110 protein-coding genes and 1 tRNA gene (1 of these 111 only partly in view) are annotated in these 112,878 nt (G+C 65.4%); 48 read left to right on the forward strand and 63 right to left on the reverse strand.

Annotation, left to right across the window (positions count from 1 at the left end):
• The coding region (gene dnaE / locus V6M63_RS05510) for a DNA polymerase III subunit alpha (RefSeq protein WP_332740275.1) at positions 1-2,065 on the forward strand (2,065 nt) is incomplete at its 5' end.
• A 121-nt stretch (positions 2,066-2,186) separates the two neighbouring features.
• On the opposite strand, the gene tolA is transcribed toward dnaE, so the two are convergent.
• The 26 genes from tolA to V6M63_RS05635 all read right to left on the reverse strand — a co-directional run bounded on the left by tolA (position 2,187) and on the right by V6M63_RS05635 (position 28,801).
• Positions 2,187-3,071 (reverse strand): cell envelope integrity protein TolA, encoded by an 885-nt coding sequence (tolA, locus tag V6M63_RS05515; RefSeq protein ID WP_332740277.1) that lies wholly within the window; start codon positions 3,069-3,071, stop codon positions 2,187-2,189.
• An 8-nt stretch (positions 3,072-3,079) separates the two neighbouring features.
• Positions 3,080-3,523, reverse strand: a complete 444-nt coding sequence (locus tag V6M63_RS05520) for a biopolymer transporter ExbD (protein WP_332740279.1) — start codon at positions 3,521-3,523, stop codon at positions 3,080-3,082.
• Between the two features lie 2 nt (positions 3,524-3,525).
• The gene (tolQ, locus tag V6M63_RS05525; RefSeq protein WP_332740281.1) at positions 3,526-4,224 is read right to left on the reverse strand and encodes a protein TolQ; all 699 of its coding nucleotides are present in this window, start codon (positions 4,222-4,224) and stop codon (positions 3,526-3,528) included.
• A 53-nt stretch (positions 4,225-4,277) separates the two neighbouring features.
• Positions 4,278-4,724, reverse strand: a complete 447-nt coding sequence (ybgC, locus tag V6M63_RS05530) for a tol-pal system-associated acyl-CoA thioesterase (RefSeq protein WP_332740283.1) — start codon at positions 4,722-4,724, stop codon at positions 4,278-4,280.
• Positions 4,721-5,941: a pyridoxal phosphate-dependent aminotransferase gene (locus tag V6M63_RS05535; protein WP_332740285.1), complete on the reverse strand. Its 1,221-nt coding sequence runs from the start codon at positions 5,939-5,941 to the stop codon at positions 4,721-4,723. Before V6M63_RS05535 ends, ybgC begins: the two co-directional genes overlap by 4 nt.
• Positions 5,938-6,468, reverse strand: a complete 531-nt coding sequence (nusB, locus tag V6M63_RS05540; RefSeq protein WP_332740287.1) for a transcription antitermination factor NusB — start codon at positions 6,466-6,468, stop codon at positions 5,938-5,940. Before nusB ends, V6M63_RS05535 begins: the two co-directional genes overlap by 4 nt.
• Before the next feature lie 2 nt (positions 6,469-6,470).
• Positions 6,471-6,935: a 6,7-dimethyl-8-ribityllumazine synthase gene (ribH, locus tag V6M63_RS05545; RefSeq protein ID WP_332740289.1), complete on the reverse strand. Its 465-nt coding sequence runs from the start codon at positions 6,933-6,935 to the stop codon at positions 6,471-6,473.
• Positions 6,936-6,971: 36 nt separating this feature from the next.
• Positions 6,972-8,102, reverse strand: a complete 1,131-nt coding sequence (gene ribBA / locus V6M63_RS05550; protein ID WP_332740291.1) for a bifunctional 3,4-dihydroxy-2-butanone-4-phosphate synthase/GTP cyclohydrolase II — start codon at positions 8,100-8,102, stop codon at positions 6,972-6,974.
• Positions 8,099-8,743 carry a riboflavin synthase gene (locus tag V6M63_RS05555; RefSeq protein WP_332740293.1) on the reverse strand — a complete coding sequence of 215 codons (645 nt, stop codon included), beginning with the start codon at positions 8,741-8,743 and terminating at the stop codon, positions 8,099-8,101. The genes ribBA and V6M63_RS05555 overlap by 4 nt, the downstream gene beginning before the upstream one ends.
• A gap of 91 nt (positions 8,744-8,834) precedes the next feature.
• Positions 8,835-9,398, reverse strand: a complete 564-nt coding sequence (locus tag V6M63_RS05560) for a GspH/FimT family pseudopilin (protein ID WP_332740295.1) — start codon at positions 9,396-9,398, stop codon at positions 8,835-8,837.
• Positions 9,395-9,868 carry a type IV pilin protein gene (locus V6M63_RS05565; RefSeq protein WP_332740297.1) on the reverse strand — a complete coding sequence of 158 codons (474 nt, stop codon included), beginning with the start codon at positions 9,866-9,868 and terminating at the stop codon, positions 9,395-9,397. The genes V6M63_RS05560 and V6M63_RS05565 overlap by 4 nt, the downstream gene beginning before the upstream one ends.
• Positions 9,865-13,932 carry a pilus assembly protein gene (locus V6M63_RS05570; protein WP_332740299.1) on the reverse strand — a complete coding sequence of 1,356 codons (4,068 nt, stop codon included), beginning with the start codon at positions 13,930-13,932 and terminating at the stop codon, positions 9,865-9,867. The genes V6M63_RS05565 and V6M63_RS05570 overlap by 4 nt, the downstream gene beginning before the upstream one ends.
• A 3-nt stretch (positions 13,933-13,935) precedes the next feature.
• On the reverse strand, positions 13,936-14,526 hold the full coding sequence (locus V6M63_RS05575) for a pilus assembly PilX family protein (protein ID WP_332740301.1): 591 nt from the start codon (positions 14,524-14,526) through the stop codon (positions 13,936-13,938).
• Positions 14,523-15,530, reverse strand: coding sequence for a PilW family protein (locus tag V6M63_RS05580; RefSeq protein WP_332740303.1), 1,008 nt, complete (start codon positions 15,528-15,530; stop codon positions 14,523-14,525). Before V6M63_RS05580 ends, V6M63_RS05575 begins: the two co-directional genes overlap by 4 nt.
• On the reverse strand, positions 15,527-16,132 hold the full coding sequence (gene pilV, locus V6M63_RS05585) for a type IV pilus modification protein PilV (protein ID WP_332740305.1): 606 nt from the start codon (positions 16,130-16,132) through the stop codon (positions 15,527-15,529). Before pilV (V6M63_RS05585) ends, V6M63_RS05580 begins: the two co-directional genes overlap by 4 nt.
• A 184-nt stretch (positions 16,133-16,316) precedes the next feature.
• Positions 16,317-16,901, reverse strand: a complete 585-nt coding sequence (locus tag V6M63_RS24540; protein WP_442909546.1) for a type IV pilin protein — start codon at positions 16,899-16,901, stop codon at positions 16,317-16,319.
• A gap of 29 nt (positions 16,902-16,930) precedes the next feature.
• Complete coding sequence (gene ribD / locus V6M63_RS05590; protein WP_332740517.1) at positions 16,931-18,061, reverse strand: bifunctional diaminohydroxyphosphoribosylaminopyrimidine deaminase/5-amino-6-(5-phosphoribosylamino)uracil reductase RibD; 1,131 nt, start codon at positions 18,059-18,061, stop codon at positions 16,931-16,933.
• Positions 18,062-18,084: 23 nt separating this feature from the next.
• Positions 18,085-18,561, reverse strand: a complete 477-nt coding sequence (locus V6M63_RS05595; protein ID WP_332740307.1) for a type IV pilin protein — start codon at positions 18,559-18,561, stop codon at positions 18,085-18,087.
• 45 nt (positions 18,562-18,606) lie between these two features.
• A complete protein-coding gene (locus V6M63_RS05600) occupies positions 18,607-22,914 on the reverse strand; it encodes a pilus assembly protein (protein WP_332740309.1) in 4,308 nt (1,435 codons plus the stop codon).
• A gap of 18 nt (positions 22,915-22,932) precedes the next feature.
• Entirely contained in the window at positions 22,933-23,406 is a 474-nt protein-coding gene (locus V6M63_RS05605; RefSeq protein WP_332740311.1) for a pilus assembly PilX family protein, read from the reverse strand.
• A gap of 59 nt (positions 23,407-23,465) precedes the next feature.
• Positions 23,466-24,509 carry a PilW family protein gene (locus V6M63_RS05610; protein ID WP_332740313.1) on the reverse strand — a complete coding sequence of 348 codons (1,044 nt, stop codon included), beginning with the start codon at positions 24,507-24,509 and terminating at the stop codon, positions 23,466-23,468.
• Between the two features lie 26 nt (positions 24,510-24,535).
• Positions 24,536-25,039, reverse strand: a complete 504-nt coding sequence (gene pilV, locus V6M63_RS05615) for a type IV pilus modification protein PilV (RefSeq protein WP_332740315.1) — start codon at positions 25,037-25,039, stop codon at positions 24,536-24,538.
• The gene (locus tag V6M63_RS05620) at positions 25,036-25,644 is read right to left on the reverse strand and encodes a GspH/FimT family pseudopilin (RefSeq protein WP_332740317.1); all 609 of its coding nucleotides are present in this window, start codon (positions 25,642-25,644) and stop codon (positions 25,036-25,038) included. The genes pilV (V6M63_RS05615) and V6M63_RS05620 overlap by 4 nt, the downstream gene beginning before the upstream one ends.
• Before the next feature lie 277 nt (positions 25,645-25,921).
• On the reverse strand, positions 25,922-26,371 hold the full coding sequence (nrdR, locus tag V6M63_RS05625) for a transcriptional regulator NrdR (protein WP_332740319.1): 450 nt from the start codon (positions 26,369-26,371) through the stop codon (positions 25,922-25,924).
• 18 nt (positions 26,372-26,389) lie between these two features.
• A complete protein-coding gene (gene glyA, locus V6M63_RS05630; protein ID WP_332740321.1) occupies positions 26,390-27,634 on the reverse strand; it encodes a serine hydroxymethyltransferase in 1,245 nt (414 codons plus the stop codon).
• A gap of 270 nt (positions 27,635-27,904) precedes the next feature.
• A complete protein-coding gene (locus V6M63_RS05635; protein ID WP_442909547.1) occupies positions 27,905-28,801 on the reverse strand; it encodes a transglycosylase SLT domain-containing protein in 897 nt (298 codons plus the stop codon).
• Positions 28,802-29,512: 711 nt separating this feature from the next.
• On the opposite strand from V6M63_RS05635, the gene V6M63_RS05640 reads away from it, so the two are divergent.
• Both V6M63_RS05640 and V6M63_RS05645 read left to right on the forward strand, forming a co-directional pair.
• The gene (locus tag V6M63_RS05640; RefSeq protein WP_332740323.1) at positions 29,513-33,151 is read left to right on the forward strand and encodes a DUF748 domain-containing protein; all 3,639 of its coding nucleotides are present in this window, start codon (positions 29,513-29,515) and stop codon (positions 33,149-33,151) included.
• A gap of 121 nt (positions 33,152-33,272) precedes the next feature.
• Complete coding sequence (locus V6M63_RS05645; protein WP_332740325.1) at positions 33,273-36,011, forward strand: DUF349 domain-containing protein; 2,739 nt, start codon at positions 33,273-33,275, stop codon at positions 36,009-36,011.
• A 36-nt stretch (positions 36,012-36,047) separates the two neighbouring features.
• On the opposite strand, the gene V6M63_RS05650 is transcribed toward V6M63_RS05645, so the two are convergent.
• The 6 genes from V6M63_RS05650 to V6M63_RS05675 all read right to left on the reverse strand — a co-directional run bounded on the left by V6M63_RS05650 (position 36,048) and on the right by V6M63_RS05675 (position 41,457).
• Positions 36,048-36,923, reverse strand: coding sequence for a zinc-dependent peptidase (locus V6M63_RS05650; protein ID WP_332740326.1), 876 nt, complete (start codon positions 36,921-36,923; stop codon positions 36,048-36,050).
• Positions 36,920-37,735 carry a UDP-2,3-diacylglucosamine diphosphatase gene (locus V6M63_RS05655; RefSeq protein ID WP_332740328.1) on the reverse strand — a complete coding sequence of 272 codons (816 nt, stop codon included), beginning with the start codon at positions 37,733-37,735 and terminating at the stop codon, positions 36,920-36,922. The genes V6M63_RS05650 and V6M63_RS05655 overlap by 4 nt, the downstream gene beginning before the upstream one ends.
• Positions 37,736-37,770: 35 nt before the next feature.
• A complete protein-coding gene (locus V6M63_RS05660; protein WP_332740330.1) occupies positions 37,771-38,277 on the reverse strand; it encodes a peptidylprolyl isomerase in 507 nt (168 codons plus the stop codon).
• A gap of 2 nt (positions 38,278-38,279) precedes the next feature.
• Positions 38,280-38,975: a peptidylprolyl isomerase gene (locus V6M63_RS05665; RefSeq protein ID WP_332740332.1), complete on the reverse strand. Its 696-nt coding sequence runs from the start codon at positions 38,973-38,975 to the stop codon at positions 38,280-38,282.
• Positions 38,975-40,375 (reverse strand): L,D-transpeptidase family protein, encoded by a 1,401-nt coding sequence (locus tag V6M63_RS05670; protein WP_332740334.1) that lies wholly within the window; start codon positions 40,373-40,375, stop codon positions 38,975-38,977. Before V6M63_RS05670 ends, V6M63_RS05665 begins: the two co-directional genes overlap by 1 nt.
• Before the next feature lie 71 nt (positions 40,376-40,446).
• Entirely contained in the window at positions 40,447-41,457 is a 1,011-nt protein-coding gene (locus tag V6M63_RS05675) for a nuclear transport factor 2 family protein (protein WP_332740336.1), read from the reverse strand.
• Positions 41,458-41,783: 326 nt separating this feature from the next.
• Here V6M63_RS05675 and cysS point away from each other — a divergent pair, with 326 nt between their 5' ends.
• The 8 genes from cysS (at position 41,784) to V6M63_RS05715 (ending at position 50,158) form a co-directional block, all read left to right on the forward strand.
• The gene (gene cysS / locus V6M63_RS05680) at positions 41,784-43,172 is read left to right on the forward strand and encodes a cysteine--tRNA ligase (RefSeq protein WP_332740338.1); all 1,389 of its coding nucleotides are present in this window, start codon (positions 41,784-41,786) and stop codon (positions 43,170-43,172) included.
• Complete coding sequence (locus V6M63_RS05685; protein ID WP_332740340.1) at positions 43,172-43,822, forward strand: DNA-3-methyladenine glycosylase family protein; 651 nt, start codon at positions 43,172-43,174, stop codon at positions 43,820-43,822. Before cysS ends, V6M63_RS05685 begins: the two co-directional genes overlap by 1 nt.
• Positions 43,823-43,925: 103 nt before the next feature.
• Complete coding sequence (locus tag V6M63_RS05690; RefSeq protein ID WP_332740342.1) at positions 43,926-44,927, forward strand: acetyl-CoA carboxylase carboxyltransferase subunit alpha; 1,002 nt, start codon at positions 43,926-43,928, stop codon at positions 44,925-44,927.
• Positions 44,866-45,903 (forward strand): tRNA lysidine(34) synthetase TilS, encoded by a 1,038-nt coding sequence (gene tilS / locus V6M63_RS05695; RefSeq protein WP_442909548.1) that lies wholly within the window; start codon positions 44,866-44,868, stop codon positions 45,901-45,903. The genes V6M63_RS05690 and tilS overlap by 62 nt, the downstream gene beginning before the upstream one ends.
• Before the next feature lie 56 nt (positions 45,904-45,959).
• Positions 45,960-47,240: an aspartate kinase gene (locus V6M63_RS05700; protein WP_332740344.1), complete on the forward strand. Its 1,281-nt coding sequence runs from the start codon at positions 45,960-45,962 to the stop codon at positions 47,238-47,240.
• A 53-nt stretch (positions 47,241-47,293) separates the two neighbouring features.
• A tRNA-Ser gene (locus tag V6M63_RS05705) sits at positions 47,294-47,386 on the forward strand.
• A 93-nt stretch (positions 47,387-47,479) separates the two neighbouring features.
• Complete coding sequence (locus V6M63_RS05710; RefSeq protein ID WP_332740346.1) at positions 47,480-49,228, forward strand: tetratricopeptide repeat protein; 1,749 nt, start codon at positions 47,480-47,482, stop codon at positions 49,226-49,228.
• 15 nt (positions 49,229-49,243) lie between these two features.
• Positions 49,244-50,158, forward strand: a complete 915-nt coding sequence (locus tag V6M63_RS05715) for a DMT family transporter (protein WP_332740348.1) — start codon at positions 49,244-49,246, stop codon at positions 50,156-50,158.
• Here the strand turns inward: V6M63_RS05715 and V6M63_RS05720 are convergent.
• From V6M63_RS05720 to V6M63_RS05730, 3 genes are read right to left on the reverse strand one after another with little or no spacing between them, the layout of a single operon-like run.
• Positions 50,155-50,619, reverse strand: coding sequence for an RNA-binding S4 domain-containing protein (locus tag V6M63_RS05720; RefSeq protein WP_332740350.1), 465 nt, complete (start codon positions 50,617-50,619; stop codon positions 50,155-50,157). The two genes, V6M63_RS05715 and V6M63_RS05720, sit on opposite strands and share 4 nt — an antisense overlap.
• A complete protein-coding gene (locus V6M63_RS05725; protein WP_332740351.1) occupies positions 50,616-52,067 on the reverse strand; it encodes a sensor histidine kinase in 1,452 nt (483 codons plus the stop codon). Before V6M63_RS05725 ends, V6M63_RS05720 begins: the two co-directional genes overlap by 4 nt.
• Positions 52,067-52,750 (reverse strand): response regulator transcription factor, encoded by a 684-nt coding sequence (locus V6M63_RS05730; RefSeq protein WP_332740354.1) that lies wholly within the window; start codon positions 52,748-52,750, stop codon positions 52,067-52,069. Before V6M63_RS05730 ends, V6M63_RS05725 begins: the two co-directional genes overlap by 1 nt.
• A 190-nt stretch (positions 52,751-52,940) precedes the next feature.
• On the opposite strand from V6M63_RS05730, the gene V6M63_RS05735 reads away from it, so the two are divergent.
• The 18 genes from V6M63_RS05735 to V6M63_RS05820 all read left to right on the forward strand — a co-directional run bounded on the left by V6M63_RS05735 (position 52,941) and on the right by V6M63_RS05820 (position 72,505).
• Entirely contained in the window at positions 52,941-53,957 is a 1,017-nt protein-coding gene (locus tag V6M63_RS05735) for a porin (RefSeq protein WP_332740356.1), read from the forward strand.
• A 109-nt stretch (positions 53,958-54,066) separates the two neighbouring features.
• Positions 54,067-55,026, forward strand: coding sequence for a tripartite tricarboxylate transporter substrate binding protein (locus V6M63_RS05740; RefSeq protein ID WP_332740358.1), 960 nt, complete (start codon positions 54,067-54,069; stop codon positions 55,024-55,026).
• Positions 55,027-55,191: 165 nt separating this feature from the next.
• A complete protein-coding gene (locus V6M63_RS05745) occupies positions 55,192-55,716 on the forward strand; it encodes a tripartite tricarboxylate transporter TctB family protein (protein WP_332740360.1) in 525 nt (174 codons plus the stop codon).
• Positions 55,717-55,723: 7 nt separating this feature from the next.
• Positions 55,724-57,214, forward strand: a complete 1,491-nt coding sequence (locus tag V6M63_RS05750; protein WP_442909551.1) for a tripartite tricarboxylate transporter permease — start codon at positions 55,724-55,726, stop codon at positions 57,212-57,214.
• Positions 57,215-57,546: 332 nt separating this feature from the next.
• Positions 57,547-59,028, forward strand: a complete 1,482-nt coding sequence (locus tag V6M63_RS05755; RefSeq protein ID WP_332740362.1) for a sigma-54 interaction domain-containing protein — start codon at positions 57,547-57,549, stop codon at positions 59,026-59,028.
• 162 nt (positions 59,029-59,190) lie between these two features.
• On the forward strand, positions 59,191-60,399 hold the full coding sequence (locus V6M63_RS05760; RefSeq protein WP_332740363.1) for a substrate-binding domain-containing protein: 1,209 nt from the start codon (positions 59,191-59,193) through the stop codon (positions 60,397-60,399).
• Positions 60,400-60,516: 117 nt separating this feature from the next.
• On the forward strand, positions 60,517-61,284 hold the full coding sequence (locus V6M63_RS05765; RefSeq protein ID WP_332740364.1) for an ABC transporter ATP-binding protein: 768 nt from the start codon (positions 60,517-60,519) through the stop codon (positions 61,282-61,284).
• Positions 61,281-62,015, forward strand: a complete 735-nt coding sequence (locus tag V6M63_RS05770) for an ABC transporter ATP-binding protein (protein ID WP_332740366.1) — start codon at positions 61,281-61,283, stop codon at positions 62,013-62,015. Before V6M63_RS05765 ends, V6M63_RS05770 begins: the two co-directional genes overlap by 4 nt.
• On the forward strand, positions 62,012-62,998 hold the full coding sequence (locus tag V6M63_RS05775; RefSeq protein WP_332740368.1) for a branched-chain amino acid ABC transporter permease: 987 nt from the start codon (positions 62,012-62,014) through the stop codon (positions 62,996-62,998). Before V6M63_RS05770 ends, V6M63_RS05775 begins: the two co-directional genes overlap by 4 nt.
• Before the next feature lie 13 nt (positions 62,999-63,011).
• Positions 63,012-64,112 carry a branched-chain amino acid ABC transporter permease gene (locus tag V6M63_RS05780; RefSeq protein ID WP_332740370.1) on the forward strand — a complete coding sequence of 367 codons (1,101 nt, stop codon included), beginning with the start codon at positions 63,012-63,014 and terminating at the stop codon, positions 64,110-64,112.
• Complete coding sequence (locus tag V6M63_RS05785) at positions 64,109-64,975, forward strand: alpha/beta fold hydrolase (protein WP_332740372.1); 867 nt, start codon at positions 64,109-64,111, stop codon at positions 64,973-64,975. The genes V6M63_RS05780 and V6M63_RS05785 overlap by 4 nt, the downstream gene beginning before the upstream one ends.
• A 109-nt stretch (positions 64,976-65,084) precedes the next feature.
• On the forward strand, positions 65,085-65,354 hold the full coding sequence (locus V6M63_RS05790) for a hypothetical protein (RefSeq protein WP_332740374.1): 270 nt from the start codon (positions 65,085-65,087) through the stop codon (positions 65,352-65,354).
• Positions 65,355-65,376: 22 nt separating this feature from the next.
• Entirely contained in the window at positions 65,377-66,312 is a 936-nt protein-coding gene (locus tag V6M63_RS05795; RefSeq protein WP_332740376.1) for a YihY/virulence factor BrkB family protein, read from the forward strand.
• A 74-nt stretch (positions 66,313-66,386) separates the two neighbouring features.
• Positions 66,387-66,908 (forward strand): sigma-70 family RNA polymerase sigma factor, encoded by a 522-nt coding sequence (locus V6M63_RS05800; RefSeq protein ID WP_332740377.1) that lies wholly within the window; start codon positions 66,387-66,389, stop codon positions 66,906-66,908.
• The gene (locus V6M63_RS05805; RefSeq protein ID WP_332740379.1) at positions 66,905-67,897 is read left to right on the forward strand and encodes a FecR family protein; all 993 of its coding nucleotides are present in this window, start codon (positions 66,905-66,907) and stop codon (positions 67,895-67,897) included. The genes V6M63_RS05800 and V6M63_RS05805 overlap by 4 nt, the downstream gene beginning before the upstream one ends.
• 130 nt (positions 67,898-68,027) lie before the next feature.
• A complete protein-coding gene (locus V6M63_RS05810; protein ID WP_332740381.1) occupies positions 68,028-70,505 on the forward strand; it encodes a TonB-dependent siderophore receptor in 2,478 nt (825 codons plus the stop codon).
• A gap of 18 nt (positions 70,506-70,523) precedes the next feature.
• Positions 70,524-72,224 carry a PepSY-associated TM helix domain-containing protein gene (locus tag V6M63_RS05815; RefSeq protein ID WP_332740383.1) on the forward strand — a complete coding sequence of 567 codons (1,701 nt, stop codon included), beginning with the start codon at positions 70,524-70,526 and terminating at the stop codon, positions 72,222-72,224.
• Positions 72,221-72,505, forward strand: a complete 285-nt coding sequence (locus V6M63_RS05820) for a DUF3325 family protein (RefSeq protein ID WP_332740385.1) — start codon at positions 72,221-72,223, stop codon at positions 72,503-72,505. Before V6M63_RS05815 ends, V6M63_RS05820 begins: the two co-directional genes overlap by 4 nt.
• Before the next feature lie 67 nt (positions 72,506-72,572).
• Here V6M63_RS05820 and hemH read toward each other — a convergent pair whose 3' ends face one another.
• Entirely contained in the window at positions 72,573-73,664 is a 1,092-nt protein-coding gene (gene hemH, locus V6M63_RS05825) for a ferrochelatase (protein ID WP_332740387.1), read from the reverse strand.
• A gap of 19 nt (positions 73,665-73,683) precedes the next feature.
• Between hemH and V6M63_RS05830 the strand changes: the two genes are divergently transcribed.
• Positions 73,684-74,421: an HAD family hydrolase gene (locus V6M63_RS05830; protein WP_332740389.1), complete on the forward strand. Its 738-nt coding sequence runs from the start codon at positions 73,684-73,686 to the stop codon at positions 74,419-74,421.
• 25 nt (positions 74,422-74,446) lie between these two features.
• Positions 74,447-75,097: a glutathione S-transferase family protein gene (locus V6M63_RS05835; protein ID WP_332740391.1), complete on the forward strand. Its 651-nt coding sequence runs from the start codon at positions 74,447-74,449 to the stop codon at positions 75,095-75,097.
• Positions 75,098-75,107: 10 nt separating this feature from the next.
• Here the strand turns inward: V6M63_RS05835 and V6M63_RS05840 are convergent, their stop codons facing one another.
• The 4 genes from V6M63_RS05840 to V6M63_RS05855 all read right to left on the reverse strand — a co-directional run bounded on the left by V6M63_RS05840 (position 75,108) and on the right by V6M63_RS05855 (position 78,579).
• Positions 75,108-75,569, reverse strand: coding sequence for an SH3 domain-containing protein (locus tag V6M63_RS05840; RefSeq protein ID WP_056276373.1), 462 nt, complete (start codon positions 75,567-75,569; stop codon positions 75,108-75,110).
• Positions 75,570-75,664: 95 nt separating this feature from the next.
• The gene (hpnE, locus tag V6M63_RS05845) at positions 75,665-77,005 is read right to left on the reverse strand and encodes a hydroxysqualene dehydroxylase HpnE (protein ID WP_442909549.1); all 1,341 of its coding nucleotides are present in this window, start codon (positions 77,003-77,005) and stop codon (positions 75,665-75,667) included.
• Between the two features lie 88 nt (positions 77,006-77,093).
• On the reverse strand, positions 77,094-77,960 hold the full coding sequence (gene hpnD / locus V6M63_RS05850; RefSeq protein ID WP_332740395.1) for a presqualene diphosphate synthase HpnD: 867 nt from the start codon (positions 77,958-77,960) through the stop codon (positions 77,094-77,096).
• A 130-nt stretch (positions 77,961-78,090) separates the two neighbouring features.
• A complete protein-coding gene (locus V6M63_RS05855) occupies positions 78,091-78,579 on the reverse strand; it encodes a hemerythrin domain-containing protein (RefSeq protein ID WP_332740397.1) in 489 nt (162 codons plus the stop codon).
• Between the two features lie 133 nt (positions 78,580-78,712).
• Here V6M63_RS05855 and V6M63_RS05860 point away from each other — a divergent pair, with 133 nt between their 5' ends.
• From V6M63_RS05860 to V6M63_RS05870, 3 genes are all read left to right on the forward strand, one after another.
• Positions 78,713-79,507 carry a Crp/Fnr family transcriptional regulator gene (locus V6M63_RS05860; protein ID WP_332740399.1) on the forward strand — a complete coding sequence of 265 codons (795 nt, stop codon included), beginning with the start codon at positions 78,713-78,715 and terminating at the stop codon, positions 79,505-79,507.
• Between the two features lie 217 nt (positions 79,508-79,724).
• A complete protein-coding gene (locus V6M63_RS05865) occupies positions 79,725-80,558 on the forward strand; it encodes a Crp/Fnr family transcriptional regulator (protein WP_332740401.1) in 834 nt (277 codons plus the stop codon).
• 72 nt (positions 80,559-80,630) lie between these two features.
• Entirely contained in the window at positions 80,631-81,077 is a 447-nt protein-coding gene (locus tag V6M63_RS05870; RefSeq protein ID WP_332740403.1) for a PRC-barrel domain-containing protein, read from the forward strand.
• Positions 81,078-81,111: 34 nt separating this feature from the next.
• Here the strand turns inward: V6M63_RS05870 and V6M63_RS05875 are convergent, their stop codons facing one another.
• The 5 genes from V6M63_RS05875 to V6M63_RS05895 form a co-directional block, all read right to left on the reverse strand.
• The gene (locus V6M63_RS05875) at positions 81,112-82,200 is read right to left on the reverse strand and encodes a sulfate/molybdate ABC transporter ATP-binding protein (RefSeq protein ID WP_332740405.1); all 1,089 of its coding nucleotides are present in this window, start codon (positions 82,198-82,200) and stop codon (positions 81,112-81,114) included.
• Entirely contained in the window at positions 82,197-83,093 is an 897-nt protein-coding gene (cysW, locus tag V6M63_RS05880) for a sulfate ABC transporter permease subunit CysW (protein WP_332740407.1), read from the reverse strand. The genes V6M63_RS05875 and cysW overlap by 4 nt, the downstream gene beginning before the upstream one ends.
• Positions 83,090-83,986 carry a sulfate ABC transporter permease subunit CysT gene (gene cysT / locus V6M63_RS05885; protein WP_332740409.1) on the reverse strand — a complete coding sequence of 299 codons (897 nt, stop codon included), beginning with the start codon at positions 83,984-83,986 and terminating at the stop codon, positions 83,090-83,092. Before cysT ends, cysW begins: the two co-directional genes overlap by 4 nt.
• A complete protein-coding gene (locus V6M63_RS05890; protein ID WP_332740411.1) occupies positions 83,987-84,985 on the reverse strand; it encodes a sulfate ABC transporter substrate-binding protein in 999 nt (332 codons plus the stop codon). It abuts the gene before it with no gap.
• Positions 84,986-85,090: 105 nt separating this feature from the next.
• The gene (locus tag V6M63_RS05895) at positions 85,091-85,561 is read right to left on the reverse strand and encodes an RBBP9/YdeN family alpha/beta hydrolase (protein WP_332740413.1); all 471 of its coding nucleotides are present in this window, start codon (positions 85,559-85,561) and stop codon (positions 85,091-85,093) included.
• A 308-nt stretch (positions 85,562-85,869) separates the two neighbouring features.
• On the opposite strand from V6M63_RS05895, the gene V6M63_RS05900 reads away from it, so the two are divergent.
• Positions 85,870-86,070, forward strand: coding sequence for a hypothetical protein (locus V6M63_RS05900; RefSeq protein WP_332740525.1), 201 nt, complete (start codon positions 85,870-85,872; stop codon positions 86,068-86,070).
• Positions 86,071-86,108: 38 nt separating this feature from the next.
• Here V6M63_RS05900 and serA read toward each other — a convergent pair whose 3' ends face one another.
• On the reverse strand, positions 86,109-87,371 hold the full coding sequence (gene serA, locus V6M63_RS05905) for a phosphoglycerate dehydrogenase (protein ID WP_332740415.1): 1,263 nt from the start codon (positions 87,369-87,371) through the stop codon (positions 86,109-86,111).
• A 221-nt stretch (positions 87,372-87,592) separates the two neighbouring features.
• Here serA and V6M63_RS05910 point away from each other — a divergent pair, with 221 nt between their 5' ends.
• Genes V6M63_RS05910 through V6M63_RS05940 form a run of 7 tightly spaced genes read left to right on the forward strand, consistent with a single transcriptional unit; the run spans position 87,593 to position 93,646 of the window.
• The gene (locus V6M63_RS05910) at positions 87,593-88,105 is read left to right on the forward strand and encodes a hypothetical protein (protein WP_332740417.1); all 513 of its coding nucleotides are present in this window, start codon (positions 87,593-87,595) and stop codon (positions 88,103-88,105) included.
• 2 nt (positions 88,106-88,107) lie between these two features.
• Positions 88,108-89,460, forward strand: a complete 1,353-nt coding sequence (locus V6M63_RS05915) for a c-type cytochrome (protein ID WP_332740419.1) — start codon at positions 88,108-88,110, stop codon at positions 89,458-89,460.
• A gap of 20 nt (positions 89,461-89,480) precedes the next feature.
• Positions 89,481-91,280 (forward strand): cytochrome c oxidase subunit I, encoded by a 1,800-nt coding sequence (locus tag V6M63_RS05920; protein ID WP_442909550.1) that lies wholly within the window; start codon positions 89,481-89,483, stop codon positions 91,278-91,280.
• Between the two features lie 4 nt (positions 91,281-91,284).
• Complete coding sequence (locus tag V6M63_RS05925; protein WP_332740421.1) at positions 91,285-91,980, forward strand: cytochrome c oxidase subunit 3; 696 nt, start codon at positions 91,285-91,287, stop codon at positions 91,978-91,980.
• Positions 91,981-91,994: 14 nt separating this feature from the next.
• Positions 91,995-92,699, forward strand: a complete 705-nt coding sequence (locus V6M63_RS05930; RefSeq protein WP_332740423.1) for a heme-copper oxidase subunit III family protein — start codon at positions 91,995-91,997, stop codon at positions 92,697-92,699.
• A gap of 16 nt (positions 92,700-92,715) precedes the next feature.
• A complete protein-coding gene (locus V6M63_RS05935) occupies positions 92,716-93,105 on the forward strand; it encodes a cytochrome C oxidase subunit IV family protein (protein ID WP_332740425.1) in 390 nt (129 codons plus the stop codon).
• Positions 93,106-93,127: 22 nt separating this feature from the next.
• Complete coding sequence (locus V6M63_RS05940) at positions 93,128-93,646, forward strand: DUF1269 domain-containing protein (protein WP_332740427.1); 519 nt, start codon at positions 93,128-93,130, stop codon at positions 93,644-93,646.
• A 203-nt stretch (positions 93,647-93,849) separates the two neighbouring features.
• Here the strand turns inward: V6M63_RS05940 and V6M63_RS05945 are convergent, their stop codons facing one another.
• The 6 genes from V6M63_RS05945 to V6M63_RS05970 form a co-directional block, all read right to left on the reverse strand.
• Entirely contained in the window at positions 93,850-94,143 is a 294-nt protein-coding gene (locus V6M63_RS05945; RefSeq protein WP_332740429.1) for a DUF1330 domain-containing protein, read from the reverse strand.
• A gap of 62 nt (positions 94,144-94,205) precedes the next feature.
• On the reverse strand, positions 94,206-95,219 hold the full coding sequence (locus V6M63_RS05950) for a sulfate ABC transporter substrate-binding protein (protein ID WP_332740431.1): 1,014 nt from the start codon (positions 95,217-95,219) through the stop codon (positions 94,206-94,208).
• 84 nt (positions 95,220-95,303) lie between these two features.
• Positions 95,304-96,077, reverse strand: coding sequence for a hypothetical protein (locus V6M63_RS05955; protein WP_332740433.1), 774 nt, complete (start codon positions 96,075-96,077; stop codon positions 95,304-95,306).
• A 73-nt stretch (positions 96,078-96,150) separates the two neighbouring features.
• On the reverse strand, positions 96,151-96,387 hold the full coding sequence (locus tag V6M63_RS05960) for a hypothetical protein (protein ID WP_332740435.1): 237 nt from the start codon (positions 96,385-96,387) through the stop codon (positions 96,151-96,153).
• A 143-nt stretch (positions 96,388-96,530) separates the two neighbouring features.
• Entirely contained in the window at positions 96,531-97,691 is a 1,161-nt protein-coding gene (locus tag V6M63_RS05965; protein ID WP_332740436.1) for a HupE/UreJ family protein, read from the reverse strand.
• Positions 97,691-98,806, reverse strand: coding sequence for a hypothetical protein (locus V6M63_RS05970; protein ID WP_332740438.1), 1,116 nt, complete (start codon positions 98,804-98,806; stop codon positions 97,691-97,693). The genes V6M63_RS05965 and V6M63_RS05970 overlap by 1 nt, the downstream gene beginning before the upstream one ends.
• Positions 98,807-99,029: 223 nt before the next feature.
• Between V6M63_RS05970 and V6M63_RS05975 the strand changes: the two genes are divergently transcribed.
• Together V6M63_RS05975 and V6M63_RS05980 are read left to right on the forward strand one after the other, a co-directional pair.
• Positions 99,030-99,182, forward strand: coding sequence for a hypothetical protein (locus V6M63_RS05975; protein ID WP_156406418.1), 153 nt, complete (start codon positions 99,030-99,032; stop codon positions 99,180-99,182).
• A gap of 80 nt (positions 99,183-99,262) precedes the next feature.
• Positions 99,263-100,351: a calcium/sodium antiporter gene (locus V6M63_RS05980; RefSeq protein WP_332740441.1), complete on the forward strand. Its 1,089-nt coding sequence runs from the start codon at positions 99,263-99,265 to the stop codon at positions 100,349-100,351.
• A gap of 83 nt (positions 100,352-100,434) precedes the next feature.
• Here the strand turns inward: V6M63_RS05980 and V6M63_RS05985 are convergent, their stop codons facing one another.
• Positions 100,435-101,487 carry a DMT family transporter gene (locus tag V6M63_RS05985; RefSeq protein ID WP_332740443.1) on the reverse strand — a complete coding sequence of 351 codons (1,053 nt, stop codon included), beginning with the start codon at positions 101,485-101,487 and terminating at the stop codon, positions 100,435-100,437.
• A 98-nt stretch (positions 101,488-101,585) separates the two neighbouring features.
• Between V6M63_RS05985 and V6M63_RS05990 the strand changes: the two genes are divergently transcribed.
• Positions 101,586-101,798 carry a hypothetical protein gene (locus V6M63_RS05990; RefSeq protein ID WP_332740445.1) on the forward strand — a complete coding sequence of 71 codons (213 nt, stop codon included), beginning with the start codon at positions 101,586-101,588 and terminating at the stop codon, positions 101,796-101,798.
• Between the two features lie 27 nt (positions 101,799-101,825).
• On the opposite strand, the gene V6M63_RS05995 is transcribed toward V6M63_RS05990, so the two are convergent.
• Positions 101,826-102,251, reverse strand: coding sequence for a Cd(II)/Pb(II)-responsive transcriptional regulator (locus V6M63_RS05995; RefSeq protein ID WP_332740447.1), 426 nt, complete (start codon positions 102,249-102,251; stop codon positions 101,826-101,828).
• Positions 102,252-102,330: 79 nt separating this feature from the next.
• Between V6M63_RS05995 and V6M63_RS06000 the strand changes: the two genes are divergently transcribed.
• Positions 102,331-102,984 (forward strand): cation transporter, encoded by a 654-nt coding sequence (locus V6M63_RS06000; RefSeq protein WP_332740449.1) that lies wholly within the window; start codon positions 102,331-102,333, stop codon positions 102,982-102,984.
• 29 nt (positions 102,985-103,013) lie between these two features.
• Here V6M63_RS06000 and V6M63_RS06005 read toward each other — a convergent pair whose 3' ends face one another.
• Positions 103,014-103,667 (reverse strand): FMN-binding negative transcriptional regulator, encoded by a 654-nt coding sequence (locus tag V6M63_RS06005; protein WP_332740451.1) that lies wholly within the window; start codon positions 103,665-103,667, stop codon positions 103,014-103,016.
• Positions 103,668-103,676: 9 nt separating this feature from the next.
• On the reverse strand, positions 103,677-104,327 hold the full coding sequence (locus V6M63_RS06010) for a LysE/ArgO family amino acid transporter (protein WP_332740453.1): 651 nt from the start codon (positions 104,325-104,327) through the stop codon (positions 103,677-103,679).
• Positions 104,328-104,400: 73 nt separating this feature from the next.
• On the opposite strand from V6M63_RS06010, the gene V6M63_RS06015 reads away from it, so the two are divergent.
• Positions 104,401-105,300 carry a LysR family transcriptional regulator ArgP gene (locus tag V6M63_RS06015; RefSeq protein WP_332740455.1) on the forward strand — a complete coding sequence of 300 codons (900 nt, stop codon included), beginning with the start codon at positions 104,401-104,403 and terminating at the stop codon, positions 105,298-105,300.
• A 71-nt stretch (positions 105,301-105,371) separates the two neighbouring features.
• Positions 105,372-106,097 (forward strand): glutathione S-transferase family protein, encoded by a 726-nt coding sequence (locus V6M63_RS06020; RefSeq protein WP_332740457.1) that lies wholly within the window; start codon positions 105,372-105,374, stop codon positions 106,095-106,097.
• Positions 106,098-106,111: 14 nt separating this feature from the next.
• Here the strand turns inward: V6M63_RS06020 and V6M63_RS06025 are convergent, their stop codons facing one another.
• The 7 genes from V6M63_RS06025 to V6M63_RS06055 form a co-directional block, all read right to left on the reverse strand.
• Positions 106,112-107,710: an MFS transporter gene (locus V6M63_RS06025; protein WP_332740459.1), complete on the reverse strand. Its 1,599-nt coding sequence runs from the start codon at positions 107,708-107,710 to the stop codon at positions 106,112-106,114.
• 146 nt (positions 107,711-107,856) lie between these two features.
• Positions 107,857-108,681, reverse strand: coding sequence for an amidohydrolase family protein (locus tag V6M63_RS06030; RefSeq protein ID WP_332740460.1), 825 nt, complete (start codon positions 108,679-108,681; stop codon positions 107,857-107,859).
• A gap of 29 nt (positions 108,682-108,710) precedes the next feature.
• Positions 108,711-109,739 (reverse strand): Bug family tripartite tricarboxylate transporter substrate binding protein, encoded by a 1,029-nt coding sequence (locus V6M63_RS06035; RefSeq protein ID WP_332740462.1) that lies wholly within the window; start codon positions 109,737-109,739, stop codon positions 108,711-108,713.
• Between the two features lie 3 nt (positions 109,740-109,742).
• Positions 109,743-110,669, reverse strand: coding sequence for an SMP-30/gluconolactonase/LRE family protein (locus V6M63_RS06040; RefSeq protein ID WP_332740464.1), 927 nt, complete (start codon positions 110,667-110,669; stop codon positions 109,743-109,745).
• A 35-nt stretch (positions 110,670-110,704) separates the two neighbouring features.
• Positions 110,705-111,685, reverse strand: a complete 981-nt coding sequence (locus V6M63_RS06045; RefSeq protein WP_332740466.1) for a Bug family tripartite tricarboxylate transporter substrate binding protein — start codon at positions 111,683-111,685, stop codon at positions 110,705-110,707.
• Positions 111,686-111,751: 66 nt separating this feature from the next.
• Positions 111,752-112,690, reverse strand: coding sequence for an NAD(P)-dependent oxidoreductase (locus tag V6M63_RS06050; RefSeq protein ID WP_332740468.1), 939 nt, complete (start codon positions 112,688-112,690; stop codon positions 111,752-111,754).
• Positions 112,687-112,878 carry the 3' end of an RraA family protein gene (locus tag V6M63_RS06055; protein WP_332740470.1) on the reverse strand. It continues 492 nt past the right edge of the window, so the window shows 192 of its 684 coding nt (coding positions 493-684); its start codon lies beyond the right edge, outside the window; the stop codon is at positions 112,687-112,689. The genes V6M63_RS06050 and V6M63_RS06055 overlap by 4 nt, the downstream gene beginning before the upstream one ends.

The following is a 112,878-nucleotide window of genomic DNA, read 5'->3' on the forward strand; positions in this document are numbered from 1 at the left end:
CTACGCGATCGAGATGGAGCCGGTGCTGGCCGAGCGCATCCAGAAGGAAGACGACGTCAAGACCCTGATCGAGCTGGCGCAGAAGCTCGAAGGCATGACGCGCAACATCGGCATGCACGCCGGTGGCGTGTTGATCGCGCCGGGCAAGCTCACCGACTTCTGCCCGCTGTACGCGCAGCCCGGCAGCGACTCCGCGGTGAGCCAGTACGACAAGGACGACGTGGAGGCGATCGGCCTGGTGAAGTTCGACTTTCTGGGCCTGGCCACGCTGACCATCCTGGAGATCGCGCGCGAGCTGATCATCAAGCGCCACCCGGGGCAGGAGAACTTCCGCTTCGAGGACGTGCCGCTGACCGACGCCAAGGTCTATGCGCTGTTCTCGCGCGGGCAGACCGAGGCCGTGTTCCAGTTTGAAAGTCGCGGCATGCAGGGCATGCTGAAAGACGCCAAGCCCTCGCGCCTGGAAGACCTGATCGCCCTGAACGCGCTGTACCGGCCAGGCCCGATGGACCTGATCCCCAGCTTCGTGAACCGCAAGCACGGCAAGGAAGTCATCGAGTACCCGCACCCGCTGGTGGCCGAGATGCTGAGCGAGACCTACGGCATCATGGTCTACCAGGAACAGGTGATGCAGACCGCGCAGATCCTGGGCGGCTATTCGCTCGGCGGCGCCGACATGCTGCGCCGGGCCATGGGCAAGAAGAAGGCCGAGGAGATGGCCGAGCACCGCGAGATCTTCCGCGCCGGCGCCGCGAAAAACGACATCTCGCAGGAGAAGGCCGACGAGATCTTCGACCTGATGGAGAAGTTCGCGGGCTACGGCTTCAACAAGTCGCACGCCGCCGCCTACTCGCTGCTCGCGTACCACACCGGCTGGCTCAAGGTGCATTACACGGCGGAGTTCTTCTGCGCCAACATGACGGTGGAAATGGACGACACCGACAAGCTCAAGGTGTTGGTGGACGACGCGCTCAAGATGGGCATGGCGTTCGAAGCGCCCGACGTGAACCGCGGTTTCCACCGCTTCGAACCAATCTCCAACAAGTCGATTCGCTACGGCCTGGGCGCCATCAAGGGCACGGGCCAGCAGGCGATCGAGGCCATCGTGGCCGCGCGCGAAGGCCGTGGCGAAGGGCCCCGCGGCCATGAGACGGGTCCGTTCAAGAGCTTGTTCGATTTCTGCGTGCGCGTGGACCGCACGCGTTTGAACAAGCGCACGGTGGAAGCGCTGATCAAGGCAGGGGGCTTTGATTCACTGCACCTCAACCGCGCCGAGCTGCTCGCCTCGGTGGACCGAGCGTTCGCCTTCGCTGCCGCTTCGGCCGCCAACGCCGCGCAAGCCGACATCTTCGGCGACAGCGACCACGGCTCCAGCACGCAAGACCCCGATCTGGTGGCGACCATGCCCTGGGGCGTGAAGGAACGCCTGACGATGGAGAAGACCGCGATCGGCTTCTACTTCTCGGGCCATCTGTTCGACGAAGTTGAACGCGAGGTGCGCCGCTTTGCACGCACGCCGCTGGGCGACGTGATGGAAAGCCGCGACCCACAGATCCTGGCCGGCATCGTGACCGACTTCCGCGTGATCAACGGCCAGCGCGGCAAGCTCGCGCTGTTCAAGCTCGACGACAAGACCGGCGTGTTCGAGACCAGCGCCGACGAGAACCTGATCAACGCCCACCGCAACCTGCTCAAGGACGACGAGCTCATCATCGTGCAGGCGGTGGCCCAGCCCGACCGGTTCTCGGGCGGTGTGCGCCTGAAGATCCAGCAGGTGTGGGACCTGGCTGCCGCGCGCTGCCGCTTCGGCAAGTACCTGCGCGTGGCGGTGAACGGCCATGCGCCTGCCGTGGCCCAGCTGGTGCGCGAGTTCCCGCCCAAACGCGAGGTGACGGAGCAGGGCGAACTGGTGCGGGGCTTGCCGGTGCGGCTGCAACTGCTGCGCGAGGGCGCGCAGTGCGAACTGCAACTGGATGACCGGGCGCTGTTTTTTCCGACCGATGCGGCGCTGGCCAGCTGGATGGCGCAGGCGCATGAGCGGCGGGCGGAAATCGTGTTTGATTAGGACGCACCCCCTGCGCCGCTGCGCGGCTTCCCCCTGAAGGGGGACAACGCCTGCGGCCCGGCGGAGCCGGTTCCGCGGCGTTTCTGGGCGGAGTCCCGGCGCTCCGGTGCTGCCTCTTGTTTCAGTCCAGCGGACGCAGACCGATCACCAGCGACGGCGGTACGCGCCCATCCGTGTCGCGCGGCAGGCTGCTGGTGCGATCGATGGCGCGCAACACGGCTTCGTCCCAGGCGGCGTTGCCGCTGCTCTTGGTGAGCTTGCGCGAGGTGATGGTGCCGTCGGGCGCGGTGCGCACCTCGACCTCCGCGCGTGGGTTGCCCGGGGCTACGTCGGTGAACACCACGTTGGGCTTGATGCGCGCGGCCACCTTGGCGCCGTAGCCTGGCGTGGGGCCGCTGGACTGCTGGGCCGTGCCGGTGCTCTGCGGGCCGCCGCTGGCGCCGGCCTGGCCCATCATGCGGGTGATCTGTTCGTCGCGCAGTTGATCTCGGCGCTTCTCATCGGCGGCCGCGGCCTTGCGTTCCTGCTCGCGCTTCTGCTCGGCCAGTTTCTGCTGGCGCTCTTTCTCGGCTTTTTCTGCCGCGGCCTTTTTCTCTGCTGCCGCCTTCTCGGCGGCCTTGGCAGCCGCAAGCTTTTTGGCTTCTTCCTCACGCGCCTTCTTCTCTGCCTCAGCCTTCTTCTTCGCTTGCGCGGTGGCGATCTCGGCCTGGTTGGGCGAGGGTGGCGGTGGGGCGGGTGCTGGTACCGGGGTGGGCCTGGGCGGCGCAGGTGGGGGCGGTGCCGGTGGCGGTGGCGGCGGTTCCACCGCGCGCGGAGCGGCCTGCTGCGGCAGGCGCGACCAGAGCTCTGCCTCGAACGTCACCGGTTCGGCATCGTTCTGCCACGACACGCCCCAGGTGAGCGCGATCACGAGCAGGCCGTGCGCGATCAGCGCCAGGCCCACCGGGCCGAGCCAGCGGCCGGTGTTGGGCGGTGCGAGGTCGAGGTGGTCGGCGGTGGACTGCATGGCGTTGATCAGCGGGTGGTTTGCACGGACAGGCCGACGCGGGCGATGCCCGCCTCCTGCAGCTCGCGCATCACGCGTACGACCGCGTCGTACTTCACGTTCTTGTCGGCACTGATGACGACTGGCACACCGCCCTCGGGTGCGGCGCCTTTGCCGGCCTGCAACTGCTTCACGCGCGCCACCAACTGCTCCATGGCCACTGGCTGCGGTTCGGTGCTGGCAGAGCCTTCACGCACCTTGATCTGTTCGTCCTTGTCGATCATCACCGCCACGAAATGGTCGGGCTGGCGCCCGGCCTGGCCCACGCTGGGCAGCGCGATCTGGCTCGGTGTGATGAGCGGGGCGGTGACCATGAAGATGATCAGCAGCACCAGCATCACGTCGATGAACGGGACCATGTTGATCTCGTTGATGGTGCGGCGGCCTCGGCCGCGTGATGAGACGGCGGGCATGTTCAGTGACCTGACGGCGTTTGTGTCTGCGCGCCGAGATTGCGCTGCAGGATGTTGGAGAACTCTTCCATGAAGGTCTCCATGGCATTGGCCACGCGGTCGATGTCGTGCGCGAAGCGGTTGTAGAACACGACCGCCGGAATGGCGGCAAACAGGCCGATGGCGGTGGCCACCAGGGCTTCGGCGATGCCGGGTGCCACGGTGGCCAGCGTCACTTGCGCCAGGGCGGCCAAGCCGGTGAAGGCGTGCATGATGCCCCACACCGTGCCGAACAGGCCCACATACGGTGAGACCGAGCCGACCGAAGCGAGGAACGATAGGTTGGTCTCCAGCACGTCGAGTTCGCGCTGGAAGCTCGCGCGCATGGCGCGGCGCGCACCGTCGAGCAGGGCACCGTTGTCGGTGATGCGGCGCTCGCGCAGTTTCTGGTATTCCCGCATGCCGCTGGCGAAGATGCGTTCCATCGGACCGCCGTGCTTGGCACTCTGGGCTGCTGCCGCATACAGGTCGTTGAGGTTGGTGCCCGACCAGAACTCGCGCTCAAAGTCGTCGTTGTGTGCGCGCACGCGCTTGAGTGAGAACACCTTGCGGAAGATGGCGGCCCAGCTCACCACGGAGACGACCATGAGCAGCACCACAACGGCTTGCACCACCCAACTGGCGTTGAGCATCAATTGAACAATGGAGAGATCTTGGTTCATGCGTGTTCAGAGAAGGCAGGTCGTGAAGAAGTTTCGTGGTCCGGACAGGATGCTCAAGGTGGCAGCTTGAGCGCGGCGAGTACGGCAGGTGGTATGCGTTGCGGGCGCAGGTGGCGGTCGTCGACCCAACCGATGCGGATGGTGCCGCTGCACAGCAATTCAGCTTGTGCATCGCTCTGCTGCGGTTTCAGGAGCGCACGCTGCTCAATTGTCATGGACGCAGGGCCCGTATCCAGCACCCGTGCTGTAACCAGAAGCAAATCGTCGAGCCGGGCCGGGCGGTGGTATTGCAGCTGGGTCTGGGTGACGACGAACATGCCGCCGACCTGCTCGCGCATGCGTTGCTGCTCGATGCCCAACGCACGCAGCCACTCGGTGCGGGCACGCTCGAAGAACTTGAGGTAGTTGGCGTAGAACACGATGCCGCCCGCGTCGGTGTCTTCCCAGTAGACGCGCACCGGCCACGTGAACGGATCTGATGGCAGCGTGGGCAGACTCACAGCGCCTGCTCCAGGCGAGACACAGCTTCCTGAAGCTGGGCCATCGAATTGGCGGTGGAAAAACGCAGGTAGCGGCCGGGGTCGGCGCTGCCGAAATCGCGCCCCGGTGTGGTGGCCAACTGGCAACGGTTCATGAGCTCGAAGGCCAGCGCCCAACTGCCACCTTCGTCGGGCCGTGCGCCTTGCGGCGGGATGCCCCACCGCGCGCACAGACCGGTCACGTCTGCCCAGGCGTAGAAGGCACCGTCGGGCATCACCGGCACGCTCAGGCCCAGGCGGTTGAGTTCGGGAATGAAAAAGTCGCGCCGTGCCTTGAACTCGCTGCGCCTGCGCTCGTACTCGGACAGGCTCTCGGGCTCGAAGCAGGCGAGCGCCGCATGTTGTGCAATGGTGCTGGCGCAAATGAACAGGTTCTGTGCCAACCGCTCCACCACCGGCACCAGCGTGGGCGGCAGCACCAGCCAGCCCAGGCGCCAGCCGGTCATGTTGAAGTACTTGGAGAAGCTGTTGATGCTGATGACCTCATTGCCCAGACCATCTGGCAGGCCCAGCGCGCTGTGGCCGAAATCGTCCTCGTAGCTCAGGCCGAGGTAGATCTCGTCGACCATCGTCACGCCGTCTTGGTCACGCACGAAGCGGGCGATGCGCTCCAGCTCGTCGCGGGCAATGGAGGTGCCGGTGGGGTTGGAGGGCGAGGCCAGCAACACGCCGCGCGTGGCCGGGCTCCAGTGCGCCTCGACCTGCGCCGCGCTGAGCTGAAAGCGCTGCTTGGGGCCGCTCGGGATCATCACCGCGCGGCCTTCGGCCGCCTGCACGAACTGTCGGTTGCAGGGGTAACTCGGGTCGGGCATCAGCACTTCGTCACCGGCCTCGATGAGCGCCAGACACGCCAGTTGCAGTGCGGCGGAAGCCCCCGCGGTGACCACGATGCGGCTTGAATCGATGGCGAGGCCGAACCGCGAGGCGTACCAGCCGCTGATGGCTTCGCGCAAGGCGGGCAGACCGAGGGCCTGCGTGTACTGGCTGCGTCCGTCGCGGATCGCGCGTTCGGCCGCGGCGTTGACCAGCGGCGGCGCGGTGAAATCAGGCTCGCCGATGTTCAGGTAAATCATCGAGCGGTCACCCGGCTGGGCGTTCGCCGCCAGGAGAGATGCCGCCTTGGCCAGCTCCATCACGTAGAAGGGTTCGACGCGCTGGGCGCGCTGCGCAATCCTCACGGTGCGGTGTTCTTGCGCGGGCCAGGTTTTGATGGCGCAGCGGCCACCTCGGCCGGGCGCAGCTGTGCGGCCAACTGGTGCAACACACCGTTGACGTACTTGTGGCCGTCGGTGCCGCCGAACGATTTCGCCAGTTCGATGCATTCGTTGAGCACCACGCGCCAGGGCACGTCGAGGCAGTGCTGGAATTCGTATGCGCCGATCCACAGCACGCCACGCTCGATCGGCGAGAGCTCGACCAATGGGCGATCCAGCAACGGCTTGATCAGTGCGTCCAGCGCGTCCGCCTGTTCAATGCAGCCATGCAGCAAAGCGTCGAAGTGCACGCTGTCGCACTTGTGGAAACCGGCGAGGTCGCGCGTGAAGACGTCGATGTCGCTGGCGGCGTTGCGACCCACCAGGTGTTGATAGATCGCCTGCAGGGCGAATTCGCGGGCGCGGGTGCGGGCCGACTTGTCGGCGGCCTTGCGGCCGATCAGGCCGCTCTTGGCTTTTTCGCCCTCGGAGGTGGGGAGTTCTGTGGACATGTTCAGCCTATTTCTTGCAGCAGGTGGGCCATTTCCACCGCCACCCGGGCCGCATCGCGGCCCTTGTCGGTCTTGCGGGCAATCGCCTGCTCGAGCGTTTCGGTGGTCAGGATGGCGTTGGCGATGGGGATCTGGTAGTCCAGGGCCAGGCGCGTAACGCCAGCCCCCGACTCGTTGGCCACCAGTTCGAAGTGGTAGGTTTCGCCGCGGATGATGCAGCCCAGGGCGATGAGCGCGTCGAAATCGTCGCGCTCGGCCATGGCCTGCAATGCCACGGGCACCTCGAGTGCACCTGGCACTTTCACATGGGCGATGTTCTTGTCCTGCACGCCCAGTGCCAGCAGTTCTGCCAGACAGGCGTTGTACAGCGCGTCGGTGATGGGTTCGTTGAAGCGGGCCTGAACGATCCCGATGCTGAGCTTCTTGCCGTCGAGCAAGTGGGCCGTGCCTTTGTCTGCGCCGAACATGTGCGGCTCCGTTTCTGGTTGAGGATGTGAATGGGTTCAGCCGTTGCGGCTGAGGTAACCGGTGATTTCAAGACCGTAGCCGGTCATGCTGGGCATGCGGCGCGGGTTGCCCATGAGCTGCATCTTGTGCACGCCGCAATCACGCAGGATCTGCGCGCCCACGCCGTAGGTGCGCAGATCCATGCGGCCGCGCTCGGGTGCCTGGGCCGAACGGGCGGTGCCTTCAAACTGGGCCAGCAACTGCGCCGCGGTCTCGCCGCAGTTGAGCAGCACGGCCACACCAGCGCCCGCTTCGCTGATGTAGCGCAGGCTGGCTTCCAGGCTCCAGGAATGCATGGAGCGACCAACCTCCAGCGCGTCGAGCACCGACAGCGGCTCGTGCACCCGCACGGCCACCGATTGGTCCGGGCCCCATTCGCCTTTGACGAGTGCCAGGTGCAACGCACCGCTGGGCGCGTCGCTGAATGCGTGCACCTGGAACTCGCCGAACGCGGTGTTCAAGCTGCGGGTGCCCAGTTTTTTCACCAGGCATTCGGTGCGGCTGCGATGTTCGATCAGGTCGGCGATGGTGCCGATCCTCAGGCCGTGCTCGGCGGCGAACATCTGCAGGTCGGGCAGACGGGCCATGGTGCCATCGTCCTTCATGATTTCGCAGATCACGGCACTGGGGCTGCAGCCGGCCATGGCGGCCAGGTCGCAACCGGCCTCGGTGTGGCCTGCGCGCATGAGCACACCACCCTCGACTGCCTGCAACGGGAAGATGTGACCGGGCTGCACCAGGTCGGTGGCAACGGCGTTGGGCGCCACCGCCACCTGCACCGTGCGCGAGCGGTCGGCGGCCGAAATGCCGGTGGTCACGCCTTCTGCGGCTTCGATGGAGATGGTGAAGGCCGTGCCCATCTTGGTCCCATTGCGCGGCACCATGGGTGGCAGTTGCAGGCGTTCGCAGCGCTCTTTGGTGAGCGTGAGGCAGATCAGGCCACGGCCGAAGCGGGCCATGAAGTTGATGGCTTCTGGCGTCACATGGTCGGCGGCTAGCACGAGGTCGCCTTCGTTTTCGCGATCTTCCTCGTCCACCAGGATCACCATGCGTCCGGCGCGCATGTCGGCCACGATGTCTTCCACGGGCGAAATGGCCACCGGGGCCAGGGTTTCAGGCGCGTTCATGCGATTTCCTTGAGGTTGATTTGACCGGCGCTGAGCATGCGCTCCACATAACGTGCGACGGTGTCGATTTCCAGATTGACCGGACTTCCATCGGTCAACTGGCCCAGCGAGGTGTTTTGCACCGTGTGGGGGATGAGGTTGATGCTGAATTCACAGCCGTCGGCAAGGTCCTGGATCGAATTGACGGTCAAGCTGACGCCGTTGACGGTGATGGAGCCCTTGTAGGCCAGGTATTTGCCGAGGTTCAGCGGTGCGATCACGCGCAGTTCCCAGCTCTCGCCCACCTGCGCAAAGCGGGTCACATGCCCGACGCCGTCCACATGGCCTGAGACGATGTGCCCGCCCAGCCTGTCGTGGGCGCGCAGGGCTTTCTCCAGATTGATGCGGCCGCCGGTCTGCGCCAGCCCCGCCGTGCGGGCAAGCGACTCGGCCGAGATGTCGATGGTGAAGTGGTGCCGGGGCAGATCCAGCGAGGTCACGGTCATGCAAGCGCCGTTGAGCGCAATGCTGTCGCCCAAGCCGACGTCATCGAGATACCCGGAGGGTGCCTCGATCGTGAGTCGCTTGCCATGGTCCAAAGAGCTGCCCAGGTCGTGGAGGGCGGCGATGCGCCCCACGCCGGTGATGATGCCGGTAAACATCCGGCTATTTTCGCAGGGTTTTGCTGCTCGACCGGTTCTTCGGGCTGTCAGCTCCGCACAGGCCGAGGCTGGAGGACGAATGGGATCGCCGCTACGTGCGACATCCCGTCTTGGTCGGGTCGCAGCGGCGGATGCGACCCGAGTTGGAGTAGATCACCGCGGTGGCTCGACCTTCAGGCAGGTAAAAGACCACGCTCCCTCCAAGAGCGCCATCGGTGGCGGTGCGGGGAAAGCCCGCGGGATTGAACATCAGGTAGCCCTCCGCTACCGTGCCACGGTCGTCCAGACCATCGTCCTCCTCGCCGTCGTTCATTACGCCATCGGAGGCCGGTCCCTGCTCGATGACTAGAGTGTCGGTACCTGCCGTATAGGCCATGTCGCGGTCGATGTCGGCGTACACCCGCCAACCCCCGACCCAACCCAGATCTTCATTCGTCACCTGCACCAGTGTGTGGCGGGACAAGCGCATGGCGTTGGCCCGGGCCAGTTGCGCCGCATTGACGAAATTGCCGGTGACCCGGGCGACGGCGGCGTTGCGGGCGAAGGCCTGATAGCTCGGCACGGCCACCACCATCAACACCGCTGCAATCGACAGAGTGACCATCAACTCAATGAGCGTGAATCCAGCGGCCGTGCGTCGTTGTTGTTGCGTCATGGCCAGCACGGTTTCAGGGCTGTTGAGGAACCGTTGCAGCGTCGCCGCCCAAGGCTGTCCACGGCGATCACAGCGGCAACGGGGTCGGCCATGGCGGTGGTGCGCGGTTCAGCAAACACCTCGATGCAGTCGCGCACGTCGGGCGTTTCTCCCCCCACGGCCTGGCACTCGCGCGCGCCCAGCACATGGCTGCTGTCCCCCAGAACCCCGGAGCTGGCTGAATGGGTGCGAAAAGGTGTTGCGGTGGCGCCTTTTGCGAAAGCGAGGTAGGTGTTGTTCTGCGTCAGGTGGCGCTCTTGCTGTTGCAAAAGATTCAACAAGGCCGCTCTGGCCTCCGCCCGGCGGCCCTTGCGCACCGATTCCAGGTAGGAGGGGTACGCCAGCGCTCCCAGGATGCCCACGATCGCCACCGTGATCATGAGCTCGACCAACGTGAAGCCTGAACTGCGGCGACTGGTGAAGTGCCTCATGGCAGCAGATCCCGGTGGTTGTGGACCTGACGCCAGCTCATCCGGCCGACCTGCAAGGTGATGTCGAACTGACTGGATTCGGCTTCGCTGTCCATGGAGCCTTGCAACAGGACACCCATGCGGTAGGTGGCGGTGCGGCGCCCGCTGGTGCTGCTGCCCGAGACCACGGCGTTGCCCTTTTCCAGCACCATGGGTGGCCCCGGCAGACCGACACTGGAATCCCAGGAGGAGCCGCGGCCGGTCAGCACATCGATATTGAAGCCGCGACCACCGCCACCGCTGCAAGCCCCGCCCGCCGGGCTGAGTGTCGTGAAAATCAGGATCCCACGATCGAGTTGCATCTCCGTCACCTGCCGCTCCCCGGCCGAGCTGGGGAAATCCAGCACCCAGCCCTCCCTTTGGCTTTCAGCCGTTCCGTACTGGAAAGCGTCGGTGCTTACCTCGCCCCGGGTGTCGATGCTTGCGCTTTGCAGACGGCTGCGACCGGTGATCGTGCTGGAACTGTCCAGCAGCGCATACAGCGATGCAGGCGGCGAGGTCGGTGCGCTGTTGTCGGTGACCTCAAGGAACTTGCCAGTGCCCACGACAACAAGCCGTTTCCCGCCGAATCCGATGGCCGTCACCGGTGCGGAGGTGATGGGCTGGCGTTTGTCGGCGGAACTCCTCGCTACAAACATCGGCTCGTCATTCTCACCCATGGCGTTGACCTGTTCCAGGTTGCTCAACCCGTCGGTAGTGAAGGAGTTGACGCCTCGCTCGCGAAACGACAGGTTCCACACATTGCCCTGCAGATCGCCGGCAAGAATGGCCTCCAGGTTGCCGCTTCCCGGCGTCTGGACTGCTGTGATCTGGATCAGTCCCGGCGCGGTGGAGGCATCTCCGGGCGGCAGTTCGATGCGCCAGAAGTTGACCCCTTCCTGCCACGGCCGGGACGGCGAGGGCCTCGCTTCAAGGTCGATCAGGAAGATCGAAGGATGGGCGTTGCTGTTCGTGTTTGCATCGCTGCGGTGGTTGTTGACACCACCCGGCACGATGGCCATCCATTTGTAGGAATCCGTTGCGGCACCAGCGTCGTTCATCCGCACGCGCGCAACCCGTGGTTTGCCCAGAACATTGCCCAAGGCCGGATGATCTGCGTCCGTGAACTCCCACAGCACGTTGTCCTTGGTGAAGCCCTCCGGGTCTGTGACATCGATGGCGAAGATGCCTTGCGCACCGGCGCCTGCACCCGATACCAGCACGCTGCGCCATTGGCCGCCGATCTGGGCCTCTGCTGCGGTGGGGGTGGCGTCCAGCAAGGGGCGATGGGTGTAGGTGATGTCGGGTACGGTGTGGAGTCGCGGGACGATGAAGCCCGGGATGTAGGCAAATGCCTCGCTGCCATCGCTGGCGCGGAAGGCATGGAGCATGCCGTCGTTGGCATTGGCAAAGACCAAAGGCGTACGGGCCTTGTTGGTCTCACGGAAGGCGGAATAGCCCGTTCCGCTCAACGTGGGAGTGGGTGCGCCCTGATAGACCAGACCTGCGTTCACTACGCTGCCCAGCACCAGTTGCCGGGGACGGAATGGCAGCAGTGGATTGGAGCTGCTCTGTTCCTGGCGACGGTCACCGCGCAGGTAGTTCAGTCGGTCCGGGCCCAGGCTGTCGGCGGTGCCTGACGCGTCTCGGTTCAGTGCGGCCTTGTGCGCTGAGGCCAAAGCGCCGTCCCACACAAAGCTGGAGGGCTCCACCGTGCCCTGTTGCCCCAGCGGAGCACCTACCACGATGTTGCGATCAGCACCATGGTCGACCCCTGTGCGCAAGGTCAGTTCTTGCGATGCATCCCATTCGGGGGTGGTTGCCAACGCAATCTCTGCTGTGCTGGACGAAAGGCTCAAGGCAAACTTGCGAACCCTGCCGCTCCAGTCGTTGGCAACAGGGTTGAAGCTGGCTTGAAACACGGCGGCGGCCTCGTCGCTGCGCAACTGTTGGGAAGAGGCTGCACCACCGGCGATGCTCCGGGTTTCAGTGGTGAGCGACCGGAAGACGTCTGAGATGGAATCCAGAAACGTTTGCGGATCGCTCACCACAAAGTAGTTGCGCGCATCGCCATCGGTGGCTTGCCAGGAGAGATTGTCGCCCGCTGCGTAAGGGCTGCCCGTATTGCCCGTGAGGCTGTCGTCGAAGCCGCCATATTTGGCAGCCAGAAAGAGTTGCGTTCCTCGACGCAAGGTGGCGTTGGACCCTGTCTTGTTGTAGGTGTTGACATCGATGGAAAAGGTGCTGATGCGGGCCTTGGGAAGATCTGCGCGGAAGCTTTGCGTGTTGGCGAAATACGCCAAACCAGCCATCAAGTAGGAGCCCGACGACTCAACGGCGACGTCGGTCGCGATGTTGGACAAATCCACACGGTAGGGATTGTTCAGCGCAATGTTGAGGGCTTTTTGCGCTGTGCCCGTGCTGTCGGTGTAGTCGACTCCAAGATTGGCCTCGAACGAAGCCACCACCTTGGTCCACTTTTCCACATCAAGTGGCACGGGCGTTGTGTCGGCGTCTCGGGGGGCGTCGCGCTTGTAGTCCACCGTGTTGCCCGGAAGGGAGCGATCTGCGTGCGTGAAGGCATCGGCAATGGCCAGCACGCTGTTGCGCAAACAACTCCGCCCTTCTCCCGCGTTGTCCACGAAGCCCGCAAATGGGTCCGTCCACGTCAGGTACGCAGGAAAGTTCTCCGTCAACGATCGGTCATTGGCCGACGTGCCGATGAGTCTGGCGATGGCCGACGGCGTGGGCTGTTGACCCTGCAGATAACGGAAGGCCTCGTAGTAAAGCTCGCTTAGTGGGTCCCAATCCTTGGCGCTGCCGAGGGCATCGGGATCGAGAGCGCCGAACCCGTTGATGTAGTTGATGGCACCCGACTGACCATAGCCCTGGTCGCCGTAGTCGGCATGGCCCGATTGGGGGTTGCGTGTGAACACCCCGGTAACGGAATCCCACTCGCTGTGTGGATTCGCAACTGCCATCAAGTTGTAGTTGGCATCGAACTGCCGCGGGCCGAGGTACTTCAGAGGAGACCTCATCACACCGCCGTTGCGATAGTAGTCGCTGTCATTGAGATAGGAAAAAACACTCACCCGAACGTTGTCGGCACTGACCTGGAACTGCCCCACGGGTTTGTAGAAACTGCCACCGCTGGCATTTTTGTACGGCATGCACAGACCGTTCCATCGTTGTGTCTCCGGGTTCTGGACCATCAGGCGGTTGGAGGCGGTCGCTGGGTCGCACACCAGCACGCGCGTCTGGTAGAACCGGGGTGTCGTGTTGTCGTCCGCAATCAACTCGCCCGGTCTCGTGGCACTGCCCTTGATCAATTGGGGGCTTTGCGCGTTGGCAATCAAAAAGGGCTCTGCGCAATTGCCGGTGGTGTCGTCGACCTTGGAGAAGTAAACGCGATTGCGACAATTGCGGATATACATGCCTTCTGCAAACAGGCTGGAATTGAAGGGTGTGCGCAGGGAAATCTCGTCCACACGTAAACGCTTCAAGGGAAAGAAATTGGATCGATACAACCTGTCGGGCAAGTAAGCGCGCTCCAGGATCGTTCTGCCCGCCCCGGTTCCTTCATCGAACACACGGCGTCCGCCAGTCAGTCCGTACCGCATGATGTCGATGGCGGAGGTGGTCGCCCAGTTGAGAAAGTTGCCGTCAAACGACGTACCGCTTGGGCAGCTATCATCAATCGCGCTTTTGGCACTGCTGTAGGAAAAATACTCGCCTCCAGAAATGCCAGTGGTCGTCACGCTGACATAGCACACCATGTTGTCGAAATAGCCCACGTACCTTTGACTCGGTCTGAAGTCGGCGAGATCGCCTGAGGCGCCTGTGTAGGCCGATCCCAAAGTGGGCATTTCCACCGACAAGGCCAGTGTGAGGTTGATCTTGGATTTCGATCCGTTGACGTAGAGGGAATCATTGGGTAACGAGACCAGAGGCGTGGTCGTGGTCTCTTGGTTGAATGCGAGGCCTGCCACCGTGGCCACTGCAATGCAGAGCGCGGTGCCCCAGGCTTTTCGAGCGATGTTCGCCACGGCTTACTCCTTGCGAAAGAACATTTGCAACATGACCTGGGTCTCCTCCCGTGGCCCGAATCCCACCGCTGTGACCCGGTACAGATGGCGCGGAGCGCCCCCGTTGCCGCCAGGTGTTGGGTCGGGGATGAGCTCGATGAGGTACCTGGGTGCCAGTGCTGGTTGCACTCCGCTCGTGCCTGCCGCGTATTGGCGGTTTGTGTACTCGCCGTACTCCACAGTGCGATCGGTGTCCGTGAACCTGATGGTGGACCAGAGTGGGCCAGCACTTGTGCTCGAGGGCAGACACAGGCCTTTGGTGGTGGTGTCGGTGCCGCATCCCTCTTCGAAGCCAGCTCTTGATGTGGGTGAGAAAAGCCCGGAGCGCACGGATCCTGGATCGCGTATATCCATCTCGGCGTCAAGCAAGGCCGCTTCAGCACCCTGGAAGGCGATCAGGCGGTCACGGTCGTAGCGGCTGCTCCGCTCGGACATCAACACCAGTTGAGAGGCTGCCACCCCGAGCAGGGAGGCGATCACCAACAGCACCAGCGTGGTGATCAGGGAGAAGCCCTGTTCACGCCGCGGGGAGAAACGCTTGAATTGCGGCTTCATGGCATAGCCAGGTCGTTGCGCAGATGCACGGTGAAACTGTGCGATGTGCGCAAGCGCCCATCGGCGGGTGCCAGCAGGACACTGCCGACATCGCTGGTATCGGCAAAGGTGGCGCCCAGTGGCCAGATGTTTTTGGCCGCGACTTCCACCGCGGAACCGACTGGGCCGCGCATGATCAACCCGATTCGCACGGCCCGAACGCGCCGCCAGTTGGCTCGCGTGGCGGAGGCATCGCCTGCCACGGTGAGCTGGTCGGCGCGCAACCAACGGTCGGCAACACTGTCGTTGGAGTTTGCCGTTGGAGCGACCCCCGGCTCCACCGCGTCGGTGCCATACAGCACCTGAAAACTTTCGACACCTTCCACCAGTGGCCTTGAGTCTTTCCAGCCATCGTTGTAGGTGGCGCAACTCAACGACGCCTCCCCGCTGGCGCTGTTTCTGGACAGGTGAAAGAGACTGACCGACCGATTTTCGAGATCAGGCGGCGCCGCTTCGGAGTCCCCACCGCAGTTGAGCATTGAGCGGTCGCCCTTGGTGGCGTCGCTCACTGTGCTCATGCCCTGGAACCGCACCACCAAAATGTCGCTGCCATTGAGGCAGGCCGTGGAGCTGTCACTGCCGCATTTGGTGGGACGATTGCCGTTGGCAATGGCAGTGCTGGTGCTCAGGTTCAGATCGGTCGGGACGGCATAGAACGCGTTGTCCCAGCCAAAAATGTCGGGTTCGAGATCGGTGGCGGCGCTCTGAAGCCGCGCAACCGATTGCAGGTTTGCCAGGGGATTTCCCCAGTCCTCGTAGCCGGCTTGCAGGATCCCCGATGTCAGCAGTTCCGTCACCAGGCGTTCCTTGTCCCGGGCCGCTGAACCGTGGTCTACCGCATTGAATCCTCGACTGGCGCTGAAAAGAAGCCCGATGGCCACGAGCACCAGAAGCAGACCCAAGGTCATGGCCACCAACAGTTCGACCAGCGACAGGCCGCGTTGCTGGATGTGGGTGCATCTCATGACGCACTGCCCGCCGTGATCGGGATCACAACAAGTGGGCGGGACGCTGCCGATCCAAAGATCAACGTGCCTTCGGTATTGATCCTTGTCCAGGCGATCTTGGCCACCATCACGTCACCCATGTCGTCGCAGTCCCATTCGGCTTCGCCAGTGGTGGCGTGAAAAGGGGCGCTGTCAAAGCAGATGCGAACGCGTGGAGAGGGCAACTCCGATCGAAGCCGTCCCATCCATTCATGGACCTGCCATTGCGCGTTGCTCAGGCGTTCTGCATCGGTGTTGCCAGAGCAGGTGTCCACCCAACAATCGATCGGTGGCGCTACCAGGGCTCCCGAGTCATAGTTGATCAGGTAGGGATTGGCCGAAGGCAATGTATTGAGCGCGATGCGGTGGTTGCCTCGCATGGCTTCGGCCAACTCGCCCGCCAGCGCGGCGGCAACCACTTGGTAGCGTGTCTGCGTGTTGGCTTGCAACGCTGCCGCCTGCATGCCAGCTGACCCCAGCATCCCGATACTCAGGACGATGATGGTGACCAGGACTTCAATCAGGCTGAAGCCTGTTTGCTCAGAGCGCACGCGAGGAGGGGTGATGAGTGCCGTGGACATGCCCGCACTCTAACTCTGAAAAATGAGTCTTAAGATAACAATTGGACGGCTGATACCCGTGGAGGGATGGCTGGCATTACTACTATATTTGCAGTATCGATACCGCCTCTGCCACCTCGTCGTCGGCCGTCAGGGCTCTCCGTGCAGCGGTCAGGCAGCCGTTCCGTCCGAGTGTTCCGAAGGTCTACCGCGCCCAGCACTCCAACGGGCCAAGGGGTGTTGGGACTTCAGCCGTTGCAACCTGGAGGCGAGCGCCTGTTTGGTTGATTCTGTATGCGCCGCAACGATCACGGGCCTGTTCGGCCGTTGGTACCGCTGTCAATGTGTATGTCATTCCATCGGAAGAAATCGCCGCAATGGCGTATCGCCCGCCTTCCACGAACAACACTCCATCGGGTATGGCTGCTACATGCGGATAGTGGCCAAGCGCCGCGGCTGTGCGCTCCATCCATTGCACTGCATCCAGTAAGGCTGCGCGGGCATGAGCGCGGTTGCTGCGCATTGCGTGGTCGCTGTAGATCGGCGCCACGACCACAGCCAGTGTTGTCAATGCAGCCACAAGGGCCAAAGTGATTATCGATCCGGATAGGCCCAACCTTTGGCATGCCTGGAGCTTGTAAAAGGAGAGGGTCCTAAAACTGAACATCTCCGCACTGTAGCAAGCGAGCCGGACACCTGAGCTATTGACCGATAGCTGAACATACGCGTATGACGGGCGGAACTGCTGCCGCATTTGCAGTATTTCTTGTTTTGCGAAGCTCGCTCGCATGCTCCAAAGGGATAGGTATCGCCCAGGATTCAACTGTCGCTCGACCACAGAAATGCGTCTTTTCCCCGTACTCGTGCAACGATGCGCAAATCATTGCCCACGCGGTCCGCGGACGAAAAACTCAGTTCGACGGCTTCTTGGAGGCGCTGGAGCGGCCCCAAATTTGACATCCCGGCGCCTTGCCCGAGCAGCATAGGAGCCAGATACAACAGCAACTCGTCCACCAAGCCCTCACGCAGAAACGACCCGTTGAGCTTGTTCCCCGCTTCCACATGCAACTCGTTCACCTCGCGTTTTGCCAAGTCGCGCAACACGGCCTGCAGATCCACCTTGTTGCTGGCACCGGGCAGGTGAGTGAGCAGGGCGCCGCGTTCTTGCAACGCCACTTGTTTCCTGGGATCCAGTGCCGCGTGATAAATCCAGACTTGGCGCGGCAGCCCACCATTCGCGGGCTCAAACAGGCGAGCCGTCAAGGGCGTCTTGAGATCGCTGTCCACCACCACCAGATGAGGTTGCCTCGAGACGTCGGGTAGCCTCACATCAAGCCGTGGGTCGTCCTCAAGCACTGTGCCGATGCCGGTGAGCACGGCACAGGCCCGAGCTCGCCACGCGTGCCCGTCTTCGCGGGCAGGCTCGCCTGTTATCCATTGGCTCACGCCGTTGTCGAGTGCAGTCGTGCCATCCAGCGAGGCCGCCATCTTCATGCGCACCCAAGGTATACCGCGCACCATGCGGCTGAAGAAGCCGATGTTCAGTTCGCGGGAGGCCTTGGCGGGCTCACTCTCCGGTGGCAGAAGCTCCACCTCGATGCCTGCAGCCCGCAAACGCGCCAAGCCGCGCCCTGCCACCAGGGGATTGGGGTCAGCGGATGCGACGACCACCTTGGCGACCCGTGCTTCAATCAGCGCATCGCAACATGGTGGTGTTCTTCCGTGGTGGGAGCAGGGCTCCAGGGTCACGTGCGTCGTGGCGCCGGCTGTGTCGTGACCGTTTTTCCGGGCATCTCGAAGCGCCACGACTTCGGCGTGTGAGCCACCTGCTTCCTGTGTGTGGCCCAGCCCGATAGCCAGTCCATTTTTGGATTGGATGACACAGCCGACTCGAGGATTCGGGTTGGACAACCGGATTGAATTCAGAGCCAGCGCAAGGGCTCTGTCCATCGCCGAGGCTTCCGTCAGGTCAGTCACCTCCAGCAAGCGGCATCTTGTGCAGCCGTGGTGGGCGCCGCATCCTTGGTACCTCGTTGATCCAGCGTGAGCGTGCCACAGGTGGTGTCCCCTGCTTGTGGGCCTCCGGGTACGGCCTGCATTTGATAGGCGTTGGCTGCGGGAGCTGCGACAAAGGAGAAGGTGTAGCTGGCCCCGAGCTCGGCACGACATCCCAGCGCTGGTAGCAACGCGGAGGTCATGGGGGTCGTGCACGTTGCGCCCGTGGTGTTGTAGGCCAGGCACGTGGTGTAGTTGCGCTCCATCCACTGGGCCAGTTCCAGCATGCAGCCTGCAGCCACGACCCGGCGCGTCTTCAAAACGTGTGATTGGTAGGAAGGGTAGGCAATGGACGCGAGGATGCCCACGATGGCCACAACGATCATGAGTTCCATCAGTGTGAAGCCTCGCTGCCTCCCAACGGATGCGAGAGTGCTGATGTGACTGGGTTTCATGAGCAGTGTCCAGCGTTGAGTGTGTGTGTCAGTGAGGCCATGGTATCAATCTCGAACGATTTCCCGCCAAGACAGCCTGCCCTTGAGCGAGCCTGGACCTGAGTTGGGGCCGCCGCCGCCAGGGATATTGACGCGAACGTCGTCAACTTCGCCCTCCGATCCACCGACGGCAAGGCGGTCGCCCACCAAGATAACCTCACCCGGCATACCCACTCCCAGGTCGATGGATCCGATGTACGCCCCACCCGCGACATCATCGAGGAAATCGCCATTGTCGTTGACGTCAAAGAACGGAAGAGTGAGGCGAGCGCAAGTGAACGGATTGACGGCGTTCAGGAAGCCAATGCCACCTGATACGCATTGATCGATCACCGGAATGATCGAGCTCCCGATCAATGTGGTTTCCGCGAGCGAGAACAGCCGCGAAGACGAAACCATTCTCTCGCCGGCGGCAGGGAGATCGATAAAACAACCCCTCTTGCTGGCCATGTCGCCAGCGGTGGACGCCTCGATCACCCGAACGGGTTTTCCAGCAAAGGTGGAGCTTGTAGATATGGTTCTCTGGACCAGATCGGATCGCACCGGCGCAGATAGCGTCGCGCTCTCGTCGATCACGCTGTACCAGGTCTGCGTGTCTGTGTTGGTGGGGTCTCCGGTCTGGAAGTAGCTGCCGGTGCCAAAAAACACAAAGCGCTTGGTGAAGTTGATGTCGGTCGACACGCTGTTGATGGCCACGGTGATGGGGGCTGTGATCGGTTGGGGTTTTCCGGCCGAATCACTGGCCACAAAGATGGGTAGACCGCCGTTTGCGATGCTCCATGACGCTGTGGTTGAACTGGAAACATCAAACTTCCACAAGTTGCCCTTCAGATCGCCCGAGTAAATGACATCCACCAGGCCATCGTTGTTGGAGTCGAACAGGCCTGGAGTGGCCATCCCGTTGTCGCTGCCGGCGAGCGTGTCGAACTTGCGGATAACCGCACCTGTGGCGAGGTCGAGGATGTAGAGCACGGCACGACCATTGGTGCTGTTGTAGCCGTTGCCCACGATCACAACCCAGGTCCCGCCGTTCATGCGCGCAATGACGGGGCGGCCCAGCATGTACCCCAGGTCTCCATCCGTTGTTCCGTTGAACCTCTCCCATTTGATGTCCGTGGCGCTGAAGCTTGTGGGAGTCGAGACGTCGAGCGCAAACAGGCCTTTGCCACCGCGTCCCAGTGTGCTGACCAGATAGTTGCTGCTGAGGCTGGGCGCTTTGCTCGACACGGCGATATCGCCATCAACGTAGTACTCGTGGGCAACGTTGAAATTGGGATCCGCCAGGTTCTTGAGTCTGGGCATCACACTGCTGGGAATGTGCGCGAAGAGTTCGGTGCCCGTTTTTGAGTCGAAGGCATGCAGCATGCCGTCGTTGGCGCCCACATAGACCGTGTTCGTGTCCTTCACGAAGACTGGAGAGGAATGGGAAATGTCACCGAGAACTGTCGTAGACGCACGGTCACGCAGTGCGCCACCGTTCTGAATTTCCGATGTTCTTACCCCTGTGACGTAGTCAAACAGCGTTTCATTTCCGCTGAAGAGCGCTTTTTCAGTTGGGGACAAAGATCTCCAGGTGAAGATTTCCCCCTTGGTGCCCGAGTGGTAGTAAATCTTGCGCGCCGTTGCTGCCGGGATGCCTGCTGCAGCATTCCATAACGGGCTTGTACCGACACCCGCAGTGCTGACAGGATAAGCCGCAAGGTCGCCGGACCATCGCATGCTGTTGAAGGTGGCCTGGTACACCAGCGCATCGGTGGAGAGCACCGTGCTGTTGGCAATGATGTTGCCACCGCTTCCGCTGCTCTCGATGATGTTGTCGAAAGCGCGCTTCAATGCCTCGCGCAGTTTCAACGGGTTCTGCACCAGGAAGTAGGTGTCCGGCACGCCGTTGTTGTCTGCGTCCCACTCCAGACGCAGGTTGGGTGCGTCGATGTTGTCCCGGTTGATGAAGCCGCCGTACTTGGCGGCGTACCACAACGGGTCGCGCAAAAGACTGGCGCTGCTGCCGTCCGGCGTGAACACATAGGGTTTGACGGGCGAGCTGATGGTGGGCAACGTGGAACACGCCGCCGGTGGCGTGGCCACATCGCAGTAGCCTGGATCGCGCTGAACCGTGTCGAAAGGAACGTTGAGGAAGTAGCTCGGCGCGCTGCTCTCATCGCGGGCGACCAGGTACACGCCGTCCTTGGTGGTCCCGGAGATCACATAACCCATCACCTGTTGAATGCCGCCAGCCTGGTAGGTGGGTGTCACCGTCACCGACAGGGTGTTGTCCGCATTGGCTCGCACCACGTACCTGGCGATGGCGTCCATGTCGTGGTCGCCGCCTTGTTCCACGTCTTCAAAGTTGATCAGGAACTCCGCGTAGTAACGACCACCATTGATACTGGTATCGAAGACGCTTTTCGTGTCTTTGGGGTCACTCGCGTTGGCGATGGTTTCGACAAAAAAGTCAACGATCTGGTTGGTGGGTTGATAGTCACCCTTCGTCGCCGAGATGCTCGATCCGGAAACCGATTTCGAGAAGGGCACGACGTTGATCAATTTACCGTTGGGGAGCCAGGCTTCAATGCGTGGCAGCGGTGAACTCAGCGCCACCACGTAGGTGTCGATCGACTGCTTGTCCTTCAGGGTTGGACGCAGGTCGGTGGTCTTGGCATGGTAGGCCACCGAGGCCGAGTAGTAGCTGCCCTGCTTGGTCGGCTCCTCGGGCGCCAGGCCGCGGATGGAGCCCAACGAAGTGACGGTTTTGGCGGTGGGCGCTGCGTCGTAGCTGGACGCGAGAGCACTCGACTGTCCAATGAAGCGCAATCCCGTGATGTTGGACTCGACCGCGGTGATCGTGGTGCCGCGTGCGGACACGTCGAGGCCCGTCAAGTCCCCCGTGTAGCTGTTGAAGACACTGCCAGGCACAGAGTCTGAGTCGAACGACGGATTGATGTCCGAAATCGTCAAAAAGTTGGCCCGTGAGCAGTATGGAGCCTTGGCCGCGCTGGTGCTTTCGTAGGGATCGTCCCAGGTCACGCTGCTCAAGCCGACCTGCGTGTCCATCGTGCTGGAAACGTTGAAACTGCTGGTGGGCGTTTTGGTGCCTGAGAAATACCGGGTGGCCTCGTACATCATTTCGGCGATCGGGTTGCCCCAGTCGACGAGCTGTCCTTCCGTGGCCGCCTTGGCCGAGTCCGCGTATGGGCTGGATTTCCAGTACTCACCGCCGCCGCCGCTTTGGTTGAAGCCGCGGATGCGCAGCAAGTTGAACGTGTTGACGATCTTCGCGTCCACCAGGAACTGCCCGGTACTGGAGTTGATTTCATTGGCAAACGAAGAGACCACCTTGCGCAAGCGCCCTCCCGACATGTGTTGGTCGTAGCTGCCGCCCAGCAGGCCGAAGAGCATGCTCTCGTTTTCACCGTATTCGTGAAGCAACCCGAATGGCTTGAATGCGCCGCTGGGATATTTCTTGCAATCGGCTGTGAAATCGCCAAAGCAGACCTTGATACGCACGGTAAAGTTTTGCTCGGCGCCCGTGCCTGCGGGGAACGCGCCGGACGCCAAACTGTCATGCAGGACAGGGCGTTCCTTGGAGGCCCATTCGTAGACACGCTTGTCGTCACCCACATTGGTGCGGATGCGCAGAAGTGGTGGCAGGTTGCTGCAGTTGTTCAGGGTGGCGCAGCTCACATCCCGGTTGGCGGTCAGGCTGCCAAAAAAATGACGCTTGGTGGTCGCAGTCGGTTCGTCCAGCGGCGTGTAGTCGCTGATCTTGTACCCATGGCTGCTGTGATATTCCTTGCCCCAACTGTGGGCGTCCTGCGGGATGTACGTGCGCCTGAGGATAGTTTCGGTGCTGGTGTCCACATCGCGCATGCCACCGTAAAGCACCTTCTTCAATGCATCGATCCGGCTGGTGGTGATGTAGTTGAGCCAGTTGCCTGACCATCGCCCGGGGCTGTCTCTGAAACTGCACACACCTGCTACCGCGGTTGCAACGGGCTGGAACAGCTCCTGGTTCTTGTCGGTGTTCGTAACGTACTGGTAGCAAAGCTTGGAATCGTACAGGCCGTAGTAATCGATGCCGGGTTTGAAGTGGGTGTCGAGCGTGCCGTCACCGTTGATGTCGCTGGCGTCGTTGTAAGCTTCGTAGAAGAACTTGTGGTCTTTGCCGGCGACCAGCATGGTCATGGGGCGGGCGCTGAGCGTGGCACCCAAGGGCTTGGATGGCCAGATGAGGGCGCTGACGCTCAGATTGGTCGTGGCGATGGCCATCACGGCCAGCACCTTCAATCCCAGATTGCAACGTTCAAACGCATTCATGTTCTGACTCCCAAAAATTCAGTCCGTGCCGTACACCGACTGCAACATGACAGCGGCTCGGTCGTTCCCCGCATTGCTGCGAGCGGTGATGCGGTAACGCTTGCAGTTGGTGGCGGCGCTGGCGTTCTGGGCACACGGAAAGGTGTTGCCCAGGTATTCGATGAAGTACTGCGGGGTGACGCTCAAGGCGCCGCTGGCCACGGCGGTGGCTGTCTGCCAACCGGTGAAGGTGGCGTCCTGCCAGCGCGGCGTGGCGGTGGACACCGGGGTGCTGCACACGCCCGCAGTGCAACCGCTCAGGGCCGCGGGCGTCGGAATCGTTGTCTGCACGATTCCCTCTGCCTCGCGCAGTGCCGCTTCGGCGGCTTGGAACGATACGCTTCTGTCGAAGGTGTGAGCGGTCATCTTCTCTTCGAGCGTGACCGTGCGCATGGCGCTGAGTCCCACCAGCGTCATGACGACGAGGAGGATCAGGGCAACGATCAATGCCACGCCCCGTTGGCGGTGGCGTGATGCTGAGCACTGGCGGTGCGGATTTCGCGTGGTGTTCATCATGATGATCGATTGCGCAGATTCACCACATGGATGAGCTCGCGCGATACAGGTTGCTGGTTCGTGCCCAGTACATTGACGGTTTCAAGCACGAGACGCATGCGCACGGCAATGACTTCGTTGGCCGCGGCGGTGGACCAATCGGTCGCGGCTGTGGCCACCGACCACGTTGTGTCCAGGTTGCTGGTCGCCTTGTTGCGGAACAGGTAGTCAATCTGCATGTCGACCACGCCCTCGGCAATTTCATCGAATGCGTCCAGCGGCCCACTCGATGGCGGCGGGCTGATGCGCCTGACGCGAAAGAGTGAACGCCCGCCCCGTCCGTTGTTCCCGACGTACCAGACGCCAACATTCAAGGGGGTGACAAAACCCCCTTCCTTGAATGTTTTTCCGGTTCCAAGACTCGTGCAGACCGTCGGGAAACCCAGGCCCTTGCTGCAGTTGCCGGGGGCGGGACTGGAGACGCCCGTGTTGTGCACGATGGTCGTGTTGGTTCCCGGTGATGAGTTGGTGATCTGCAGCACGGCTGCGGAGTCAGGGTCGCACACCATCACGATCATGCCCTCCACCAAGCCATGATTCACCGTGGCCATCTCAAGCGAGGCGGCCGTCGGGTTATGGCTTGTGATGACAGGGCCATCCTGCCCGTCACTGCTGAACACCAGAATGGCGTCGGTGCCTGCGACGCGCTCGGTGGTTGCCGTTCCCGTGGCCACAATGCCGGTCGCTGCTTGAGTTTCATCAAATCCGCGGACCGTGCCGGCTTCCAGGCTGGACGACCATTGCGTCGCCTTGTCATTGAGTACGTTGGCCACTTGCTGCGCACCACAAGGGTTGCCGCCTGCCTGACGGATTTCCCGCGCCATCAATTCGAACGAAATACGTGCATTCTCTTGCAGCCTGCCGAGGTTCTCGTTTGTTCGAAAGGACTGCTGGTTCGATACAAAGACGCTGATCACTCCGCCGATGATGACCAACCCCAACACCATGGCGATCATCAACTCGATCAAGGTGTAGCCTGTCTGCTTGCGCAGTCCCATCATCTGGGGAGTGGGGGAGGCGGAGGAAGTCATAGGCGGCTGGTGGTGGTTATGCGTTGCGCGGCCAGTCCGCCCGCGCGGCTGTCGTCCCAGGTGATCTGTACGGTACACAGGCCGCTCACATCGCAGTTGATGGCTCCGCAAGTGGCATCCATATCGCCCAGGCTGCGTTTGAGACTCGCGATCCAATCCTTGCGATTGTTGTCGGCCAAAGTGGCGCCAGTGATGGCTCCCTCGCTGCAGACTGAGTCGATCACACCTCCAGCGCCGACCGCCCCAGTGTTGTAGTTTTGCAAGATCGCGCTGGGTCGATCGGCGCGCATCGCGTCGAGCATGTAGTAGCTGAGCATCACGGCCTGGCCCCGCGCATAACTGCTCTGATTGGTCTTGAGGGCGTTGGCCTGCAGACCTGCCATGCCGAGCAGTCCGAGCGCCAGTATGAGGACCGCGACGAGCACTTCAATCAGGCTCGCGCCTTGCTGAAGCCTTTGCCGTTTGGCTGATGTCTTAAGGTGAATGCTGTATTTCTTCATGACAGAGGGCATGTAGCGGCGACGCTGGATGGTGTAGTCGTGAACAGTCGGCCTGTGGTGCTGACCTCAACATCGCGAGCGCGAACCGTATTGGCGAGCGCCCCGGAGGCGTTGCACACGCGTATTCGGCCGGACTGAGCCGTGCCGTTCATCAACTTGGGTTGGCCATCGGCTGCGTAGGAAACAAAGTCGTTCATGCCGGTGGTGCCCGCGAGCACGATGCCAGTCGCTGAAGCCGGGCCAGTGGCCAATATGACTTCGCCAGTGTCCACGGAGGCATCCGTACTTGGGCGGGTGGGATCTGTGTAGACGATCCAGCCTTGAGACCAGTTGCCTGTGGTGGTGCACTGTGTCCCGTCACTGCTCTTGCAGACGGTGACCCTCGATCCCCGGCGAATGGCCTCGCTTCGAGCGGCGGACAAGGCACTCACCAGATCATTGGTTGTTGTGGTCAGTCGGCTGGAGGCGATGGCTGATTGGAAACTCGGCACTGCCACCGCCAACAGGATCGCCAAGATGACGACTCCGACCATCAGTTCGATCATGGTCACGCCGCGCTGGCGAAGCGGTGCACCGTTGGGTATGTGGGTAAGTGAATGTGTCACGCCGAGATTCTCAGCTTGATACCTCGATTGGCCTTGGACAGACGCCGAAGTGCGTCCTGCGCAGGACAGACGGTCGCTACGTGTGAAGCATTCTTTTTTTGAAAAGGGAATACGTTCAACGTACTATTTTTAATCAGGCGACGTGATTAGTTTTATGGGGCTACAAAGCCGAAAAAAATCATGACGAATGATTTCTTTATTGTTAAACGTATTCATTCCGCCTGAGTGGGTCTTCCCACGGCGTGAAATTACTCACGGAGGCGCCACCGGCGCCCGTTCAACGCCGCACTTCGTCCACCAACGCCCGAAACTCGTCGATGTCCTCGAAGCTGCGGTACACGCTGGCAAAGCGCACATAAGCCACTTTGTCGAGCTTCTTGAGCTCGCGCATCACCATCTCGCCCAGGCGGTTGGCAGCCACCTCCCGGGCGCCCAGGTTGAGCAGTTTTTCTTCTATCCGCTCGATGGCAGCGTCAACCTGCTCCGTGCTGACGGGGCGCTTGCGCAGCGCCAGGGAGAACGAAGCACGCAGCTTGTCTGGTGCGTAGTCCACCCGGCGACCGTCCTTTTTCACCACCGCCGGAAAACTGACTTCGGGCCGTTCGTAGGTGGTGAAGCGCTTTTCGCATTGGCCGCACTGGCGCCGGCGCCGGATGAAGTCCGCGTCTTCCGACACCCGGGTCTCGACAACCTGGGTTTCAAGGTGACCGCAGAAGGGGCATTTCATCGGGCCGGACTCAGGGGGTCAGCGGTAGACGGGAAAACGTGCGGTCAGCGCATTGACCTTGGCGCGAACGGCTTCGATGTTGGCCGGGTCGCGGGGGTTGTCGAGCACATCGGCGATGAGGTTGGCCGTCATGCGGGCCTCTTCGTCCTTGAAACCGCGGGTGGTCATGGCGGGGGTACCGATGCGCACGCCGCTGGTGACCATGGGTTTTTCGGGGTCGTTGGGGATGGCGTTCTTGTTGATCGTCATGTGCGCGCTGCCCAACACCGCCTCGGCCTCTTTGCCGGTGATGCCCTTGGCGCGCAGATCGACCAGCATGACGTGGCTCTCGGTTCGTCCGCTGACGATGCGCAGGCCGCGCGAGGTCAGCGTTTCGGCGACGATGCGTGCATTTGTCAGCACTTGTTGCTGGTAGGTCTTGAATTCGGGCGCCAATGCTTCCTTGAAAGCCACTGCCTTGGCCGCGATCACGTGCATCAGCGGGCCGCCTTGCAGGCCGGGGAAGATGGCACTGTTGATGGCCTTTTCGTGTTGCGCCTTCATCAGGATGATGCCGCCGCGCGGGCCGCGCAGGCTCTTGTGGGTGGTGGAGGTGACCACGTCGGCATGGGGCACCGGGTTGGGGTAGATGCCCGCCGCGATCAGGCCGGCGTAGTGGGCCATGTCGACCATGAAGATCGCGCCGATGTCCTTGGCCACCTTGGCGAAGCGCTCAAAGTCGATGCGCAGGCTGTAGGCGGATGCGCCGGCGATGATGAGCTTGGGTTTCGTCTCGTGTGCCTTGCGCTCCATCGCGTCGTAGTCGATCTCTTCCTTGTCGTTGAGGCCATAGGAGACCACGTTGAACCACTTGCCGCTCATGTTGAGCGCCATGCCGTGGGTGAGGTGGCCGCCTTCGGCCAGGCTCATGCCCATGATGGTGTCGCCGGGTTTGAGGAAGGCGAGGAAGACGGCTTCGTTGGCGGAGGCGCCGCAGTGGGGTTGCACGTTGGCCGCATCGGCACCAAAGATCTGTTTCACGCGATCGATGGCCAGTTGCTCGGCGATGTCGACGAACTCGCAGCCGCCGTAGTAACGCTTGCCGGGGTAGCCCTCGGCGTATTTGTTGGTGAGCTGAGTGCCTTGAGCGGCCATCACCGCGGGTGAGGCGTAGTTCTCGCTGGCGATCAGCTCGATGTGGTGTTCCTGGCGGGTGTTTTCGGCCTGAATGGCTGCGAACAGCTCGGGGTCGGTTTGCTCGATAAGAATGTTGCGGTCGAACATGGCAGTCCTTCTAGAGGTGAATCCTTGCGCATTGACAAGGGCTGCCCAGGCGAACGGCTGAACACCCGCGCTGCATCAGCTGGGGTGGCACGCTTCCCAGTGGTTGTCCCGGCCGCAGATCGATGTTGGGTGTGATCGGGCAGGGGGGCCACGTCAGCGGCAGACCTCCCGGATCGGATCTGGGGGTTGCGCGCCTATCGCCAGTTGCGTACTCGGCGAGTTTAGCCGAGGGGCACGAGACTCGCCGCCCGCTGCCGCAAAACGGGGCGCTCAGGATTGCGCCAGGGCGGCCGTTTGCGGTGTGGTGGCTGGGGCCGCCGGGCCGGCTTCGATTTCCGTGCCGGGTGAAACGACTGGAGCGGAGGTCGTGGCAGGCGCCACCACTTGGGTGGGGCGTACCTGCGGAATGTAGCGCTGCAGCGGCTTGCCCAGGGCCACGCTCTGAATGCGCATGTGCTCGGACATCACCTTGTCGATGTACCAGCCGCCGTCGGTGGTGACTGCGCCCACGTACAGGCGCAGGCCGCCTTCGACCGACCCGGCGCGCTTGATGCAGTCCTGCAGTACCCGCACGCCCACACGCAGGTTGGACACCGGGTCGAAAGCAGCGAGTTGGCCTCCGAAGTCTTCGTATTTGTCCGTGTGGACCCGGGTCAGCACCTGCATCAGCCCCTGAGCACCCACGGGGCTTTGGGCAAACGGATTGAAGCGGGACTCGATGGCCATGATGGCCAGGATCAGCGTCGGGTCCAATTTGGCTTTCTCGCCAATCTCGAACGCCTCGGCCACCAAGGCTCCCAGCGGCTCGGGTGCTACGCGGTACTTGCGGCTGAGCCAGTAGGTCACGTTGGCCTGCTGCTTGGGCAGATCCCCGAGATGCGCCGCGGTCACACGATCGATGGCGGAGGGCTCCACGGCGATCAGGGGCTCTTCCAGGGTGGCTTCCTGGCGCTGCAGCAGCCAGCCCAGCAGCTGCTGTTCGGCGCTCTGGCGCAGGTCGGCCCGCGCGCTCAGCACGATCAGGCTCACGGCAAACAGGGTGCCCAGCAAGGCAACGCTGTTGTGCGTGATGTCGAGAAAGCCGCGGTAGGTGTCTCCCAGCATGGCCTTGAGAGATGCCACGACACCTGAGGTGCTCTTGTGCGGCGAAGTCGTGAAAGTTGTCATGTTGTCGCTCCGGTCAAGGCCGCCACCGATGTGAGCCGGTTCGGCTGAGTGAGGTCGCCGCTGAAGGCCGGACACATCGGTCTGGCGATCAACTTAGCCTGGGAGGGCAGCGTTCGGGGTTTACCCTTGGGGGGCAAAGTTGGCGGATGGTAGGAGGTTATAAATACCCAGTCAATGTTTAAGTGTCGATTCAAAGCAACTTTTGGTTATGAACAATACGTTGCAATTCACCGCTCAAGCGGTTCGCTAGCGGGAAATCCAATGCCTGTGGGGCTTGCAGCGGTGCCGCCCGGATTTTGCCGCTTGTCGGCCGAAGGCCACCTTTCATGTCGCAAAACGGGGTTTCGGCTCTCCCGAATAGGCTTCCAAGCCGTGATTGAAAAGCTTCATGGGTGATCCGACCGGCTTGTCTTGCCGCTGGAGAGGCCCGGGAGTACCCTTGGCTTGCCAGTCGTGATGACCGGCATCAGCCGACCCAGCGGTGAAACCGCATGACGGCCCCCAACGGGAGCAATCTGTTGCTTCCAGGCTGGAGAGACATCAAACTCCCTCCGCCAAAACAGACGGCATGAGCATTCAAGCCCGCCGTCAACCCCGGCAGACATCGTCTGTCGGGGTTTCTTGTTTCCGGGGCTCCATCGGCAGATGGAGTGCAGCGGGATCTGAGTTCGGAGACACTGGCGCGATGCCATACGTTCATCCCCCGCGCCCATGAGCAACAGCCATGTCAGTTTCCCGTCCAACCCGTGGCTCAGACGTCTGGCCTGGACCGTTCTGGGTGTGATCTTGTTGTGGCTGGTCACATGGCTCGCGGTGCCCGCGCTTCTGAAATGGCAGCTGCAAAAGCAAGCCAGCCAAGCCTTGGGTCGCAGTGTGACGGTGCAACGGGTGGATTTCCGGCCCTGGTCGCTGGAGCTGTCGGTCGAGGGGGTGCGCGTCGCCACCGCACAGGGCGATGGTGAGCAGCTGTCGGTGGCCCGGCTTTATCTGAACGCCGAGTTGCAATCGATCCTGCGGCTGGCGCCCGTGATCGATGCCTTGAAGATCGAGCAACCGCGTCTGGCGATGCGCCACCTGGGTGGTGGGCGCTACGACGTGGACGACATCGTCCAGCGCCTTCGTGTGCCCCCCTCTGAGACCCCGAGCGAGCCCGCGCGGTTTGCGCTGTTCAACATCGGGCTGGCCGATGGTGAATTCACGTTGGTGGACGACACCGTGGGCGTGACGCACCAGTTGCGCAGTCTGACGCTGAGCGTGCCGTTTCTCAGCAACCTGGCTTCGCGCCGCGAGGTGGTGACCGAGCCGCACCTGGCCTTCGAGCTCAACGGAAGCGTTTTTGATTCGCGCGCAGCCTCCACCCCGTTTGCCGTCGACCGCGAGACCGACGCCAGCTTGTCGATTCCTGCACTCGATCTGGCACCTTATTTCCCTTACTGGCCCGCGGCCTGGACCCTCAAGCCCGAGGCCGGGGTCTTGAATCTGAACCTGAAACTGGCCTTTGCGCAGCGCGACGTGCCGCAGGTGTGGCTCTCGGGCGATGTCGCACTCACGGGGCTGAACCTGGTGGAACGTGCGGCGGGCGGTGGCACGGCGAGCGTTTTGTCGTGGGAGCGCCTCGGTGTGAAACTCAACCGCCTCGAACCGCTGGCGCGCAGGGTGGATCTGGCGGCCATCGAACTGAAGGCGCCGAACCTGACCATCTCGCGCGATGCCCAGGGGCGGCTCAACCTGGCCCGCCTGGCCGATGGCTTCGGGACGGTCGGACCGCGGGCGCCGGCTGGTGCTCAGGCGCCAGCGGCGGCATCCGTGCCCTGGGAAATCCAATTGGGCCGGATGGATCTGGATGGTGGACGTGTTCAGTGGCGTGACGATGCGGTGGCGCCGGCGGCCGAGATGGTGCTGGACGCGTTGCGCGTGCAAACCAGCGGGCTGAGCTGGCCGGTGCGCGCCCCGATGCCTTTCGAGGCGTCGGCCCAGTTCGACCAGACCACCATCAACGTGAAGGGCACCGCCACCGATGCCACTGCACAGGCAGAGTTGTCTCTGGGAGATGTTCCACTGGAGCGATTCGCTCCTTATATATCCAGTGTTCTCAAGCCTGCCCTGCAGGGGCGCCTGGGTGCTGAAGGTCGCATCGAATGGCGAGCCGCGCAAGGCGATCGGGCCATGGCCCTGCAGTTGATGGCCGCCCGGATCGACCTCAACGAGCTGAAATTCGGGCCCACCCGGCAAACCCTGGTCAGTTTGAAGCGCTTGCTGGTGGAAGATCTGGGGGTCGATCTTGCCCAGCGCAGCGTCGATGTGGGTCGCCTGACCCTCACCCAACCCCGGTTGAAGGTGCAGCGTGAGGCCAACGGCCGCTGGATGTTCGAGCCCTGGCTGGCGACAGCAACACCTCCAGCGAGCGACTCAACCGCAGATCCCGCGGGACAGGCGACCCCTTGGCGCGTGGGCCTGGCCGCCTTGCAGGTTGCGGGTGGTTCGGTCGGATTTGTCGACCGCATGCCTGCGCGCCCGGTGACGCTGGACATTGCCGGTCTGCAACTGGACCTCAAGGGTTTTCGGCCGCTGGACGCAGACCAGAAAGACATGGCTCTGTCGATCAAGGCCCGGGTGGGTAGTGGCAGCCAGGTCGCGCCTGGCCAGATCTCGCTCGGCGGGTCCCTGCGGCTGCCGGCCCCGGGGGCCTCGGGTGGTGCGGGCATGCGGCTGAACGCCCAGGTGCGGGTTGATCGCCTGCCCGCCCACGCGCTGGAGCCGTACTTTGCCGATCGGCTCAACCTCGAACTGCTGCGCGCCGACGCGAGCTACCGGGGGACGGTGAAGGCCAGCCTGCCCGGCGGCGCCCTGGCTCTCAACCTGCAAGGCGACGCCGCGCTGGATGAACTGAGTGCCAATACCCTGTCGCCCGCTGAAGACCTGCTGGCCTGGAAGTCGCTGCAGGTGCGCGGCCTGCAGTTCGCCTTGGTGCCGGGCCAGGCAACCCAGGTGGCGGTGCGCGAGACGGTGCTCAGTGACTACTTCGCCCGCGTGATCATCGACGAGGCCGGCAAGATCAATCTTCAGGGCTTGGTCAAACGACCCGATGATCCAGCCGGTCCCGAACCGGTGCCGCCGCGAACCCCGGTGGCTGCCAGCGGCCCCGGTCCCGACATCCGCCTGGGTCCGATCAGCCTGGTCAATGGCCGCGTGCTGTTTTCCGACCGCTTCATCAAGCCCAACTACTCCGCCAACCTGAGCGAACTCACCGGCAGCCTGGGCGCTTTCTCCAACTTGACGCCTGCGGGCGCCGTGCCCGAATTGGCGGCCTTGTCCTTGCGCGGGCGCGCCGAGGGCACGGCCGCGCTGGAGATCGACGGCCAGCTCAACCCGCTGGCCCAGCCGCTGGCACTCGACATCAAAGGCCGCGTGCGCAACCTGGAGTTGCCCCCGCTGTCGCCCTACACCGTGAAGTACGCCGGTTACGGCATCGAGCGCGGCAAGCTCAGCGTGGACGTGGCCTACAAGATCGATCCCGACGGCCAGCTCATTGCGAGCAACCAGATCGTGCTCAACCAACTCAGCTTTGGCGACCGCGTGGCCGGCAGTGAAGCACCCAACCTGCCGGTGAAGCTGGCGGTGGCGCTGCTGGCCGACCGCAACGGCGTGATCGACATCAACCTGCCGGTGAGCGGTTCTATCAACGACCCCCAGTTCCGCCTGGCACCCATCATCTTCAAGCTCATCCTCAACCTGATCGGCAAGGCCATCACCGCGCCGTTCTCGCTGATCGCCAGCGCGTTCGCCGGGGGCGCCGAGTCGCCCAGTCGGGTGGAGTTTTCCCCTGGCAGCACAGAGCTTCTGCCCGAGAACCAGCAGCGGCTGGAATCGGTGGCCAAGGCGCTGGTCGACCGCCCGGCGCTGCAGATCACCGTGGTGGGGCACAGCGATCTGGAGGCCGAGCGCAGCGGCTACCAGCGCAGCCGGCTCGACGAACGCGTGCTGGCCGAGAAGCGCCGGGCCCTGGCGCGCGAGGGCAAGCCGATCACCAGCACGCTGGCGGTGTCTGCCGACGAATACCCCGCGCTGCTCAAAGAGGTGTACCGGCGAGCCGACATCCCCAAGCCGCGCAACCTGATCGGCATGGCCAAGGACATTCCGCAGGCCGAGATGGAGGCCTTGCTGCTGGCCTCGATACCTGTCACGCCCGACGCGCTGCGCGATCTTGCGGTGGCGCGTGGGCAGGCGGTGAAGGACTTCCTGGCCAGCCGATCCCTGCCCGAAGACCGCATGTTTCTGGGTGCGCCGCAGCTGGCCCGCCAGGGCGATGACTGGCGGCCGCAAGCCGAACTGCGTCTGGCACCGCGCTGATCGGGCCTCCCGCCAAGACCCGATCAGGCCCCGCAGGTGGCGCGCACGCGAACAGCGGCGACAATACGCGTTTGCCGCGCCGCTCTGGCGCGGCCTCTGTCTTGATTGAACTGACACCTCCATGTCGCTGTTTTCCCTGCGCAAGTCTTCCTCATCCCCTCAAGCTTCTCCACCTGCCGTGAACACGCCCACCCCTTCCAAGTCCGCAGCTGCTGCGGCCCATCCCCTGGACGCCGTGACCGGTGGTGCGTTCTCCGCGCCCACTTCAGGCGAGCGCGCTGCGCGCATTCGTGAGTGGCTCGCCACCGAGCCGGGTCTGGAGCAGATGAACGAGGTCTACAAGGAGTTGTCCAACCGCGACCGCGGCGCGGCCAAGCCCCTGAAGGAAAAGCTGGACGAGCAGAAGCGCTTGAAGTCGCAGGAGCAGATGTCGGTGGAATGGGCGCAGAAGGCGCAGGCCTTGCTGGACCATTCGCGTCTGAACCTGGCCGACGCGCTGGCCTGGCAGCGCGACGCCGCCCGCGCGGGCGCACCGCTTTCACGTGAGCCTCTGGCCACGCTGCGCCAGTCGCTGGCCGAGCGCGTCAAAGCCATTGAAGACCTGCAACACCGTGTGCAGGTGGAGCGCGAGGCCGCGGTATTGATCGCCCAACGCATCGAGGTGCTGTCCACCAAACCCTGGCGCGAAGCCCAGCACAGTGCCCAGACCTTGCAGGCCGATGTGGCCCAGTGGCAGGAGCAGGCCAGCGGTCTGGCGCAGGACCCCCAGTGGGCCAGCGTGGACGTGAAGTTCCCGCCCATGCTTGACGCTTCGCGCAAGCAATTGCAACTGGTGTGGGACGCGTTCGAAGCCGCTCTGTCGCAGGCCGTGGCCGCAGACGCCGATGCGCAGGCGCCGCTGCCCGCCGTGCCCGTGTGGGCCGACGAGCTGCGCGTTGCGCGCGGCGGCGAAGCCGCAGCCGTGGCCGAGAAACCTGCCGTGGACACACAGGCCCAGCAAGAGCGCCGCGCCCGCGTGAGCACCGAACTCGGCCATGCGCTGGATGTGCTGGAGCGCGAACTCGCCGAAGGCCACGGCAAGGCCACGCCCAAGGCCGCCGCCGATGTGCGCGCCGTGCTCAAGGCCAACGGTCGTTTTGTGAGCGCCGCGCTTGATGCCCGCGCCCACGCGGCGCTGAGCCAGGCCGGTGAACTCGAAGGCTGGCAACGCTGGCGCGCCGACCAACTGCGCGAAGAGCTCGTGGCCAAGGCAGAGGCCTTGCTGCAAGCGCCAGAAGGCCAGCGCCTCGGTGGTCGCAAGATGCAGGAAACCCTGCGTGGCCTGCGCGACCAATGGAAAACCACCGACCAGGGCGGCCAGCCCAACCACGCCTTGTGGAAGCGGTTTGACGAGGCCTGCACCGAAGCCCACAAGCTGGTGGAAACCTGGCTGGTGCAGGTGCGCCAGCAGGCCGAAGCCCACAAGGCCCAGCGCCTGGCCATCATTGCCGAATTGAGGGCATGGACCGAGGCCCACGCCGGCAACACCGACTGGAAAGCCCAGGTGCGCGCGCTGCACACGTTCTCGGAGCGCTGGCGCGAAGCCGGTCACATGAGTGAAAAGGCGTTTGCCGAAATGCAGCCGCAGTGGAAAGACGCCATGCACGCCGCCCACGCTGGCCTGGAAGCCGCGCAAGCCGAGAGCACTGCTCGCCGCAAGGCACTGATTGAAGAAGCCACCGCGCTGGGCGCCGCGCCCATGCTGCGCATCGACGCGGTGAAGACCCTTCAGCAGCGCTGGCAGGCCGAAGCCCATGCGGTGCCGCTGGAGCGCAAGCACGAGCAGAAACTCTGGGAAGCATTCCGCCAGCCCATCGACGAGGCGTTTGCGCGCAAGAGCACCGAACGCGAGAAGGCCGCCACGTCGCTCAGTGCGCACGACCAGCGCGTGCTCGATGCCTCTCGTGCGTTGGAGCAGGCCAGCGCGAGCGGCGATGCGCAGCGCATCCGTGCAGCGATGCACGAACTCGAGTCGGCGCTGGCCGGTCGGCCGCCTGCGGTCGAGGCTGCGCCAGCGCCTGCTGTGGTCGCCGACAAAGCCGCACCGAGCGAGCCTGCGGAGTCCGCGGTGGACGTGGCCGAAGAATCTGGTGAATCCGATGAAGCCGAGGCGCCAGACGTTGCTGCGCCCGCTGAACCGGTGGCGCCTGCCAAACCCGTTGCGCCACCCAAGAAGCTGGTGGCCATGCGCGGCGACGACCGTCCCGGCATGAAGAAGGCCGAGCCAGCCGGCCGCGATGCGCGCGGTGGTCGTGCCGACGGGCGCCGCGACGGCGGCGCAGGCCGCCCCGATTCGCGGGGTCCACGCGATGCACGCGGTGCTGGCGCAGCGCCATGGCGCGACGAGCGCGAACAGCGCGGTCCGCGCCTGGGCGATGCGGCGTTCCGCGCCCAGCGCCAGGCCATCGAATCGGCCGAAGCCAGCCTGCGCAAGCTCGCGGCCCAGGCCCACGGCGAGGTGCTCACGCAGCTCATGACGGCGTGGGAACAGCGCGACGCCGAGCAGATGCCCTCGGCCCAGGCGCTGGGTTCGCGCGTGAGCCCTGCCAGCCGCGGTGCATGGTCAGCCGCCTTGTCCAAGGCCGCCAGCGCCTTGCCAGGTGAGACCTTGTTGCGCCTGGAGATCGCTGCCGAAGTGCCCACGCCAGCCGAACACCTGAGCGAACGCCGCATGCTGCAACTGCAGTTGCTCACGCGTCGCCACGCAGCGGCACCGAGCGAAACCTGGGTGGAAGACGTGGCGGGCGTGCTCGCATCACCGTTTGATGCGTCGGTTGCGCGCCGACTTCAAACCGTCCTGAAGGTATTGCTCAAACGCTGAATCCGTCGCCCACCAACGCGCAAGGCCCGTGCGGACTCAGTCTGCACGGGCCTTTTTCATGGTGCTGGAGGCGGGTCTGAAAAATCCGTCGTACAGCGGCACCAGCGCGGGAAATTCCTGCGCGAATCGGTCGCGGCTCACGAAGTAGGCCTCGCAGGTGACGGCAAAAAACTCGGCGGGGTCCTTGGCCGCGTAGTCGTCGAGCCATGGACGCTCGGCGCCGAAGCGCTCGGCCATGGTGACCGCCTCTCGGAATCCATCGAAGGCGAGCTGCATCGTTTGACGCCACACACCCCTGGCCTGCGAGGCGCTGCGCGTGCCCATGAACCCTTTGGGCAGCGGTGGGGCACCGTCGGGGTGCTCCCCGAGCGAGATGCCGTGCATGTCCATCTTGTGCACGAACTCGTGGATCACGACGTTGCTGCCGCTGTGAGCGGCCACGCTGGCGTGGGCGACTTCCTCCCAGCTCAGCATCAGCGGTCCGCGGTCCATGGCTTCGCCGGCCAGCACTTCGTCGTAGTGGTGGACCACGCCCGCGCCGTCGGTGGTCTTGCGCCGCGCCACCACGGCACCGGGCTGCACCACGATGCCGACGAAATCGCCGTACCAGTCGAGCAGTTTCAGCGGATCACGCACCGCGTCACCCGACGTGCCGTGCATGTGCAACAGCGGCAGACACGCCTGCGCCGCGATGGCGAGCGCCATCGCGTCGGTGAGCGCCAGGCCGTTGGCGCCGTGGAACTCCTTCTCGGCCAGGAAGTGCGTGCACAGCAGGCGCAGGCGCGCGCGCTCTTCTCGGTCGAGCGCCGACAGGAACGGGTGTGCGTTGAGGGTGGATTGCCAGAGCGCGTCGGGCACCGGCGTTGGTTGGCGCAGCGAGCGCGGCAGCAGGCGCTGGAGCAGATCGATCATGACAGCGGCAGGGGGATGCGGCGCAGCCCCTGTGCGTCGAGTCGCAGCACTTCTGCGCGCGGTGGTTGAGCAACGGCGTCCCAGTCGCTGAGCACCACGCGCTGCAGGCCGTTGCCCAGGGCGTGTTCGGCCGGGCGGTGGGTGTGGCCATGGATCAGGGTGTTGGCGCCAGCGGCCTGCAGGGAGTCGCGTGCCGCGGTGGTGTCCACATCGGCCCACAGACTGGGGTCGCCCGCGGTGCTGCGTTTGCGTGCCTCACTTTGCTCGCGCAGACCGCGGGCTATCGCGGTGCGTTCGGCCAAGGGGCGGGCCAGGAACTCACGCTGCCAGATGGGCTGGCGAACCTGCTCGCGAAAACGCATGTAGTCGGTGTCGGCCAGGCACAGCGCGTCGCCGTGGCTGAGCAGCCAGTGCTGACCCAGGAAATCGAGTGCGGTCGGATCGCTCAATCCCTGCATGCCGCAGGCCTTGAGGCCTTCGGCACCCAGCAGGAAGTCACGGTTGCCAGCCATGAAATACACGGGGGTGTGCAGGCTGAACGCTTTGAGCGCATCGGCGCAAGCGCGCCAGAAGGTCTGGTCGGTGGAGGCGCTGGAGTCGAGCACGTCGTCACCCACCCAGACCTCGAACAGGTCGCCCAGGATGAAGAGGGCGTCGGCCCGTTCATGCACGGGGCGCTGCAGAAAGGCGCGCCAGACCTCGAAGGTCTTCGGCTCGCCGGGTTGCAGGTGCAGATCTGAAATGAACTCGACCGCTTGCCAGTGCGCGGGTGCACGCAGCTGGGCAAAGCGGTCGGAAGAGGGGGTGGACATCAAACCAGGGGCTGCCAGGGGCCAAGCCCCCGGGGTCACAGTGCGACGGCTTTTTCGATCACGACGTCGTCCTTCGGGACGTCGTCGTGGAAGCCCTTGCGGCCGGTGGGCAGGCCTTCGATCTTCTTCACGATCTCGGCGCCCGCCACCACCTTGCCGAACACGGCGTAGCCCCAACCCTGCGCGCTGGGCGCGGTGTGGTTGAGGAAACCGTTGTTGGAGACGTTGATGAAGAACTGCGCGGTGGCCGAGTGCGGGTCGCTGGTGCGCGCCATGGCCAGGGTGTAGGTGTCGTTCTTCAGGCCATTGTTGGCCTCGTTGGCGATCGGCGCGTCGGTGGGTTTCTGGGTCATGCCGGGCTCGAAGCCGCCGCCTTGCACCATGAAACCGGGGATGACGCGGTGGAACACGGTGTTGTTGTAGTGGCCCTTGTTCACGTAGGCCAGGAAGTTGGCGGCGGACAGGGGGGCTTTTTCAACGTCGAGTTCGATCGTGATGACACCGTGACCGGTGATGTGCAGTTCGACTTGGGGGTTGGCCATGGTCATTTCTCCAGGGTGGCTTTGAGGATGGTGATGGGGGTTTTGGGCACGTCGGAGGGAAACGGGCCGCCGGAGCCGGTCGGGGTCTCCTTGATCTTGTTGACCACGTCCATGCCCGAGACGACTTTGCCGAACACGGTGTAGCCGTAGAGCTCGCCAGCGTTGAGCAGGCTCGCGCGCGGCACGTCCTTGTAGACCTTGCCGCGGTATTCGAACTGGGGCACCGGGTCGCCGGGGGGAATCGGGGTGGGGTCGAGGAAGGCGTTGTCCTGAACGTTGATGAAGAACTGCGCCGAAGCGGACTGCGGGTCGTTGGTGCGAGCCATCGCCACCGTGCCAACCGTGTTGCGTGGACCGCCACGCTGCAGCGCGGCCTGGCCTTCGTGCGCCACGGGCGCGCGGGTCGGCTTTTGTTTGTAGCTGGCGTCAAAGCCACCGCCTTGCACCATGAAGTTGCTGATCACGCGGTGAAACACGGTGCCGTCGTAGTGCTTGTCTTTCACGTACTGCAGGAAGTTCTCGACCGTCTTGGGCGCCTTGTCAGGGTAGAGCTCCAGCACGATGTCGCCCATGGAGGTGGTGAGCTTCACGCGGGGGGCGGCGTCCTGTGCCATGGAGGGCAGCCAGGCCATGGAAGCCGCCACGGCGAGGGCGCCGAGCAAGCCACGGCGCAGCGGGTTGAGGGCGTGCATTGTCATCAGATGGTTCCTTCGAAGAAGATGGTCCAGCGGTCGCTTTCGCGGATCCAGTACTGGCGCTTGGTCACGCCTCGGCTCTGGCCTGCCGCGACCTCGCCGAACGTGACGACGCGGGTGTCATCGGTGTCGTTCCAGCGCAGGACCGACAAGTTCTTGATCGCCAGCTCGCGCGGACCCGTGCTGCGCAGTTCGCCCTCCACCCGGGGCCACCATTGAGCCAGATCGCGGCCCTGGTTCGAGAAACGGTTTGAATAAAACCCTTTGAGTTCGGTCAGATTGCCTTCGCTGCGGCTGCGGCGCCAGGCTTCCAGCACGCTTTCGAACTGCTCGCGATCACTGCTCAGGGCGTCGGGTTGGACCCACTGCAATCCGGGGGCAATGACCACCGGTGTGGTGCGAATCTGCACCGTGGCGAGCACGCGCTCGAGGTCCGGGTTGGACAGCACGACACATCCGTCCGACGCCTGTGGCGCGCGCACGAACTGCTCGCTGGGCGTGCCGTGCAGCCAGATGCCACTGCCGGTCTTGCCGCGCTGCACGTCCAGCGGGTTGGGGTAGTTGATGGGCAGGGCGCCCACGCCGTAGAGGTCGGGCAGATCGGCCGGGTTCAGGCTGCTGGTGATGTAGTACACGCCCAGCGGCGTGCGCTTGTCACCCTCGACGGTTTTTTCAATGCCGGACAGACCCACTGAAATGTAGAAGTCTGCGATCAGCCGCAACCTGGGCTGGCGGTCGCCGTCGGGGCTGGATCGCGCCGACTTGAGGTTTTCGAACAGGTACAGGCGCGAGCGCGATGCGTCGATGGCAATGGCGTGGCGGCTCTGTGGTGCGAGTGTGAGGAACTGGGTGGGAATGCTGCCTTCGGGCGGGCGCTCGGTGAGTGCCAGCAGGCGGCGGCGCGACTCTTCGCGCAGCGTGGACAGCTGCTGGCTGGCGGCCAGGGCCTTGGTGTCGGGCACGTCGCCGAGCTGGCGCACGGGCCGGGTCTGCAGGCTCAGCAGATCGCCGTGCACCAGGTGGGCCAACTGGAAATTGGGGTGATCCTTGACCAGTGTGTCTGCCAGCGCGAGCGCTTCTCGGTGCTGGCCCTGGCTGATGAGCTGATAGATCCCGATCAGGCGCGCTTCGGCCTGCCCCAGCATCGGCTTGACCGCATCGAAACGCGCGGCGGTCAGACGGGTGGTCTCCAGGCCCGAGGGGTTGACCGGCAACTGGCTGCCCGCCGCGTCTTGAACGCGGGCCATGGCCTGGTTGAGCAGCGAAGGTTCGATGGCGTCGAGGGAAGTGACTGGACCGGGGCTGTTGGCCCGTGCCACGTCTTGTCGGCCGGCGTTGATGAGCAAGACAAGCAGCACGCACCCCGCCAGCAAGCCCAGCCCCCAGGCGGCGCGTCGGCTCATGCCCGGTCCTTGCCCCAGCAGACCTGCGGGCACACTGGCATGACCGCGTTGACCCATCCTCCGACCGGCCATCAAGAGCCCGTGGATTCGCGCACGATCAGCCAGCGATTGCCGCTCTTGACCATCTCGAGCGTCTTGCGGCTGGTGACGTTGAGGGTGTCGGAGGTGTAGTCCTGACGGAACCGGGCGGTGGCCTTGTCGGCGTTGACCGTGATTTCCAGATCGCTCACGTCCACCCCGATGCGCGCGCGGGGTTCGATGCGGGCACGGCGATCCGACTCCCAGGCCTTGCGGGCCTGGCCACCGGGCGGTGTGAAGCTGCTGGCATAGGCGCCCAGATAGGCGTTCATGTCCTTGGACGACCAGGCGCCGGCCCAGGTGCGCACGGCCGCCTCGACTTCACGCTGGGCATCGGCCGCCACCGCGGGCGCAGCCGCTGCGGCGGGGGCCGCAGCGGGGCTGGCCGGTTTGGTGACCGCCGCCACGGGCGCCGGGCTGGCCGGTTTGGCCGTTGCCGGGGCGCTGGCAGGTGCTGCGGCCACCGAAGCCGCCGCGGCACCCGAGCGGGTGTCGACTGCAAACAGGTTGCGGATCAGGCTGAGCTTGGGTGCCACGGCGGGGTTGCTGCCGTCGAGCTGCAGCGCTTTGCTGTAGGCCTGGCTGGCGAGCTTGGCATACACATCGCCCAGGTTCTCGTGGGCGGTGGCGTAGCTCGGGTTGGTGCGGATCGCCATCTCGAGCGCGGCGCGTGCCTTGTCGAACTGGCTCTGGCCGGCGTAGAGCACGGCGAGGTTGTTGTAAGGCTCGGGCAGTTCGGGGAAGTCTTCGGTGAGCTTGCTGAAGGTGGTGATCGCGTCTTGTGTCTTGCCGCTCTCGGTGAGGATCACACCTTTGAGGAAGCGCATCTGCGGGTCGCGAGCCTTGCCCACCAGGTACTGGTCGGCCTTGGACAGAGCCTCGGCCAGCTGGCCGCTGCGCAACAGGCGGTTGACTTCAGCGTACTCCTCGTTCTGCGCCAAGGCCATCGAGGTGCCCAGACCGATGGCCACCGCCACCGCCAGGCTGCGCAAACGCGAAGCCATGCCGGAGCGAACCACGAAAGGAGCGGTACCACGCAGGGTGGTTTGAAGATTCACAGGGTGGGACATGGGACCTCGGAGAGCGAACCTGGGCCACCGCAAGACGGTTGCATCCAGCGACACGTTGATCGAAGGCCCGATGTTGCATGGCACGCAGCATCGGGCTGGATATACTGGCGCATTGTATCTGAGGGGTCTGTTTCTCATGGCTGATCCAGACCGCCCGCAGCACCCCGCGTGGCCTGTGTGACACAGGTCGGCCGCACCAGCTGCCGCGTCAGGTTTTCCACCCCGTTTCGCCGCGCTGAACCCGTGCCCGCTTTCCCGACATGACCCTGAAAATCCACAACACGCTCACGCGCCGCCTGGAGGACTTCCAGCCGATCGAACCCGGTCATGTGCGCATGTACGTCTGCGGCATGACGATCTACGACCTGTGCCACATCGGCCACGCCCGCATGATGATGGCGTTTGACGTGGTGCAGCGCTGGCTGAAGGTGAGCGGTTACCGAGTGACTTACGTTCGCAACATCACCGACATCGACGACAAGATCATCAAGCGCGCGGTCGAACGCGGCATCACGCTTCGCGCCCTCACCGACGAGATGACCGCCGCCATGCACCAGGACATCGGCCTGTTGGGCATCGAGCCCCCGAGCCTGGAGCCACGCGCCACCGAATACGTGCCGCAGATGCTGTCGCTGATCGACACGCTGCAGCAGAAAGGTCTGGCCTATCAGGCCGACAACGGTGACGTGAATTTCGCGGTGCGCAAGTTCGAGGGATACGGCAAGCTCTCCGGCAAGTCGCTCGACGATTTGCGCGCTGGCGAGCGCGTTGCCGTGGCCAGTGACAAGAACGACCCGCTGGACTTCGTGCTCTGGAAGTCGGCCAAACCCGACGAGCCGGCCGAAGCCCAATGGGCCAGTGCTTATGGCGCGGGTCGCCCGGGCTGGCACATCGAATGCTCGGCCATGAGCTGCGCCACGCTGGGCGAAACCTTCGACATCCACGGCGGTGGTGCCGACCTGCAGTTTCCGCACCACGAAAACGAGATCGCACAAAGTGAAGGCGCCACCGGCCAACCCCTGGCGCGCTTCTGGATGCACAACGGCTTCGTGCGGGTGGACAACGAAAAGATGTCCAAGAGCCTGGGCAACTTCTTCACCATCCGCGAGGTGCTGGCCAAGTACGACCCCGAAACGGTGCGCTTCTTCATCCTGCGCGCGCACTACCGCAGCCCATTGAACTACAGCGATGTGCATCTGGACGACGCTCGCGGCGCGCTCAAGCGCCTGTACACCGCGCTCTCGCTGGTGCCGGCCGCGCCCTTGAACCATATCGACTGGAGTCAAGCGCACGCGCAGCGCTTCCGCGCCGCGATGGACGAGGATTTCGGTACACCCGAGGCGGTGGCCGTGCTGTTCGAACTGGCCGGCGAAGTCAACCGCAGCAAGGATCCTGCGGTGGCAGGTTTGCTGAGGACGCTGGGCGGCACATTGGGGTTGCTGCAGGCCGATCCCGCGACCTACCTGCAGGCTGGGGCAGGGCCATCGGGCGGTCTGGATGAAGCATTCATCGCCACGCAGATTGCCGCGCGCGTTGCCGCCAAGCAGGCCAAAGACTTTGCTGAGGCCGACCGCATCCGCAAGGTCTTGCTGGAGCAAGGCGTCGTGCTCAAGGACAGCCCGACCGGCACCACCTGGGAACGCACCTGATGGTCGCGTCCATCCTGCCCGACGTGGGCCCCGATGCGCCCGACTACTGGTTGGAGGCGTGCCGCCACCTGATGAAGCGCGACCGCGTGATGAAGAAGCTCATCCCGCAGCACGGCGGTGTGAGCCTGCAATCGCGCGGGGATGCCTTCGTGACGCTGGCTCGCAGCATCGTCGGCCAGCAGATCTCGGTGAAAGCGGCGCAATCGGTCTGGGACCGGTTTGTCGTGCTGCCCAAGAAGATGGTGCCCGCCCAAGTGCTCAAGCTCAAGGTCGACGACATGCGCGCGGCCGGCCTGTCGGCCCGCAAGGTCGAGTACCTGGTGGACCTGGCGCTGCACTTCGCCAACGACCAGGTGCACGTGAAAGACTGGGTGGAGATGGACGACGAGGCCATCATTGCCGAGCTGGTGGCCATCCGCGGCATCGGTCGCTGGACGGCCGAGATGTTCCTGATCTTCCACCTGATGCGGCCCAACGTACTACCGCTGGACGACCTTGGTCTTCAGAACGGCATCAGCCGCTGCTACTTTTCGGGCGAGCCGGTGAGCCGCAGCGAAATCCGCGAAGTGGCGAGCTCGTGGGCCCCTTACAGCAGCGTGGCGACTTGGTATATTTGGCGCTCTCTCGACCCGGCCCCGGTCGCTTACTGAACCCGATACGTCGTTGACACCCGCGCCCGATGCACTCGGGCCGTGGCCCGATGTCCTGATGACAGGACATCGGCCTCGCACCACAAGACCACAGGAGTCCACCTTGGCCAAAAAGAACTTTCTCGACTTCGAGCAACCCATTGCCGAACTCGAAACCAAGATCGAGGAACTGCGCTACGTGCAGACGGAATCCGCGGTCGACATTTCCGAAGAAATCGAACAGCTCGCGGGCAAGAGCCTGCAGCTCACCAAAGACATCTACAGCAGCCTCACGCCCTGGCAGATCACCAAGATCGCGCGCCACGCCGACCGGCCCTACACGCTGGACTACGTGCGCGAGATCTTCACGCACTTCCAGGAGCTGCACGGTGACCGCCATTTCTCCGATGACCTGAGCATCGTCGGCGGTCTGGCCCGCTTCAATGGTCAGCCCTGCATGGTGCTGGGTCATCAGAAGGGGCGCGACACGAAAGAGCGTGGCCTGCGCAACTTCGGCATGACCAAGCCCGAGGGTTACCGCAAGGCGCTGCGCCTGATGAAACTGGCCGAAAAATTCCGTCTGCCGGTCTTCACCTTTGTCGACACCCCCGGCGCCTACCCCGGCATCGACGCCGAGGAGCGCGGGCAGTCCGAAGCCATTGGTCGCAACATCTTCGAGATGGCTCAGCTCGAAGTGCCCATCATCTCCACCATCATCGGCGAAGGCGGCTCCGGCGGCGCGCTGGCCATTTCCGTGGCCGACCAGGTGCTGATGCTGCAGTACTCGGTGTACTCGGTGATCAGCCCGGAAGGCTGTGCCTCCATCCTCTGGAAGACGAGCGACCGCGCCAGCGACGCGGCCGATGCGCTGGGCATCACCGCGCACCGCCTCAAGGCGCTGGGGCTGGTTGACAAGATCGTCAACGAGCCGGTGGGTGGTGCGCACCGCGATCACAAGCAGATGGCGGCCTTCCTCAAGCGTGCGCTGGGCGATGCGTGGCGACAGGTGACCGATCTGAAGGTCAAGGAGCTGGTGGACCGCCGCTATGCGCGCCTCAACAGCTATGGTCGCTACACCGACACCAAGGCCGACAGCAAGACCGACGTCAAGAGCGACAAGCGCTGACGTGACCCGCAGCACCGCGTCAGCCAACCCCTGCGAGCAGGCGTTGGCACGGTGGTGCGATCGCTGCCCTCCCAACATGAAGAAGGTGGCGGTGGCCTACAGCGGCGGCGCCGATTCCACTGCCCTGCTGCTCGCTGCACACCAACGCTGGCCTGCCCATGTGGTGGCATTGCACGTGCACCACGGCCTGCAGGCGGCAGCCGACGACTTCGAGCGTCACGCTCGCCAGTTCTGCGCACAGCACGGCGTTGCACTGCGGGTGGAGTGTGTGCAGGCCGCGCACGAGCCGGGACAGAGCCCGGAAGACGCGGCCCGGCTGGCCCGATACGCCGCCCTGGCGCGCATGGCCCGGGAGGCTGGTGCCGACGGCGTGCTGCTCGGACAACACGCCGACGATCAGGCCGAGACGCTGCTGCTCGCGCTGAGCCGCGGCGCAGGGTTGCCGGGAATGGCTTCCATGCCCGAACACTTCGAGCGCGCAGGCATGCGCTTCGGCCGGCCTTTGCTCGACGTGCCGGCCAGTGAGTTGCGCGCATGGCTGCTGGCGCAGGGACACGCCTTTGTGGACGACCCCAGCAACACCGACACGCGCTTCACCCGCAACCGCATCCGCGCCCTGCTCATGCCCGCATGGGAAGCGTGCTTCCCCGGATTTCGGCCCATGCTCGCGCGCAGCGCCCGCCACGCCGCGCAGGCCCAGCGCCTGCTCGATGAGCTGGCTGCCCTCGATCTGTCGCACACCGGCGTGCCGCCGCAGATCGTGCGCTTGCAGTCGCTCTCGCGCGATCGCCAGGCCAACGCCTTGCGCCACTGGCTGCGCGCCAGCGCCGGTGTGGCCGCTGCCACCGCGCAGATGGACGAACTGCTCGAACAGATCGCGGCTTGCACCACGCGGGGCCACCGCATCCACATCAAGGTGGGCCCGGGCCATGTGGAGCGCATCGGAGCGTGTCTCGGATATACCCCCACCCTATAATTGCGGGCTTTGCCCGGCGGCGCAGCCGGCGCTTCCAACCCAACCAATCCAACCCGATGGCCTTGATAGTTCACAAGTACGGCGGCACCTCCATGGGGTCGACCGAGCGCATCCGCAACGTCGCCAAACGCGTGGCCAAGTGGCACCGCGCGGGCCACCAGCTCGTGGTGGTCCCCAGCGCCATGAGCGGCGAGACCAACCGCCTGCTCGGCCTGGCCAGGGAGCTCGCACCGAGCAAGGCCACCAACGCCTACAGCCGCGAACTCGACATGCTGGCCTCCACTGGCGAACAGGCCTCTTCGGCATTGCTGGCCATCGCGCTGCAGGCCGAGGGCATGGAATCGGTGAGCTACGCCGGTTGGCAGGTACCGATCAAGACCAACAGCGCTTTCACCAAGGCCCGCATCGAGTCGATCGACGACGTGCGCATCCGCGCCGATCTGGCCGCCGGCAAGGTGGTCATCGTCACCGGCTTCCAGGGCGTGGACCCCGAGGGCCACATCACCACGCTGGGTCGTGGCGGCAGCGACACCTCGGCCGTGGCCGTGGCGGCCGCGCTCAAGGCCGCCGAGTGCTTGATCTACACCGACGTCGACGGCGTCTACACCACCGATCCGCGCGTCGTGCCCGAAGCGCGCCGCCTCAAGCGCGTGAGCTTTGAAGAAATGCTGGAGATGGCCAGCATGGGCAGCAAGGTGCTGCAGATCCGTTCGGTGGAATTCGCCGGCAAGTACAAGGTGCCCCTGCGCGTGCTCTCCAGCTTCACGCCCTGGGACATCGACCTGAATGAAGAAGCCGCCTCCGGCACCCTGATCACTTTTGAGGAAGACGAAACCATGGAACAAGCCGTCGTTTCCGGCATTGCGTTCAACCGCGACGAAGCCAAGATTTCCGTGCTCGGCGTGCCCGACACCCCCGGCATCGCTTACCAGATCCTGGGCGCGGTGGCCGACGCCAACATCGAAGTCGATGTGATCATCCAGAACCTGAGCAAGGGCGGCCTGACCGACTTCAGCTTCACGGTGCACCGCAACGATTTCCAGAAGACCATGGACCTGCTCAAGGCCAAGGTCGTGCCCGCACTGGGTGCCGCCGAGGTGGTGGGTGATGCGCGCATCTGCAAGGTCAGCATCGTGGGCATCGGCATGCGCAGCCACGTGGGCGTGGCCAGCCGCATGTTCAAGTGCCTGAGCACCGAGGGCATCAACATCCAGATGATCTCGACCTCGGAGATCAAGACCTCGGTGGTGATCGACGAGAAGTACATGGAACTGGCCGTGCGTTCGCTGCACCGCGAATTCGACCTCGACCAGACCGCAGACACCATCACCGGGTGATGCCTCGGCCCAGAGGGAGGGCAAGGTGAGTTGAGGCATAATACGCAGCTTCCGGAGCGATGACCGAGTGGCCGAAGGTGCTCCCCTGCTAAGGGAGTATGGGGTGTAGAGCCTCATCGAGGGTTCGAATCCCTCTCGCTCCGCCAGATACCAAGCCCCACCGCCATTGGCTGTGGGGCTTTTTCGCGTCCGACCCAGGCCACAGACGCTGTATTGACCGCCAAGCAAGAACCTCTGCGATGAACGCTTCCCTCACGCCCGCCGACCAGATGCAGCTGGCCGTGCACTTCCATTCGCAAGGCCAGCTCGACAACGCCCGAACGCTGTACGAGGGTGTGCTGCGCCAGTTTCCGAACGACTTCAGCGTGCGTTACCACCTGGGCCTGCTCGAGTCGCAGGCCGGTGATGTGGAGCGCGCCGCGATTCACTTCGGCCGTGCGGTGCAGGCCAACCCGCACAACGCCGACGCACAGAACAACCTGGCATTCACCTTGCAACAACTAGGCCGCGAAGCCGAGGCGCTGGTGGCCTACGGGCAGGCGCAGGCGCTGCGCCCTGAGGATGCCGACATCGCGATCAACCTGGGCCTGCTGCACAAGCAACTGCGGCAACTGCCCCAAGCCCTGGCCTGCCTTGAGCGCGCGCTGCAGGCGCAGCCGCAGCACGTTGCGCTGTTGTGCAACCGGGGCAACGTGTTGCAGCTCCTGGGTCGGCAGACCGATGCGCTGGCCAGCTATGAGCAGGCGCTGAAGGTGGAACCCGAGAACCCGGTGGTGTTGTGCAACTTCAGCAACGTGCTGGGTGAACTGGCGCGCTACGAAGAAGCCTTGGCGTGTGCCGAGCGCGCCACACGCGCCCACCCCGGGCACGCCCAGGCCTGGGTCGAGCGGGGCGGCGCGCTCAAACTGCTGGGGCGCACCGCCGAGGCGGTGGTGAGTTTCGAGCAAGCCCTCGCGCTGGAACCAGCCATGGTGCAGGCCCACACCAGCCTGGCGGCCACCGTGCTCAGCGACAGCGTGGACACGCCACGCGTGATCGAGGCCGGGCGCAAGAGCCTCGAGGTGTACCTGCAGACGACCTGGCAGTCGCCGCGGCTGCGGCAGACGGGCCTGAGCTTGGGCGCCTTCAAGCTCAAGCACGACGTGCAACAGGCGCGCTGGCTGCAGCAGCACGGTCACGACGTGCCGGGCCTGGCCACCTTCCTCAAGACCGGCGAGGCCTTGTTGAAACAGGTGCAGGACCCCGCAACGACCCGTGTCGTGCGTGCTTCGCCCACTGAGTTCGCGCGCATGCAGGCGTACCTCGGCGCCAGCTGGGTGCATGCCATGCCGTCGATGCCCGACGTGCTCAACCCGGACAACGACTGGCGCGCGCTCGAAGAGGCCTACCTGGCCGGCACGCCAGAGATACTGGTCATCGACAACTTCCTCTCCGGGCCCGCGCTCAATGCCTTCCAGGAATTCGCGCATGCGTCGCGCGTGTGGCACGGTGAATACGCCAACAGCTACCTGGGTGCCTTCGCCAACCGCGGTTTCAACAGCCCGCTGCATCTGCAGCTGGCCCGCGAGCTCAGGCAGCGCATGCCGCGCGTGTTTCACGACTACCTGCTCACGCAGATCTGGGGCTTCAAGTACGAGCCGGCGGTCACGCGCGGCATCAACGTGCACGCCGATTTCGCCAAGGTCAATCTGAACTTCTGGATCGCACCCAGCGAACACAACCTCGACCCCGACAGCGGCGGGCTGAAGGTGTACGACGTGCCCGCTCCCGATGACTGGACCTTCGGGCAATACAACAACGACAGCACACGCATCTACAGCTTCCTGCAGCAGCATGAGGCGAAGTGCATCACCGTGCCGCACCGCTGCAACCGCGCCGTTCTGTTCAACTCGGCCCTGTTCCACGAAACCGACACCATCCGTTTTGTCGACAGCTACGAGAGCCGCCGCGTCAACATGACCTACCTTTTTGGCCGCCAGTTGCGCTGAGCGCGAACCGATCGCATGGCTTCTGCCTCTCCTCCCACCGCGGCGCTGAGCCGCGCCGCCTTCGCCACCCTGTTGCTCATCGCCCTGATGATGGGCGCCAACCATGTGGCCGCGCGCCTGGCCTTCGACGATGGCGTGAGCGTGGCCACCGCGGTGGTGTTTCGCAGCGGCGTCACGGCCCTGGTTGTCGGTTTGCTTTTGTTGATCTACCGCGTGCCGGTGCGTCTGCAACCGCGCCATCGCAAGGCACTGCTCGCCATCGGCTTGCTGGTGGGTGTGCAGAGCCTGTGTCTCTACGCTTCGGTGGCGCGCTTGCCGGTGGCGCTGGCCTTGCTGGCCTTCAACACCTACCCGTTGTGGACGGCGCTGTGGGCGCGCGTGGTCTACGGGCAACGACCACAGCCGCGCGTGTTGCGCGCCATGCCGGTGATGCTGCTGGGCCTGGCGCTCGCGCTCGACGTGTCCGGGGCCGCCTCGGGTCTCGGCGCCTCCGGGCATTGGGCGCAGATCGGTGTGGGCGTGGCGTTTGCCCTGGCGGCGGCGGCCACCTTTGGTCTGGCCCTGGTGATCACGCAGCACGAGACCGGGGGCCTGGACGGTCGTCTTCGCACCGCCACCACCATGACCATCGTGGGTCTCATGGCCCTGATCGCCTGTGGCGTGCAGGGGGGGCTGGTGTTGCCGCAGGCGGCGGTGGGCTGGTGGGGGCTGTTCGGCCTGACGCTGCTCTACGGCACGGCCTTCACCATCATGTTCACGGTGTTGCCCAAGCTCGGCGTGGTGGGCAACTCGGCCATCATGAACATCGAGCCCATCTTCGCGCTGGTGCTGGCGTGGGCGATCCTGGGGCAGTCGATTGCAGCCGTGCAGGTGGCCGGCGGCCTGCTCGTGGTGGCCACGGTGATGTGGCTGGGCTTGCGAAAAGCCTAGTCGGTATCGTCGAGCGAGGCGCTCCAACGGTCGTTCCATTCGTCTCGTGGCGGCGCATCGCGCAGCCCCTCAATGTCGCGCCGGTCCCGCTTGGTCGGCCGGCCCATGGTCTGGCTGTGCGCGGGCTCGGGCGCCAGGCGGCGCATCTCGGCGTTGGCTGCGCGTTGCGCCAGCGATGCCGCTGTTTCCTCAAAGAGCAGGGCGGCCACCGGCGCAGCCGCGCGCACGCCGCTCAAGCCCCGCACAACGACCGTGCGCACTTCGTGGCCGATGCGCAGTTCCAGCGTGTCGCCGATCTTCACCTCCTTGGAGGGCTTTGCCAACTGGCCGTTGAGCCGGACGCGACCCTTGTCGATTTCCTCGCTGCTCAGGCCCCGCGTCTTGTAGAAGCGCGCGGCCCAGAGCCATTTGTCGAGACGGACCTTGGTGGACTGAGGTTCTTTTGTGGTGGCAGGTTTCATGCGGAGGGGTTGGATGTGGCCAGGGGCAGTCGCACGGTGGCGTCCAGCCCGCGCACCTGGCCCGAGTGTGTGCGGTTGTCGAGATCGATCGCGCCGCCGAGCGACTGCACGATCTCGCGGCAGATCGCCAGGCCCAGACCGGAGCCCGAAACGCTGGTGTTCTGCCGGGGTTCGGTGGCAAACGGCTGGAACAGGCGCTCGCGCAGCGCGGCCGAGATGCCCGGACCTTCGTCGCTGATGGTGAGGGCCGCGGTCCGCGCATCCGTCACCAGCGCCACGGTCAGCGCGGTGCCCGCGGGCGTGTTCTTGATGGCGTTGTGCAGCAGGTTGCGGCTGAGTTCGCGCAGCGCCCATTCGTGGGCGCGCACGGGCGCGGGTTGCGTGGTGATGGAGAAATCGAGTGTGCGCTCGGCAATGAGTGCCGAGAGGTCGAGTGCCACCAGGCGCACCACGGCCGACCAATCGTGCACTGGCGCGCTCTTCTCCTGGCGCAACTGCTCCACCTTGGCCAGCGCGAGCATCTGGTTGGCCAGCTCGGTGGCGCGCTGCACCGTGTGGCCGATCTCCTCCAGCGCCTGCAGCGGTTCCACATCGCCCCGCTGCGCCGATTGCACCTGCGTCTTGAGCACGGCCAGTGGCGTGCGCAGCTGGTGCGAGGTGTCGCGCACGAAACGCTTCTGGTGTTCCAGCAGGTGCGAGAGGCGCTGCATGTGCTGGTTGGTCGCGTCCAGCAGCGGCAGCAGTTCGCGCGGCGCGCCTTCGGTGGGCAGGGGCGAAAGGTCGTTCTCGCTTCGTGCTCCCAGCGCATGGCTGATCGCGCGCACCGGGCGCGTGGCGCGTTGCACCACGAACACCACCACCAGCGCGATCACCAGCACCAGCGCGGCCTGCCGCCAGAGCGTGTCGATCAGGATCTGGCGGGCCAGGGTCTCGCGAAGCTCCAGCGTCTCGGCCACCTGGATGGTGGCCATGCCCTGCTCGTACACGCCGGAGACCGGTTGCAGCAGCACGGCCATGCGCACCGGCACGCCGCGGTATTCGTCGTCGTAGAAGTTCACCAGCGCGGCATAGAGGTTTTCTTGCGGGATGTCGCGCCGCCAGGCCGGCATGTCGTCGAAGCCCGAGACCATCTCACCCTGCAGGCCGCTCACGCGGTAATAGATGCGGCTGCGGTTGTCGGCCTCGAAGGCCTCCAGCGCCGAATAGAGCAGGGTGGATTCGATCCGGACGTCGTTGCCCGAACCGGTGACGCGCAGCTGTTCGCCGAGCGACTTGGCGGTGGCGAGCAAGGTGCGGTCGTAGGCGGTGTCGGCCGCGTCCAGGGCCTGTCGGTACAGCACCAGGGTGTTGATCAGCAGGAAGGCGAACACCGGCAGCAGGATGCCGAGCAACAGGGTGCGGCGCAGCGAGAGCGCGTGCTGCCGGTGGGCCGAGGCGGGCAGGGGCATCAGCTGTCGGCCTTGAGCAGGTAGCCCAGACCGCGCAAGGTGACCAGCTGTGCGCCGGTGTGGGCGATCTTCTTGCGCAGGCGGTAGGCCACCACCTCGATGGCTTCCGGCTGCACATGGTTTTCGCCCGGAAACACCAGCTCGAACAGGCGCTCCTTGGCGATCGCGTGCCCTGGCTTGCCGAGCAGGGCCTGCAGCAGGGACAACTCGCGCGGTGCCAGCTCCATGGGCTGGCCGGCGAAGTACACCGCGCCGCTGTCTTTTTCCACGTGCATGCCGCACCACACCGGCCCGCGGCCGGCGCCCGGCGAGCTGTCGGCGTTGCCCGAACGGCGCACCAGCGCGCGCAGACGCGCCTCCAGTTCGTCGAGATCGAAAGGCTTGGGCAGGTAGTCGTCGGCGCCGGTGTTCAGGCCCAGGATGCGGTCGCCCACCGTGCCGCGCGCGGTGAGGATGATCACCGGTGTTTCCAGGCCCGCGGCGCGCGCCTGGCTGAGCACCTCCAGGCCGTCCATGCCGGGCAGACTCAGGTCGAGCAGCACCGCGTCGGGCAGGCTGGCCTGCCACAGGGCCAACGCGCGGGCGCCGTCGTCGCAACCGATCACCTGCACGCCGCGCCGCTCGAAGCTGCGCCGCAGGGTGGTCTGCATGGTGGCGTTGTCTTCGATCAGCAGCAGCTTCATGGCCCTCGATTATGGGCAAGGGATGCGCCATCCCCACCCGAGGATCGGTTTTGCACAGGGTTTGTACGGATGCCATGGACAGCGAACTGACAGCCAGCGAAACGAGCATTGCAGCCTGTCCGATCGCCGCACCGGACACATCGGGCATGGTGCTTGTTGCGGTGTTGTCAATCCATCCATGAAAGTCAATATGAAAAGAAATGCAATCACTCTGGGCGTTCTGGGTTTGTTCAGCGGACTGGCGTGTGCCCAGTCGTCCGTGAACTTGTACGGGGTCGTTGACGTGGCGGTGGAGCGCATCAAGGGCGCGAGCTCGCTCACCCGCGTGACCTCTGGCCAGCAGCAAGGCTCGCGCTGGGGCCTGCGTGGCACCGAAGACCTGGGCGGTGGGCTCAAGGCCATGTTCCTGCTGGAGAGCGGTTTCAACGCCGACGTCGGCACGCAGGGCCAGGGCGGCCGTCTGTTTGGCCGCCAGGGCTATGTGGGGCTGGGCGGTGGTTGGGGTGCCGTGCGCCTGGGCCGCCAGTACACACCCATGGACGACATCGCCGGCATCGTCGGCACCAAGACGTATGACGTGTTGAGCGTGGTCCCGATCATTGGCAACGGCGACTACAACCGGGTGGACAACGCCATCACCTATGTCTCCCCCACCGTGGCCAACACCGTGTTCCAGCTGCAGTACAGCCTGGGCGAGGAGCGCGCCAGCACCGATGCGAGCAAGTCCTTCGCCAAGCAGGTGAGCGCGCATGCGCTGTACGCCAACGGACCGCTGACGGCCGGCGTCTCGCTCATGCAGGTGACGGACGCCGACGGCGTGCTCGCCGGCAAGCAGGGCAAGGATGCGGTGTTGCTGGCCGGTGCCTACGACTTCGGCGCGTTCAAGCTCTCCGCCTACTACGACGCGGAAGACAAGGCAGCGAAGAAGCTCAAGGTCTACGGTCTGGCCGCAGCATTCAAGTTCGGCGAGACCACGGTGTCGGTGGGTGCGGCGCAGGCCAAGGACGTCAACGGTTCGGCAGCAGCCGCCAGCGACGACGCGAAGATCTACACGCTGCAGGCCAGCCACAACCTGTCCAAGCGCACCGCGGTCTACGGCCACCTCACCGCCGTGTCGAACGACGCTGCGGCCGCCCTGGGCTTCAACAGCCCGGTGGCCGGCTCGAACTCCAACGGCATCCAGTTCGGCTTGCGCCACCGTTTTTGATCCTTTGAGACCCGTCGCCCTAGGGTTTGTCCTAGGGCGATGGACAGCGAACTGACAGCGCTCAGTTGCAAGATACAACCGTCAGATCACACACAGCAGGAGACACACCATGCGCCGCGATACCTTCCTCAAATCCCTGGCCGCACTGGCCGCTGCCGGTGCGTTGCCCAACGCCGCCTGGGCCAATGCCAACATCAAGATGATGATTCCCGCCAACCCGGGCGGTGGCTGGGACGGCACGGGCCGAGCGCTGGGCGAAGCCATGCGCGACGCCGGCGTGGCCTCCTCGGTCACCTACGAGAACAAGGGCGGCGCGGCCGGTGCCATCGGCCTCGCCCAGTTCTACAACGCCAGCAAGGGTGACCCGAACGCGTTGATGGTGATGGGCGCCGTCATGCTCGGCGGCATCATCACCGGCAAGCCACCGGTTTCCATCACGCAGCTCACGCCCATTGCGCGCCTGACCACCGAATACAACGTGTTCGTGCTGCCGTCCAACTCGCCCTACAAGACCATGAAGGACGTGGTCGAGCAGCTCAAGAAGGACCCGGGCAGCATCAAGTGGGGCGGCGGTTCGCGTGGCGCCACCGAGCACATCGCTGCCGCGCAGATCGCGCAGTCGGTCGGCGTGCCGGCTTCCAAGATCAACTATGTGCCCTTCCGTGGCGGTGGTGAGGCCACGGCGGCCATCCTGGGCGGCAACGTCACCGTGGGCGGCAGCGGCTACAGCGAGTTCCAGCAGTACATCGAAAGCGGCAAGATGCGCGCGATCGCCGTCACCTCGCCGCAGCGCGTCAAGGGCATCGACGTGCCCACGCTGAAAGAGCAGGGCATCGACGTGGAGATCGGCAACTGGCGCGGCGTGTATGGCGCACCCGGCATCACCCAGGCGCAGCGCGACGCGCTGACCGCCATGGTGGTGAAGGCAACGCAGAGCAAGGCCTGGGCCGCCGCGATCGAGAAGAACAACTGGATGCCTGCACTGCTGACCGGCAAGGCCTTCGACGATTTCGTGGACAAGGACTTCTCATCGCTGCGCGCGACCATGGTTCGCGCCGGCATGGTCTAAAAATCGGGAGCACCCCCTGCGCCGCTTTGCGGCTTCCCCCTCTCTGGCGCGCCTTCGGCGCTGGGAGGGGGACGGCATCTTGGGCCGGCGGAGCCGGACCCTTGATGCCCCTGGAGGGGCTGCCTCTCTCGCTGGCGCTCTCGCTTTGGGCTCAGGAACACCGATATGAACAACGACACCTCACCCACGCCCAGCCACCGCCCTGGCCAGCTCGCCTTGGGCATCGGTGCCCTCATCGTGGCGGCGGTGCTTGCCTGGGGTGCGATGGACATTCCATCCGACGCGGGCTATGCCGGCGTCGGCCCCAACTTCCTGCCCTGGGTGATCAGCGCGGCGCTGGGCCTGTGTGGCGTGATGCTGATCCGCGAAGTGCTCACCGGCGGTTACCGCCAGATGGAGGAGCCCTCGGGTGCGGCGCGCGGCGACTGGGGCGCCTTGGCCTGGGTGTCGGCCGGGGTGCTGCTCAATGCCGCGCTCATCACCACCATCGGCTTCATCCTGAGCTGCTCGCTGTGTTTCGTGCTCGCGGTGCGCGGCCTGCGTGCCAGCGAAGGCAAGCCCGGTGGCGATCTTCGCCAGACCGTCAAGGACGCCGTCACCGGCATGCTGATCGCAGCGCCCGTGTACTGGCTCTTCACCAAACTGCTGGCCGTGAATCTGCCTGGCATCACCGCCAGCGGCTGGATCTGACACCATGATGGATACCCTCACCCAATTGCTCGGCGGTTTCGCCACCGCCGGCACCCCCATCAACCTGCTGTGGGCCTTCGCCGGCTGCGCACTGGGCACCGCCATCGGCGTGCTGCCTGGCCTGGGCCCTGCCGTGACCGTGGCCATGCTGCTGCCCATCACCGGCCAGGTCGAGCCCACGGCCTCGATGATCTTCTTCGCCGGCATCTACTACGGCGCGATGTACGGCGGCTCGACCACCTCGATCCTGCTCAACACGCCGGGTGAAACCGGCACCATGGTCACCGCGCTCGAAGGCTTCAAGATGGCCAAGAGCGGGCGCGCCGGCGCGGCCCTGGCCAGCGCGGCCATCGGCTCGTTCGTGGCCGGCAGCATCGCCACCATCCTGGTGACGCTGTTCGCGCCCATCCTGGCCGAGTTCGCCGTGCAGCTTGGCCCGCCTGAGTATTTCTGCCTGATGCTGCTGGCCTTCACCACGGTGAGCGCGGTGCTCGGCCAGAGCACGCTGCGCGGCCTGACCGCGCTGTTCTTCGGGCTGGCGCTGGGCCTCATCGGCATCGACCAGATCACCGCGCAGGTGCGTTACACGGCCGGCGTGCTCGAGTTCATGGACGGCATCGAGGTGGTGCTGGTGGCCGTGGGCCTGTTTGCCGTGGCCGAGGCGCTCTACAACGCGCTCTATGAGGGCCGCAGCCCGGCTTTCATGAACAAGATGACCAAGGTGCACATGTCGCGCTCCGACTGGCGCCGCTCGTGGCCGGCCTGGCTGCGCGGTACCGCCATCGGCTTTCCGTTCGGCACCATCCCGGCCGGCGGCTCCGAGATCCCCACCTTCCTGAGCTACGCCACCGAACGCAAGCTGGCCAGCCCCGAACACAAGGCCGAGTTCGGCACCACCGGTGCCATCGAAGGCGTGGCCGGACCCGAGGCGGCGAACAACGCCGCCGTGACCGGCACGCTGGTGCCGCTGCTCACGCTGGGCATTCCCACCTCGGTGACCGCGGCCATTCTGCTCAGCGCGCTGCAGAACTACGGCATCAACGCCGGGCCGCAGCTGTTCCAGACGTCGTCCAACCTGGTGTGGGCGCTGATCGCCTCGCTCTACATCGGCAACGTGATGCTGCTGGTGCTCAACCTGCCGATGGTGGGCCTGTGGGTCAAGCTCTTGAAGATCCCGCGCCCGCAGCTCTACGCAGGCATCCTGATCTTCGCCACCGTGGGTGTCTATGGCATGCGCCAGAGCGCGTTCGATCTGTTCCTCATGTACGGCCTGGGCCTGCTCGGTGTGGTGATGCGCCGCTACGACTTCCCCACCGCGCCGGTGATCGTCGGCCTGATCCTGGGCCCCATGGCCGAGGCGCAGATGCGCAATGCCCTGTCCATTGGCGAGGGCAGCTGGATGGTGTTTCTGCAGCGCCCGATGTCGGCGACCTTGCTGGCGGTGGTGGTGATGGTGCTGCTGGTGCCTCGCTTGTTGGCGCGACGGGTTCGGGCTTAGAGCGTCAAACCTCGCGGGCTCGTGAGCGAGCGGCGCTCTGCTCCGCGGCTGTCCCCCGAGGCGGCTTTGCCGCCTCTCCTCCTTTATGCCGCTGCGCAGAACGCCACTCACTCACGAGCCTCAAGTGACGTGGATTGAGTCTTGACGAGCGCCAAGGAGGTCATCGGTGGCCATGGGGCACGGCGCAGCGAAATCAAGGAGGAGGGGCCAAAGGCCCCGGGGGACATTCGCGGAGCCGTGCCCCGTGGTCGCCGATGACCGGACCTGCCGGAGAAAAACCAGCCGGAGAAAACCACGCGCACCCAGATACCCACCAGGGGTACCATCCGACCATGATCCGGGACGACCGCCTGCCGCGCGACGCGCAAAGCATTCTTGAACTGGCCGCGAGGTCGATGTTCGATCTGTTTGCCAACGCCAGCGAAGGCATGATGCTGGTGGACCGCGACGCGCGCGTGGTCTGGATCAACGACCAGTACCGCCGCTTCCTGCCAGCGCTGGGCTTCGAGCGCGAGGAGGACTTCGTGGGCCACCCGGTCTCGCGCGTGGTGCAGAACACGCAGATGCACCAGGTGCTGGCCACCGGCAAACCCATCCTCATCGACCTCTTGACCAACAAGGCCGGCACCTTCGTGGTCAGCCGCATCCCGCTGCGCGACGACGCGGGTGAAGTCATCGGCGTGCTGGGCATCGTGCTGTTCGACCACCCCGAGACCACGCTGCAGCCGCTCATCAGCAAGTTTGCGCGGCTGGAGCAGGACTTGAGCGATGCGCGCCGTGAACTCGCCAGCCAGCGCCGCACCAAGTACACCTTTGCCAGCTTCGTGGGCAGCAGCGCTGCCGCACTCGAAGTGAAGCGCCAGGCGCGGCGCGCGGCGCAGTCTGGCAGCCCGGTGCTGCTGCTGGGCGAGACCGGCACCGGCAAGGAGCTGCTCGCGCACGCGATCCACGCCGCCTCGCCCCGCGCGGGCCGCCCCTTCGTGAGCGTGAACATGGCGGCCGTGCCCGACACCTTGCTGGAGGCCGAGTTCTTCGGCGTGGCCCCAGGCGCCTACACCGGTGCCGACAAGAAGGGCCGCGACGGCAAGTTCAAACTGGCCGACGGTGGCACGCTGTTCCTCGACGAACTCGGCGACATGCCGATGTCGGTGCAGGTCAAGCTGTTGCGCGCGCTGCAGGAAGGCGAGATCGAGCCACTGGGCTCGAACAAGCTGGTGCATTTCGACGTGCGCGTGGTCGCCGCCACCTCGCGCGACCTGCAGCAGATGGTGCGCGACGGCAGCTTTCGCGAAGACCTCTACTACCGGCTCAACGTGTTGCCGATCCGCGTGCCACCGCTGCGCGAGCGGCAGGATGACATTGCGCTGCTGATCGAGGCCCTGTGCGAGGACATCGCCGCGCGCGGCGGCGGCGCGCAGCTGGAGCTCACCGCCGACGCGCAAGCCCTGCTGGCCGCGCAAGCCTGGCGCGGCAACATCCGCGAGCTGCGCAACGTGCTGGAGCAGCTCGCGCTGCGCAGCGACACACACCACATCGCGGGTGCCCAGGTGGGCTTGGTGTTGCAGGAAGCGGGGCTGCCCGCGCTGGCACCGGCCGCCGCCGTGCGCGCGCCGCAGCGCGCTGCCCTGGGTGACGCGCTGCGCCCCTTGCCCGAGCAGATTGCCGAGCTGGAACACCGGGCGATTGCCCAGGCGCTGACGCACACCGGTGGCAACCGCACCGCGGCGGCCAAGCTGCTCGGCATCTCGCGCGCCAGCCTGTACGACCGCCTCACCGCCATGGGGTTTGTGTCTGATATTCAGACGGTTGACTGAATATCAGACGGGTCGATTCGTTTTTGGCGTCTGAAATTCAGACGCATCGGGCGTGCCGGCTGAAAAAGCGCAGCGAAATCAAGGATCTTCTGTACTGGCACGAAGCCTGCAATGTCAGACCACGGCGCAAGCTGTGAATCGTTCAAAACCAGGAGACAAGACATGACAAATCCCACCCGCCGCCTGGCGGTCATCGCGCTCGCCTGCACCGCCGCATTCGGCACCTCGATGGCCATGGCGCAGGCCGGCAAGGGCGAGATCCGCATCGCCCACATCCACAGCAAGACCGGCCCGCTCGAGGCCTACGCCAAGCAGACCCAGGCCGGCCTGATGATGGGCCTGAGCTACGCCACCGGCGGCACCATGATGGTGGCCGGCAAGAAGATCGTGGTGATCGAGAAGGACGATCAGGGCAAGCCCGACGTGGGCAAGAGCCTGCTGGCCGCGGCCTACGCCGACGACAAGGTCGACCTGGCCATTGGCCCGACGGCATCGCCCGTGGCGCTCGCCATGCTGCCGGTGGCCGAGGAATACAAGAAGATCCTGCTGGTCGAGCCTGCCGTGGCCGACTCGATCACCGGTGACAAGTGGAACAAATACATCTTCCGCACCGGGCGCAACAGCAGCCAGGACGCCGCCGCCAACGCCGTGGCGCTGGACCAACCCGGCAACGTGGTCGCCTTGCTCGCCAACGACAACGCCTTCGGCCGCGACGGTGTGAAGGCCACCAAGGACTTCATCAAGAAGGCCAAGATCGTTCACGAGGAATACCTGCCTGTGGGCACGACCGACTTCACCGCCGGCCTGCTGCGCATCGTCGACAAACTCAAGGACCAACCCGGCACCAAGTACATCTCGGTGGGCTGGTCGGGTGCGCCCACGCCGTTCAGCAAGATCGCGGAGATGGATCTGGAGAAGCGCTACGGCATCAAGCTGGCCACGGGTGGCAACATCCTGCCCGCGATGGTGGCCTACAAGCAGTTCCCCGGCATGGAAGGCGCGCTGTACTACTACTTCGGCATCCCCAAGAACCCGGTGAACGACGCCATGGTGGCCGAGCACTACAAGCAGTACAAGACGCCACCCGACTTCTTCACCGCGGGCGGTTTCTCTGCCGCGATGGCGGTGGTGACGGCGCTGAAGAAAACCAACGGCGACACCAACACCGAGAAGCTCATCAGCACCATGGAAGGCATGAGCTTCGACACGCCCAAGGGCAAGATGACCTTCCGCAAGGAAGACCACCAGGCCATGCAGAGCATGTACCACTTCAAGATCAAGGTGGACCCGGCGTTTGCGTGGGGTGTGCCTGAGCTGGTGCGGGAAATCAAGCCTGAGGACTTGGCGATTCCGATCCGGAACAAGAGGTGAAGAACCCCCTGCGCCGCTGACGCGGCTTCCCCCTTGAACGGGGGACAACGCCTGCGGCCCGGCAAAGCCGGTTCCGCGGCATTCCCGACCAGACACGCGCTTCGGCGGAGTTCTTCAATGCTTGAAACCCAAGACCTCACGGTCCGCTTCGGCGGGCACGTGGCGGTGAATGCTGTCTCCTGCGCTTTCGCGCCGGGCACGCTCACCGCCATCGTCGGCCCCAACGGCGCCGGCAAGACGACCTACTTCAACCTGATCTCGGGCCAGATCAAGGCCAGCGCGGGCAGCGTGCGCCTGGGTGGGCACGACATCTCGTCGCTCGGTGCGCCGGCGCGTGCGCAGGCCGGGCTGGGCCGGGCCTTCCAGCTCACCAATTTGTTTCCCAACCTCACAGTGCAGGAAAACGTGCGCCTGGCGGTGCAGGCCAAGGCCAGGGCGGGCCTCAATCTCTGGCGCATCTGGAGCGACCGGCGCGACCTGCTGCAGCGCGCCGACGAGGTGCTGGAGACGGTGGCGCTGGCCGACAAGCGCGATGCGCTGGCTTCGAGCCTGCCGCACGGCGACCAGCGCAAGCTGGAGGTCGGCATCCTGATGGCGCTGGAGCCGCAGGTGTTCATGTTCGACGAGCCCACGGCCGGCATGAGCGTGGACGAGGTCCCGGTGATCCTGAACCTGATCCGTCAACTCAAGAACGACAAGACCAAGACCATCCTGCTGGTCGAACACAAGATGGACGTGGTGCGCGAACTCTCGGACCGCATCATCGTGTTGCACAACGGCGAGCTGGTGGCCGATGGCGACCCCGCCACCGTGATTGCCTCACCCGTGGTGCAGCAGGCCTACCTCGGCATCAACCCCGAAGAGAAAGACGAGGTGGCGGCATGAGCAACCTCCTGACCTTGAGCGGCGTGCACACCCACATCGGCGCGTACCACATCCTCCATGGCGTGGACCTCGCCGTGCCGGAGGGCCAGCTCACCATGCTGCTGGGCCGCAACGGCGCGGGCAAGACCACCACGCTGCGCACCATCATGGGCCTGTGGCACGCCAGCCAGGGCACGGTGGTGCTCGATGGCGTGGACATCACGAAGCAGCCCACGCCCGACACCGCGCAAAGCGGTGTGGCCTACGTGCCCGAGAGCATGGGCATCTTCTCGGACCTCTCGGTGCGCGAGAACATGCTGCTGGCCGCGCGCGGCGCGCGCACGCTCGACGACATCGACACCGTGCGACTCGAATGGATCTTCGGCCTGTTCCCGGCCATCAAGAAGTTCTGGCTGCACCCCGCCGGCAAACTGAGCGGCGGGCAGAAGCAGATGCTGGCGGTCTCGCGCGCCATCGTCGAGCCGCGCCGCCTGCTGTTGATCGATGAACCCAGCAAGGGCCTGGCGCCCGCGATCATCCAGAACATGATCGCGGCCTTCCGCGAACTCAAGGCCGCCAGGACCACCATCCTGCTGGTCGAACAGAACTTCAACTTCGCGCGCCAGCTCGGCGACAGCGTCGCCGTGATGGACGACGGGCGCGTGGTGCACAGCGGGTCCATGGCCGAACTGGCTGCCGATGAATCGATGCAGTCCAGGCTGCTGGGACTGTCTCTGGGAGCACATCAATGATCAACATGAAGGAACTCGACTGGAAGCCGATGGCGCTCGTGCCGGCACTGGCGCTGATCGCATTGCCCGCCGTGGGCAGCGGCTCCACCTGGCTCACGCTCACCGTAGCGGGACTGGCCATGGGCATGATCATCTTCATCATCGCCTCGGGCCTCACGCTGGTGTTCGGCCTCATGGACGTGCTCAACTTCGGCCACGGCGTGTTCATCGCGCTCGGCGCCTTCGTGGCCACCACCGTGCTGGCCAGCATGGGCAGCTACACCACAGCCGACAGCCTGTGGCTCAACCTCGTGGCGCTGCTGCCCGCGATGCTGGTGGCCATGGCCGTGGCCGGTGCGCTGGGCTGGGTGTTCGAGCGCCTCATCATTCGCCCGGTCTACGGCATGCACCTCAAGCAGATCCTCATCACCATGGGCGGCATGATCATTGGCGAAGAAATGATCAAGGTCATCTGGGGCCCCGAGCAGATCGCGCTGCCGTTGCCCGAGAGCCTGCGGGGCTCCTTCATCTTCGGCGACGCGGCGGTGGAGAAGTACCGCCTGCTCGCGGTGCTGGTGGGCGCCGCGGTGTTCGCCGCGATGGTGTGGACGCTCAACCGCACCAAGGTCGGCCTGCTGGTGCGCGCGGGTGTGCAGGACCGCGAAATGGTCGAATCGCTCGGCTACCGCATCCGTCAGCTCTTCATCGGCGTGTTCGTGGTGGGCAGTGCGCTCGCGGGTCTGGGCGGTGTGATGTGGGGCCTGTACCAGCAGACCGTCACGCCGCAGATGGGCGCGCAGGTCAACGTGCTGATCTTCATCGTCATCATCATCGGCGGCCTGGGCTCCACGCTGGGCGCGCTCATCGGCGCGTTGCTGGTGGGCCTGATGGCCAACTACACCGGCTTCCTTGTCCCGAAGGTCGCGCTGTTTTCCAACATCGCGCTGATGGTGGCCATCTTGCTGTGGCGCCCGCAGGGCGTGTACCCCGTGACGAGCCGCTGAACAGGAGACGCACATGATTTCCCGTCTTCTCTCCAACGACCTGCCGCGCAGCCGCTGGCTCACCGCCTTGCTGATCGTGCTGTTCCTCGGCCTGGCCTTCGCGCCCTTCCTGTTTCCGGGCGTGAAAGCGCTCAACGTCGCGGCCAAGGTGTTGATCTTTGTGGCGCTGGTGGCCAGCTTTGATTTGCTGCTGGGCTACACCGGCATCGTGAGCTTTGCGCACACCATGTTCTTCGGCATCGGTGCCTATGGCGTGGCGATCGCGCTCAATTCGGTGGAGCAGGCGAGCTGGGGCGCATTGGCCGTGGGCGTTGTCTGCGCGCTGCTGATCTCGCTCGTGCTGTCGCTGATGATCGGTCTGTTTTCGTTGCGGGTGAAGGCCATCTTCTTTGCCATGATCACGCTGGCGGTGGCCTCGGCCTTCCTCACGCTGGCCTCGCAGTTGTCGGACTTCACCGGTGGCGAAGACGGCCTGAGTTTCCGCGTGCCCGAACTGCTCTCGCCCGGCTTCATGCTGCGCGAGGCGCCGCTGGCGACACCGCTGGGCGAGGTGGATCTCAACGGCCGCCTGATCACCTACTACCTGATCTTCGTGGCGGTGACGGCGATTTTTCTGACCATCCTGCGCATTGTGAATTCACCGTTCGGCCGCGTGCTGCAGGCCATCCGTGAGAACGACTTTCGCGCCGAGGCGCTGGGCTACCGCACGGTGATCTACCGCACGCTGTCCAACGTGCTCTCGGCGTCCTTCGCCACGCTCGCGGGCTGCCTGCTGGCGATCTGGCTGCGCTACAACGGGCCCGACACCTCGCTCTCGTTCGAGATCATGCTGGACATCCTGCTCATCGTCGTGATCGGCGGCATGGGCACGCTGTATGGCGCGCTGATCGGCAGTGTCTTGTTCCTGGTGGCGCAGAGTTACCTGCAGGACCTGCTGCGCATCGCCGGACAGGCCACCGAAGGCATCCCGCTGCTGCCCGCGCTGCTCACGCCCGACCGCTGGCTGCTCTGGTTGGGGGTGTTGTTCGTGCTTTCGGTGTATTACTTCCCCACCGGCATCGTCGGCAAGCTCAGGGAACGCGCTGTGCTCGGTCGCCTGAAAGGGTCGAAATGAAACCACAGGCCACAGTCGTTCCACGTTCGCGCTACCTCACGTGCGAAGGCCGCGAGATCCATTTCATGGACTGGGAGCCGGAGGCCCCCGCAGGCCCGGTGGTGGTGGCCTGGCATGGCCTGGCGCGCACCGGGCGCGACATGGACCCGCTGGCCGCCCACCTGTGCAACCTGGGCTGGCGCGTGATCTGTCCCGACACCATTGGTCGCGGCCTGAGCCAGTGGAGCCCGAAGCCCGAGGCCGAGTACTGCCTGGACTTCTACAGCCGCATCGCCGCATCGCTGGTGGACCAGCTCGCGCTCGAGCGTTTCCACTGGGTGGGTACCTCCATGGGCGGCGCCATCGGCATGGTGTGCGCGGCCGGCCCGCTGCACGGGCGCATCGAGCGCCTGGTGCTCAACGACATCGGCCCCAAGACCGCGGACGCGGCGATTGCGCGCATCCGCAGCTACGCCGGCAACCCGGCCGCCTTCGACACGGTGGGCGAGCTGCAGCAGTACTTCCGCACCATCTACAAGCCGTATGGCTACTTGAGCGATGCCCAGTGGACGCTGCTCACCGAGAGCTCCACGCGCCGCCTGCCCGATGGCCGCGTGACCCCGCACTACGACCCGGCCATGGTGCAACAGTTCACCCACCACCCCGCGGACTACGAACTGTGGCCAACCTACGACCGCATCGACGTGCCGGTGCTGTGCCTGCGCGGTGCCGATTCCGATCTGCTGCTGGCCGACACCGCCGAGGCCATGCGCGACCGCGGGCCGCGCGCGCTGGTGGTGACGATGGCTGGCTGCGGGCATGCACCGGCCTTGAACGTGCCCGAGCAGTTCGAGCTGGTGCATCGGTTCCTCGCAGGGCACTGAACGAGCGGATTCGTTGCATCGACGGATCCTCGAGATGCGGCCCCGTCCTACACAGGCCAGGCGCTCGAAACGTTAAGTTGCAAACTCCGCGTACTCCAGGAGAAGGACCATGGTCGAGAGAACACCGGCTGCCGGACAGCCCACCCCCATGCAGAAGTTGACAGCCCTGGATCAAGCGCGGCCCGGCTTTCCCGGCGAGCACTGGCTGGTGCTGGGCGTGGGCATTGCGGTCTGGTCCATCACGCGCAAAAGCCCTTCGTTTCTGGTGCGCACGCTGGGCATGGTGGCTGGCACTGCTTTGGTGGGTCGCGCCGCGAGTGGACGCGATGGTCTGAGCAAGGTGTTGCGCTGGACGCCGTTCGGCGCACGCGTGCGGTAGGCCGGGGGCGGAGCCAGCGCCCATGGGCCGCATTCAAGAGGCAGGGCGCCGGGTCAGACACGTGGCGTTGAACACGCCCGGCCTCCATGTGTTGGTGCGGGCCGTTCGCAACTACATCCTGCATCAAAGCGCGAATCAGGCCGGGAGTCTGGCGTTCTCGTCGGTGCTGGCGATGTTCCCCTTGCTGCTCCTGCTTTCCGCTTCGGCCGCCTATTTCGGCAAGCCCGGTGACGCTGCGGCGCTGGCCCAGCGCGTGATGGAATTTGCGCCCCAACTCGTGCGCGACTTGATGGAACCGGTGATTGAGCAGGTGCTGGCGCAGCGCAACCAGGCGCTGCTGGCCATCGGCGTGTTGGCGACGCTCTGGACCGCTTCCTCGGGCTTGCAAGCGATCCGTTCGGCGCTGAACCGCGCGTACGGCATCGAGCGTGGTCTGCCGTTCTGGAAAGCGCGCATCAAGGTCACGCTGTTCACGGTGGTCGTGGGCTCGGCGGTGCTGGTGGCGTTCAGCTCGGTGGTGATCATGCCGTACGTGCGGCAGCTGTTGGCCACCAACGTCAGTGATGCAAAGGACGCCTACTGGCTGGGCCTGGGCGTGCGCTACGGCGTGGCCTACCTCACGCTGGTCGTGATGTATGCCCTGATGTATGGCTGGCTGCCCGACATTCGCCAGCGGCTCTACACCGTGATGCCCGGGGCCCTGGTGGGTGCCGCGCTGTGGGTGGTGGCCGCCGCCGGCCTGTCCTGCACCCTGCGCACAGCGGGCAAACTGGCACTGCTCTACGGCAGCTTCGCGGGCGTGGTTGCCATGCTGGTGTTTCTGTACATCACGGCCACCACGCTGATCTTCGGTGCCGAGATCAACGGCGCGCTGCGCAGCAGGTTCGAAGAGGCCGAACAAAAGCCCGACCCGCGCGCGCAGTTCCAGATTGCGGACCAGGACCGCACCGGCGCTTGAGTGAGACTATAGAATGCGACGTATTCTCATTTACATTGGGCCGGGGACGATCCCGGCCTGGCCAGGAGCCCAGCGTGTCTGCCGCCGATCTCAGTCTGCACGAGCAAGTCCATGCGCTCTACAGCAACCACCATGGCTGGCTGTATGGCTGGCTGCGCCGCAAGCTGGGGTGTCCGCACCAAGCCGCAGACGTCGCACACGACACCTTTGAACGCGTGCTGGCGGCGCGCGACTCGCTGTTTGGGGTCGAGCAGCCCCGGGCCTGGCTGACGACCACGGCCACGCGCCTGATCATCGACGAGGCTCGGCGCGAGCGATTGCGCCAAGCCTACCTGGCTGAACTTTCGTTGTTCGTGCAGGCGAATGAAGGCTATCCCTCGCCCGAGCAGACGCTTGTCGCGCTGCAGGCGCTGGAGCAACTCAGCGCGGTGCTGGAAGCCGTCTCGCCCAAGGCGAGGGCCGCCTTCGTGCGGCACTACCTTGACGGAGCGACCATGGCCACGGTGGCGACCGAACTCGGCGTGTCCGCCCGCATGGTCGGCAAATACCTGGCGCAGGTGCTGGTGCAGTGCGCGCGGCTGGCGGTGCTTCCATGAGCGAGGTCGATGAACGCATCGCCCAGAAAGCGGCGCAGTGGCTGGTGAGCCTGTCCGCCGACGATGCCGACGAGCGCCGCAGCGCAACCGCCGCGTTCGAGGCGTGGAAACGTGCCGATCCGCGCCATGCGGCGGTGGCGCAAGGCATGGAGGGTTTCATCGACCAGGCTCGCCGCCTGCGGGGCGAGGGCCCGCTGAGCGCCGCCCGGGCCACGCTGAGCAGCGTGCTGGACACTTCGGCGCCGCGCCGTCCAGCGACTTCTGGCCGGCGCGCCGCCGGTCTGCTGGCGCTGGCAGTGGCGCTGGTCTTGCCGGCCGCATTGTTGCTGCACGGCTCACCGACGCGTTGGGGCGCTGACCTGAGCACTGGCACGGGCGAGCAGATGGAGCACACCTTGCAGGACGGATCGCGGCTGACGCTGGGCACGGGCAGCGCGGTCAACACGCGTTGGTCCGCTGATCGGCGCCAGATCGATTTGCTCAGCGGGGAAATCCTGGTGCAGGTGGCCCCGGACGCCGCGCGGCCCTTTGTGGTGGAGACAGCGCATGGCCACATCCGGGCGCTGGGTACACGCTTCATCGTGCGGCGTGACGAGGGCTCCACGCTGCTGACCATGCTGGAGTCGCGCACGGCCGTGAGCGCCTGGACCGGCGCCGAACTCACGGTGGACGCGGGGGAGCAGGCCCGTCTGAGCGGCGCGGGTGTCGAGCGGGTCGGCGCCGTGCCGGCGGGTGTCACCGAGGAGGCGTTCCTGTCGCGCCGGCTGTGGGTGCACGACCGCCCGCTGCCCGAGGTGCTGGACGAGATCGCGCGCCACCGCCGCGGCCTGATCCGCTACGACCGCGAGCGCATCGCGGACATCCGCGTGTCGGCCGTGCTCCCGTTGGACGACACCGACCGCGCGTTGCAACTGCTGGCGAGCAGCTTCCCGCAACTGCGGGTGCGCACCGTCACGCCCTGGGTGGCGCTGGTGGACAGCGCGCCTTGACGCGGGCGCGAAGAAATTTCCTGCCACGGGTTCCGTTTTTCCTCCGCCATTCGTCAATGGTGATGAAGGCGGCGCGATCGGTCCATCCGGTGCGCTGCCAGCCGCCGACCGACCACCCGAGGAACCCGACATGCCCGACATCCACCCCCCGCGCCACCGGCGCACGCCCACCGTCATCGCCCGCTTGCGCCCCGTGGCGCTGGCGGTCCACCTGGCCTGCGCTGCCATGCTCGCATTGGTCACGGGCGTGGCCAGCCAGGTTCATGCCCAAGCCGCCCCGGCGGTGGGTGCCGTGCAGGCCGACGTGCCTGCCGGTGCGCTCGGCGAGGCCCTGAACCGCTTCGCCCTGCAGGCCGGCGCGGCCATCGTGGTGGACGCGGCCCAGGTGCGCGGCAAGACCACCGCCGGCCTCAAGGGCGCGGTGACCGTGGAGGAGGGCTTCCACCGCCTGCTGCAGGGCAGCGGCCTGCAACTGGGTCGCACGCCGGCCGGTTTTGTGCTGATGGCACAGGCGCCAGCGGCGCAGGCGGTTCCCGCGCCGGGCACAGCCACGGCCCAGGCCACGCTGCCTTCCGTCACGGTGACCGCCGCTGCCTTCAGCGAACATGTCAAGGGGCCCGTGGTGGGTTACGTGGCGCGGCGCTCTGCAACCGGCACCAAGACCGACACGCCCCTGATCGAATCGCCGCAGTCGGTCTCGGTGATCACCGCCGAGGAAATCGGCGACCGCAAGGCCACCACACTGGACGAGACCCTGCGCTACACGGCGGGCGTCACCTCCAACGCCAAGCCCTGGGCGTCCGACCAGATGTCGCTGGTGCGCGGCTTCGCGCTGGAGAGCGCGAGCGTGTTCCTGGACGGCCTGCAGAACCCCAGCACGGCGGCCATGGGCGCCATCGAGCCCTATGGCATGGAACGCATCGAAGTGCTGCGCGGACCGGCCTCGGTGCTGTACGGGCAGGTGGCGCCGGGTGGCGTCATCAATGCCGTGAGCAAGCGGCCGCAGGCCGAACCGGTGCGCGAGCTCGGTGTGGAATACGGCCGCTATGACCGCAAGACCCTCAAGGCCGACCTGGGTGGCGCCATCGACGAGGCCGGCACGCTGACCTACCGCCTCGTCGGTCTGGTGCGCCGCGCCGACACGCGACTGGACCACGACCGCGACGACCGTGTCTACGTGGCGCCGTCCCTCACCTGGCAGCCCAGTGCGGCCACGAAACTCACCCTGCTGGCCAGCTATCAGGAGGACGACCAGTCCTACGCCTGGGCGAACCAGTTGCGCAACCCCGGCGCGCTGGGACAACCCGATCCGGCGGTGAACATCGGCGGCCTGGACAACCGCTGGAAGCGCAGCAACACCACCCTGGGCTACGAGCTCGAGCACCGCTTCAACGACACCTGGCAACTGCGGCAGAACCTGCGCTACGGCGACCTCGACCGCGAGGGCACGGACGTGTTCAACCTCGGCCTGCGCCCCAATGGCCGCCACGTGGGCCGGGCCATCTCCCCGCGCGAGGCCGGGTGGCGCGGTGTCACGCTCGATACCCACGCGCAGGCCAGCTTCATCACCGGCACCGTGTCGCACACGGCGCTGCTGGGGGTGGACTACACGCGCTCGCGCCTGACGTTCACGCGCCGCAACGCCAATGCCGTCATGCCCGATCTGGATCTGTTCGACCCGGTGTATGCGCCCCAGGCCCTCACCCCGCTGGCAGCACCCTACAAGGACGAGTCGCCCGCCAGGCAGCTCGGCGTCTATCTGCAGGACCAGCTCAAATGGAACCGCTGGGTGGCCACGGCCGGCATGCGCCACGACCAGGCCGACCAATCGAGCAAGCGCATCAACCTGCTGACCGGCTTGACCACGCCCACCGCAGACCTGTCATCCAGCGCCACCACCGGCCGCGTCGGCGTGGTGCGCCTGTTCGACTCGGGCTGGGCGCCGTACCTGAGCTACGCGACCTCGTTCGCGCCGGAGACGGGGCTCGACGCCACCGGGCGTTCGCTCAAGCCCTCGCGCGGCAAGCAGTTCGAGGCCGGTGTGCGCTACCAGCCCGCGAGCGAGGACTTCAGTTTCACGGCGTCGGTCTTCGACCTGACGCGCGAGAACGTGAAGACCTCGGTGCCCGGCATGGCGGGGGTGTTCCAGCAGACCGGCGAGGTGCGGGCGCAGGGCCTGGAACTGGAACTGCGCGCGCGCCTGACCCGCAGCTTCAGCCTGGTGGGCCAGTACACGAACCTGGACACCCGCGTCACGCGCAGCAGCAACGGCGACCAGGGCCTGTCGCCCATGGCCGTTCCGCGCCACAACGCCAGTCTCTGGGGCAAGTACGGGTTCGCCGCCTTCGGTGGCCAGCCCGCCTTCGCGGCCCTGGGCGTTCGCCATGTGGGTGCTTCCCGCTCGGGCCAGGACTTCGACAACGCCAACCTGCGCAACCCGAGTCTGACGCTGGTGGACGCGGCCCTGGGACTGGACGTGGGCGCATGGCGCTATTCGCTGAATGTCGACAACCTGTTCGACACCCAAAAGCTGGTCGATTGCGATGCCACCTTCTGCTACCGCAGCCCGCAGCGCAGCTGGCGCGTGGGCGCGACCTACCGCTTCTGATCTCGTGACGCCTGACGCATGAGCAGGTCCACGCAGCGCGTATGGGCAGCCCGCGTCGCCGTGGCGGTGCTGGGCAGCTACGGGCTCGCTGCGTTGGTCAGCGTGGCCGCCCTGGCGCTGCCGGGGCGCACCATCGACGGCGTGGTGGCGGGCATGCTGATCAGCTTCGCGGTCGCCAGCGCCGTGGCTGTGGTGGTCTTCGCGGCGCGGGCCGGCGCGCGCGGCGGCGTGAGGCCGCGCGTGTCCTGGCTGCACACCTGGGCGGGGCTGCTGGCCGCCTGGGTGCTCTACACGGTGTTCTGGACCGGCAGCCTCGCTTTCTACCGCGAGGAATTGACGGCCTGGATGCAACCCGAGGCACCACCGCAGGCGCGCCAGGTGGACGTGGCCGCGCTCAGCGATCGCATCGCCGCCCATCTGACCGAGGCCGCACCCGGTGCCACGCGCTGGAGCATCGAGTTGCCCGATGTGCGCCGTCTCACACCCACCGCCTACTGGAGCGGGCCCGACAACGACGGCGCGCAGGCCTTCGACAGCCTCACGGGCGCGCCACGGTTCGCGCGCGCGACCGCCGGCGGCGAGTTCTTCTACCGCTTTCACTACCAGCTGCACCACCTGCCTTACCGGTGGGGGCGCTGGATCGTGGGCATCGCCGCGCTGCTGGGCCTGGTGGCCATGGTCAGCGGCGTGGTGGTGCACCGCAAGCTGTTCGCCGATTTCTTCACCTTTCGCGCGGGCAAGGGGCGGCGCAGCTGGCTGGACGCGCACAACGCGCTCTCGGTGCTGCCGCTGCCCTTCCATTTCATGATCGTTTACAGCGGTCTGGTGATCCTGGGCTTTCAGTACATGCCCTGGGGTGCGCTGGCCGCGTTCGACGGCGCCGACAAGCGCCGCGCCGCCATCGCGGCCGAGACCGTGGCCACCTGGCCGGCCGGCACGCCGAGCGGCCAGGCCGCGCCGCTGGCCCCGCTGGCCCCGCTGTTGCGGCAGGCGGAGCAGCGATGGGGCGGGCAGGGCGTTGACCGCGTGGTGGTGCACCACCCGGGCGACACGGCGGCGCGCGTGCTGGTGGTGCGCGGGTCAGCGGGACGGGTCACACACAGCCGGGAGTTCCTGCTGTTCGATGGCCATTCGGGTGCGCTGCTGCAGGCGAGCGGGCCGGTGGGCACACCCGCGGCGGTGCTCGGGGGGCTGTACGCCCTGCACCTGGGGCGTTTCGCCGACCCGGTGCTGCAGGCGATCTGTTTCCTGCTCGGCCTCGCGGGCACGGCCATGGTCGGCACCGGGCTGGTTCTGTGGACGGCGGCGCGCGGGCAGGCTGCGGGGCCGCGCTTCGTCGCGCGCGGCAACGTGGCGGTGCTTGCCGGACTGCTGTTCGCCAGCGCCGCCTATCTCTGGGCCAACCGCCTGCTGCCGGTGGACGTGCCGCTGCGCCCTGAGGTCGAGATCCGTTGCTTTTTCGCGGCCTGGGCGATGGCCCTGGGCATCGCCTGCCTGTTGCGGCCTGCACGCGCCTGGCCGTTGTTGTGGTCGGCAAGTGCGCTGGCGTTCGGTGCGTTGCCGCTGCTCAACGTCCTCACCACGCAACGGCCTTTCTGGCGCAGCTTGGCCACCGGCGACGCGGTTTTTGTCGGTGTGGATCTGGCCTGCGCGGCGCTGAGCGCGTGCTTGTGTGTCATGGCCGTTCACGCACAACGGCGAGCGACGCGACCCCCATGACGCACCTGCTGACGCTGCTTGGTTGCCTGATCGGCTTCGCAGCCATTGCCATGGGCATGACCCGGCATCAGACGCAGGTGCTGGGGCGGCCGCTGCCGCGAACCACGGGCAAGTGGTTGTTCGTGATCGGCGCGGCCTGGCTGGCAGCGGCGTGGGGCCTGGCGTGCTGGTGCTGGGGCGCGGGCCTGGGCTCGGTCGGCTTCAGCGCCCACACCATGCTGGCCGCCGGTCTGGTGCACAGGGGATTGAGCGTGGGGCGCTGGCGGGTGACGAAGGGCTGAAGGCGCCACGGCCGCAGTCCGTGGCTTCCAGGAGAACGCCCCCGTGCGAGCAGGCCAGGAGGGATGTTCACCTTTGTGCCCCGAGCGCCAGCGCCCGCTCGCGGCTGGCTTGCAGCTCCATCGGGTTGTCCGCTGTCTTTGTGGGCCAGCCTTGCAGGTGCTGCTCGGCCACGTCGGTGAGCGCGCGGATCCATTCGGGCCGGTCGTTGAGGCAGGGGATGTACTGGAAGCTCTGGCCACCGGCGTGCAGGAAGGCTTCGCGCGCTTCCATGTTGATCTCTTCCAGCGTTTCCAGGCAATCACTCGTGAAGCCGGGGCAGACGACGTCCACGCTCTTCAAGCCCTTGCCCGCGAGTTCGATCAGCGTGGGCTCGGTGTAGGGTTCCAGCCACCTGGCCTTGCCGAAGCGCGACTGGAAGGTGACCTTGTAGCGGTCTTTCGCCAACCCCAGCTGCTCGGCGAGCAGGCGCGCGGTCTTGTGGCATTCGCAGTGGTAGGGGTCGCCCAGTTGCAGGGTGCGCGCGGGCACGCCGTGAAAGCTCATCACCAGTTGTTCGCTCTGGCCATGTGCGGCCCAGTGAGCGCGGATGGACTTGGCCAGTCCCTGGATGTAGCCCAGGTGGTCGTGGTAGCGGTTGATGAAGCGCAGCTCGGGCAGGTTGCGCACCTTGGCCGCCCAGGTCGCCACGGCGTCGACCACGCTGGCCGTGGTGGTGGCGCTGTACTGCGGATAGGCCGGCAGCACCAGCACGCGCGTCACGCCTTGGGCCTTGAGTTCGTCCATCACCGAAGCGATCGACGGGTTGCCGTAGCGCATGGCATAACGCACCGTCACCTGGTGACCACGCTCGCCCAGGTAGCCGCGCAGCAGCGTGGCCTGGCGTTCGGTCCAGACCTTCAGCGGCGAGCCCTCGGGCATCCAGATGCCGGCGTACTTCGCTGCCGATTTTCTGGGCCGCACGCGCAGGATGATGCCGTGCAGGATCAGCATCCAGACAAACCGCGGAATCTCCACCACGCGCTGATCGCTCAGGAACTCGGCCAGGTAGCGGCGCAGGGCGGGGGCGGTGGGTTCGTCGGGGGTGCCCAGGTTGCACAGCAAAACAGCGGTGCGGGCCGGCTGGCCGTGTTGGTGGGGCGGTTCAGTGTTGAAGGGCATGCGCTATTCTCACGCAAGCATGAACACCCCCACGAGTACAGCCCTGCCGCCTGCGCTTTTCGCGCTGGACCCCTCCCGCATCCGCGCCATCAGCATCGATCTGGACGACACGCTCTGGCCGATCTGGCCCACCATCGAGCGCGCCGAAGCCATGCTGGCCCGCTGGCTCAGCCAGCACGCGCCGGCCACCGCCCAGCTCTACGCCACGCCAGGCGCACTGCGCGAGGCGCGCAACCACTTGCAGACCCTGCGACCCGACCTGGCCCACGACCTCAGCGCGCTGCGCCGCGAGTCGATCCGCCACGTGTTGCAACGTGCTGGAGACGATCCCGCACTGGCCGAGCCTGCGTTCGACGTGTTTTTTGACGAGCGCCAACGCGTGCAGCTGTTCGAAGACGCCATGCCCGCACTGGAATGGCTGAGCACCCGTTTTCCGGTGGTGGCCGTGTCCAACGGCAATGCCGATGTGCACCGCGTGGGTCTGGGGCACCACTTTCACGCTGCCTTCAGCGCCCGTGAATTCGGCGTGGGCAAACCCGATCCACGCATCTTCCACGCCGCCGCGGACGCCGCCGGTGTGGACGCGGCCGAGGTGCTGCACATTGGTGACGATGCGCGCCTGGACGTGCTGGGGGCTCTGGGCGCCGGCATGCAGGTGGCGTGGGTCAACCGCACGGGCATGGCCTGGGAGCACGCACCCGTGCAGCCGCACACCACCGTTGCCGACCTGATGGCCCTGTGCCGACAGATCGGTTGATCCCTCTTTCCCTGCACCGTTCGACATGAGCCTCACGATCTACGGCATTCCCGCGTCCCGCGCCGTGCGCCCTTTGTGGGCCGCCACCGAACTCGGACTGAACCACCACCACGTGAAGCTGCCCTACCAGGGCGGAGGCACGCGCACGCCGGAGTTCCTGGCCATCAACCCCAATGGCCATGTGCCGGCCATCGTCGATGCGCGGCCAGAGGGCGATGTGGTGGTGTGGGAGAGCATGGCTTGTGCGCTGTACATCGCGCGGCACCACGGATCAGCGGACGGCGTGAGCATCACACCGGCCACGTCGCGCGAAGACGCCGAGGCCTTGCGCTGGAGCTTCTGGGCCGTGAACGAAGCCGAGGCCGACGCACTGACCGTGCTGATGCACCGCATGGCGATGCCCGTGGATCGGCGCAAGCCCGAGATGGCCGACGCTGCCGAGCGCCGCCTGGCGGTGCCGCTGCGCGTGATCGAACAGCACCTGCAAAAGCAAAAGGATGCGGGCGAGGCCTTTCTCGCGGCCGCGCGGTTCACCGTGGCCGATGTCTGCGCGGCCAGTGTGCTCAACTGGGCGCGCCCCTCGCAGGCACTGATGGAAGCCCACCCACTCACGCACGACTGGATCCTGCGCTGCATGGCGCGGCCAGCCTATGTTCAGGTGCGCGAGTTCGGTTGAGCGTCGGTTTTCAGAAGCCCCAGAGCAGCCGTTTCGCGATCCAGCCGCCCACGCCCTCGCTGCGCTCCACGCGCACCCAGTCGGCGCGCTTCTCGCGGGTGCGCAGCAACTCGCCGTATTCGACCTTGCCCACGATGCGGTGCTGCGTGCCAGGTCCGCTGCGCACGTTGGCCACTTTGGACTTGACGATGTGGTGCGGTGTGTTGCCCGTGAGCGAGCGTGCCACCCAGCCGGTGTCGCCCTCGAAGTCGCGCACCCGGAGCCAGCGGCCCTTGCGTTGGGTGATCTGCAGCGGATAGCCTCGTTTCAGCTCCCACAGCACGGCGGTGTGGGTGCCAGGCCCTTCGCGCATGTTCAGCGTGCTGCCTTTGACGCTGACCATGTTCCGGGCGTTGGCCGTCGTGTTGAACAGCGCCGCGAGGCACAGGCCGGTTGCAATCAGCAGGGTTCGGGTGAGGCTGGTTCGGGTCATCAGCTGGGGTTCCTTGGTGGGAGGTTGAAAAAAATCCATCTGGTGGGAACGCCCGGCTTTGCAGAGGTTCCCCAGGGGGTGCCTTTTTTGTCGCCTCAGGCGTTGGCCAGGCGGGCCGCCGCCACGCCGCTGCGCACGGCACCTTCGAGCGTGGCGGGGTAGGGCCCCTGTACATAGTCGCCCGCGGCATACAGCCCGGGGGCCATCTCCGCGCCGGGGCGCTCCAGGCCGGGCGTGCAGGCGAAGGTTGCGCGCTTCTCCACCACACTGAGCAGTGGCTGCAGTGGACGGCCGAGTTGACGTTCGCCCTGCTGCAACACGCGCGCCTGCAGGTCATCGCGCTCACCGTTGCTGGCGCTGACCACGAAGGCCAGCACGCCTTGCGCGGCCGCATCGGTCGGGCTGAGCTGCCCACGGTCGAACACGAACTGCGCCGGCGCGGCATGAGCGTCCGGCTCGGCACGCAAGGCCAGCATGGGCGCAGGCAGCGTAGCGCCCGTGGCGTGGGCGTAGACCGTGGTGATGGCGGTGAACTCGAGCGCGTGCGCCGACAAGGCCCAACTGGCCAGTGCTTCGTTGTCATCGGCATGGGCGAGCAGGGTCTGCGCGGCCACGCGGGCCGGTGTGGCCCAGATCACGCGATCGAACACCGCGTCGACACCATCACCCGTCAGTTGCCACCGACCCGCCTGGGCCAGCAGCCCGGTGATGCGGGCGCCCGTTCGAAGGCGTGTTGTCTCGCCATGGTGGCTTTGCAGCCAATGCGCCGCGGCTGCGGGAAACAGGCTGGTGAGATCGGTGCGCGGCAGCAGCAGGCTCGATGCGCTGAAGCCCGCCGCGCCGCGGCCGAACAAGGCGTCGCGCATGACATTGAGAAAAACGCCCGCGCTGGCGTACGCAGAAGGAAGGTTGAGCGCCGAGACGCACAGCGGTTCGATCAGCTCCTGCACCACACGCTCAGGCAGCGACTCGCACAACTCTTCGACAGTGAGCGCGGGCGCGCAGCGGAAGCCCGCGAGCTGCCAGCCCAGCGATGCGCGGATCAGCGCCAGGCGCTCACCCCAGCGCCATCCGCGCGCGGTGGCAATGGCCGCCAGTGCATCCAGCGGAGCAGGCCAGCGCGCCGCCCAGGCCGGGGTCTGCAGGCCCGTGCCGTCGGGGTAGGGCAGCGAGAGCGGCAGCGCCATCAGCACCTGCGGCAGGTCCAGCCCCACGCGCTGCATCAAGGCCAGGGTCTCGCTGTAGGCACCGATCAGGATGTGCTGGCCGTTGTCCAGCGTGACGGGTGTGCCGTCGGGCTTCTCGGTGGTCAGCGCGCGGGCGCGACCACCCAAGGTGCGCGTGGCTTCGAACACCGTCACGTCGAGCCCCAACGATGCGGCTTCGACCGCCGCGGCCATGCCGGCCCAGCCTGCGCCGACGACCGCCACCTTCACAGCAGACCCGCCGCCGGGCCGCCCCAAGGCGGGTCAGCCCCCTCGGGGGGCAGCGACCCGCGCCAGCGGTGGAGCGTGGGGGCCATGCTCATAGCCTGCCGAGGGCTTGCACCTTCCAGGCGAGCCAGAACTTGCGCAACGGTGTGAGGCTGACCCGCTGGGTCAACACCAGCAACGGATCGGCAGCGATTTCCTGCAGCAGGGTGCGGTAGATGCTGGCCATCATCAGGCCCGGCTTCTGGGCGCGGCGGTCGGCCGCGGGCAGCAGGGCCAGGGCGTCGTCGTAGGTCTGCAGTGCGCGGGTGCACTGGAACTGCATGAGTGCGGTGAAGCGGCGCTTGAAATCGGCTTCGTCGGTGCCGGGCGCCGCGCCACGCTGAAGCAGCTCGTGTGCCTTCACGTTGAAGCTTTGCAGTTCGTTGACCGGCAGGTAGATGCGTCCGCGCGCGGCGTCTTCACCCACGTCGCGCACGATGTTGGTGAGCTGAAACGCCAGGCCCAGCCGGTGCGCGTACTCGGTGGTTTGCAATTGCGTCTGGCCGAAGATGCGCGCGGCCACTTCACCCACCACGCCGGCCACCAGGTGGCAGTAGCGTTGCAGGTTGGCGAAATCGAGGTAGCGGTTCTGCTCCAGGTCCATCTGGCAGCCGTCGATCACGGCGTTCAGGTGCCGGGCTTCGATGGCATAGGTGTGGCTCAGGGGCAAGAGCGCTCGCATCACCGGGTGGGTGGGTGAGCCGGCAAACGATTGCGCCACCTCGCGCCGCCACCAGGCCAGCTTGGTCTGTGCCACGGCGGGGTCGCTGACCTCGTCCACCACGTCGTCGACCTCGCGGCAAAAGGCATAGAAGGCGGTGATCGCGGCGCGCCGCTCGGCGGGCAGGAACAGGAAGGCGTAGTAGAAGCTGCTGCCGGAGGCGGCTGCTTTTTGCTGGACGTAGTCTTGAGGGGTCATGGGCGCGTTTTTCCGACAAGTGTACGTACCCATACCCAGGATGCCCCGTGCCGGGGCTGGCAGGTTTGTCAACGCTCATGACACCGCGTGGTCCAGGCCTGGACGCTGGAGATGCGCGGTGGCTGCCGATTCAGGGGTGTTGCGCGATCAGTTCGGCCTTGCGCCGGGCCATGCGGTCCCCGAGCTCCACCAGATCAATGCAGGACTCCTTGACCCGCGGCAGCATGTTCTCGCGCAAGGTCGACACGTGCTGCTTCACCTCTTCGGCCAGCACCTGGATGGGCCCGTCGACCTCCTCGGCCACGGGATCCAGGCTCTGGATGTGGGCCACGAGTGCCTTCATGGTGTCATGTTGCGGTGTGGCCTGTGGCATCACCGCCTCGACCGCCGGGTAGAAGATTTCTTCCTTGACCTGCGCGTGCACCACCACGGTGGTGCAGATGCGCTCCACCAGAAAACGTTTGTTGTTCACCGAGCGCGTGTTTTCGAACGCCGTGAACATCTGCTGCAATTCGGCGTGTTCGGCCGCAATCCTGGATATGGCGTCGGGCATGGGCCGGCTGGGGGGCGCCCGTTTGGCCAGGCGCCCCCCGCGGTGGGCTCGTTGTTCGGTGTTCATGCGCCACCGTAAGGCCATCACTTGTTGGGGTCTGTGCGCTGTCGAACACAATGGCAACCGGTACATTCACTGCGACGCCGGTGCTCAGCCGTCCGGCTGTTTGAACTCACAGTCTCCCAACAGAAGCAGATCCATGCCCACATCCGCCGTCAGTCCAGCGCCCGAGGCCGGTTGGCCCGATCAGGCACCCGCCGCCGCCATGCGCTGCACCGAATGCCCGTTAAGGACCTTGCCCTTGTTTGTGGAGCACACCCCTGAAGAGCTGGAACTCGTGCAGTCGCTCAAGCGCCGTGCGCTGCGGGTGGAGGCCAACGAGACGCTGATCCACGAAGGCCAGACCGATGCACCGCTCTACACCCTGCTGCAAGGCTGGGCCTTCCGCTACAAGACCCTGAGCGACGGGCGGCGCCAGATCCTGAGCTTCCTGCTCGCCGGTGATTTCATTGGTGTGCAGCAGAAGATGGGCGATGCCGCCGCGCACGGCGTGGACACGCTCACACCGGCCAGCTTCTGCGTGTTCCAGCGCGACGCGCTGTGGGAGATCCACCGCCGCTCGCCCACCATGGGCTTCAATGTGACCTGGCTCACAGCGCACGAGGAATCGCTGGTGGACGACACGCTGCTGTCGGTGGGCCGGCGCAGCGCCGAAGAACGCATCGCCAGCACCCTGATCCTGCTGTTCAAGCGCGCGGCCGCGCTGCAGCAAGACAAGGGCGCGGGCGGCGTGGCTTTTCCCCTGACCCAGCAGCACATTGCCGACGCGCTGGGCCTGTCGCTGGTGCACACCAACAAGACCTTGCGCAAGCTGGAGAAGCGCGGCCTGCACCAGATCAAGGACGGCCGCCTGTTCCTGCGCGATGTGAAGGCGCTGGCGCGCCTGGCCGATCTCTACGGCGACGGGAATCCGCCCCAGCGACCCCTGGTCTGAGGTCGGTGCGCGGGTGGGCCGGCGCCCCCGGGATGTAACCGATTGACAAGTTATGTAAAGCGTTGAGGGTATGTGTCTTTCGACATGGAAACCTCATATGCATCAACCTACATTGCGTCCCTGACCGGGGCGTAGAGATCTTTTCACTGCGCTCATGTCGAAGCCCTGCGCCCGAGGCGGCAGGGCCGATCGAACAACAACCATGAGGCGCATGCAAATGACATCTTCTGCCGTTTCCCACCGCGAACAAAACCAGTTGCTCGCGGCCATGCCGTTCGAAGACTGGCGTTACATCGAATCCCACCTGGAGTGGGTCGAGATGCCCGCCTGCAGCACCTTGTTTGAAGCGGGCGCCAGCTTGCGCCATGTGTACTTTCCAACCACCGCCGTTGTCTCGCTGGTTTCCACAATGCTGGACGGCGCCACGGTGGAAGTGGCTGCGGTTGGCAGCGAAGGCATGGTGGGTGTGGATGCCTTCATGGGCAGCAGCAACGCCAACAACGGCACCACCGCCAGCGGCACCGTGATGGCCCAGAACACGGCCCTGGTGAGCCGGGGTGGTCACGGCTATCGCATGAGCGCACAGTCCATCGCGCACCACGCCAAGCGCTCGGAACAGGTGATGCACCACCTGCTCAATTACACCCGCACGCTGTTCCAGCACATGTCGCAAACCTCGGCCTGCAACCGCCACCACTCGCTCGACCAGCAACTCGCGCGCTGGTTGCTGGTGCACCTGGAGCGCCAGCCTGACGACAAACTGCACATCACGCAGGAGCGCATTGCCAGCATGTTGGGGGTGCGCCGAGAAGGCGTGACCGGTGGGGCGCTGCGCCTGCAGAAAGCTGGCGTGATCCGCTATGGCCGAGGACAGATGTCGGTGCTGGACCGGGCTGGCCTGGAGAACCACAGCTGCGAATGCCACAGCGTGATTCGCGACGCCTACGACCGCCTGAAGAACGATGCGGTGTTGCAGACCAAGCCGGTCCAGGCGGGCGCTGGCGCCGTGCCCGGCACCTGTTCGCTGGATCGCGGAACCGCCCACGTGTGAGGTGCGCCGGCGCACAGACCCGGCGACGCACTTTTGCCAGCATGGCTTCTGTTCATCGAACGGAGAACCGCCATGCACGACGAAACGCTTGAAGAACCCGCCCTCCACGCCAATGCAACCCGCCGAGGGGACCCCACCCCTCGCCAAGGTCCGGGCCCCCGGCTCATGGGCGCCAGCACATTGATCGGCAACGACGTCTTCAATGATCGTGATGAAGACCTGGGTGAGATCCGGGAAATCATGCTCGACGTGCAGACCGGCCGGGTGGACTACGCGGTGCTGGCGTTCGGTGGATTTCTCGGCGTGGGCGAAAAGCTGTTTGCCGTGCCGTGGGCGGCGCTGGAGCTGGACACCACCAGCCGGTGCTTCGTGCTGCGCGTGAGCAAGGCGCGCCTGGAGAGCGCGCCGGGCTTTGACAAACAGCACTGGCCCGACATGGCCGACCCCGAGTGGGCGAAGGACGTGCACGAGTTCTACGGCACGCAACCGGATGAATCCACCGAGGAGGTGGACCGCTGATCCTGCGCCTTTGCGTTGGGGGGCGGCCTGCGGATCAGCTGGCGTGGGGATGCAGGAACACGCGCGCTTTTCTGGGCGCGACCACCACGGTGTCGCCTTCCTGGATGCCGAGATCCTTGAAGCGATCGGCCGACAGGTGGGCTTCAATCAGCGTGGGTTTCTCGCCGTTGGTGGGAGTCTCCAGGGGCAGGAGTTCGAGGCGGGCGATCGGCCCCACCACGACGGCTCGGTCCAGCTTGACGACCATGCCGCTGAGCCCCGCGGCGTAGGGCAGCACATCCAGTTCGTGCGGACGCACGTAGGCGAAGGCCCTGGCGTCCTGCGCGCCGGCGTGTTCGGGCGATGCAATCGACACGCCCTCCAGATGCATCTGGCCTTCGTGCGCACGCCCGTGAAAGAGGTTCACGTCGCCCAGAAAGCCATATACGAAGGGGCTGGCCGGGCGGTCCCACACTTCCTGCGGAGCGCCCACCTGCTCCACATGGCCCTGGTTCATCAGCACCACGCGGTCGGCCACTTCAAGCGCTTCTTCCTGGTCGTGCGTGACGAACACGCTGGTCACGTGCAACTCGTCGTGCAGGCGACGCAGCCAGCGGCGCAGTTCCTTGCGCACCTTGGCGTCGAGCGCGCCGAAGGGCTCATCCAGCAGTAGCACCTTGGGTTCGACCGCGAGCGCGCGCGCCAGGGCAATGCGCTGGCGCTGGCCGCCCGAAAGCTGCGAGGGGTAGCGGTCGGCCAGCCAGTCGAGCTGCACCAGCTTGAGCAGGTCGTGCACCTTGGCCTTGATCTGCGCGTCGCTCGGGCGCTCGCCGCGCGGCTTCACGCGCAGGCCAAACGCCACGTTTTCCAGCACGGTCATGTGGCGGAACAGAGCGTAGTGCTGAAACACGAAACCCACGTTGCGCTCGCGCACGTGCACGTCGGTGGTGTCTTCGCCGCTGAACAGGATGTTGCCGGTGTCGGGTGTTTCGAGGCCCGCGATGATGCGCAGCAGCGTGGTCTTGCCGCAGCCCGAGGGGCCGAGCAGCGCGAGCAGCTCACCCGAGTGGATGTCGAGGTTGACGTTGTCCAGCGCCTGGAAGGTGCCGAAGTGTTTGTTGATGTTGCGGATTTCAATGCTCATGATGTCTGTCCCAGCAAGGGGTTGACGGCTTGCGTGGGCCGCTCAGGTGGCAACTCGGCCAGTGCCTTCATCTCGGCTTCCATTCGCCACTCGGCCACCGACTTGATCACCAGCGTGACCAGGGCCAGCAGCGCGAGCAGCGAGGCCACCGCAAACGCCGCCACCGACTGGTACTCGTTGTAGAGCACCTCCACGTGCAGCGGCATGGTGTTGGTCTGGCCGCGGATGTGGCCCGAGACCACCGAGACCGCGCCGAACTCGCCCATGGCGCGTGCGTTGCACAGGATCACGCCGTAGATCAGGCCCCACTTGATGTTGGGCAGGGTCACGTACCAGAAGGTCTGCCAGCCGCTGGCGCCCAGCACCTGCGCGGCCTGCTCTTCGTCGTTGCCTTGCGCCTGCATCAGCGGAATGAGCTCACGCGCGATGAAGGGGAAGGTGACGAAGACCGTGGCCAGGATGATGCCGGGCACGGCGAAGATGATCTTGATGTCGTGCTCCATGAGCCACGGGCCGAACCAGCCCTGCGCGCCGAACACCAGCACGTAGATCAGGCCCGCGACCACCGGCGAGACGGAGAACGGCAGGTCGATCAGCGTGGTCAGGAAGGACTTGCCACGGAACTCGTACTTGGCGATGCACCAGGCCGCGGCCACGCCGAACACCAGGTTCAGCGGAACGGCAATGGCGGCGGTGATCAGCGTCAGCCGGATCGCCGACCAGGCGTCGGGTTCCTGCAGCGCTTCCCAGTAGGCGTCCCAGCCCTTGCGCAGGGCCTCGGTGAACACGGCGGCCAGCGGCAGCACCAGGAAGAGGAACATGAAGACCAGCGCAATGCCGATCAGCGTGTGGCGCACCCAGGGCGCTTCGGTGCGGACAGACGTTGCGCTCATGCCATCGCTCCACCGCTGCGCTTGCGCTGCCAGGTCTGAAGGCCGTTGATGAGCAGCAGCAACACGAACGAGATGGCCAGCATGACGGTGGCCACGGCGGTGGCGCCGGCGTAGTCGTACTGCTCGAGCTTGCTGATGATGATGAGGGGCGTGATTTCGGAAATCATGGGCATGTTGCCGGCGATGAAGATGACCGAGCCGTATTCACCCACCGCACGAGCGAAGGCCATGGCAAAGCCGGTGAGCAGGGCAGGGGCGATGCTCGGGAAGATCACGCGGCTGAAGGTCTGCCAGCGCGTGGCGCCCAGGCAGGTGGCGGCTTCTTCCAGTTCCTTCTCGGTGTCTTCCAGCACCGGCTGCACCGTGCGCACCACAAAGGGCAGGCCGATGAAGATGAGCGCGATCACCACGCCGTTGGGGTTGAAGGCGAGCTGCAGGCCCAGCGGCTCGGTGTACTGGCCGATCCAGCCGTTGCCGGCGAGGATGGCGGTGAGCGAAATGCCGGCCACGGCGGTGGGCAGCGCAAACGGCAGGTCCACCAGGGCATCGACGATCTTCTTGCCCGGAAAGTTGTAGCGCACCAGCACCCAGGCCACCAGCAGGCCGAAGAAGGCGTTGACCAGCGCGGCGATCAGCGAGGCGCCGAAGGTGAGCCTGTAGGAAGCCAGCACACGCGGCGCGGTGACGGCGTCCCAGAACTGCGGCCAGGTCAGCGTGAAGGTCTTGAAGATCAGCGCCGAGAGCGGGATCAGCACGATCAGGCTCAGGTAGAAAACCGTGAAGCCCAGCGTGATGTTGAAGCCCGGCAGCACGCGGCGCGTGGCGCGGCGGGGCAGGGAAATTCCGTGCGGGGCGGTGGAGCCACCCAGCACGGTAGAAGGAGCGACAGCCATCTATTTACCAAGGGTGTAAATTTTGTCGAACTGGCCGCCGTCGTTGAAGTGCACTTTTTGCGCTTCGGCCAGCGAGCCAAAGTAGTCGCCGACGTTGAACAACTTGATCGGCTTGAACGCCGTGGCGTACTTCTTCAACACCGCTTCGTTGCGCGGGCGGATGTTGTGCTTCGCGGCGATCTCCTGGCCTTCGGGGCTGTAGAGGAAATCGAGGTAGGCCTTGGCTTCAGCGGCAGAGCCCTTCTTGTTCACGGTGCGTTCGACGATGGCCACCGGGTTTTCCGCCACGATGGACGCGCTGGGGTGGATGGCGTCGACCTTGCCGGCGCCGAACTCGTTGTTGACCGACACGACCTCGGACTCGAAGGTGATCAGCACGTCGCCGATGTTGCGTTGCAGGAAGGTGCCTGTGGCATCACGCCCGCCGCGTGCCAGTACCGGCACGTTCTTGTAGAGCTTGCCGACGAATTCGGCGGCCTGCTCGTCGGTGCCGCCCTTGGCGCGGATGTGGCCCCAGGCCGCGAGATAGGCATAGCGGCCGTTGCCGCCGGTCTTCGGGTTGACCACCACCACCTGCACGCCGGGTTTGATCAGGTCGTCCCAGTCCTTGATGTTCTTGGGGTTGCCATTGCGCACCAGGAACAGCATGGTGGACGTGGTGGGCGATGCGTTGTTGGGGAACCGCTTGGCCCAATCGGCCGCGACCACGCCCTTGTCGGCGAGGAACTGCACATCGGTCGTGGTGTTGAAGGTCACCACATCGGCCTCCAGGCCGTCGGCCACGGCACGCGCCTGCGCGCTAGATCCCGCGTGCGACTGGTCGACCTTGATGTCCTTGCCGGTGGACTTCTTGTAGCTCGCGGCGAAGGCCACGTTGATGTCCTTGTAGAACTCGCGCGCCACGTCGTACGAGACGTTGAGCAGCGTGGTCTGGGCGGATGCCAGCGCGGAAGTGGAGAGGGCGACGGCGGCCAGGGCCACGCGCAGGGTGTTGTTCATGGGGGCTCCAAACGGAAACAGGATGTGAAGAATTCTGAGCGCGGGCCCGGCGAATCCAAACGACTTTGTTCTTGTTTCCTTATGTGCCTCGGACATAAGCCCGGGTCAGGCCGGTTCCACCGCGCGGGTGGCGGCGGGCACATCGGCCCCGAGCGACTGCAGCAGCGCGAGACCCAGCGGCCAGGGACCATGGCCCGAGTCCACGTTGATGTGGCCGGCATCGTTGAGTCGCACGAACTCGCTGCCCCACGCCCGCGCGTAGGCGCCGGCCGTGCGCACCGGGCAATACGGGTCGTTGCTGCTGGCCACGAGGATGCTGCGGTAGGGCAGGCGCTGGTAGGGCACGGGCGCGAAGTCGGCCAGCACGCCGCGGCGCTCGGGGTCGGCCGGCGCCACCAGCAGCGCGCCCTGGATGCGCTGCGCCACCTCGGGCGGCAGGTGGGTGGTGGTGATGCAGCCCAGGCTGTGGGCGACCACCACCACGGGGCCGGGCGCACGCTGGATGGTTTCGCTCAGCCGCGCGACCCAGGCATTGCGCACGGGCGCAACCCAGTCGTCCTGCTCCACCCGCAGCACTATGAAGTAGTTTGTTTATGGGGGCTCGGCATATGGAGCGACATGGACGCCGGCGAGTCGCGCGATGTGTGGAGCACACAGGCCTGTTTCTGCCGCACGCACTGCTGGCCATGGATGACTTCGTCGAGCAACTCCTGCACGCGCTGGGCGAGGACATCGAGGGCCGCGAGGCCTGGGATCCACGGGGTCTGACGAAAAGACACACGCGAGAAAGAGAGATCGGGGCACACTGCAAGAGCCGATCGCCTTGCAAGGGCGGAGAAGCCGTTCGTCCTCCCGGGCGAATGAGATCAAAAAAGGAGATCACCATGCCGCACCGACAACCACCGCCAGATCAGGCCCTGGCCGAACATCCCCTGGAATACTCGGACCCAGAGCTGAGAGCGTACGCCGATGAGCAGGCTGAAGACATTCTCGATTCGGTGGTGCACTACATGCCTCTGGTGTTGCCCACCATGGGCGCCATCCTCATCTTCATGCTGGCCTTCATCGCCGTCTACATGGCGTGAGACCGATGCGCCTGGAACCCGCGCGCGGGCCCCAGGCCTCAAAACAAGACGCGGCTGCGCAGTGTTCCGGGCACCTCGGCCAGTCGGGACAGCGCCAGTTCCGAGTGGGCCGCTTCGATGTCCATCACCACGTAGCCCACGTTCTCGCGCGTTTGCAGGTACTGCGCCGCAATGTTGATGTGGAGGTCCGAGAAGATGCGGTTGATGCTGGAGAGCACACCCGGGACGTTGTGGTGGATGTGCAGCAGACGGTGCTTGCCCGGGTGTGCCGGCAAGGCCACTTCGGGAAAGTTGACCGCCGAGGTGGTGGTGCCGTTGTCGCTGTACTTGACGAGTTTTTCCGCCACCTCGACACCGATGTTCTCCTGCGCTTCCAGCGTCGATCCCCCAATGTGCGGCGTGAGGATCACGTTGTCCAGGCCGCGCAGGGGTGACTCGAAGCTGTCGTCGTTGCCATGAGGCTCTTGCGGAAACACGTCGATGGCGGCACCCAGCAAGGCCTTGCGATGCAGCGCGCTGGCCAGCGCTTCAAGTTCGACCACGCTGCCGCGCGAGGCGTTGATCAGCACCGAGTGCGGCTTCATGAGCGCGATTTGAGGTGCTCCGATCATCCATTGCGTGTCAGCCGTTTCCGGGACATGCAGGCTCACCACATCAGACACCGACAGCAACTCGGCCAGGGTGGACATTGGCCGCGAATTGCCCATGGGAAGTTTGGCGACGATGTCGAAGAAAACCACCTTCATGCCCAGCGCTTCGGCCAGCACCGACAGCTGCGTGCCGATGGCCCCGTAGCCCACGATGCCGAGCGTCTTGCCTCGGATCTCGTACGCGTTGCTGGCGGATTTGAGCCATCCGCCCCGATGGGCGACCGCATTTTTTTCGGGGATGCCGCGCATCAACAGAATGGCCTCGGCGAGCACCAGTTCGGCAACGGATCGGGTGTTGGAAAACGGTGCATTGAAAACCGCAATGCCCCGTTCCCGCGCCGCCGCAAGGTTCACCTGGTTCGTGCCGATGCAGAAGCACCCCACGGCTGTCAACCGGCGGGCATGGGCCAGCACCTCAACCGTGAGTTGAGTGCGTGAGCGTATGCCCAGGAAATGGGCGTCCGCGATGCGGGCTTTGAGTTCCGCCTCCGGCAGTGCGCCGGGAAGGCTCTCGATCCTGGAGTAGCCGGCCGCCTTCAGCACGTCAACGGCAGAGGGGTGTATGCCTTCCAGCAACAGAAAGCGGATCTTTTCCTTGTCGACCGATGTCTTGGGGCTGGCATTCACATCCGCGGGGGCCGTGTTGTTCATGGAAAGCAATATAGGTGGTGGGCTGGCCCGGGACCATCCGGTGGGCGGGTCTCCCATTTGGGGAAGGGGCATTCCAACTGTGCCTGCGCTGATCCATCCACGCCGTCGGCGCCAGGCGCGCTTGCTTGCGTTGACGGATTAACGGGTGTACAAGGTTGCCAGGCGTTGTTCCGGCGCGGGCCGGACAGCATGGGCACAACTCTCGCACGAGGGAGAGCGCCATGGAAACGTTTCTTGGTTTGCGCAGCTGGCACTGGCGTGCGATGGACTGGGTCGCGGCAGCGGTCTCCGGTTTCGCCGCGGGTGCCGTGCTGATGGTCCTGGACCTGGTCTGGTCGGCCATCTTCAACCCTGACGGCCCCTGGCGGACGTCCCACATGATTGCGCCGATCTTCAGCGGCGTAACCGACAGCCTGCAAACGGGCGATTACCGCTTCAGCATCAGCGTGGTCTTCATCGCGCTGCTCACCCATTACGCGCTGGGCATCGTCTTCGGACTGGTGCTGGCGGTCATTCTGGCGCAGCTGCGGCTCGACACCGAGCCGCTACAGGCGTTGGTGACGGGCGCGTTCATGGGCTTGCTGCTGTACGTGGTCAACTTCGAAGGGCTCACCGCATTCTTCCCCTGGCTGGCCGGCCTGCGTGGCACGGCCACCCTGGCCGCGCACCTCGTCTTCGGTTGTGTGGCCGCCGTCCTGTACTGGCGGCTGAAACGAACTGCGACGGAGTCCTAGCGATGGCGATCGCCCTGGCACTCGTCATCCTGGCGCTGGGCTCGGTCCTCTTCCACTTTCTGAGCCCCTGGTACTTCACGCCGATCGCCTCCAACTGGCAGGCCATCGACACCACCATCTCCATCACCTTCTGGGTGACCGGTTTCGTCTTCGTCGCCCTCAGCCTCTTCATGGCCTGGGCGGTGATCCGCTACCGCCACCGCCCAGGCTCGCACGCCGAATACCAGCCCGAGAACAAGAAGCTCGAGTGGTGGCTGCTGGTCCTCACAGCCGTCGGCGTCGCCGCCATGCTCGCGCCCGGCTTGGTGGTGTGGTCGCAGGTCGTCAACGTGCCACAGGACGCGCAGGTGGTCGAGGCAGTTGCGCAGCAATGGCACTGGAGCTATCGCCTGCCCGGCAAGGACGGCAAGCTCGGAACCACCCACGCCCGCTACGTGACGGACGCCAATCCCTTCGGCATGAATCCCTCGGATGCCGCCGGCCGCGACGACATCCTGCTGACCACTCCGGAACTGCGGGTGCCGCTGGGCAAGCCGCTCAAGCTGCTGCTGCGCTCCAAGGACGTCCTGCACAACTTCGCCATCGCCGAAATGCGGGTGAAGATGGACATGGTGCCCGGCATGGTCACCTATACCTGGTTCACGCCCATCCGCACGGGCTCCTTCGACCTGCTGTGCGAGGAACTGTGCGGCGTCGGCCACTTCGCCATGCGCGGCCGCCTGGTGGTGGACGAGCCCGCCGCTTACGCCGCCTGGCTGGAGAAGCAGCCAACCTATGCCCAGTTGCGCGACACGCCAGCCGCCAATGCCACCATCGGCAAGAACCTCTATGCCGTCTGCGTCGCCTGCCACGGCGTCAACGGCGAGGGCAACGTGGCGCTCAACGCGCCCAAGCTCGCGGGGCAGAGCGCGTGGTACCTCGAGCGGCAGCTGCACCTGTTCAAGAGCGGCGCCCGGGGGACGCACGAGAAAGACACCTTCGGCAAGATGATGGCGCCCATGGCGGCCACGCTGGCGGATGGCAGCGCCGTCGCCGACGTGGTGGCCTACATCGCCTCGCTGCCCGACACCCGGCCGGCAGGCACCATCAAGGGCAACGCCGACAAGGGACGTGCGCGCTGGGCCACCTGCGCCGCCTGCCACGGCGCCGAGGGCCGGGGCATCGCCGCGACCAATGCGCCGCGGCTGCAGGGCATGAACGACTGGTACATGGCCACGCAGCTGAAGAACTTCCGTGACGGCGTGCGCGGTGCGCACCCGCAGGACATCTACGGCGCTCAGATGGGGCTGGTCTCTGGAATGCTCAGGGACGACGCCGCGGTCGGCGACATCCTCGCCTACATCAACACGCGTTGAAACCACACCGGGGAGGCTGAATGGGCACTCATGTCGCGCACGACGAAACGGAAGTCGCTCCGCCGGCGGAAGTGGCAGAGGCCCACCTCTACCACCCCAAGACCTTCATCGGCAAGTACATCTGGAGCCAGGACGCCAAGGTCATCGCGATCCAGTACGCGCTGACGGCGATGGCCATCGGCCTGGTGGCGCTGGTGTTCTCCTGGCTCATGCGATTGCAGCTGGGCTTTCCGGGCCAGGTCTCGTTCATCGATCCGGCCGTCTACCTGCAACTGGTGAGCATGCACGGGATGATCATGGTGATCTACCTGCTGACGGCGTTGTTCCTGGGAGGCTTCGGCAACTACCTGATTCCGCTGATGGTGGGCGCGCGCGACATGGTGTTCCCCTACGTCAACATGCTCAGCTACTGGATCTACCTGGCGGCCGTGCTGATCCTGGTGGCCAGCTTTTTCGTGCCGGGCGGGCCCACCGGTGCCGGATGGACGCTCTATCCGCCGCAGGCCATCCTGGACGGCACGCCGGGCGCCAACTGGGGCATCCTGCTGATGCTGATCTCGCTGGGCGTGTTCGTCATCGGATTCACCATGGGTGGCCTCAACTACGTGGTGACCGTGCTGCAGGCGCGCACCCGAGGCATGACCCTGATGCGGATGCCGCTGACGGTGTGGGGCATCTTCATGGCCACCATCATGGCGCTGCTGGCCTTTCCGGCGCTGTTCGTGAGCGCCATCATGATGTTCCTCGACCAGACGCTGGGCACCAGCTTCTTCATGCCGGCGCTGGTCTCCAAGGGCCAGCAGCTGGGCCACACCGGTGGCAGCCCGCTGCTGTTCCAGCACCTGTTCTGGTTCTTCGGCCACCCCGAGGTCTACATCGTGGCGCTGCCGGCCTTCGGCATCGTGTCGGACCTCATCAGCGTGCACTCGCGCAAGAGCATCTTCGGCTACCGCATGATGGTCTGGGCCATCCTGATCATCGGCGGCCTGAGCTTCATCGTGTGGGCGCACCACATGTACGTGAGCGGCATGAACCCGTACTTCGGCTTCTTCTTCGCCACCACCACCCTGATCATCGCGGTGCCCACGGCGATCAAGGTCTACAACTGGGTGCTGACCCTGTGGAAGGGCAACATCCGCCTGAACGTGCCGATGCTGTTCGCCATCGCCTTCATCTTCACCTTCGTCAACGGCGGCCTGACGGGGCTGTTCCTCGGCAACGTGGTGGTCGACCTGCCGCTGTCGGACACCATGTTCGTCGTGGCCCACTTCCACATGGTGATGGGCATCGCGCCGGTGCTGGTGGTGTTCGGCGCCATCTATCACTGGTACCCCAAGATCACAGGCCGCATGCTCGACGACACCATGGGCAAGCTGCACTTCTGGGTGACCTTCGTCGGCACCTACGCCATCTTCTATCCCATGCACTACCTCGGCTTCATGGGGATCCCGCGGCGGTACTACGGCTTCGGCGGCACCAACTTCATCCCGGACTCGGCGCACCTGCTCAATGCCTGGATCTCCCTGGCGGCCTTCGTGGTCGGCGCGGCGCAACTGGTCTTTCTCTACAACCTGGCGCACAGCTACTTCAAGGGCAAACCCGCGGGCGGCAACCCCTGGCAGGCCACCAGCCTGGAATGGATGACGCCCGAGACACCGCCCGCCCACGGCAACTTCGGCAAGGAACTGCCGACGGTGCACCGCTGGGCCTACGACTACGGCGTTGCAGGCCTGAAGACCGACTACATCCCGCAGAACGTGCCGCCCTCGGAAGTGGCGGCCGAAGCGTGGGCCAGGAACGACCCGCCGGCCGGCGCCTGATGCCATGACCATCGGCCTGATCTTTCTATCGCTGCTGGTGGCCGTCATCGTCTGGTGGCTGATGCGGCAGACCCTGGTGGAGCCCTGGCGCGCCGAGGTGGTGGTGCCCGAGGTGCGCGTGGGCCTGGCGGCCATGCCCACGGCCAAGGTGGCGCTGTGGGTCTTCCTCGGCGTGGCCAGCTCCCTGTTCGTGCTGTTCGTCAGCGCCTATGTCATGCGGCTGGACCTGGCCGACTGGAGTCCCATTCCGCGGCCGCGCCTCCTGCAGCTCAATACCGTCTTCCTGATGGGGGCCAGCCTGGCCATGGAATGGACCGTGTACTCCGCGCGCCGTGCCGATGCCGACAACGTGCGCCGCGGCCTGGCCGCCAGCGGCCTGCTGACCTTCGCCTTCCTGGCCGGCCAGCTCTATGTGTGGAAGCAGTACCACGACGCAGGCCTTCTCCTCTCCAGCAGCGCGGCCACCGCCTTCTTCTACCTGTTCACGGCGGTGCACGGCCTGCACGTGCTGGGCGGGCTGGTGGCCTGGGCGCGGGCCTCGCTGCGGGTCTGGCGCGGGGCCGACGCCGCGCGCACGCGACTGGCCTGCGAACTGTGCGCCACCTATTGGCACTACCTGCTGGCGGTGTGGTTGCTGCTGTACGTGCTGCTGGTGTCGGAAGACCTGGGGCTGGCGATCTGTTCCGCCACGCCCCTCTGACAGGGAGCTGAACCATGACGAACGAAGCGACATTGGCGGCAGGCGAGGGCTGGCGCGGCGCCGTGCGTGACGTCGCCTCGGACCAGCGCGCCTTCAAGGGCGTGCCCTGGGGCAAGCCGATGATGTGGATCTTCCTGCTGTCGGACACCTTCATCTTCGGCAGCTTCCTGATCGCGTACATGTCGGCGCGCATGTCGACCGTCACACCCTGGCCCAACACGAGCGAGGTGTTCTCGCTCATGATGTTCGGCAAGAACGTGCCCCTGCTGCTGATCGCCATCATGACCTTCGTGTTGATCTCCAGCAGCGGCACGATGGCGCTCGCGGTCAACTACGGCTACCGGCGCAACCGCCGGACGACCTTCTGGCTGCTGGTGGCCACCGCGGCGCTCGGGGCCACCTTCGTCGGCATGCAGGCCTTCGAGTGGTACAAGCTCATCTCCGAGGGCGTGCGGCCCTGGGGCAACCCCTGGGGTGCGGCGCAGTTCGGCGCCTCCTTCTTCATGATCACGGGCTTCCACGGAACGCACGTGAGCATCGGCGTGATCTTCCTGGTCATCGTCGCCTCCAAGGTGGCGCGCGGCGACCTCGACCACGAGCGGCCCGGCTTCCTCACCCACCGCAAGGGCAACTACGAGATCGTGGAGATCATGGGCCTGTACTGGCACTTCGTGGACCTGGTGTGGGTCTTCATCTTCGCGTTCTTCTACCTCTGGTAGATCGAGGGAGTCTTGCATGGACCACGCAGAACACGGACAGCACGCAGGGCACGGCGGGGGCTCGCACGACCAGGGCCAGCAGCATCCCCTGGGCATCTACTTCAAGATCTGGGGCCTGCTGTTCGTGCTGAGCGCCGCCTCCTACATGGTGGACTACGCCCAGGTGCAGGGCCTGTTGCGCTGGTCGCTCATCATCATCTTCATGCTGCTGAAGGCGGGGCTGATCGTGGCCGTCTTCATGCACATGGTGTGGGAGCGCCTGGCCCTCATCTACGCCATCCTGGTGCCACCGCTGCTGCTGATCACGCTGATCGGCATCGGTGCGCTGGAGGCCGACTACACCTTCCTGTCGCGCGGCGAGTTCTTCGCGCCGGTGGAGGAGCCGAAGACCAGCGCCAACCATTGAAACCGTCCCAAAGGAGTTGATCATGCGCAAACGCATCTACTGGCTTCTGCCCGACCTGGACAGCGCCCGAACCACGATGAACGACTTGTTGCTGGCGCGCATCGATGTGCGCCACATCCATTTCGCCGCCCGGGAGGACGCCGACATGCGCGGCCTGCACGCGGCCAACGTGCTGCAGACCTCCGACGTGGTGCGCTCGGCCGAGATTGGCCTGATCGTCGGCGCGGGCCTCGGCGGGCTGCTGGGGGCGCTGGTGGCCGTGCTCTATCCCATCGCGAGCGACGGGACGCAGTGGGGAATCGTCGCCCCCGGGCTGGCCATCTTCGGCGCGCTGTTCGGCACCTGGACTTCCTCCATGATCGGCATCTCCACGCCCAGCAAGCGCCTGCAGCGCTTCGCCGCCCAGATCGAGCGCGGCCGGGTGCTGCTGATGGTGGACGTGCCCATGTGGCGGGTCGAGGCGATTGAAAAGCGGCTGCAGGAATTGCATCCCGAGGCGCACCTGGAGGGGACGGAGCCGGACATTCCCGCGTTTCCCTGAGCGGGGTGCCATGGCCGGGCGCGCCGCAGTGCCGCACGGCAAGGAGCAAGATCGTCCTCCCTTCATCGACCTCGCGGTCCAGCGCCTGGTCGACAGCCCCGAGCACCTGTTGAGCGCCAGGGAGTTGAAGGCGGCTGCTCGCAAAGGCCGGTAAGCCGGGCCCCGCTCACAGGCATGGCGCCTGCGCAGGTGAAGTCGGGCTTTTACGCCACCGCTTCGACGATCCGGATGTCGCGCTCAGCGCCCTGGCCCAGGGCCTTCAGCGCTTCCTGGTAGGCCGGGCTGTCGTGCGCGCCGGTGGCCTGCGCCACGCTGTCGAACTCGATCAACACGGCGCGCTGGTTGACAGCCGCCTCGTACACCTTCGCGGGCATGCCACGCGCCAGGAAGCGTCCACCCGCGGCCTGGATGGCCGGGCCGGCGAGTGCCGCGTACGCCGCCAGTGCGGCGGGGTCGTTGATGGTTCGGTACGTGGCGATCCAGTAGGCCTTGGGCATGACGATTCCTGTGTGGTTGGGATGAAAATGACTGTCACCATCCTATGTGACAGCAGGTCACCTTACTTTCGGGTGTAGATCTGGTCAAACGTGCCGCCGTCGGCAAAGTGCACCTTGGCCGCCTGCTCCCAGCCACCGAACGCGTCTTCGATCTTGAACAGGGTGAGCTTGGGCAACTGCCTGGCGTACTTGGCCTGGGCCTTGGCCGAGGTCGGGCGGTAGAAGTTCTTGCCGATGATGTCCTGCGCCTCTTCGGTGTACAGGAATTCCAGGTAGGCCTGGGCCACGGCGCGCGTGCCCTTCTTGTCGACGTTCTTGTCCACGATGGTCACGGCGGGCTCGGCCAGGATGGACAGCGAGGGGTAGACGAAGTCGACCTTGTTGCCGAATTCCTTCTCCAGCAGGTAGGCCTCGTTTTCCCAGGAGATGAACACATCGCCCTGGGCGCGCTGGGCGAAGGTGATGGAGGAGCCGCGAGCGCCCGAGTCGAGCACCGGGACGTTGGCGTAGAGCCTGGCCACGAATTCCTGCGCCTTCGCATCGCTGCCGAACTTGCGTTTGGCGAATTCCCATGCGGCCAGGTAGTTCCAGCGCGCGCCGCCCGAGGTCTTGGGGTTGGGGGTGATGACCTTCACGTCGGGGCGGATCAGGTCGTCCCAGTCCCTGATGTTTTTCGGGTTGCCGGCGCGGGTCACCAGCACGATGGTGGAGGTGTAGGGCGAGCTGTTGAGCGGCAGGCGCTTCTGCCAGTCTTTCGGAATCCAGCCACCGTTGGTGTGCAGCGCGTCCGTGTCACCCGCCAGCGCCAGGGTGGCCACGTCGGCGTCCAGGCCGTCGATGATGGAGCGGGCCTGTTTGCCCGAGCCGCCATGGCTTTGCTTGATGGTCACGTCCTGGCCGGTCTTGGCCTTCCAGTGTTTGGCGAAGGCCGCGTTGTATTCCGCGTAGAGCTCTCGCGTCGGGTCATAAGACACGTTGAGCAAGGTCACTGGCGCGGGCTGGGCGACGGCAGACAGGGCACTGGCGGTGAGGGCGGTGGCAGCGAGGGCCTGGATGAGTTGGCGGCGGGTGGTCATGTCGTTCCTTCCGTGAACTGTTGAAGTGACCGGATGATCCGGGCTTCGGTGCAGTTCGGGAACGAACGGATTTTTGGTTGTTTATTACCTGATCATCTGAGTCAAATGCCCTTGTGCCTGCTCGGTGTGGAAGGCCTCGGGGACCTGCGCGCCAAAGACCGTTTGCAGGGACTTCTGCTCGGGCAGCACGTACACCATGGCCCGGTGCGCCGAGAACGTGGGCGCGATGTGGGCGTCGAAGAAAGCCGCGGGGATGTTGATGCAGCCGTAGCTGATGCGGTTGTCGTCCACCGTCTCGCTGGCCAGGCGCTGCAGGCGGCGCTCTTTCGGCTGCGTGGTGCGCACCCGGTGCATGGAAACGGCCGCGTCGTAGTCGACCCACACCACGTCCTCTCCAAGGGCGTTGAGCCCGCGCTGACCCGCGAAGCGACCGGCGGGCGTGGTGCGCTCTGCAGGCAGCACATCGGCAATGGCCCTGTCGCCGATACCGGGCGTCGAGTCGTCGCCGTGCGCTGAGCCCAGCAGCACCGCGGTGTGGTCCAGCAGGCGGGCCTGTGCATCGAACACATACAGGCGCGCGGCGCGCTTGTCGATCACCACGAACGGCATGGCAGCGTGATCGCCCGAGCTTGCAATCCAGTTCGCCATGTGGCGCATGTCGTTGGAAGCGTCCACGCCACCGAGCTCGGCCTGGCGCAGCGGTGTGGGCTCACGCGATGCCGTGAGCTGCGACGCGCTGTGCGACACGGGTGCGCCGGGGGGCAGCAGCAGCGCGAGTATGGCCAGGCCGGCCAGCACCCCGTTGCGGATATCCGCCCAGGTGGTCCGCTCATCCCGCGTGGATGGGGTGATGTCCATGGATCGAATGCCTTCAAGCGACAACGCCCCCGGACCGCGTCGGTCAAGGGGCGCTGCGCACAAGCTGGCCGGATCAGTTGCGATCAGCGCGGGCCACAGGTTCGTTCATCGCAGCGTTGTTGTTCATGCTGTCGGTGGTGGCGGGCGCGGGGGTGGTCATGTCGCCAGCAGGTGGCGTGGCCATGGGCGTGGTGGTTGTGGATGGAGCAGGTTCTGCAGGTGGGGGGCTCGTTTGCGCGAACACCAGACCGATGGAGCCGACCACGGCCAGGGCGGCAACCGAGGAAGTGATGAAGCTGGACGTTTTCATGGAGGATCCTTTGAACGTGCTGCACGGAGGCAGCGGTTGGTACTTGCAGCCGAAGAATCCGACTGACCTTCAGATTAAGTGCCATGAAAAAACCAGTCTGTTCGTGACCGTACCTACCAGCCGTCAATCCGGTAACAACGTGTTCATAACCCCATGCGCTGGGCCAGCCAGATCGAGCCGATCACCGCGATGGCGAGCGAACCGCCGGCCACCACCACCCAGCGGTAAAACGCGGTGTGGCGCAGCAGCCAGGCCACCGGCAGGAACGCCAGCACGATGGCGAGCTGGCCGATCTCCACGCCCACGTTGAACCCACCGAGCGCCAGCGCCAGCTGTTGCGCGGGCAGGGCCAGGTCGAGCAACACATTCGCGAAGCCAAAGCCGTGGATGAGGCCGAAGGCAAACGCCAGGCGCCATCGCTTGAGCGAGAACCAGCCCAGCAGGTTGTTGAGCGCCGCCAGAATCACCGAGAGCGCGATCACCGATTCGATGATGGCCACGGGTGGGTTGATCCAGCCCACGATGGACGCCACCAGCGTGATCGAGTGCGCCACGGTGAAGGCGGTGACGACCGCCAGCACGTCCATGAACGAGGTGCGAAAACGCTCCACCGCGCTCCAGCTGGTCACGCGCTGGCGCGTCTGCACGAGTGGCGCGAGCACCAGCAGGCTGAGCAGGAAGAGGATGTGGTCGATGCCGATCCAGATGTGCCAGATGCCTTCGACCACATAACGCGCGAACACCGACCACCCCGAGATGTCTGCGGCCTGCAGCGCGGCATCAGCCCGGTCCGGGCTCAGGATGGCGCTGCTCTGCGCGCCCGGCAGATCGACCTTGAGCAGACCGCGGTGCAGGTTGTCCTGGTCGAAGATCAGGCTGTATTTGAGTGTGAGGCGCCGGGCCGCGACGTCCTCGGGATCGGCACAGGCCACGGTCCATTCGGCGCTGAGGTAGAAGCCGTCCGAGTGCGGGCTGGCCATCACGTCCAGGGGGCGCAGCTCGCACGCGGCCGAGGTGCCGCGCACGGTGATGCCTTGCCGCATCCACGCCGTGAGTTCGTCGATGCGTGCCGCCGTCTCACCCCAGCTCACCTTGCCATCGCGGTCGTCGTCCAGGTCGAAGATCAGGTCCACGTCGCGCAGGTTGATGTCGGTGCGCAGCACCAGATCGTTGCCGCGCTGTGAGAGCGAGAGGTAGCTGTTGCTGCTGGAGTGGGCCCAGGCGGGGGATGCCGCGCAGGCGAGCAGGGCGAACAAGGCGGGCAGGGCGAGGTGCCCGGCCAGGCGTCGGAACAGTGGGCTCATCAGGATTTGCCCAGCCGGGTCTGGAGTTCCTGGGTCAGGGCCTTCAGCACCGGGTCGGTGTAGCCGGTGGTGGTCATCCAGCCGAGCACAGGCTCGGCCAGTCTGGGTTGGTTGGCCTTCAGCGCGGCCTGCACCAGCAGCACCGCATCGGCGGGTTCGTTCTGCGTGCTCCAGTTCTCGGCCGCGAGCTTGAGGCCTTGCGCGTTGTCGCGTCCGTAGGTGATGAGGTAGACCATGGTGGGCCGTTCGATCAGGCTCTCGCCGCGCAGGGCCTGGTTGTTCATCCGGCTCTCGAACTGGTCGGCCAGCCGCTGCGTGTCGCCGTCCTTCAGGCCGCGGCTGGCCAGCAGCGACTGCACCAGCAGCGCGTCGGTGGGTGAGGCGACGTCGGCGTGGCGTCTGGCCTTGGCGAACTGGCCTTGCTGGTTCAGCAGTTCGGTGAGCGAGAGCTTCACCAGATGCGAGTTGGGCCGTGCCTGCACGTGCTTCTCCCACACGGCAATGGCTTGCGCGTACAGGCCCGCGGTGCGGTAGGCCTCGCCCTGGTGGTAGCGCAGCCAGTCCTGCGTGAACGGGCCCTGGTAGTCCGGCAGATCGACCAGGCGGTTGAACACGGGGATGGCCTGCAGTGCCTGGCCGGTTCGGTACATGAGCGTGGCCGCACAGGCTTGACCTTCGTCGCGACCGAAACGCTGCCCGATCGCATCGCAGTCGGTCCGCGCGGCCGCCATGTTGGAGGTGAGCAGGTTCAGCGCGAAGCGCCACGACCAGTATTCGGGTTGCGCCGGGTCGATGGCGATGGCAGCGCTCAGGTCGTCGATGCCGCCCTTGAAATCGTGGAAGCCCTGCTTGACCAACGCGCGCAGGAAATGGCCATCGGCCGGCAACCGGGTTGCGCGCCACCAGGGTTGCAACGCTGCCTTGGCCGCGCCGTACCAACGCAAATCGCCTTCGGTCAGCCCCAGCAGGAACACGGCGCGCGCGTACTGGAGCGCGACGGGCAGGTTGTTCCGGTTCTGGCGCCATTCGCGTTCAATTTCGCGCAGCGAACCGGCCTGATTGGTTTGCGCATGCACCGAAGCCGGCAATACGATCTGGTCGGGCGCCGGCGTCAATCGGGGTTGCGCCCAGGCATTCAATGAAACGACGATTGCAAGGACCGGCAGCGCTCTGCAACAGGGTTTCCACCTGAATCCAGTCAATACCTGAGGGGCGCTCATGGGAACAACGTCTGTCAGGTAACGGGTCATGGAAATCGATATCCTTCGCGGTGGCAGCGGTGGGCGATTTCCCATTGTGTGCCGGACTCAGAAGACATCTCACCCCCAAAGGTAATCTATGAAAACTCTCATCTCCGCAATGATCGCTGCATTCATGATGGCTTCCGTTCCCGCGTTTGCTGCCAGCCATGCCGGCGGCAAAATGGACGACAAGAAAGTGGATTGCATGAAAGACGAAAACAAAGCCAAGGACGAGTGCAAGAAGAAGTGATTCGCACCGTCGCGAGAAAGGGCCCACCTCAGTGGGCCTTTTCTTTGGAATGAAACCTCTTCGTTTCGTGGAGACACTTCATGTTGATTCAGGCGGCCGTCTTTGTTGCCGGTCTCGTTGCACTGGTCTTCGGTGCGAGTGCGCTGGTGCGCGGTGCGTCCCGGTTGGCGTTGTCGTTCGGCATCTCTCCGCTGGTGGTGGGGCTGACCATCGTGGCTTTCGGCACCAGTGCCCCCGAGATGGCGGTGTCCACCAGCGCGGTGCTGGACGGCCAGACCGACATTGCCGTGGGCAACGTCGTGGGCAGCAACATCTTCAATGTGTTGTTCATTCTGGGCATCAGCGCGCTGGTGGCCCCTCTGATCGTGCACGTGCAGCTGATCCGCCAGGAGGTCCCCATCATGATCGGCTCCGCCCTGCTGTTGCTGGCGCTCGGTCTGGATGGCCGCATCAGCTGGTGGGACGGCGCCCTGCTCATGGCGGTGATGCTTGCCTACACCGTGTTCCTGATCGTGCAGTCGCGCCGGGAGTCCTCGGCCATCACCGAATACGACACCGCGCTCAAACCCCCCGAACGCGATGCCTGGGACGCCAGGTGGCCGGTGCAGATGGCCCTGATCGCTGTCGGGCTGGTGCTGCTGGTCGCGGGTTCGGACTGGCTGGTATCCGCCTCGGTGGTGTTTGCCCAGGCGCTGGGCGTGAGCGATCTCGTGATTGGCTTGACCATCGTCGCCGCGGGCACCTCCATGCCCGAAGTGGCCACCTCGCTCACAGCGGCGTTCAAGGGTGAGCGCGACATCGCGGTGGGCAACGTGGTGGGCAGCTGCACCTTCAACACCCTGGGTTGCGTGGGTCTGAGCGGCCTGGCCGCGGGCAGCCTGGGCCTGACCCTGGCCCCGTCGATCCTGACCTTCGACATCTGGGTGATGCTGGCTGCGCTGCTGGCCTGTCTGCCGGTGTTCCTGAGCGGCCGCGAGATCGCGCGGTGGGAAGGTGGCGTGTTCCTGGCCTACTACGTGGCCTATGTGGCCTACATGATCCTGGCTTCAAAGCACCACGATGCGCTGCCGGTGTTCTCGTCGGTCATGCTGGGTTTCGTGCTCCCCTTGACCATCGTCACCTTGGTGGTGAGCACCCTGCGCGGCAGGACACCGAACCCACCCCCCTGACTTTTTTTCAGCGCGGCGCTGTTGCTCGGCGCCGTGTTCAGCGATGGCGGGAACTTCGTCTCCAGGCTGGGCACGGCCGGTGCTCAATGCCGGTGCCGGTGGTGCGCATCGGGCACATGCGGGTGCGTGTGCTGCATCGGTGCATGCGTGTGCCAGTGGCTGTGGGCACCCTCGGGCATGGGCTGGTGTGCGTGCAGGTGGTGTCCGTCGTCGTGTGAATGGGCGTGTTCGTGCTCCAGCGCTTCGTGCGTGTGCGCGTGGCTGTGGCGCTCGATCAGGTGCAGCAACACGCCCAGCGCCATGAGTGCGCCGCCCGCGGCCATGAGGGCGCTGGCCGAGCGCTCGCCGAGCGCGAAGGCGCCCGCCGCGCCGATGAAGGGGGCAAAGGCAAACACCGACCCGGTGCGCGCCGCGCCAAAGGTGCGCTGGGCCAGCAGGTAGAAACGCAGGCTCAGGCCGTAGCCGCTGGCGCCCACGGCCAACAAGGCCAATGCATTGGCCCAGCCGGGGAGGGCTTCGCGCGCCATGAAGGCCAGGGCCACCGTGGCGCAGCTGCCCAGCAGTGCCTTGGCCCACACCACCTGGCCGGGGTCGCGGTCGGCCACGCCGCGCGAGAGCGTGTTGTCCACGCCCCAGGCTGCGGTCGCCAGTGCCACCGCCAGCAGGCCGAGCAGTTGCACCTGGCCCGCCAGGCCTTGCTCGACCACCAGCAGCGCGCCACCGGCGAGCAGCAGCAGCATGGCGCCGATCACGCGGCGGTCCATGGTTTCGCCAAACCAGCGCCAGGCCAGCACCGCGGTGAACACGGCTTCCAGCGTGAGCATGAGCGAGGCGCTTGAGCCGCTGGTGCGCTGCAGGCCCCAGGCCAACGCCACCGGCCCGATCACCGCGCCGCAGGCCGCCATGGCGAGCAGGCGGGGCAGATCGGCGCTGCGCAGTTGCGCCTCGCGTTGCGTGGGCTGGCGCAGCAGCAGGGCCACCAGCGCCGCGCCCGCGTAGAGCAGGGCGGCGGTGGTGAACGGGCCCACGTCGAGCCCGAAACGCTGCACCAGCGGGGTGCTCAGGCCGAACAGCACGGCGGCCACCAGGGCAAGCAGCCCGCCGCGCAGGGCCGGTGAAAACGATGTTCGGGTCATGGTCTTGGACAGTGGGCTTGAATGTGAAGCGTACGCCAGCGCACCGACCTTGGGGCCGTGTCGGGCGATGCTGCGGTGTTTTAACTGGGGGATACGCAATGGCTCAAAAAGCACAGATCGTCGGCAAGGTCGAATACCGCAGTGGCGACGGCCCGAATGTCGAAATCCGCCCTGGCCCGGTGGAGGTGACCATCGCTGTCAACGACGCCACGCTGAGCTGGACCGACGAAGAGACGCACGGCTCGGCGGCGATACCCTTGACCGACTTCAATCGCTATGTGGCGGAGGGGCTGATCAAGCTGGAGAACTGAGCGCCGTCAGCCGTCAGCCGTCAGCCGTCAGCCGTCACCGTGGCAGGCACAGGCCTCGCCTTGCGCGGCGGACACCAGCTCGTCCAGGATGCCGCAGTGTCCTTCATGCGTGCCCGAGCAGCGCGCCCGCAACTGGAGCAACTGCTTCTCCAGCGCCCGCATGCTCTTGAGGCGGGCACGCACGCGCGCCAGTTGCTCGTCCACCAGCCGATCGACGTCGCCGAAATGCGCCTCGGGCTTGTCAACGAAACCCAGCAGGCGGCTGACGTCGGCCAGCGGCATGTCCAGCGCCCGGCAGTGGCGGATGAATGACAGCCGTTCCAGGTGGGCCGCGGCGTAGTCGCGGTAACCGTTGTCGCGCCGCGCCGGCTCGGGCAGCAGACCCTGTTTTTCGTAGTAGCGGATGGTCTCGACGTCCACGCCCGTGGCTTGGGACAGTTCCTTGATCTGCATGGCACGACCTCCATTGAAATGGGTGGTTGACACTGTAGCGGCTCCAGGGTTTCCAATGCAGGCATCGAAAGGAAAAACCATGTCCGCTCATTGCTGTGACCACGACACCCCCAAGGCCGAGACCCTCGTCAACCTGCCGCGCTACCGCAAGATCCTCTGGATCGCCCTGATCGTCAACGTCGCCATGTTCCTGATCGAGATCGGCGCGGGCGTGCAGGCCGGATCGCTCTCGCTGCTGGCCGATGCGGTGGACTTCGCGGGCGATGCGCTCAACTACGCGGTCTCGCTCGCGGTGCTGGCCTCGGCGCTGGCGTGGCGCGCCCGCGCGGCCATCCTCAAGGCGCTCAGCATGATGGGCTTCGGCCTGTATGTGCTGGGGGCGGCGGTGTGGTCGGTGTGGCATGGTGGGGTGCCACAGGCCGTGACCATGGGCGCGGTGGCGCTGCTGGCGCTGCTGGCCAATGTGGTCGTGGCATGGATGCTCTACGCGTTTCGCGAAGGCGACGCCAACATGCGCAGCGTGTGGCTGTGCTCGCGCAACGATGCCATCGGCAACGTGGCGGTGTTCATGGCCGCGCTCGGTGTGTTCGGCACCGGCTCGGCCTGGCCCGATCTGGCGGTGGCCAGCCTGATGGCGGCGCTGGCCTTGCATGGCGGCTGGACGGTGCTGCGGCAGGCGAGGGGAGAACTGGGTGAGGACGCCGGCAAGGACCCGCATGGCCACGTCCACTGAGTGGCCCCGGCCGATGCGTTCGCCTGGGCCTACCGACCCTGGGTCTCGTCGTCCATGGCCTTCATGACCAGATCCGCCATCTGCCCCGCCTCTGGGCGAGGATCCCTGCGCAGTGCGCTGACCGTGCCCAGCCTGTCCTGAAGATCCTCGTCCTGGCTGGCCTTGAGTTTGCCTTCGAGTCGGTCGATGGGCACCTCGATGCCGACGATGGCGTTGAGCATCCTGTCGATGTAGGGCGCAGGTGCATCGCCTGTGCGCCACGGCGTCGGCTGGCCGGCCTCTTGAGCGTTCGTGAGGCGGTTCAGCATGTCGAGCAGCCAGGCGCGGTCCTGCACCGCGCGCGCCATGCCGTGCGCATGCGCCACCGCGTAGTTCCACGTCGGCACGACCTTGCCGTGCTCCGCCTTGCCCGGATACCAGCCGGGTGAAATGTAGGCTTGCGGCCCCTGGAAGATCACGACCGATGGCGTGTTGGCGGCGAGCTCGCGCCACACCGGGTTGGCCCGGGACACGTGGCCGATCAAGGTGCCGAACTCGCCACGCTTGCGGTCCAGGAACATGGGAATGTGGTTCGTGACCAGGCCCCCCGCGCCTTGACACACCCAGGTCGCCAGCGGATGCGACTCCACCAGCGCAAAGAGGTCCTCGCGGTCCGTGAATTGATGGCGTTGGGGAACGTACATGGCAAGCCTTCAGAAGCGGGCAACAGCGTGGCGCACCAGCAGCGCGGCCAACACCCACATGGTCACACCGATCAGACCGTCCAGCACCTGCCATGCCCGCGGGCGGGCAAACCAGGGCGCCAGCCAACGTGCGCCAAAGCCGAGCAGCCCGAACCAGAACAGGCTGGCCGTGCTCGCGCCGGCCACGAACCAGCCCCGCAGTGCCGCCGGTTGCTGCGCGCCAATGCTGCCCACCAGCAGCACCGTGTCCAGGTAGACATGGGGATTGAGCAGCGTGAACGCCGCCGCTTGCGCCACGGCCGCGCCACGGCTGAACGCCTCGCCACCCTCGGACGCTTCCAGCAGCTGCGGGTTGCGCGCGCGACGCAGGGCCTGCCATCCATACACGGCCAGGAAGGCGGCGCCTGCCAGCGCCAGCGCGCGTGCGATGCCGGGGCTGTCTGCCAGGGCCTGCGCCATGCCCAGCACGCCCGCCATGATCAGCACGGCGTCTGCCACGGCACAGAACAGCACCACGCTGCCCACGTGCTCGCGGCGAAGCCCCTGGCGCAGCACGAAGGCGTTTTGCGCGCCGATGGCCACGATGAGCCCGAGGCTCAGAAACAGGCCCTGGATGAAGACCGGCCCCGCGCCGGACAAGTTGGAGAAAAACGTCGTCATGCGGCGAGATTGCCAGCTTGGTGATGTGAAGGCAAACTGTCTTTGCTTCATTCACTTAAGAGATACTGCATTCATGCTGGACTATGCATCGCTGTCTGCGCTGGCCGCCGTGGTGCGCGAAGGCAGCTTCGAGCGCGCTGCCCGTGCGCTCAACGTGACACCGTCGGCGATTTCGCAGCGCATACGCTTGCTGGAGGAGCGCGTCGGCTGTGCGCTGGTGGTGCGTGGTCAACCCTGCCAGGCCACGGAGACGGGCAGGCGGCTGTGTCAACACGTGGACCGCGTGCGGCTGCTTGAACAGGAGCTGCAAGGCGCGTTGCCCGCGCTCGCGCCTGAAGAAGGCATTGCGCGGGTGGCGTTGCCCGTGGCGGTGAATGCCGACAGCCTGGCCACCTGGTTTGCCCCCGCGGTGGCCGCCTTCGCGGCACGGGCGCCGGTGCTGATGGAGGTGGCGGTGGATGACGAGGACCACACCGCCGAGTGGTTGCGCAGCGGTGCGGTGCTGGCCGCGGTCACCGCCTCTGCCCGGCAGGCGGTCGGCTGCAACAGCCAGCCCTTGGGCTCCATGCGCTACCTGGCGACCGCCAGTCCCGACTTCGTCGAACGCCACTTTGCCGGTGGTGTGGGCGCGGGCAGCCTGGCGCAGGCACCCAGCCTGCAGTTCAACACCAAGGACGCGTTGCAGGCGCGCTGGGTGAGGCGCCTGTGCCATCGGCATGTGGAGTTGCCCCGGCACACCTTGCCGTCGCCGCAGGCCTTCGTGGTGGCGGCCGTCGCCGGCATGGGTTGGGGTCTGCAACCGGAGGTGATGATCCGCGCCCAGCTGAAGACGGGCGCTCTCGTGGAGCTGGTGCCCGGCTCTTCGCTGGACGTGCCGCTGCACTGGCAACAGGCGCGTGCCGCGTCAACACTGCTCGATGGACTGACCCGACAGGTTGTTGCTGCCGCGCGCAACGTGTTGATGCCGGGCTGACCCGCCTCGGCCACGAGGGCAGGGCCGGGGCCGGCTTCATACTCCCGATCGTTGGAATCACAGGAGATGCCATGAGTGCCCTGACGCTTCACTACCACCCGCTGTCCTCGTGCTGCCACAAGGTGCTGATCGCCATCGACGTGCTCGGCATCGACGTCGACCTGCATTTCTTGAACCTGGCTGATGCAGCGGAGCGCTCTGCGCATCTGGCGCTGTGGCCCCTGGGCAAGATGCCGCTGCTGGTGGACCAGGGCAGGCCCATTCCCGAGACGAGCATCATCATCGAGCACCTGCAACGCCACCATGCGCGCCCAGGCCGCACGCTGATACCGCACGACCCGGACCAGGCACTTGCAGTGCGCTTGTGGGACCGCCTCTTCGACCTGTACGTGATGACACCGATGCAGGCCTTCACCGCCGATCTTCTGCGACCGGAGGGCGAGCGCGATGCACCCAGTGTGGCGCGGGCCCGAGACACGCTGACCTCGGCCTATGCGCTGATCGATCGCCAGCTTGAAGGGCGAACCTGGGTCGCCGGCGATGGGTTCAGCATGGCCGACTGCGCAGCCGCGCCGGCCTTGTTCTACGCCGTGACCTATGTGCCCTTCGCGCCGCAGCACACGCGCCTGGCCGCGTACTTCGATCGATTGATGGACCACCCGCCCGTGGCACGCACCATCGACCAGGCGCGGCCCTGGTTCAAGTTCTATCCGGGGCGCAGCGGTTTGGCCCGGCGCTTCCACGACCCGGCTGGCGCCGCGCCACCGACCGATTCCGCTCTCGGAAACCATCCCTGAGCACGATTCACCGTTCAGGATGAGCTCGCCGTCGTCTCCATCAGGCTGCGGGTGACGCGCGGCGGCTCCTCGCTCAGGTGGAAGGCCAGCTTGCGGTCGCGCAGCGCCACGTCGGCTGCGGTGACGCGGTCAAAACGCCGCAGGTGATCGGTCCAGGACTCGTCGACGATGACCTCGACGAAACGGCTGGGTTCGTGGATGTCGTGCAGCAGCTCCCACGACAAGGCGCCGTGGCGCAGGCGGCTGCGCCGCCCCTCGCCCAGCATCAGATCCCTGAATGCGGCCGCGCGCGCCGGATCGATGCGGTATTCGATCATCACCATCACTTGCCCCTTCGGTGGCGGCACCTCGATCTGCGGCGCCGGAAAAATGCGCTTGGGCGTGAGGTCGTCTTCCAGCCCGGCGTCGGGCATCAGGCGAATGGCCAGGAACATGGCGAGCAGCCCCGTCACGGCGGCAATGCCCAGGCTGACCGGCACGCTGGTCCAGGTGGCCACCTGGCCCCAGATCGCGGCCCCCAGGGCGCTGGCGCCCATGATCGCCATCTGATACATCGACATGCCGCGCGCGCGCACCCAGTCGGGCAGGCCCATCTGGATCGAGACGCTGAGTGTGTTGGCCGAAGTGATCCAGGCCGCGCCACCCAGAAACATCGCGGGAACCGCCAGCCAGACCTGGTCGGTCCAGGCCATGGTCGCCATGGCGCCGGCCTGCAGGGCGGCGCCGCGCAGGACGAGGCCGTCGCGCGGATAACGGCGGCGCAAGGCGGGCAGAAACGCCGCTGAAGCGATGGCGCCCGCACCCATGGCCGCCAGAAACAGCGTGAAAGTACCCGCACCGCCGCCCTGCATGCCGCGCGCCAGCAAGGCCAGCAGCGCCAGCAGCGCGGTCGAATGGAAGAAGAAGATCGAGATGCGCAGCAGCACGCCCTTCAGGTGGTAGGACTGGGCCACGTACTGCAGGCCCACGCGCATCGCGGTGCCCAGGCGCTCGCGCCCCAGCGGGTGCGGCTTGTGTTCGTGTTTCCAGCGGCTGATGATGACTGCGGCCACCAGCGACAGCACCGCGTTGAGCAGGAACACCCAGGCGCTGCCGACGCTGGCAATCAGCGCACCGGCCAGCAGCGGGCCGATGATGCGCGAGGCGTTCATCGACACGCCGTTGAGCGCCAGCGCCGCAGGCAACTGTTGCCGGGGCACGATCGTGGGCACGATGGCCGAGAACACCGGCCAGCGCATTGCCAAGCCGATGCCGTTGGCGAATGTCAGCGCCAGCAACAGGGGCGGTGACATCACGCCCAAAAAGATGAAGGCGCTCAGGATCGTCGCCACCACCGCCACCCACAGCTGGGTGACAAGGAAGTAGCGCCTGCGGTCCAGGCCGTCGGCCAGCGCGCCGCTGGGCAAGCCCAGCAGGAACACCGGCAAGGTGGAAGCCGTCTGCACCAGCGCGACCCACAGCGGCGTCGTGGTGAGCGAGGTCATCATCCAGGCCGCCGCCACATCGTTCATCCACATGCACACATTGGCCATGAGCCAGGTGATCCACAACATGCGGAAGACCGGCTGGCGAAGCGGCGCGATGGGAGACAGATCGTCGTCGGTGCGGGACATAGGGACACTAATGTAGAGGTCGGGATTCCTTTTCGCTGGAAAGGCTTGAATCACCCCAGGGAATCGAGCGCCGCGGAGGACGCACACACGCGGCAGACAGGGCTGCGCCAGTTGCTGGGCCCGAGGATGCGGAACGACGTTGCGCTTCAAGTTTCAGCGAAGCCATACAGCTTTGCCGGGTTGCCCGCCAGTATCCCGGGCTGCAAATCCTTGGGTGTCCAGGTTTGAAACAGATGCAGCAGTTGCCGAGCGTCCGGCTTCCGCCCTGAAGGCCTGGTGTGGGGCCAGTCTGAACCCCAGATCAAACGATCGGACCGAGCATCGATGAGCGACTCATGAATGCCGCGCACGTTCGCGAAATCGAGCGCCTGGTCCGAGATGTTTGCGATGCCGGAAAGTTTGATCCACACCTGGCCCAGGGTCAGCAATTGCCGCATCGCCCGAATGCCGTCGTGGTCAGGCCCGAGCTCGGCCGGTGCCCGGCCCATGTGGTCGATGACGATGGGTATGTCCGCGTTCGCCAACTGATCGGTGATGTCTGGAAGCAAACGACTGTCGGTGAACAACTGCAGATGGAGGCCGTGGTCTCGCAGCCGCTGCAACAACGGCTGAAACGCCGAGAACTTCACAAACCCACCCCCGCAGCGCGGATCACCTTCTTCGAAGTGCGCCATCCGCACACCTTTGACACCAGCGGCCGTCAGGCGATTCAACTCGGCATCCTTCACATGGACGTCAACTGCCGCCACGCCGACCAGGCGGTGTGGCTCCTGATTCAACGCGCTCAGCAGGACGCTGTTGTCTGTGCCGTAGAAGCTGGGTTGAACCACCACGCCGTGGGTGACCCCCAACGGTCCCAGCGTCGCCTTCCACCGCGCCAGGGAAGCGGGTTCGGGCGTGTAGGAACGCCCTGCCACCATCGGGTATTCATGGGTCGATGCGATGACGTGGAAGTGGCAATCGAAGATCACGGTGCTTGGGGTGGTGGCCTTCCGACGCTTCAGTCGCGGGTGATTTTCGCTTCCTTCACGATGCGTGCCGTGCGGTCGATCTCGCTGCGGATGAACGCCGCGTACTCGGCCGGAGAGCTTTCGCGCGTGTCCGAACCCAGTCGGGCAAACGACTCTTTCACCGCAGGGTTCTTCAGCACCTTGACGAGCGCCTGGCTCAGCTTGCCCACCAGTTCAGGGGATGCGCCGCCGGGCAGCACCAATCCAAGGGTGGTGGATGCATCGAAGTTCGGCACACCCGCCTCGGCCAGCGTCGGCACATCGGGGAGTTGTGTTGAGCGGCTCGCTGTGGTGACGGCCAGCGGTCGCAGCCTGCCGCCCTTGATCAGGGGCAGGACCGACGAAAGCTGGTCGAAATGCAGATCCACATGGCCGCCCGCCAGATCGGTGTTCGCTGGTGAACTGCCTTTGAAGGGAATGTGCGCGAAGCGCACGCCGGTGGCGTCTTGAAACAGCTCGCCGACGATGTGGTTGCCGCTGCCGCTTCCCGCAGAGGCCATGGTCATTCCACCGGGGTTTTCTTTGGCGGCTTTCAGAAGCTCCTGCACCGATTTCGCGGGCGACGAAGGGCCCACCACCAGGACCATGGGCACGCTGGCGATCAGACCAACAGGCGTGAAGTCCTTGACCGAGTCATAGGGCAGTTTGGGAAACAGCGAGGGTGCGGCGAGGTGGTTGATCGGCGAAGCCATGCCGATGGTGTAGCCGTCAGCAGGTGACTTGGCCACGGCGTCCAGTCCCAGTGTGCCCCCGGCCCCCGCCTTGTTTTCGACAACCACCGCTTGGCCGAGTTCTTTTTGAAGTTCAGGCGCAAGGATGCGGGCGCTGAGATCGACGTTTCCGCCGGGCGGGAACGGCACGATCAGTTTGATGGGCCTGTTTGGATGGACCGGCTGCGCCTGGATGAGGGCATGCGGCACCAGGGCACAGAGACTGACCAGCAGTGTCAGTGAGCGACGGGAAATCGGGTTCATGGTGTTGTCTCGATTCATGTTGTTGGTCTCCGCGGTGCGGAACATGCGCTAAAGGGGTTGGTTTCCTGAATGCACCTCAGCCCCAGACTCGTCCATGGCCGCACACAGGATGGACCCGCTGGTCGACTCGGTGCAGTACAGGGTCTTGCGGTCCGCGCCACCGAAAGCCAGGTTGGTCAGCGACGCGCCGATGTCGGTGGACAGCACCTGCACCGGTTCGGCCCGGTGGTTGAGCACCCACACATAGGCCAGTCCCGGGTTGGCCACCAGCAAGCGACCGGAGGTGTCCATGGCCAGGCCATCCGGGCCGCTGGGGCCATGGGAGGTGAAGAACTGCCCGGTCTTGGACACGCCACCGTCCGCCAGCAGCGGCATGCGCCAGACGCAGTTGCCGCGCGTCACTGCCACGAACAGGAACTTCTCGTCCAGTGACAGCACGATGCCGTTGGGGCTGGGCACGTTGGACAGCAGCAGATCGAGCCGACCCGATGGACTGAGCCGATAGACACGGCCCGTGGGGTCGTGCAGGCCGGTCTGCCCCTGGTCGGTGAAGTACAAGTTGCCCTGCGAGTCGAAGGTGAGGTCGTTCAAGCCCTTGAAGCTTTCGGTGTTGCGCCGACCCAGGTAGGGTCGCACCGCACCACTGCGGCTGTCCACCACCATCAACCCATTGCGGTAGTCCGTCACCAGCAGCTCGGTGGCGTTGAGGAACTTCATGCCATTGGGCTCGCCATCCCACTGCGCCACCAGCTCCCATTCACCCTGCGGGTCGATGCGAAACACACGCCCAAAGGGGATGTCGGTCACATAGAGGTTGCCAGCGCGGTCGAACACCGGACCCTCCAGGAACGAGTCCACCTCCCGGCCCCCCATGTTGGCGTCGCTCCAGCCCGTGCGTTGCTTCTGTCGAAACCGGGGCGGCAATGTCGTCCAGATGTCCAGTGGGCGCAGCTTCGGAGGGGTGAGCAACAACATGATGAAAACAGGGTCGGGTGCGGTTCGCAGGTGTTTCAGCGCTTCTCGAAAGCGGTGTTGGCGACGACCTTACCCCAGTTGTCGGTGCTGTCCTTGAGGATGGTCGCGAATGCCTGCCCCGTGACCTGGCGCGCCTCGGCGCCCATGCCCTGCGCGAAATTCTTCATGTCCTCGCTGGCCATGGCCTTCTCGATTTCCTTGTGCAGGCGCTGGAGCACTTCGACAGGGGTGTCTTGCGGCGCCCACAGACCGGTCCAGTTGACCACGCCAGGCCAGCTGACACCGGTCTCACGGAAGGTGGGCACGTCCGGCAAAGCAGCGAGGCGCTTGTCGCCACTGACCGCGAGCATGCGCAGCTTGCCACCCTTCACGTTGCCCATCAGGCCGGTGGTGGACGCGATCTGGAAATCGATGGTGTTGGACAGAATGTTGGTGGTCGCCTCGCCGGCACCCTTGAAAGGCACGTGCATGAACTTCACGCCCGCCGCAATGCCCAAGGCCTCGCTGGCAAAGTGGGGCGTCGTCCCAGGACCACCGGTGCCGTAGCTCACGGTGTCCGGCGCGCTCTTGGCCTTGGCGGCGAGATCGGCCAATGTCTTGTGAGGCGACTGGGCGTTGACCACCAGGCCCATGGGCGCAAACACGTAGGCCCCCACGGGAACCAGTTGGGTCGCGTGGTCAAAGGGCAGCTTCTTGAAGATGTGCGGCAACAGCGAATAGGTGGTGTCGTTGGCCAGCAGGGTGTAGCCATCGCCGGCCGACTGGGCGACCTGGTTGGCGCCGATGGTGCCGGTGGCGCCCGGCTTGTTCTCGACCACGAAGCTCTGGCCGGTTTGTTCGCTGAGTTTCTGGGCCATTTTCCGCGTCACCACGTCGACGGCACCACCGGGTGCATAGGGCACGATGATCTTGACCACGCGAGTGGGCCAATCGCTCTGGGCCTGCGCCGCCGATAGGCCCAGAACGGTCAATGCGGCGCCGGCCACCAGACCGAGGCGAATTCGGGAAAGTTTCATGTGTGTCTCCTGCTGGTTGAAGAATGGGTATTGAACGAGCCACGTGCGAGGCCCATTCGGGAAAGGTCAATGAGTGGCGCTGACCACGGTCCTTAGAACGTCCAACGTGTTGCGGGTCGCAGCAACACCCATGTTCACGTAGGCATCGCTGGTCACGCCGCCGATGTGGGGGCTGAGGACGAAACCCGGCTGGTGGTGGAAGACGTGGGGGACGGTCATGGGCTCGATGCAGAAGCTGTCGAGCCCAGCCATGCCGACCTGGCCCGATTGCACAGCGGCCAAGAGCGCGGGCTCGTCGATCAGTCCGCCGCGCGCGGTGTTCACCACGATCACCCCCGGCTTGCACCGGGCTAAGGTCTGCTCGTTGATCAGGCCCTTGTTCTCGGGTGTGAGGGGGCAATGCAGAGAGATTGCGTCGGCCTCGCGCCAGATGGTGTCCAGGTCCACAGCGGTCACGCAAGCCGGCAGGTTCTTCGCAAAAGGATCGAAGCCGATCACGCGCATGCCCACGGCGTCGGCCATCTTCGAAAAGCGCAGGCCGATGGCGCCCAGACCCACCAGGCCAACCGTGCGCCCACTCAGCTCCAGGCTCTTGTGCGTGGCCTTGTCCCAGTGGCCGTCGTGCATGCGCTGGTTCAGTTGCACGACCGACTTGGCGCAGGCCAGCAGCAGCGCCATGGCCTGTTCGGCCACGGCCGCCGCGTTGGCTCCCACGGCGGCCGTCACGGCAATGCCACGCTCTGCCGCTGCGGCCTTGTCAATGGTGTCGGTGCCGCTGCCATGTTTGGAGATCACGCGCAGCGCGGGCGCAGCGTCCATCACCTCGGCGTTCACGCCGCTGTAGCGCACGATGATGCCCACCGGGTTGTGCCGGCGGGCCAGCGCCACCACATCGGCCAGTTGCGGAGTCTTGCCAGCAAACACGACTTCATAGTCGCCCAGCAAGGCCAAGGCCTGGGAAGCCAGATCGGCCCCGGTGACGAGGATGACCGGTCGCGCGTTCACAGTGGTTCCCCCTCTTTGAGCACGCCAGCGGCCACCAGCGAAGCGTTGAGCCACGACGCCGAGGTGTTGCCCTGCTTGATCTGCTCGATGCGTTTGGCTTCGGCCTTGACCTTGTGTTCGGCCAGCGGCAGGAGTTCGGCCAGCTTCTCGCGCTCGATCACCACCACGCCGTCGCCGTCGCCAATGAC

This window comes from Hydrogenophaga sp. (assembly GCF_036675665.1).
Classification (GTDB): Bacteria; Pseudomonadota; Gammaproteobacteria; order Burkholderiales; family Burkholderiaceae_C; genus Hydrogenophaga.

Bases quoted from the DNA above. Each gene is read 5' to 3' on its own strand.
- tolA (WP_332740277.1), bottom strand. From the start codon at position 3,071: ATGCAGTCCACCGCCGACCACCTCGACCTCGCACCGCCCAACACCGGC.
- V6M63_RS05520 (WP_332740279.1), bottom strand. From the start codon at position 3,523: ATGCCCGCCGTCTCATCACGCGGCCGAGGCCGCCGCACCATCAACGAG.
- tolQ (WP_332740281.1), bottom strand. From the start codon at position 4,224: ATGAACCAAGATCTCTCCATTGTTCAATTGATGCTCAACGCCAGTTGG.
- nusB (WP_332740287.1), bottom strand. From the start codon at position 6,468: ATGTCCACAGAACTCCCCACCTCCGAGGGCGAAAAAGCCAAGAGCGGC.
- ribH (WP_332740289.1), bottom strand. From the start codon at position 6,935: ATGTTCGGCGCAGACAAAGGCACGGCCCACTTGCTCGACGGCAAGAAG.
- ribBA (WP_332740291.1), bottom strand. From the start codon at position 8,102: ATGAACGCGCCTGAAACCCTGGCCCCGGTGGCCATTTCGCCCGTGGAA.
- V6M63_RS05555 (WP_332740293.1), bottom strand. From the start codon at position 8,743: ATGTTTACCGGCATCATCACCGGCGTGGGGCGCATCGCCGCCCTCCAC.
- V6M63_RS05560 (WP_332740295.1), bottom strand. From the start codon at position 9,398: ATGACGCAACAACAACGACGCACGGCCGCTGGATTCACGCTCATTGAG.
- V6M63_RS05565 (WP_332740297.1), bottom strand. From the start codon at position 9,868: ATGAGGCACTTCACCAGTCGCCGCAGTTCAGGCTTCACGTTGGTCGAG.
- V6M63_RS05575 (WP_332740301.1), bottom strand. From the start codon at position 14,526: ATGAAGCCGCAATTCAAGCGTTTCTCCCCGCGGCGTGAACAGGGCTTC.
- V6M63_RS05580 (WP_332740303.1), bottom strand. From the start codon at position 15,530: ATGAGATGCACCCACATCCAGCAACGCGGCCTGTCGCTGGTCGAACTG.
- pilV (WP_332740305.1), bottom strand. From the start codon at position 16,132: ATGTCCACGGCACTCATCACCCCTCCTCGCGTGCGCTCTGAGCAAACA.
- V6M63_RS24540 (WP_442909546.1), bottom strand. From the start codon at position 16,901: ATGCGAGCGAGCTTCGCAAAACAAGAAATACTGCAAATGCGGCAGCAG.
- ribD (WP_332740517.1), bottom strand. From the start codon at position 18,061: ATGGACAGAGCCCTTGCGCTGGCTCTGAATTCAATCCGGTTGTCCAAC.
- V6M63_RS05595 (WP_332740307.1), bottom strand. From the start codon at position 18,561: ATGAAACCCAGTCACATCAGCACTCTCGCATCCGTTGGGAGGCAGCGA.
- V6M63_RS05600 (WP_332740309.1), bottom strand. From the start codon at position 22,914: ATGAATGCGTTTGAACGTTGCAATCTGGGATTGAAGGTGCTGGCCGTG.
- V6M63_RS05610 (WP_332740313.1), bottom strand. From the start codon at position 24,509: ATGATGGGACTGCGCAAGCAGACAGGCTACACCTTGATCGAGTTGATG.
- pilV (WP_332740315.1), bottom strand. From the start codon at position 25,039: ATGAAGAAATACAGCATTCACCTTAAGACATCAGCCAAACGGCAAAGG.
- nrdR (WP_332740319.1), bottom strand. From the start codon at position 26,371: ATGAAATGCCCCTTCTGCGGTCACCTTGAAACCCAGGTTGTCGAGACC.
- glyA (WP_332740321.1), bottom strand. From the start codon at position 27,634: ATGTTCGACCGCAACATTCTTATCGAGCAAACCGACCCCGAGCTGTTC.
- V6M63_RS05635 (WP_442909547.1), bottom strand. From the start codon at position 28,801: ATGACAACTTTCACGACTTCGCCGCACAAGAGCACCTCAGGTGTCGTG.
- V6M63_RS05640 (WP_332740323.1), top strand. From the start codon at position 29,513: ATGAGCAACAGCCATGTCAGTTTCCCGTCCAACCCGTGGCTCAGACGT.
- V6M63_RS05645 (WP_332740325.1), top strand. From the start codon at position 33,273: ATGTCGCTGTTTTCCCTGCGCAAGTCTTCCTCATCCCCTCAAGCTTCT.
- V6M63_RS05650 (WP_332740326.1), bottom strand. From the start codon at position 36,923: ATGATCGATCTGCTCCAGCGCCTGCTGCCGCGCTCGCTGCGCCAACCA.
- V6M63_RS05655 (WP_332740328.1), bottom strand. From the start codon at position 37,735: ATGTCCACCCCCTCTTCCGACCGCTTTGCCCAGCTGCGTGCACCCGCG.
- V6M63_RS05660 (WP_332740330.1), bottom strand. From the start codon at position 38,277: ATGGCCAACCCCCAAGTCGAACTGCACATCACCGGTCACGGTGTCATC.
- V6M63_RS05665 (WP_332740332.1), bottom strand. From the start codon at position 38,975: ATGACAATGCACGCCCTCAACCCGCTGCGCCGTGGCTTGCTCGGCGCC.
- V6M63_RS05670 (WP_332740334.1), bottom strand. From the start codon at position 40,375: ATGAGCCGACGCGCCGCCTGGGGGCTGGGCTTGCTGGCGGGGTGCGTG.
- V6M63_RS05675 (WP_332740336.1), bottom strand. From the start codon at position 41,457: ATGGCTTCGCGTTTGCGCAGCCTGGCGGTGGCGGTGGCCATCGGTCTG.
- cysS (WP_332740338.1), top strand. From the start codon at position 41,784: ATGACCCTGAAAATCCACAACACGCTCACGCGCCGCCTGGAGGACTTC.
- V6M63_RS05685 (WP_332740340.1), top strand. From the start codon at position 43,172: ATGGTCGCGTCCATCCTGCCCGACGTGGGCCCCGATGCGCCCGACTAC.
- tilS (WP_442909548.1), top strand. From the start codon at position 44,866: ATGGTCGCTACACCGACACCAAGGCCGACAGCAAGACCGACGTCAAGA.
- V6M63_RS05700 (WP_332740344.1), top strand. From the start codon at position 45,960: ATGGCCTTGATAGTTCACAAGTACGGCGGCACCTCCATGGGGTCGACC.
- V6M63_RS05710 (WP_332740346.1), top strand. From the start codon at position 47,480: ATGAACGCTTCCCTCACGCCCGCCGACCAGATGCAGCTGGCCGTGCAC.
- V6M63_RS05715 (WP_332740348.1), top strand. From the start codon at position 49,244: ATGGCTTCTGCCTCTCCTCCCACCGCGGCGCTGAGCCGCGCCGCCTTC.
- V6M63_RS05720 (WP_332740350.1), bottom strand. From the start codon at position 50,619: ATGAAACCTGCCACCACAAAAGAACCTCAGTCCACCAAGGTCCGTCTC.
- V6M63_RS05725 (WP_332740351.1), bottom strand. From the start codon at position 52,067: ATGCCCCTGCCCGCCTCGGCCCACCGGCAGCACGCGCTCTCGCTGCGC.
- V6M63_RS05730 (WP_332740354.1), bottom strand. From the start codon at position 52,750: ATGAAGCTGCTGCTGATCGAAGACAACGCCACCATGCAGACCACCCTG.
- V6M63_RS05735 (WP_332740356.1), top strand. From the start codon at position 52,941: ATGAAAAGAAATGCAATCACTCTGGGCGTTCTGGGTTTGTTCAGCGGA.
- V6M63_RS05740 (WP_332740358.1), top strand. From the start codon at position 54,067: ATGCGCCGCGATACCTTCCTCAAATCCCTGGCCGCACTGGCCGCTGCC.
- V6M63_RS05745 (WP_332740360.1), top strand. From the start codon at position 55,192: ATGAACAACGACACCTCACCCACGCCCAGCCACCGCCCTGGCCAGCTC.
- V6M63_RS05750 (WP_442909551.1), top strand. From the start codon at position 55,724: ATGGATACCCTCACCCAATTGCTCGGCGGTTTCGCCACCGCCGGCACC.
- V6M63_RS05755 (WP_332740362.1), top strand. From the start codon at position 57,547: ATGATCCGGGACGACCGCCTGCCGCGCGACGCGCAAAGCATTCTTGAA.
- V6M63_RS05760 (WP_332740363.1), top strand. From the start codon at position 59,191: ATGACAAATCCCACCCGCCGCCTGGCGGTCATCGCGCTCGCCTGCACC.
- V6M63_RS05765 (WP_332740364.1), top strand. From the start codon at position 60,517: ATGCTTGAAACCCAAGACCTCACGGTCCGCTTCGGCGGGCACGTGGCG.
- V6M63_RS05770 (WP_332740366.1), top strand. From the start codon at position 61,281: ATGAGCAACCTCCTGACCTTGAGCGGCGTGCACACCCACATCGGCGCG.
- V6M63_RS05775 (WP_332740368.1), top strand. From the start codon at position 62,012: ATGATCAACATGAAGGAACTCGACTGGAAGCCGATGGCGCTCGTGCCG.
- V6M63_RS05780 (WP_332740370.1), top strand. From the start codon at position 63,012: ATGATTTCCCGTCTTCTCTCCAACGACCTGCCGCGCAGCCGCTGGCTC.
- V6M63_RS05785 (WP_332740372.1), top strand. From the start codon at position 64,109: ATGAAACCACAGGCCACAGTCGTTCCACGTTCGCGCTACCTCACGTGC.
- V6M63_RS05790 (WP_332740374.1), top strand. From the start codon at position 65,085: ATGGTCGAGAGAACACCGGCTGCCGGACAGCCCACCCCCATGCAGAAG.
- V6M63_RS05795 (WP_332740376.1), top strand. From the start codon at position 65,377: ATGGGCCGCATTCAAGAGGCAGGGCGCCGGGTCAGACACGTGGCGTTG.
- V6M63_RS05805 (WP_332740379.1), top strand. From the start codon at position 66,905: ATGAGCGAGGTCGATGAACGCATCGCCCAGAAAGCGGCGCAGTGGCTG.
- V6M63_RS05810 (WP_332740381.1), top strand. From the start codon at position 68,028: ATGCCCGACATCCACCCCCCGCGCCACCGGCGCACGCCCACCGTCATC.
- V6M63_RS05815 (WP_332740383.1), top strand. From the start codon at position 70,524: ATGAGCAGGTCCACGCAGCGCGTATGGGCAGCCCGCGTCGCCGTGGCG.
- V6M63_RS05820 (WP_332740385.1), top strand. From the start codon at position 72,221: ATGACGCACCTGCTGACGCTGCTTGGTTGCCTGATCGGCTTCGCAGCC.
- hemH (WP_332740387.1), bottom strand. From the start codon at position 73,664: ATGCCCTTCAACACTGAACCGCCCCACCAACACGGCCAGCCGGCCCGC.
- V6M63_RS05830 (WP_332740389.1), top strand. From the start codon at position 73,684: ATGAACACCCCCACGAGTACAGCCCTGCCGCCTGCGCTTTTCGCGCTG.
- V6M63_RS05835 (WP_332740391.1), top strand. From the start codon at position 74,447: ATGAGCCTCACGATCTACGGCATTCCCGCGTCCCGCGCCGTGCGCCCT.
- V6M63_RS05840 (WP_056276373.1), bottom strand. From the start codon at position 75,569: ATGACCCGAACCAGCCTCACCCGAACCCTGCTGATTGCAACCGGCCTG.
- hpnD (WP_332740395.1), bottom strand. From the start codon at position 77,960: ATGACCCCTCAAGACTACGTCCAGCAAAAAGCAGCCGCCTCCGGCAGC.
- V6M63_RS05855 (WP_332740397.1), bottom strand. From the start codon at position 78,579: ATGAACACCGAACAACGAGCCCACCGCGGGGGGCGCCTGGCCAAACGG.
- V6M63_RS05860 (WP_332740399.1), top strand. From the start codon at position 78,713: ATGCCCACATCCGCCGTCAGTCCAGCGCCCGAGGCCGGTTGGCCCGAT.
- V6M63_RS05865 (WP_332740401.1), top strand. From the start codon at position 79,725: ATGACATCTTCTGCCGTTTCCCACCGCGAACAAAACCAGTTGCTCGCG.
- V6M63_RS05870 (WP_332740403.1), top strand. From the start codon at position 80,631: ATGCACGACGAAACGCTTGAAGAACCCGCCCTCCACGCCAATGCAACC.
- V6M63_RS05875 (WP_332740405.1), bottom strand. From the start codon at position 82,200: ATGAGCATTGAAATCCGCAACATCAACAAACACTTCGGCACCTTCCAG.
- cysW (WP_332740407.1), bottom strand. From the start codon at position 83,093: ATGAGCGCAACGTCTGTCCGCACCGAAGCGCCCTGGGTGCGCCACACG.
- cysT (WP_332740409.1), bottom strand. From the start codon at position 83,986: ATGGCTGTCGCTCCTTCTACCGTGCTGGGTGGCTCCACCGCCCCGCAC.
- V6M63_RS05890 (WP_332740411.1), bottom strand. From the start codon at position 84,985: ATGAACAACACCCTGCGCGTGGCCCTGGCCGCCGTCGCCCTCTCCACT.
- V6M63_RS05900 (WP_332740525.1), top strand. From the start codon at position 85,870: ATGCCGCACCGACAACCACCGCCAGATCAGGCCCTGGCCGAACATCCC.
- serA (WP_332740415.1), bottom strand. From the start codon at position 87,371: ATGAACAACACGGCCCCCGCGGATGTGAATGCCAGCCCCAAGACATCG.
- V6M63_RS05910 (WP_332740417.1), top strand. From the start codon at position 87,593: ATGGAAACGTTTCTTGGTTTGCGCAGCTGGCACTGGCGTGCGATGGAC.
- V6M63_RS05915 (WP_332740419.1), top strand. From the start codon at position 88,108: ATGGCGATCGCCCTGGCACTCGTCATCCTGGCGCTGGGCTCGGTCCTC.
- V6M63_RS05920 (WP_442909550.1), top strand. From the start codon at position 89,481: ATGGGCACTCATGTCGCGCACGACGAAACGGAAGTCGCTCCGCCGGCG.
- V6M63_RS05925 (WP_332740421.1), top strand. From the start codon at position 91,285: ATGACCATCGGCCTGATCTTTCTATCGCTGCTGGTGGCCGTCATCGTC.
- V6M63_RS05930 (WP_332740423.1), top strand. From the start codon at position 91,995: ATGACGAACGAAGCGACATTGGCGGCAGGCGAGGGCTGGCGCGGCGCC.
- V6M63_RS05935 (WP_332740425.1), top strand. From the start codon at position 92,716: ATGGACCACGCAGAACACGGACAGCACGCAGGGCACGGCGGGGGCTCG.
- V6M63_RS05940 (WP_332740427.1), top strand. From the start codon at position 93,128: ATGCGCAAACGCATCTACTGGCTTCTGCCCGACCTGGACAGCGCCCGA.
- V6M63_RS05945 (WP_332740429.1), bottom strand. From the start codon at position 94,143: ATGCCCAAGGCCTACTGGATCGCCACGTACCGAACCATCAACGACCCC.
- V6M63_RS05950 (WP_332740431.1), bottom strand. From the start codon at position 95,219: ATGACCACCCGCCGCCAACTCATCCAGGCCCTCGCTGCCACCGCCCTC.
- V6M63_RS05955 (WP_332740433.1), bottom strand. From the start codon at position 96,077: ATGGACATCACCCCATCCACGCGGGATGAGCGGACCACCTGGGCGGAT.
- V6M63_RS05960 (WP_332740435.1), bottom strand. From the start codon at position 96,387: ATGAAAACGTCCAGCTTCATCACTTCCTCGGTTGCCGCCCTGGCCGTG.
- V6M63_RS05965 (WP_332740436.1), bottom strand. From the start codon at position 97,691: ATGAGCCCACTGTTCCGACGCCTGGCCGGGCACCTCGCCCTGCCCGCC.
- V6M63_RS05975 (WP_156406418.1), top strand. From the start codon at position 99,030: ATGAAAACTCTCATCTCCGCAATGATCGCTGCATTCATGATGGCTTCC.
- V6M63_RS05980 (WP_332740441.1), top strand. From the start codon at position 99,263: ATGTTGATTCAGGCGGCCGTCTTTGTTGCCGGTCTCGTTGCACTGGTC.
- V6M63_RS05985 (WP_332740443.1), bottom strand. From the start codon at position 101,487: ATGACCCGAACATCGTTTTCACCGGCCCTGCGCGGCGGGCTGCTTGCC.
- V6M63_RS05990 (WP_332740445.1), top strand. From the start codon at position 101,586: ATGGCTCAAAAAGCACAGATCGTCGGCAAGGTCGAATACCGCAGTGGC.
- V6M63_RS05995 (WP_332740447.1), bottom strand. From the start codon at position 102,251: ATGCAGATCAAGGAACTGTCCCAAGCCACGGGCGTGGACGTCGAGACC.
- V6M63_RS06000 (WP_332740449.1), top strand. From the start codon at position 102,331: ATGTCCGCTCATTGCTGTGACCACGACACCCCCAAGGCCGAGACCCTC.
- V6M63_RS06005 (WP_332740451.1), bottom strand. From the start codon at position 103,667: ATGTACGTTCCCCAACGCCATCAATTCACGGACCGCGAGGACCTCTTT.
- V6M63_RS06010 (WP_332740453.1), bottom strand. From the start codon at position 104,327: ATGACGACGTTTTTCTCCAACTTGTCCGGCGCGGGGCCGGTCTTCATC.
- V6M63_RS06015 (WP_332740455.1), top strand. From the start codon at position 104,401: ATGCTGGACTATGCATCGCTGTCTGCGCTGGCCGCCGTGGTGCGCGAA.
- V6M63_RS06020 (WP_332740457.1), top strand. From the start codon at position 105,372: ATGAGTGCCCTGACGCTTCACTACCACCCGCTGTCCTCGTGCTGCCAC.
- V6M63_RS06025 (WP_332740459.1), bottom strand. From the start codon at position 107,710: ATGTCCCGCACCGACGACGATCTGTCTCCCATCGCGCCGCTTCGCCAG.
- V6M63_RS06035 (WP_332740462.1), bottom strand. From the start codon at position 109,739: ATGTTCCGCACCGCGGAGACCAACAACATGAATCGAGACAACACCATG.
- V6M63_RS06040 (WP_332740464.1), bottom strand. From the start codon at position 110,669: ATGTTGTTGCTCACCCCTCCGAAGCTGCGCCCACTGGACATCTGGACG.
- V6M63_RS06045 (WP_332740466.1), bottom strand. From the start codon at position 111,685: ATGAAACTTTCCCGAATTCGCCTCGGTCTGGTGGCCGGCGCCGCATTG.